The sequence below is a fragment of the Pigmentiphaga sp. H8 genome, assembly GCF_003854895.1.
In the GTDB taxonomy this organism is placed as follows: domain Bacteria; phylum Pseudomonadota; class Gammaproteobacteria; order Burkholderiales; family Burkholderiaceae_B; genus Pigmentiphaga.
The window spans coordinates 5,733,518-5,843,275 of record NZ_CP033966.1 but is presented as its reverse complement, the minus strand read 5'-3'; the positions used below and the strand labels follow the sequence as shown (position 1 = coordinate 5,843,275).

110 protein-coding genes, 1 tRNA gene, 1 pseudogene and 1 riboswitch (2 of these 113 only partly in view) are annotated in these 109,758 nt (G+C 68.1%); of the genes and pseudogenes, 69 read left to right on the top strand and 43 right to left on the bottom strand.

Annotated elements, in window-relative coordinates; all coding sequences use genetic code 11:
* The 13 genes from EGT29_RS27660 to EGT29_RS27600 form a co-directional block, all read left to right on the top strand.
* A protein-coding gene (locus EGT29_RS27660) for a LysR family transcriptional regulator (protein ID WP_161568009.1) crosses the window boundary here: on the top strand, positions 1–46 show its end. It extends 902 nt beyond the left edge of the window; 46 of the gene's 948 nt are visible here — the last part of the coding sequence; its start codon lies beyond the left edge, outside the window; its stop codon occupies positions 44–46.
* Positions 47–168: 122 nt separating this feature from the next.
* Complete coding sequence (locus tag EGT29_RS27655) at positions 169–732, top strand: cupin domain-containing protein (protein ID WP_124692014.1); 564 nt, start codon at positions 169–171, stop codon at positions 730–732.
* Positions 733–776: 44 nt separating this feature from the next.
* The gene (locus tag EGT29_RS27650; protein ID WP_124692013.1) at positions 777–1,751 is read left to right on the top strand and encodes a tripartite tricarboxylate transporter substrate binding protein; all 975 of its coding nucleotides are present in this window, start codon (positions 777–779) and stop codon (positions 1,749–1,751) included.
* 52 nt (positions 1,752–1,803) lie between these two features.
* Complete coding sequence (locus tag EGT29_RS27645; protein WP_124692012.1) at positions 1,804–2,565, top strand: class II aldolase/adducin family protein; 762 nt, start codon at positions 1,804–1,806, stop codon at positions 2,563–2,565.
* Between the two features lie 105 nt (positions 2,566–2,670).
* A complete protein-coding gene (locus EGT29_RS27640; protein WP_124692011.1) occupies positions 2,671–3,270 on the top strand; it encodes an ATP synthase subunit I in 600 nt (199 codons plus the stop codon).
* 78 nt (positions 3,271–3,348) lie between these two features.
* Complete coding sequence (gene atpB, locus EGT29_RS27635; RefSeq protein WP_124692010.1) at positions 3,349–4,215, top strand: F0F1 ATP synthase subunit A; 867 nt, start codon at positions 3,349–3,351, stop codon at positions 4,213–4,215.
* A 125-nt stretch (positions 4,216–4,340) separates the two neighbouring features.
* A complete protein-coding gene (atpE, locus tag EGT29_RS27630; RefSeq protein WP_124692009.1) occupies positions 4,341–4,583 on the top strand; it encodes a F0F1 ATP synthase subunit C in 243 nt (80 codons plus the stop codon).
* Between the two features lie 80 nt (positions 4,584–4,663).
* Positions 4,664–5,134: a F0F1 ATP synthase subunit B gene (locus tag EGT29_RS27625; RefSeq protein ID WP_124692008.1), complete on the top strand. Its 471-nt coding sequence runs from the start codon at positions 4,664–4,666 to the stop codon at positions 5,132–5,134.
* Positions 5,135–5,223: 89 nt separating this feature from the next.
* Positions 5,224–5,763, top strand: a complete 540-nt coding sequence (locus EGT29_RS27620) for a F0F1 ATP synthase subunit delta (protein WP_124692007.1) — start codon at positions 5,224–5,226, stop codon at positions 5,761–5,763.
* Between the two features lie 53 nt (positions 5,764–5,816).
* Positions 5,817–7,358, top strand: a complete 1,542-nt coding sequence (gene atpA / locus EGT29_RS27615; protein WP_124692006.1) for a F0F1 ATP synthase subunit alpha — start codon at positions 5,817–5,819, stop codon at positions 7,356–7,358.
* A gap of 59 nt (positions 7,359–7,417) precedes the next feature.
* Positions 7,418–8,296: a F0F1 ATP synthase subunit gamma gene (atpG, locus tag EGT29_RS27610; RefSeq protein ID WP_124692005.1), complete on the top strand. Its 879-nt coding sequence runs from the start codon at positions 7,418–7,420 to the stop codon at positions 8,294–8,296.
* A gap of 42 nt (positions 8,297–8,338) precedes the next feature.
* Positions 8,339–9,757 (top strand): F0F1 ATP synthase subunit beta, encoded by a 1,419-nt coding sequence (gene atpD / locus EGT29_RS27605; RefSeq protein ID WP_124692004.1) that lies wholly within the window; start codon positions 8,339–8,341, stop codon positions 9,755–9,757.
* 142 nt (positions 9,758–9,899) lie between these two features.
* Entirely contained in the window at positions 9,900–10,322 is a 423-nt protein-coding gene (locus EGT29_RS27600) for a F0F1 ATP synthase subunit epsilon (RefSeq protein ID WP_087840362.1), read from the top strand.
* Between the two features lie 107 nt (positions 10,323–10,429).
* Here the strand turns inward: EGT29_RS27600 and EGT29_RS27595 are convergent, their stop codons facing one another.
* Positions 10,430–11,368 (bottom strand): LysR family transcriptional regulator, encoded by a 939-nt coding sequence (locus EGT29_RS27595; RefSeq protein WP_124692003.1) that lies wholly within the window; start codon positions 11,366–11,368, stop codon positions 10,430–10,432.
* A gap of 133 nt (positions 11,369–11,501) precedes the next feature.
* On the opposite strand from EGT29_RS27595, the gene EGT29_RS27590 reads away from it, so the two are divergent.
* Both EGT29_RS27590 and EGT29_RS27585 read left to right on the top strand, forming a co-directional pair.
* Positions 11,502–12,476 (top strand): tripartite tricarboxylate transporter substrate binding protein, encoded by a 975-nt coding sequence (locus EGT29_RS27590; protein ID WP_161568008.1) that lies wholly within the window; start codon positions 11,502–11,504, stop codon positions 12,474–12,476.
* A 2-nt stretch (positions 12,477–12,478) separates the two neighbouring features.
* On the top strand, positions 12,479–13,945 hold the full coding sequence (locus EGT29_RS27585; protein WP_124692001.1) for an amidase family protein: 1,467 nt from the start codon (positions 12,479–12,481) through the stop codon (positions 13,943–13,945).
* Positions 13,946–13,980: 35 nt separating this feature from the next.
* Here EGT29_RS27585 and EGT29_RS27580 read toward each other — a convergent pair whose 3' ends face one another.
* Together EGT29_RS27580 and EGT29_RS27575 are read right to left on the bottom strand one after the other, a co-directional pair.
* Positions 13,981–14,763, bottom strand: a complete 783-nt coding sequence (locus EGT29_RS27580) for an alpha/beta fold hydrolase (RefSeq protein WP_124692000.1) — start codon at positions 14,761–14,763, stop codon at positions 13,981–13,983.
* A 24-nt stretch (positions 14,764–14,787) separates the two neighbouring features.
* Complete coding sequence (locus tag EGT29_RS27575; protein ID WP_161568007.1) at positions 14,788–15,864, bottom strand: tripartite tricarboxylate transporter substrate binding protein; 1,077 nt, start codon at positions 15,862–15,864, stop codon at positions 14,788–14,790.
* Between EGT29_RS27575 and EGT29_RS27570 the strand changes: the two genes are divergently transcribed.
* From EGT29_RS27570 to EGT29_RS27555, 4 genes are all read left to right on the top strand, one after another.
* Positions 15,863–16,621: an IclR family transcriptional regulator gene (locus EGT29_RS27570; RefSeq protein ID WP_124691998.1), complete on the top strand. Its 759-nt coding sequence runs from the start codon at positions 15,863–15,865 to the stop codon at positions 16,619–16,621. The genes EGT29_RS27575 and EGT29_RS27570 overlap by 2 nt on opposite strands.
* A 247-nt stretch (positions 16,622–16,868) precedes the next feature.
* Positions 16,869–18,203: a Rieske 2Fe-2S domain-containing protein gene (locus tag EGT29_RS27565; protein WP_238160234.1), complete on the top strand. Its 1,335-nt coding sequence runs from the start codon at positions 16,869–16,871 to the stop codon at positions 18,201–18,203.
* Positions 18,203–18,736, top strand: coding sequence for a 3-phenylpropionate/cinnamic acid dioxygenase subunit beta (locus EGT29_RS27560; protein WP_238160507.1), 534 nt, complete (start codon positions 18,203–18,205; stop codon positions 18,734–18,736). The genes EGT29_RS27565 and EGT29_RS27560 overlap by 1 nt, the downstream gene beginning before the upstream one ends.
* Positions 18,737–18,793: 57 nt before the next feature.
* Complete coding sequence (locus EGT29_RS27555; protein WP_124691995.1) at positions 18,794–19,717, top strand: 2-hydroxyacid dehydrogenase; 924 nt, start codon at positions 18,794–18,796, stop codon at positions 19,715–19,717.
* Between the two features lie 7 nt (positions 19,718–19,724).
* On the opposite strand, the gene EGT29_RS27550 is transcribed toward EGT29_RS27555, so the two are convergent.
* Positions 19,725–20,312, bottom strand: coding sequence for a TetR/AcrR family transcriptional regulator (locus EGT29_RS27550; protein WP_124691994.1), 588 nt, complete (start codon positions 20,310–20,312; stop codon positions 19,725–19,727).
* 85 nt (positions 20,313–20,397) lie between these two features.
* Here EGT29_RS27550 and EGT29_RS27545 point away from each other — a divergent pair, with 85 nt between their 5' ends.
* Positions 20,398–21,660: an MFS transporter gene (locus EGT29_RS27545; RefSeq protein ID WP_124691993.1), complete on the top strand. Its 1,263-nt coding sequence runs from the start codon at positions 20,398–20,400 to the stop codon at positions 21,658–21,660.
* A gap of 13 nt (positions 21,661–21,673) precedes the next feature.
* Here EGT29_RS27545 and EGT29_RS27540 read toward each other — a convergent pair whose 3' ends face one another.
* A complete protein-coding gene (locus tag EGT29_RS27540) occupies positions 21,674–22,660 on the bottom strand; it encodes a tripartite tricarboxylate transporter substrate binding protein (RefSeq protein WP_124691992.1) in 987 nt (328 codons plus the stop codon).
* Positions 22,661–22,689: 29 nt separating this feature from the next.
* Positions 22,690–23,754: an extradiol ring-cleavage dioxygenase gene (locus EGT29_RS27535; protein WP_124691991.1), complete on the bottom strand. Its 1,065-nt coding sequence runs from the start codon at positions 23,752–23,754 to the stop codon at positions 22,690–22,692.
* 100 nt (positions 23,755–23,854) lie between these two features.
* Here EGT29_RS27535 and EGT29_RS27530 point away from each other — a divergent pair, with 100 nt between their 5' ends.
* Together EGT29_RS27530 and EGT29_RS27525 are read left to right on the top strand one after the other, a co-directional pair.
* On the top strand, positions 23,855–24,790 hold the full coding sequence (locus tag EGT29_RS27530; RefSeq protein WP_124691990.1) for a LysR family transcriptional regulator: 936 nt from the start codon (positions 23,855–23,857) through the stop codon (positions 24,788–24,790).
* Positions 24,791–24,846: 56 nt separating this feature from the next.
* The gene (locus EGT29_RS27525) at positions 24,847–25,947 is read left to right on the top strand and encodes a mechanosensitive ion channel family protein (RefSeq protein WP_124691989.1); all 1,101 of its coding nucleotides are present in this window, start codon (positions 24,847–24,849) and stop codon (positions 25,945–25,947) included.
* 18 nt (positions 25,948–25,965) lie between these two features.
* On the opposite strand, the gene EGT29_RS27520 is transcribed toward EGT29_RS27525, so the two are convergent.
* A complete protein-coding gene (locus tag EGT29_RS27520; protein WP_124691988.1) occupies positions 25,966–26,748 on the bottom strand; it encodes an IclR family transcriptional regulator in 783 nt (260 codons plus the stop codon).
* Between the two features lie 127 nt (positions 26,749–26,875).
* Between EGT29_RS27520 and EGT29_RS27515 the strand changes: the two genes are divergently transcribed.
* The 3 genes from EGT29_RS27515 to EGT29_RS27505 all read left to right on the top strand — a co-directional run bounded on the left by EGT29_RS27515 (position 26,876) and on the right by EGT29_RS27505 (position 30,193).
* On the top strand, positions 26,876–27,829 hold the full coding sequence (locus EGT29_RS27515) for a tripartite tricarboxylate transporter substrate binding protein (RefSeq protein ID WP_124691987.1): 954 nt from the start codon (positions 26,876–26,878) through the stop codon (positions 27,827–27,829).
* A gap of 17 nt (positions 27,830–27,846) precedes the next feature.
* Complete coding sequence (gene hmgA / locus EGT29_RS27510) at positions 27,847–29,151, top strand: homogentisate 1,2-dioxygenase (protein WP_124691986.1); 1,305 nt, start codon at positions 27,847–27,849, stop codon at positions 29,149–29,151.
* Positions 29,152–29,212: 61 nt separating this feature from the next.
* On the top strand, positions 29,213–30,193 hold the full coding sequence (locus EGT29_RS27505; protein ID WP_124691985.1) for a fumarylacetoacetate hydrolase family protein: 981 nt from the start codon (positions 29,213–29,215) through the stop codon (positions 30,191–30,193).
* Positions 30,194–30,209: 16 nt separating this feature from the next.
* On the opposite strand, the gene EGT29_RS27500 is transcribed toward EGT29_RS27505, so the two are convergent.
* The 4 genes from EGT29_RS27500 to EGT29_RS27485 all read right to left on the bottom strand — a co-directional run bounded on the left by EGT29_RS27500 (position 30,210) and on the right by EGT29_RS27485 (position 34,742).
* Positions 30,210–30,530 carry a hypothetical protein gene (locus tag EGT29_RS27500; RefSeq protein ID WP_124691984.1) on the bottom strand — a complete coding sequence of 107 codons (321 nt, stop codon included), beginning with the start codon at positions 30,528–30,530 and terminating at the stop codon, positions 30,210–30,212.
* A gap of 136 nt (positions 30,531–30,666) precedes the next feature.
* Complete coding sequence (locus tag EGT29_RS27495) at positions 30,667–31,647, bottom strand: tripartite tricarboxylate transporter substrate binding protein BugD (protein WP_370282676.1); 981 nt, start codon at positions 31,645–31,647, stop codon at positions 30,667–30,669.
* Between the two features lie 86 nt (positions 31,648–31,733).
* Positions 31,734–33,605, bottom strand: coding sequence for a hypothetical protein (locus EGT29_RS27490; RefSeq protein WP_124691983.1), 1,872 nt, complete (start codon positions 33,603–33,605; stop codon positions 31,734–31,736).
* A gap of 135 nt (positions 33,606–33,740) precedes the next feature.
* Entirely contained in the window at positions 33,741–34,742 is a 1,002-nt protein-coding gene (locus tag EGT29_RS27485; protein ID WP_124691982.1) for a tripartite tricarboxylate transporter substrate binding protein, read from the bottom strand.
* A gap of 35 nt (positions 34,743–34,777) precedes the next feature.
* On the opposite strand from EGT29_RS27485, the gene EGT29_RS27480 reads away from it, so the two are divergent.
* Complete coding sequence (locus EGT29_RS27480; RefSeq protein WP_161568006.1) at positions 34,778–35,764, top strand: LysR family transcriptional regulator; 987 nt, start codon at positions 34,778–34,780, stop codon at positions 35,762–35,764.
* On the opposite strand, the gene EGT29_RS27475 is transcribed toward EGT29_RS27480, so the two are convergent.
* Positions 35,759–36,793: an AraC family transcriptional regulator gene (locus EGT29_RS27475; RefSeq protein WP_124691980.1), complete on the bottom strand. Its 1,035-nt coding sequence runs from the start codon at positions 36,791–36,793 to the stop codon at positions 35,759–35,761. The two genes, EGT29_RS27480 and EGT29_RS27475, sit on opposite strands and share 6 nt — an antisense overlap.
* 56 nt (positions 36,794–36,849) lie before the next feature.
* Between EGT29_RS27475 and EGT29_RS27470 the strand changes: the two genes are divergently transcribed.
* From EGT29_RS27470 to EGT29_RS27455, 4 genes are all read left to right on the top strand, one after another.
* Positions 36,850–37,839 (top strand): tripartite tricarboxylate transporter substrate binding protein, encoded by a 990-nt coding sequence (locus tag EGT29_RS27470; RefSeq protein WP_161568005.1) that lies wholly within the window; start codon positions 36,850–36,852, stop codon positions 37,837–37,839.
* A gap of 30 nt (positions 37,840–37,869) precedes the next feature.
* A complete protein-coding gene (locus tag EGT29_RS27465) occupies positions 37,870–38,250 on the top strand; it encodes a RidA family protein (protein ID WP_124691978.1) in 381 nt (126 codons plus the stop codon).
* On the top strand, positions 38,247–40,520 hold the full coding sequence (locus tag EGT29_RS27460) for a penicillin acylase family protein (RefSeq protein WP_124691977.1): 2,274 nt from the start codon (positions 38,247–38,249) through the stop codon (positions 40,518–40,520). The genes EGT29_RS27465 and EGT29_RS27460 overlap by 4 nt, the downstream gene beginning before the upstream one ends.
* A 127-nt stretch (positions 40,521–40,647) precedes the next feature.
* Entirely contained in the window at positions 40,648–41,400 is a 753-nt protein-coding gene (locus EGT29_RS27455) for a hypothetical protein (RefSeq protein ID WP_124691976.1), read from the top strand.
* Positions 41,401–41,416: 16 nt separating this feature from the next.
* Here EGT29_RS27455 and EGT29_RS27450 read toward each other — a convergent pair whose 3' ends face one another.
* Positions 41,417–42,316, bottom strand: a complete 900-nt coding sequence (locus EGT29_RS27450; RefSeq protein ID WP_124691975.1) for a LysR family transcriptional regulator — start codon at positions 42,314–42,316, stop codon at positions 41,417–41,419.
* Between the two features lie 375 nt (positions 42,317–42,691).
* Between EGT29_RS27450 and EGT29_RS28560 the strand changes: the two genes are divergently transcribed.
* The 13 genes from EGT29_RS28560 to EGT29_RS27390 all read left to right on the top strand — a co-directional run bounded on the left by EGT29_RS28560 (position 42,692) and on the right by EGT29_RS27390 (position 58,132).
* Positions 42,692–42,847, top strand: a complete 156-nt coding sequence (locus EGT29_RS28560) for a hypothetical protein (RefSeq protein ID WP_161568004.1) — start codon at positions 42,692–42,694, stop codon at positions 42,845–42,847.
* A gap of 38 nt (positions 42,848–42,885) precedes the next feature.
* Positions 42,886–43,251: an SMR family transporter gene (locus EGT29_RS27445; protein WP_124691974.1), complete on the top strand. Its 366-nt coding sequence runs from the start codon at positions 42,886–42,888 to the stop codon at positions 43,249–43,251.
* A 9-nt stretch (positions 43,252–43,260) separates the two neighbouring features.
* The gene (gene mdtI, locus EGT29_RS27440; protein WP_124691973.1) at positions 43,261–43,593 is read left to right on the top strand and encodes a multidrug/spermidine efflux SMR transporter subunit MdtI; all 333 of its coding nucleotides are present in this window, start codon (positions 43,261–43,263) and stop codon (positions 43,591–43,593) included.
* A 46-nt stretch (positions 43,594–43,639) separates the two neighbouring features.
* On the top strand, positions 43,640–44,713 hold the full coding sequence (gene hemE, locus EGT29_RS27435) for a uroporphyrinogen decarboxylase (RefSeq protein ID WP_124691972.1): 1,074 nt from the start codon (positions 43,640–43,642) through the stop codon (positions 44,711–44,713).
* Positions 44,714–45,114: 401 nt separating this feature from the next.
* Complete coding sequence (locus EGT29_RS27430; RefSeq protein ID WP_370283078.1) at positions 45,115–47,322, top strand: primosomal protein N'; 2,208 nt, start codon at positions 45,115–45,117, stop codon at positions 47,320–47,322.
* A gap of 200 nt (positions 47,323–47,522) precedes the next feature.
* Positions 47,523–49,547, top strand: coding sequence for a UvrD-helicase domain-containing protein (locus EGT29_RS27425; protein WP_124692542.1), 2,025 nt, complete (start codon positions 47,523–47,525; stop codon positions 49,545–49,547).
* 189 nt (positions 49,548–49,736) lie between these two features.
* A complete protein-coding gene (locus tag EGT29_RS27420; protein WP_124691971.1) occupies positions 49,737–51,830 on the top strand; it encodes a hydantoinase/oxoprolinase family protein in 2,094 nt (697 codons plus the stop codon).
* 16 nt (positions 51,831–51,846) lie between these two features.
* On the top strand, positions 51,847–54,033 hold the full coding sequence (locus EGT29_RS27415) for a hydantoinase B/oxoprolinase family protein (RefSeq protein WP_124691970.1): 2,187 nt from the start codon (positions 51,847–51,849) through the stop codon (positions 54,031–54,033).
* An 11-nt stretch (positions 54,034–54,044) separates the two neighbouring features.
* Positions 54,045–54,803 (top strand): dienelactone hydrolase family protein, encoded by a 759-nt coding sequence (locus tag EGT29_RS27410; RefSeq protein WP_124691969.1) that lies wholly within the window; start codon positions 54,045–54,047, stop codon positions 54,801–54,803.
* A gap of 2 nt (positions 54,804–54,805) precedes the next feature.
* On the top strand, positions 54,806–55,945 hold the full coding sequence (locus EGT29_RS27405; protein ID WP_124691968.1) for an extradiol dioxygenase: 1,140 nt from the start codon (positions 54,806–54,808) through the stop codon (positions 55,943–55,945).
* Positions 55,946–55,999: 54 nt separating this feature from the next.
* A complete protein-coding gene (locus tag EGT29_RS27400) occupies positions 56,000–56,863 on the top strand; it encodes an alpha/beta fold hydrolase (protein WP_124691967.1) in 864 nt (287 codons plus the stop codon).
* The gene (locus EGT29_RS27395; protein ID WP_124691966.1) at positions 56,856–57,251 is read left to right on the top strand and encodes a RidA family protein; all 396 of its coding nucleotides are present in this window, start codon (positions 56,856–56,858) and stop codon (positions 57,249–57,251) included. The genes EGT29_RS27400 and EGT29_RS27395 overlap by 8 nt, the downstream gene beginning before the upstream one ends.
* A gap of 98 nt (positions 57,252–57,349) precedes the next feature.
* Positions 57,350–58,132 carry a GntR family transcriptional regulator gene (locus EGT29_RS27390; RefSeq protein ID WP_161568003.1) on the top strand — a complete coding sequence of 261 codons (783 nt, stop codon included), beginning with the start codon at positions 57,350–57,352 and terminating at the stop codon, positions 58,130–58,132.
* 7 nt (positions 58,133–58,139) lie between these two features.
* Here the strand turns inward: EGT29_RS27390 and EGT29_RS27385 are convergent, their stop codons facing one another.
* Positions 58,140–58,607 (bottom strand): YbaK/EbsC family protein, encoded by a 468-nt coding sequence (locus EGT29_RS27385; protein WP_124691964.1) that lies wholly within the window; start codon positions 58,605–58,607, stop codon positions 58,140–58,142.
* A gap of 114 nt (positions 58,608–58,721) precedes the next feature.
* On the opposite strand from EGT29_RS27385, the gene EGT29_RS27380 reads away from it, so the two are divergent.
* Positions 58,722–59,495, top strand: coding sequence for a GntR family transcriptional regulator (locus tag EGT29_RS27380; protein ID WP_124691963.1), 774 nt, complete (start codon positions 58,722–58,724; stop codon positions 59,493–59,495).
* Between the two features lie 35 nt (positions 59,496–59,530).
* Here EGT29_RS27380 and EGT29_RS27375 read toward each other — a convergent pair whose 3' ends face one another.
* Together EGT29_RS27375 and EGT29_RS27370 are read right to left on the bottom strand one after the other, a co-directional pair.
* Positions 59,531–60,508: a tripartite tricarboxylate transporter substrate binding protein gene (locus tag EGT29_RS27375; RefSeq protein WP_124691962.1), complete on the bottom strand. Its 978-nt coding sequence runs from the start codon at positions 60,506–60,508 to the stop codon at positions 59,531–59,533.
* A 152-nt stretch (positions 60,509–60,660) separates the two neighbouring features.
* Entirely contained in the window at positions 60,661–61,638 is a 978-nt protein-coding gene (locus EGT29_RS27370; protein ID WP_124691961.1) for a tripartite tricarboxylate transporter substrate binding protein, read from the bottom strand.
* Positions 61,639–61,842: 204 nt separating this feature from the next.
* On the opposite strand from EGT29_RS27370, the gene EGT29_RS27365 reads away from it, so the two are divergent.
* Positions 61,843–63,072, top strand: a complete 1,230-nt coding sequence (locus tag EGT29_RS27365) for a CaiB/BaiF CoA-transferase family protein (protein ID WP_124691960.1) — start codon at positions 61,843–61,845, stop codon at positions 63,070–63,072.
* 74 nt (positions 63,073–63,146) lie between these two features.
* On the opposite strand, the pseudogene EGT29_RS27360 reads toward EGT29_RS27365, so the two are convergent.
* Positions 63,147–64,045 (bottom strand): annotated as a pseudogene (locus EGT29_RS27360) (cytochrome c5 family protein).
* A gap of 254 nt (positions 64,046–64,299) precedes the next feature.
* Between EGT29_RS27360 and EGT29_RS27355 the strand changes: the two are divergent.
* Positions 64,300–64,375 (top strand) — tRNA-Arg (locus EGT29_RS27355).
* Positions 64,376–64,450: 75 nt separating this feature from the next.
* On the opposite strand, the gene EGT29_RS27350 is transcribed toward EGT29_RS27355, so the two are convergent.
* The 4 genes from EGT29_RS27350 to EGT29_RS27335 all read right to left on the bottom strand — a co-directional run bounded on the left by EGT29_RS27350 (position 64,451) and on the right by EGT29_RS27335 (position 69,116).
* On the bottom strand, positions 64,451–65,344 hold the full coding sequence (locus EGT29_RS27350; protein WP_238160233.1) for a cobalamin-binding protein: 894 nt from the start codon (positions 65,342–65,344) through the stop codon (positions 64,451–64,453).
* Between the two features lie 19 nt (positions 65,345–65,363).
* Positions 65,364–67,211, bottom strand: coding sequence for a TonB-dependent siderophore receptor (locus EGT29_RS27345; RefSeq protein WP_124691958.1), 1,848 nt, complete (start codon positions 67,209–67,211; stop codon positions 65,364–65,366).
* 79 nt (positions 67,212–67,290) lie between these two features.
* A riboswitch (cobalamin riboswitch) is annotated at positions 67,291–67,532 on the bottom strand.
* 70 nt (positions 67,533–67,602) lie between these two features.
* Positions 67,603–68,016, bottom strand: a complete 414-nt coding sequence (gene rnk / locus EGT29_RS27340) for a nucleoside diphosphate kinase regulator (protein ID WP_124691957.1) — start codon at positions 68,014–68,016, stop codon at positions 67,603–67,605.
* 272 nt (positions 68,017–68,288) lie between these two features.
* Positions 68,289–69,116 carry an alpha/beta hydrolase gene (locus EGT29_RS27335; RefSeq protein ID WP_124691956.1) on the bottom strand — a complete coding sequence of 276 codons (828 nt, stop codon included), beginning with the start codon at positions 69,114–69,116 and terminating at the stop codon, positions 68,289–68,291.
* A 162-nt stretch (positions 69,117–69,278) separates the two neighbouring features.
* Here EGT29_RS27335 and EGT29_RS27330 point away from each other — a divergent pair, with 162 nt between their 5' ends.
* The 14 genes from EGT29_RS27330 to EGT29_RS27265 all read left to right on the top strand — a co-directional run bounded on the left by EGT29_RS27330 (position 69,279) and on the right by EGT29_RS27265 (position 79,603).
* The gene (locus tag EGT29_RS27330; RefSeq protein WP_124691955.1) at positions 69,279–69,830 is read left to right on the top strand and encodes a hypothetical protein; all 552 of its coding nucleotides are present in this window, start codon (positions 69,279–69,281) and stop codon (positions 69,828–69,830) included.
* A 4-nt stretch (positions 69,831–69,834) separates the two neighbouring features.
* Positions 69,835–70,092, top strand: coding sequence for a YkgJ family cysteine cluster protein (locus EGT29_RS27325; protein WP_124691954.1), 258 nt, complete (start codon positions 69,835–69,837; stop codon positions 70,090–70,092).
* A gap of 50 nt (positions 70,093–70,142) precedes the next feature.
* The gene (locus EGT29_RS27320) at positions 70,143–72,641 is read left to right on the top strand and encodes a heavy metal translocating P-type ATPase (protein WP_124691953.1); all 2,499 of its coding nucleotides are present in this window, start codon (positions 70,143–70,145) and stop codon (positions 72,639–72,641) included.
* Positions 72,641–72,835: a cbb3-type cytochrome oxidase assembly protein CcoS gene (gene ccoS / locus EGT29_RS27315; RefSeq protein ID WP_124691952.1), complete on the top strand. Its 195-nt coding sequence runs from the start codon at positions 72,641–72,643 to the stop codon at positions 72,833–72,835. The genes EGT29_RS27320 and ccoS overlap by 1 nt, the downstream gene beginning before the upstream one ends.
* A gap of 71 nt (positions 72,836–72,906) precedes the next feature.
* Positions 72,907–74,376 carry a cytochrome-c oxidase, cbb3-type subunit I gene (ccoN, locus tag EGT29_RS27310; protein WP_124691951.1) on the top strand — a complete coding sequence of 490 codons (1,470 nt, stop codon included), beginning with the start codon at positions 72,907–72,909 and terminating at the stop codon, positions 74,374–74,376.
* A gap of 13 nt (positions 74,377–74,389) precedes the next feature.
* A complete protein-coding gene (ccoO, locus tag EGT29_RS27305; RefSeq protein ID WP_124691950.1) occupies positions 74,390–75,025 on the top strand; it encodes a cytochrome-c oxidase, cbb3-type subunit II in 636 nt (211 codons plus the stop codon).
* Positions 75,026–75,030: 5 nt separating this feature from the next.
* Positions 75,031–75,207, top strand: coding sequence for a CcoQ/FixQ family Cbb3-type cytochrome c oxidase assembly chaperone (locus EGT29_RS27300; protein ID WP_124692541.1), 177 nt, complete (start codon positions 75,031–75,033; stop codon positions 75,205–75,207).
* Complete coding sequence (gene ccoP / locus EGT29_RS27295) at positions 75,204–76,133, top strand: cytochrome-c oxidase, cbb3-type subunit III (RefSeq protein WP_124691949.1); 930 nt, start codon at positions 75,204–75,206, stop codon at positions 76,131–76,133. Before EGT29_RS27300 ends, ccoP begins: the two co-directional genes overlap by 4 nt.
* The gene (gene ccoG / locus EGT29_RS27290; protein WP_124691948.1) at positions 76,130–77,563 is read left to right on the top strand and encodes a cytochrome c oxidase accessory protein CcoG; all 1,434 of its coding nucleotides are present in this window, start codon (positions 76,130–76,132) and stop codon (positions 77,561–77,563) included. Before ccoP ends, ccoG begins: the two co-directional genes overlap by 4 nt.
* A 21-nt stretch (positions 77,564–77,584) precedes the next feature.
* A complete protein-coding gene (locus tag EGT29_RS27285) occupies positions 77,585–77,767 on the top strand; it encodes a FixH family protein (protein WP_124692540.1) in 183 nt (60 codons plus the stop codon).
* Positions 77,764–78,024, top strand: a complete 261-nt coding sequence (locus tag EGT29_RS27280) for a hypothetical protein (RefSeq protein ID WP_124691946.1) — start codon at positions 77,764–77,766, stop codon at positions 78,022–78,024. The genes EGT29_RS27285 and EGT29_RS27280 overlap by 4 nt, the downstream gene beginning before the upstream one ends.
* Before the next feature lie 25 nt (positions 78,025–78,049).
* Positions 78,050–78,520 carry a sulfite exporter TauE/SafE family protein gene (locus tag EGT29_RS27275; RefSeq protein ID WP_124691947.1) on the top strand — a complete coding sequence of 157 codons (471 nt, stop codon included), beginning with the start codon at positions 78,050–78,052 and terminating at the stop codon, positions 78,518–78,520.
* Entirely contained in the window at positions 78,517–78,777 is a 261-nt protein-coding gene (locus EGT29_RS27270; RefSeq protein ID WP_124691946.1) for a hypothetical protein, read from the top strand. Before EGT29_RS27275 ends, EGT29_RS27270 begins: the two co-directional genes overlap by 4 nt.
* A gap of 25 nt (positions 78,778–78,802) precedes the next feature.
* Positions 78,803–79,603 (top strand): sulfite exporter TauE/SafE family protein, encoded by an 801-nt coding sequence (locus tag EGT29_RS27265; RefSeq protein WP_238160230.1) that lies wholly within the window; start codon positions 78,803–78,805, stop codon positions 79,601–79,603.
* Positions 79,604–79,623: 20 nt separating this feature from the next.
* On the opposite strand, the gene EGT29_RS27260 is transcribed toward EGT29_RS27265, so the two are convergent.
* The 9 genes from EGT29_RS27260 to EGT29_RS27220 form a co-directional block, all read right to left on the bottom strand.
* Entirely contained in the window at positions 79,624–80,259 is a 636-nt protein-coding gene (locus EGT29_RS27260) for a flavin reductase family protein (RefSeq protein WP_124691945.1), read from the bottom strand.
* Positions 80,260–80,429: 170 nt separating this feature from the next.
* The gene (locus EGT29_RS27255; protein ID WP_124691944.1) at positions 80,430–81,080 is read right to left on the bottom strand and encodes a flavin reductase family protein; all 651 of its coding nucleotides are present in this window, start codon (positions 81,078–81,080) and stop codon (positions 80,430–80,432) included.
* A gap of 35 nt (positions 81,081–81,115) precedes the next feature.
* Complete coding sequence (locus tag EGT29_RS27250) at positions 81,116–81,826, bottom strand: ABC transporter ATP-binding protein (RefSeq protein ID WP_124691943.1); 711 nt, start codon at positions 81,824–81,826, stop codon at positions 81,116–81,118.
* A gap of 16 nt (positions 81,827–81,842) precedes the next feature.
* The gene (locus EGT29_RS27245; protein WP_124691942.1) at positions 81,843–82,610 is read right to left on the bottom strand and encodes an ABC transporter ATP-binding protein; all 768 of its coding nucleotides are present in this window, start codon (positions 82,608–82,610) and stop codon (positions 81,843–81,845) included.
* Positions 82,603–83,553, bottom strand: coding sequence for a branched-chain amino acid ABC transporter permease (locus EGT29_RS27240; RefSeq protein ID WP_124691941.1), 951 nt, complete (start codon positions 83,551–83,553; stop codon positions 82,603–82,605). The genes EGT29_RS27245 and EGT29_RS27240 overlap by 8 nt, the downstream gene beginning before the upstream one ends.
* Positions 83,554–83,555: 2 nt before the next feature.
* Entirely contained in the window at positions 83,556–84,467 is a 912-nt protein-coding gene (locus EGT29_RS27235; protein ID WP_124691940.1) for a branched-chain amino acid ABC transporter permease, read from the bottom strand.
* Positions 84,464–85,042: an NADPH-dependent FMN reductase gene (locus EGT29_RS27230; RefSeq protein ID WP_124691939.1), complete on the bottom strand. Its 579-nt coding sequence runs from the start codon at positions 85,040–85,042 to the stop codon at positions 84,464–84,466. Before EGT29_RS27230 ends, EGT29_RS27235 begins: the two co-directional genes overlap by 4 nt.
* Before the next feature lie 21 nt (positions 85,043–85,063).
* A complete protein-coding gene (locus EGT29_RS27225; protein ID WP_238160228.1) occupies positions 85,064–86,191 on the bottom strand; it encodes an ABC transporter substrate-binding protein in 1,128 nt (375 codons plus the stop codon).
* A 108-nt stretch (positions 86,192–86,299) separates the two neighbouring features.
* Complete coding sequence (locus EGT29_RS27220) at positions 86,300–86,815, bottom strand: DUF4863 family protein (RefSeq protein WP_238160227.1); 516 nt, start codon at positions 86,813–86,815, stop codon at positions 86,300–86,302.
* 149 nt (positions 86,816–86,964) lie between these two features.
* On the opposite strand from EGT29_RS27220, the gene EGT29_RS27215 reads away from it, so the two are divergent.
* On the top strand, positions 86,965–87,978 hold the full coding sequence (locus EGT29_RS27215; protein WP_124691936.1) for a LysR family transcriptional regulator: 1,014 nt from the start codon (positions 86,965–86,967) through the stop codon (positions 87,976–87,978).
* Positions 87,979–88,062: 84 nt separating this feature from the next.
* On the opposite strand, the gene EGT29_RS27210 is transcribed toward EGT29_RS27215, so the two are convergent.
* Genes EGT29_RS27210 through EGT29_RS27195 form a run of 4 tightly spaced genes read right to left on the bottom strand, consistent with a single transcriptional unit; the run spans position 88,063 to position 91,677 of the window.
* On the bottom strand, positions 88,063–88,824 hold the full coding sequence (locus EGT29_RS27210; protein WP_124691935.1) for an SDR family NAD(P)-dependent oxidoreductase: 762 nt from the start codon (positions 88,822–88,824) through the stop codon (positions 88,063–88,065).
* Between the two features lie 34 nt (positions 88,825–88,858).
* Entirely contained in the window at positions 88,859–89,869 is a 1,011-nt protein-coding gene (locus EGT29_RS27205; protein WP_161568002.1) for an acetamidase/formamidase family protein, read from the bottom strand.
* A gap of 11 nt (positions 89,870–89,880) precedes the next feature.
* On the bottom strand, positions 89,881–91,092 hold the full coding sequence (locus EGT29_RS27200) for an amino acid ABC transporter substrate-binding protein (RefSeq protein ID WP_124691933.1): 1,212 nt from the start codon (positions 91,090–91,092) through the stop codon (positions 89,881–89,883).
* Between the two features lie 51 nt (positions 91,093–91,143).
* Positions 91,144–91,677, bottom strand: a complete 534-nt coding sequence (locus EGT29_RS27195) for a 2,4'-dihydroxyacetophenone dioxygenase family protein (protein WP_124691932.1) — start codon at positions 91,675–91,677, stop codon at positions 91,144–91,146.
* Between the two features lie 246 nt (positions 91,678–91,923).
* On the opposite strand from EGT29_RS27195, the gene EGT29_RS27190 reads away from it, so the two are divergent.
* A complete protein-coding gene (locus tag EGT29_RS27190) occupies positions 91,924–92,889 on the top strand; it encodes a helix-turn-helix domain-containing protein (RefSeq protein WP_124691931.1) in 966 nt (321 codons plus the stop codon).
* 9 nt (positions 92,890–92,898) lie between these two features.
* Here the strand turns inward: EGT29_RS27190 and EGT29_RS27185 are convergent, their stop codons facing one another.
* On the bottom strand, positions 92,899–93,807 hold the full coding sequence (locus EGT29_RS27185; protein WP_370283076.1) for an AEC family transporter: 909 nt from the start codon (positions 93,805–93,807) through the stop codon (positions 92,899–92,901).
* 233 nt (positions 93,808–94,040) lie between these two features.
* Here EGT29_RS27185 and EGT29_RS27180 point away from each other — a divergent pair, with 233 nt between their 5' ends.
* On the top strand, positions 94,041–95,429 hold the full coding sequence (locus EGT29_RS27180; protein ID WP_124691929.1) for an APC family permease: 1,389 nt from the start codon (positions 94,041–94,043) through the stop codon (positions 95,427–95,429).
* A gap of 4 nt (positions 95,430–95,433) precedes the next feature.
* Here EGT29_RS27180 and kdgD read toward each other — a convergent pair whose 3' ends face one another.
* From kdgD to EGT29_RS27165, 3 genes are all read right to left on the bottom strand, one after another.
* Positions 95,434–96,345: a 5-dehydro-4-deoxyglucarate dehydratase gene (gene kdgD / locus EGT29_RS27175; RefSeq protein ID WP_124691928.1), complete on the bottom strand. Its 912-nt coding sequence runs from the start codon at positions 96,343–96,345 to the stop codon at positions 95,434–95,436.
* 109 nt (positions 96,346–96,454) lie between these two features.
* Positions 96,455–97,192: a FadR/GntR family transcriptional regulator gene (locus EGT29_RS27170; protein ID WP_124691927.1), complete on the bottom strand. Its 738-nt coding sequence runs from the start codon at positions 97,190–97,192 to the stop codon at positions 96,455–96,457.
* An 81-nt stretch (positions 97,193–97,273) separates the two neighbouring features.
* Positions 97,274–97,771 (bottom strand): DinB family protein, encoded by a 498-nt coding sequence (locus tag EGT29_RS27165; protein ID WP_124691926.1) that lies wholly within the window; start codon positions 97,769–97,771, stop codon positions 97,274–97,276.
* A 186-nt stretch (positions 97,772–97,957) separates the two neighbouring features.
* Between EGT29_RS27165 and EGT29_RS27160 the strand changes: the two genes are divergently transcribed.
* A complete protein-coding gene (locus EGT29_RS27160) occupies positions 97,958–99,682 on the top strand; it encodes a diguanylate cyclase (RefSeq protein WP_124691925.1) in 1,725 nt (574 codons plus the stop codon).
* A gap of 36 nt (positions 99,683–99,718) precedes the next feature.
* Here EGT29_RS27160 and EGT29_RS27155 read toward each other — a convergent pair whose 3' ends face one another.
* The 4 genes from EGT29_RS27155 to EGT29_RS27140 form a co-directional block, all read right to left on the bottom strand.
* The gene (locus tag EGT29_RS27155) at positions 99,719–101,254 is read right to left on the bottom strand and encodes a YifB family Mg chelatase-like AAA ATPase (RefSeq protein WP_124691924.1); all 1,536 of its coding nucleotides are present in this window, start codon (positions 101,252–101,254) and stop codon (positions 99,719–99,721) included.
* A 108-nt stretch (positions 101,255–101,362) separates the two neighbouring features.
* Positions 101,363–102,562, bottom strand: coding sequence for a formaldehyde dehydrogenase, glutathione-independent (gene fdhA, locus EGT29_RS27150; protein WP_124691923.1), 1,200 nt, complete (start codon positions 102,560–102,562; stop codon positions 101,363–101,365).
* A 28-nt stretch (positions 102,563–102,590) separates the two neighbouring features.
* On the bottom strand, positions 102,591–103,640 hold the full coding sequence (locus EGT29_RS27145; RefSeq protein WP_124691922.1) for an aromatic ring-hydroxylating dioxygenase subunit alpha: 1,050 nt from the start codon (positions 103,638–103,640) through the stop codon (positions 102,591–102,593).
* Between the two features lie 10 nt (positions 103,641–103,650).
* A complete protein-coding gene (locus EGT29_RS27140) occupies positions 103,651–104,724 on the bottom strand; it encodes an aromatic ring-hydroxylating dioxygenase subunit alpha (RefSeq protein WP_124691921.1) in 1,074 nt (357 codons plus the stop codon).
* Between the two features lie 201 nt (positions 104,725–104,925).
* Here EGT29_RS27140 and EGT29_RS27135 point away from each other — a divergent pair, with 201 nt between their 5' ends.
* Genes EGT29_RS27135 through EGT29_RS27125 form a run of 3 tightly spaced genes read left to right on the top strand, consistent with a single transcriptional unit; the run spans position 104,926 to position 107,693 of the window.
* Complete coding sequence (locus EGT29_RS27135) at positions 104,926–105,738, top strand: class II aldolase/adducin family protein (protein WP_341432091.1); 813 nt, start codon at positions 104,926–104,928, stop codon at positions 105,736–105,738.
* 13 nt (positions 105,739–105,751) lie between these two features.
* Positions 105,752–106,675: a ketopantoate reductase family protein gene (locus EGT29_RS27130; RefSeq protein ID WP_161568001.1), complete on the top strand. Its 924-nt coding sequence runs from the start codon at positions 105,752–105,754 to the stop codon at positions 106,673–106,675.
* Positions 106,676–106,700: 25 nt separating this feature from the next.
* Positions 106,701–107,693, top strand: a complete 993-nt coding sequence (locus tag EGT29_RS27125) for a tripartite tricarboxylate transporter substrate binding protein (protein WP_161568000.1) — start codon at positions 106,701–106,703, stop codon at positions 107,691–107,693.
* 12 nt (positions 107,694–107,705) lie between these two features.
* Here EGT29_RS27125 and EGT29_RS27120 read toward each other — a convergent pair whose 3' ends face one another.
* The gene (locus EGT29_RS27120) at positions 107,706–108,266 is read right to left on the bottom strand and encodes a MarR family winged helix-turn-helix transcriptional regulator (protein WP_124691918.1); all 561 of its coding nucleotides are present in this window, start codon (positions 108,264–108,266) and stop codon (positions 107,706–107,708) included.
* A 115-nt stretch (positions 108,267–108,381) separates the two neighbouring features.
* Between EGT29_RS27120 and EGT29_RS27115 the strand changes: the two genes are divergently transcribed.
* Together EGT29_RS27115 and EGT29_RS27110 are read left to right on the top strand one after the other, a co-directional pair.
* Entirely contained in the window at positions 108,382–109,320 is a 939-nt protein-coding gene (locus tag EGT29_RS27115; RefSeq protein ID WP_124691917.1) for a dioxygenase, read from the top strand.
* Between the two features lie 46 nt (positions 109,321–109,366).
* Positions 109,367–109,758: the 5' portion of an alpha/beta hydrolase gene (locus EGT29_RS27110; protein WP_124691916.1), read on the top strand. Its footprint extends 262 nt past the window's final position; only the first 392 of its 654 coding nucleotides appear in the window; its start codon is at positions 109,367–109,369; its stop codon lies beyond the right edge, outside the window.

The following is a 109,758-nucleotide window of genomic DNA, read 5'->3' as shown; positions in this document are numbered from 1 at the left end:
GTGGCAGGGTGCCCGGGCCATGGGCCGCAGGCGGCCGCGCGGCTGAGCCGGATCCGCCATGCCGAGCCGGCATGGCGGGCATAGCAAATCGATAATTTATCGCCGCCGCGCACGCGGCCATGATGTGGACATCGCGGCCTTCCCGGCCCCGACCGTGAAGGAGCATCCATGGCCAGTCCATTGCTAGAAACCATCGCCCGCACGCGGGTCGCGCGCTTCTCGGAACTCAAGCCGTTCAGCCTGGCGTTCGTCGATTCGCTGCTGCCCGAGGGGCGCAAGAAAAACCTCAAGGTGATCGGCCGCGGCGTGGTCGAGAATGCCGACATGCAGCCGCCCATCACCGAGGACCACGGCTTCACCATTTCCTATATCGTCGTGCCGCCCGGCGGCGGCGCCGGCCTGCATGCGCACAAGACCGCCGAGGTGTTCATACCCATCTCCGGCCCCGTGCACGTGCTGATCGGCGACGACAAGGAAGAACTGGTGCTGCAGCCGCTGGACGTGATCTCGGTGCCGACCGGCGTGATGCGCGGCTTTCGCAACTACGGCGAGCGCGAGCTGACCATGCTGGCGCTGGTGGGCGGGCACACCGGCGGCGGGGCGGTTACCTGGCACGACGAGGTGCTGAGCCGGGCCGCGAGCGAGTCGGGCCTGGCGGTGGACGAGAAAGGCAACCTGAAGCGGCTGTCCAATTTCAAGATGCCCGAGGACGTGGAAGGATCCGTCCTCTGACATCGCCGCCATGTCCGCCGCAGGGCGGGAGAGGGGAGACGATCATGAACAAGACCTCGCTGTTCGTTGCGGCCGCGGCGTGGCCGGCCGCCATCTTGCTGGCCTGTGCCGCGTCGGCGGCCGGCGCGGCGCAGAGCTATCCGTCCAAGCCGGTGCGCATCATCGTGCCGTTCCCGGCCGGCAGTTCGCCCGACATCGTGGCGCGCTACCTGTCGGGCAAGCTGGCCGAGCGCATGGGCCAGCCTTTCGTGGTGGACAACCGCGCGGGCGCGGGCGGCATGCTGGGCGCCGAGGCCGCGGCCAAGGCCGCGCCCGACGGCCACACCATTTTCTTCATGGTCAATTCCATCGTGACCATGAACCAGTTCGTCTACAAGAAGCTGCCCTACGATCCGGTCAAGGACTTCGCGCCGGTCAGCATCGTCGCGGCCGTGCCCTACGTGCTCATCGCCAACAAGGACTTCCCGCAGCGCACGCTGGCCGACCTGATCACGACGGCGCGCGCCAGGCCCGCCTCCATCAACTACGCCTCCATGGGCGTGGGCGGCGCCGGCCACGTCATCATGGAACTGATGACGTCGCTGGCGGGCGTGCGGCTGACGCACGTGCCCTACAAGAGCGGCGCGCTGGTCGACGTGATCGGCGGGCAGGTGCCGCTGATCTTCCAGCCCACCACCACCGCGATCGAGCAGGTCAAGGCCGGAACCGTGATTCCGCTGGGCACCACCGGCAAGAAGCGCCTGCCCGCGCTGCCCGACACGCCGGCCATCGCCGAAGTGGTGCCCGGCTTCGAGGCCGACGGCTGGCAGGGCGTGGAGGCGCCGGCGGGTACGCCACCCGACGTGATCGAGCGGCTGAACAAGGAGATCGCGGCGGTGCTGGCGCTGCCCGAGACCGCGGGCCGGTTCGACGCGCTGGGCATCCAGGCCTGGCCCACGTCACCGGCGGAGATGACGCGGATCATCGCCGCCGATATCGACAAATGGGGTGGCGTCATCCGCCGCGCGGGCATCGATTGACCCATAGATCCGCCTGCGCGCGCAGGCGGTTTTTCACGAGGATGGAGCGGATATGGCGAAGGCGGCGCGACGTGCCGGCACGGGCGAGGCGGAATGGGCGGCGCGGGTGGACCTGGCGGCGTGCTACCGGTTGGTGGCGCACTTCAGGATGGACGACCTGATCTACAACCACATCTCGGCCCGCGTGCCGGGCGCGCACGGGCATTTCCTGATCAACCCCTACGGCATGGCCTACGAGGAGATCACGGCATCCAGCCTGATCAAGATCGACCTGGACGGCAACGTCGTGGACGACGGCGGCCAGGACTACGGCGTGAACCACGCCGGCTTCGTGATCCATTCGGCCGTGCACCGCGCGCGGCCGGAGGTCGATTGCGTGATCCACACCCACACGCCCGCCGGCATGGCCATCTCGGCGCTGGAATGCGGCCTCTTGCCGCTGTCCCAGACCGCGATGTTCTTCGGCCAGGTCGCCATGCACGAGTACGAGGGCGTGGTGGTGGACCTGGGCGAACAGCAGCGCCTGGTCGCCGACCTGGGCGACAGCCAGGCGATGATCCTGCGCAACCACGGCCTCCTGACGGTCGGGCCGTCCATCGCCGAGGCCTTCACCGCCATGTACTGGCTCGAGCGCGCCTGCCAGGCCCAGGCGATGGCCATGGCCTGCAACACCCCCCTGCATCTGCCCACCCCGGCCGTGGTCGAGCTGACCAACCACCTCTACAAACCCACCACCCGCCGTCCCTTCGGCCTGCTCGAGTGGCCGGCCCTGCTACGCCTGTTGGACCGCCGCGACAATTCCTATAGGTCATGAGGCCACGACCCCCTACGCGCGTAGGGGGTTTGAACCTTTCGGGTAAACCCGCTATACTCGTATGGTTTGTCGGAAAGCAGGTCTTGAAAAGGTGCAAGTCGTCCGATGAAGACGATCGAAGACGATCCGCGCCCTTCAGATGCATACGGAAAAGCGGCCAGTGGCAACGGAGCCGTGGGGACTGCGCAGCAGGGGACATCCAGTGCGCGCGACCACAGGGAAGCCGGCGAACCTGATCCATGGGGTTGGGAGGCCCGCGACGCCGAGCGTCTGCGTTCCAATGAACAGGTAGAACCGCTTCGGCTTACCGAAGCAGAAAGGACAGTGTTGCGTCGGCAGGCCGTGCGGGACTTGCTGCGTGCGATAATTGTTCAGATTGTTGTCAGCATCGTGGTTGCCGTGCTGGCCTACGCGGTGTCCGGGAGCGCTGCAGGGCTTTCGGCGCTGGCCGGTGCCGCGGCATACGTCATTCCCAACGCCTTGTTCGCATTCAGGCTGATTCTGAGTGTGCAGAAGCCGGGGGGAGCAAACCCCGCAACGTTTTTCTTCGGCGAGTTCTTCAAGATCGGCGTCGCTGTCGTGCTTATCGTCGCAGCGGCGAAGTTCGGTCATGAATGGCTCGTGTGGCCCGCCTTTCTGGCGGGCTTGGTGTGTGCGCTCAAAAGCCAGTGGCTGGTACTGGCTTTCGGCAAGAAAATGGATTGAAGATGGCGGCGCGTGCGGGAAACCCCGGCCGACATCGCGAGAATTTCAAAATCAGGTCGTAGGATAGAAACCCCCGATATGGCTTCCACCACAGCGCCGACCGCGTCCGAGTACATCGTCCACCACCTGGGACACCTGAACAACACCGGACACAAGCAGTCTCTTATCGCCGACTTCTCGGTCGTCAACTACGACACGCTTTTCTGGTCCATCTCCATGGGCCTCCTGGTCGTGTTCCTGATGTGGCTGGGCGCGCGCCGCGCCACCGCCGGCGTTCCCGGCAAGATGCAGGCCTTCGTCGAGATCCTGGTCGAGTGGGTGGACGAGGAAGCCAAGGGCATCGTCCACAACGCCAAGTCCCGCCTGTTCGTCGCGCCGCTGGCGCTGACCGTGTTCATGTGGATCGTCTTCATGAACGCGCTCGACCTGCTGCCGGTCGACCTGCCCCACTACCTGTTCAGCCTGGTCGGGCTGGACGACGTCATCCACTACCACCGCATCGTGCCCACGGCCGACCTGAACGCGCCTATCGGCATGTCCATGGGCGTGCTGCTGCTGATGTTCTACTACGGCATCAAGATCAAGTCGCCCGGCGGCTTCGTCAAGGAATTGTTCACCGCGCCCTTCCATGCCCATGGCATCGGCGCCGTCGTCCTGGCACCCTTCAACTTCCTGCTGAACATCATCGAATACGCGGCCAAGATGGTTTCGCTGGGCATGCGGTTGTTCGGCAACATGTTCGCCGGCGAACTGATCTTCATGCTGATCGCCATGCTGGGCGGCGCGTGGGCCGGCCTGAACGCCACCAGCGTGGCCCTGGGCATCGGCCACATCCTCGCCGGATCGGTCTGGGCCATCTTCCACATCCTGATCGTCGTGCTCCAGGCCTTCATCTTCATGATGCTGACCCTGGTGTACATCGGCCAGGCTCACGAAGGCCACTGATCTCGAGGGTCTTGGGAATATCGGGCGCGGTCGGTACTGCCGCGATCCGTAGCAGGTTTGCAGTATCCGTGGTTTCAATCTTTCAACATAACTAGTCGTTTTACGATTCATATCAAGGAGTTGTCATGACCAACGTCGCTTTCGTCGCTCTCGCTTGCGGTCTGATCATCGGTCTGGGCGCCATCGGCGCTTGCCTCGGAATCGCGATCGTGGGTGGCAAGTACATCGAAGCTTCGGCCCGTCAGCCCGAGCTGATGAACCCCCTGCAAACCAAGCTGTTCCTGCTGGCCGGCCTGATCGACGCCGCGTTCCTGATCGGCGTGGGTATCGCCATGCTGTTCGCCTTCGCGAACCCGTTCGTCGGCTAAGACCTATTCGACATGACCGCTCCGTGACGCGGCTGTTGATCCCGTCACGGATGATGTTCTTTTCCGAATAAGGAAACACCGTGAATCTGAACGCGACACTCGTCTTCCAGATGCTCGTGTTCTTCATTCTGGCGTGGTTCACGATGAAGTTCGTGTGGCCGCCTCTGATGAAGTCCATCGAAGAGCGCCGTCTGAAGATTGCCGAAGGCCTCGCCTCGGCCGAGAAAGGCAAGGCCGAACTCGTGCAGGCCGAGGCCCGCATCGGTCAGATCGAAGCCGCCGCCAAGTCTGACAACCAGGCTCGCCTGGCGCAGGCCGAAAAGCAGGCCGCCACGTTGATCGAGCAGGCCCGCAAGGACGCCGAGGCCGAACGCGCCCGCATTCTCGAGCAAGCCCGCCAGGAAGCGCAGCAGGAAGCCCAGCGCGCCCGTGAAGGCTTGCGCGACGCCGTGGCGCAACTGGCCGTGAAAGGCGCCGAGGAAATCCTCAAGCGCGAAGTCAACGCCCAGGTGCATGCCGAACTGCTCGGCCAGCTGAAGGCGCAGTTGTAATGAGAACCCGCGGGGGTGGCACGAACAACGCGTGCTGCCCACGCGTTTGCGAATCACCTCGCTAACCGTATCAGGCATCGAGAGCCACCATGGCTGAACTGTCCACCATCGCCCGGCCATACGCTGAAGCGCTGTTCGGCGTCGCCCGTGCAGATAGCGCAGGCCTTGCCGCCTGGGCCGAGCTTGTCGCCGAAATGGCGCAGGCCGCCGCGCACCCCGAGGTGCGCAGCGCCATCGCCGATCCCAAGCTCGACAACGCACAGCGAGTCGAATTGTTCACGGCCACGCTGAAGACGCAGCTTTCGCCCGCCGCGCGCAATTTCGTGACGCTGCTGGTCGAAAACGGCCGTCTGCTGCTGCTGCCCGAGATCGCATCGCAATTCCTGTGGCTCAAGAACCGCCACGAAGGTAGCGCCGATGCCGATATCGCCAGCGCCTTCGCGTTGAACGATGCCCAGGTTGCCGACCTGGTCGCCGGGCTGGAAAAGAAATTCGGCGTGAAGATCAAGCCCACCGTCCGGGTCGACGCGTCGCTGATTGGCGGCGTGCGAGTGGCCGTCGGGGATCAGGTGCTCGATACCTCCGTGCGTGCGCAGCTTGATCGCATGCGCGACGCGCTCGTCGCATAGTTCGGTCGCTGCGCACACATCGGCACCGAGAGAAAGGATTCCAGGAGTCAACCATGCAACTCAATCCGTCTGAGATCAGCGAATTGCTCAAGAGCCGCATCGAAGGCCTGAGCAACTCTGCTGACATCCGTACCCAAGGCACGGTCGTGTCCGTGACCGACGGTATCACCCGCATCCACGGCCTGTCGGACGTGATGCAGGGCGAAATGCTCGAGTTCCCCAACAACACCTTCGGCATGGCGCTCAACCTCGAGCGCGACTCCGTCGGCGCCGTGATTCTCGGCGACTACACCCACATCTCGGAAGGCGACACGGTCAAGTCGACCGGCCGCATCCTGGAAGTGCCGGTCGGTCCGGAACTGAAGGGCCGCGTGGTCGACGCGCTGGGCCAGCCCATCGACGGCAAGGGCCCGATCAACGCCAAGGCCACCGACGTGATCGAGAAGGTCGCCCCGGGCGTGATCGCGCGCAAGTCGGTGTCGCAGCCGGTGCAGACCGGCCTGAAGGCCATCGACGCCATGGTGCCCATCGGCCGCGGCCAGCGCGAGCTGATCATCGGCGACCGCCAGACCGGCAAGACCGCCGTGGCCGTCGACACCATCATCAGCCAGAAGGGCAAGGGCCTGACCTGCGTGTACGTGGCGATCGGCCAGAAGGCCTCGACCATAAACAACGTGGTCCGCAAGCTCGAAGAGCACGGCGCGATGGAATACACCATCGTCGTGGCCGCCTCGGCCTCGGAATCGGCCGCGATGCAGTACATCGCCGCCTACTCCGGCTGCACGATGGGCGAATACTTCCGTGATCGCGGCGAAGACGCCCTGATCATCTATGACGACCTGACCAAGCAAGCCTGGGCCTACCGCCAGGTTTCGCTGCTGCTGCGCCGCCCGCCCGGCCGCGAAGCCTACCCCGGCGACGTGTTCTACCTGCACTCGCGCCTGCTCGAGCGTGCCGCGCGCGTCAACGAAGAGTACGTCGAGAAGTTCACCAACGGCGCCGTGAAGGGCAAGACCGGTTCGCTGACCGCGCTGCCTATCATCGAAACGCAGGCCGGCGACGTGTCCGCCTTCGTTCCGACCAACGTGATCTCGATCACCGACGGCCAGATCTTCCTGGAATCGGACCTGTTCAACGCCGGTATCCGCCCCGCCATCAACGCCGGTATCTCGGTGTCGCGCGTGGGTGGCGCCGCCCAGACCAAGGTCATCAAGAAGCTGTCCGGCGGTATCCGTACCGACCTGGCCCAGTACCGTGAGCTGGCCGCCTTCGCGCAGTTCGCGTCCGACCTGGACGAGTCGACCCGTCGCCAGCTCGAGCGCGGCCGCCGCGTGGTGGAACTGCTCAAGCAGCCCCAGTACCAGCCGCTGCAGGTCTGGGAACTGGCCGTCTCGCTGTTCGCCGCCAACAACGGCTACATCGACGACGTCGAGGTCAAGGACGTCCTGGCGTTCGAAAAAGCGCTGAAGGAATACCTGAAGTCCAAGTACGACGCGCTGGTCAGCCGTATCGAGGACACCAAGGAACTGTCCAAGGACGACGAAGCCGCGCTGCACGAGGCAGTGAAGGATTTCAAGAAAAACGGAGCCTTCTGAAGCAGGGTACACGGGGCGCCGCTCGGCGCCTCTCTGTGAACACTGACAGGGGAAGATAGATGCCCGGAATCAAGGAAATCCGAACCAAGATCAAGAGCGTGCAAAACACGCGCAAGATCACCAAGGCGATGGAAATGGTCGCCGCGTCCAAGATGCGCAAGGCGCAGGACCGGATGCGCACGGCCCGCCCGTATGCCGACAAGGTGCGCAACATTGCCGCGCACATGGCGCAAGCCAATCCCGACTACGAACACGCCTACCTGGCCAAGCGCGACGACATCAAGGCCGCCGGCCTGATCGTGGTCACGACCGACAAGGGCCTGTGCGGCGCGCTGAACACCAACGTCCTGCGCGCGGTGCTCAATCGCCTGAAGGACTCGGAGGCGAAGGGCATCAAGGTCCAGACCACGGCCATTGGCAACAAGGGCCTGGGCTTCCTGACCCGCCTCGACGCGAACGTCGTGTCCCAGGCGGTGCAGCTGGGCGACGCGCCCAACCTGGAACGCCTGATCGGCGCGATCAAGGTGCAGTTGGACGCGTATGCCGAAGGCAAGGTCGACGTGGTGTACGTCGCGTACAACCGCTTCATCAACACGATGAAGCAGGAGCCCGTGATCGAGCAGCTGCTGCCGCTGTCGGCCGAGCGTTTCGCGCAGACCGAGGAAGAGAAGAAAGCCTACTCGTGGGACTACATCTACGAACCCGATGCCAAGTCGGTTGTCGATGAACTCCTGCTGCGCTACGTCGAAGCGCTGGTGTACCAAGCCGTTGCCGAAAACATGGCGTCCGAGCAGTCCGCCCGGATGGTGGCCATGAAGGCTGCATCGGACAACGCCAAGAAGGTGATCGGCGATCTGCAGCTGGTCTACAACAAGACCCGCCAGGCAGCCATCACCAAGGAAATTTCGGAAATCGTGGGCGGTGCGGCGGCTGTATAAGCCGGCGCGACGCCTTAAAGAATCAGGAATCGAGGAATCGATATGAGCAACGGAACCATCGTTCAGTGCATCGGTGCCGTGGTGGACATCCAGTTCCCCCGCGACAGCATGCCCAAGATCTACGAGGCCCTTACGCTGGCCGACGAGAGCTCGGCTTTTGCCGAGAAGGGCCTGACGTTCGAAGTGCAGCAGCAGCTCGGTGACGGCGTCGTCCGTACCATCGCCATGGGCTCGTCCGACGGCCTGCGCCGCGGCATGGCCGTGGCCGCCAGCGGCGCGCCCATCTCGGTGCCCGTCGGCACTGGCACGCTGGGCCGCATCATGGACGTGCTGGGTCGTCCCATCGACGAAGCCGGCCCCATCGCCTCGGAAGAGCGCCGCGCCATCCACCAGGACGCGCCCAAGTTCGACGAGCTGTCGCCCTCCGTGGAACTGCTCGAAACCGGCATCAAGGTTATCGACCTGGTCTGCCCGTTCGCCAAGGGCGGCAAGGTTGGCCTGTTCGGCGGCGCCGGCGTGGGCAAGACCGTGAACATGCTCGAGCTCATCAACAACATCGCCAAGCAGCACAGCGGCCTGTCGGTGTTCGCGGGTGTGGGCGAGCGGACTCGTGAAGGCAACGACTTCTACCATGAAATGGCGGAAGCGGGTGTCATCAACCTGGACAAGATCGAAGAGTCCAAGGTGGCGATGGTGTTCGGCCAGATGAACGAGCCCCCGGGCAACCGTCTGCGCGTGGCGCTGTCGGGCCTGACGATGGCCGAGAAGTTCCGCGACGAAGGCCGCGACATCCTGTTCTTCGTCGACAACATCTACCGCTACACGCTGGCCGGTACCGAAGTGTCCGCGCTGCTGGGCCGCATGCCCTCCGCCGTGGGCTACCAGCCGACGCTGGCCGAGGAAATGGGCAAGCTGCAAGAGCGCATCACCTCGACCAAGACCGGCTCGATCACGTCGATCCAGGCCGTGTACGTGCCCGCGGATGACTTGACCGACCCGTCGCCCGCCACGACCTTCCTGCACCTGGACTCGACCGTCGTGCTGTCGCGTGACATCGCCGCGCTGGGTATCTACCCCGCCGTCGACCCGCTCGACTCCACCAGCCGCCAGCTCGACCCGCAGGTCGTGGGCGAAGAGCACTACGCCGTGGCCCGTGGCGTGCAGCAGACGCTGCAGCGCTACAAGGAACTGCGCGACATCATCGCGATCCTGGGCATGGACGAACTGTCGCCGGAAGACAAGCAGGCCGTGGGCCGCGCCCGCAAGATCCAGCGCTTCCTGTCGCAGCCCTTCCACGTGGCCGAAGTGTTCACGGGTTCGCCCGGCAAGTACGTGCCGCTGAAGGAAACCATCCGTGGCTTCAAGATGATCGTCGAAGGCGAGTGCGATGCGCTGCCCGAGCAGGCCTTCTACATGGTCGGCACGATCGACGAAGCGTTCGAGAAAGCAAAAAAGTTGTGACCCCCCCTACGCCCTGACGGGCGCCCCCCAGGGGGCGATGCGGGTGGACCGGCGGAGCCGGATCCACCGCATCCTGGGTCTGGTCGGGGTGTCTGGGGAGGGGCGCTGGGGCTGCGCGAAGCGCAGTCCAGGAGAATTGAGTATGGCAACTATTCATGTGGATGTCGTCAGTGCCGAGGCGTCGATCTTTGCCGGTGAGGCGAAGTTCGTTGCGTTGCCTGGCGAGTCGGGCGAGCTGGGCATACTGCCTGGCCATACGCCGCTGATCTCGCGTATCCGTCCGGGTACGGTGAAGATCTCGCGCGCGGACAACGGCGAGGAAGAGCACATCTTCGTGGCCGGCGGTCTGCTCGAGATCCAGCCGGGTACCGTGACGGTGCTGGCCGATACGGCCATCCGCAGCCACGACCTGGACGAGGCCAAGGCCGAGCAGGCGCGCAAGGCGGCGGAAGAAGCGCTGCGCAATGCCAAGGACAAGGCCGAAGTGGCCGTGGTCGAGGCCGAGCTGGCGATGCTGGCGGCGCAGTTGGCCGCCATCCGCAAGCTGCGGGGTGGCCGCAGCTAGCGCGGCATGCGCATGCCCCGCCACGCGGGAGCAAGCAGAACCGGGGCAAGCGCGAGCTTTGCCCCGTTTTTTCTTGAAGCCTCCATGGCCGGATGATCGGCCATGGCTCATGGAGCGGCAAGCCCGCCCACGTTGGCCGAGATGGTCTCCAGGAACGCCTGCCGGAGCAATCGCAGCGCCCGGTGGTTTTCGTCCGTGTGTCTCGTGACCAGCCCGACCGGCGGCAGCTTCCACGGCGGCCGGTTGCCGAGGACGACCAGGCCCTGCCGCGCCTGTACCTCGTGGGCGACCGAGGTCGGCAGGGGCACGAGCACCTGCTTGCGCTGCGCCATGAGGACGAGGATGTTGACGGACAGCGTCTCGAGAATCGATTGCGGCGGCTGCAGGCCGTGCTCCACGAAGTAGGCATCGATGACGGTTCTTAGCGGTGCCTCCACGGGCGGAAGAATCCAGTCGGCGCGCGCCAATGCCGCCGCGCTTATCCTGCGCGCCCCGGCCAGGGGATGGTCCGCGCGGCAGACGACGCTGATGGTTTCCTCGTAAAGGACGTCCCAGGCATATTTCCCCTGGACCGCCTCGCCGGCAAGGCGGGTGATGACGCAGTCGACCTTTCCCTGTTCCAGCGCGGTCAGCAGCATGTCGTGGCTGCCGGTCTGCATCGATATCTTCAGCCTGGGGTGGCGTTCGGTGATTTCGGTGATGGCCTCGATCAGCAGCAATTGCTGCGAAAACGTGGTCAAGCCCAACCGTACCCGGCCCATCGCGCCCTGGCCGATGGCACCGATCTCGGTCTCGATGGCGTTGAGCTGGGCCAGTAGCGCATGAGCCCGCGCCGCGACCGCGTCTCCCGCTTCGGTGGGCCGAAGGCCCTGGCTGCTGCGCAGGAACAGCGGGCTGCCGATAAGTTCTTCCACTTCGCGCAGCAGCTTGCTGACCGCCGACTGAGTCAGGAACAACTGCTCGGCCGCCCGATGGACATTGCGGGTTTCATGCAGTCTGGCGACTGCCTGCAAATGGCGGAATCGCAGGTGGACCAGGGTTTTCATGGCGGGGACTCGACGCGGGCAATGGTCGCATCGTAATTCCAGAACCGACTCACGCAGCGATATATTTTCATTATTCGGTGATCGCCGAGTTCTCTACCATGACCCTACGTTCTCCTTCAGATGGAACATGGCCATGAGATTTCGACGACAGCTTGTCGCGTTGTGGATGTCGCTCCTGCCTTTGCTCGCCGCGGCGGCCACTCCTTACCCGACAAGACAGATCCAGATCGTGACGTCCAGCGCGCCGGGGGGCTCCATGGACGTCCTCATGCGCCTGCTGGCCAAGCGCATGACCGAGGAAATGGGCCAGCCGGTCGTCGTGCTGAACAAGCCGGGAGGCGGCGGGCTGGTCGCGGTGAACCATGTGGCCTCGATGGCCCCGGATGGCTACACGTTCCTGTTCACCCAGATGGGTGCCCTGGCGATCAGTCCGGCCATCAACGGCCAGGATCTTTCATTGCTGGATCGCTTCGAGCCCGTTACCCAGATCAGCACCCTGGCGATATCGCTGGCCGTCAACGCATCGCTGCCGATCCACAATCTTGCCGAACTGGTCGAATTCGCGAAGACGCGCGGCCGGCCGCTGCACTACGCGACGGCCGGCAATCAGTTCAGCCTGACCTATCTCTACTCGGTACTGTTCGCGCAGCAGGCCGGCATTGCGCCCGGCTTCGTTCCCTACAAGCTGTCCACGCAGGCGCTGACGGACCTGGTGTCGGGCCAGATCGACATGATGTTCGATGCCGTGATCCCGCAGTATCCCGAGATCCAGGCGGGCCGCATCCGGTCCATTGCGTTGTTCGGCAAGACCCGTTCGGCGCTGCTTCCGGACGTGCCGACCGCGGTCGAGCAGGGCTATGGGCAAGTCGTCCAGGGCGAGGGCTGGTATGGCCTGCTGGCGCCCGCGGGGACTTCCGGAGCGATCGTGGACGCCGTCCATCGCACGTTGGCCGGGATCCTGCAGGAGCCGGAAGTACGCGCCCGCATCGGCCAGTTCGACATGACGGTTTCCGGCATGCCGCCCGCCGAGTTCAAGGCCGTGCTGCATGCGGATGCGCGGCGCTGGGCCAAGCTGATCCGGGACAATCACATCGCCAAGGGAGAGTAGGCATGCGGCCTTCCCCATCGACCGACGTTCCGTTGCATGCGCTCGCGGCGGCCGAACTGGCGGCGCTGATACGTGCGCGGCGGCTTTCCGCCGAAGAGGCGACGCGATATTTCATCGACCGGATCGAGCGCCACGATGGGCCCGTCAATGCGGTGCCCGTGCGCGATTTCGAACGTGCGCTGGCCTGCGCGAGGCAGGCCGACGTCGACCTGGCGCGCGGGGACGCCGGCGGTCCGCTGCACGGCGTACCGATGACCGTGAAAGAGTCGTTCTTCGTGCAAGGGCTGCCTACCTGCATGGGCGAGGCCAGCCGCGCGGGCATCCCGGCCGTCGAGGATTCCGTGACGATCCGCAACCTGAAGCGGGCCGGCGCGATCATCCTGGGCAAGAGCAACGTGCCGCTGATGTGCGGCGACTGGCAATCGAGCAACGACGTGTATGGCGAGACCCACAATCCGTGGCGGCACGGCCATTCGCCGGGGGGCTCGTCCGGAGGGTCGGCGGCTGCCCTGGCCGCGGGCCTGACCCCGCTCGAACTCGGCAACGATCGCGCGGGATCGATCCGCGTCCCGGCGTCGTTCTGCGGCGTCTACGGCCACAAGCCGACCTGGGGTGCGATATCGGGACTGGGGGATGCGTTCAATGGCCAGGTGTCCCCGTCGGATATCGGAACGGCGGGCCCGATGGCGACGAACACCGGCGACCTCGAGGTGCTGCTGCGAGCGCTGGCCGTCCCCCAGGCCGGGCCGCGCCGCTTCGTCCTGGAAGCGCCGCGCGCCGCCAGCCTGAAAGGCTACCGCGTGGCCGTATGGTGCGGCGATCCGGCCGTCAGGACGAGCGAAGAGATTACGAGCCAGCTTGCGGCGCTGGCCGATGACCTGGCCCCGGCCTGCAAGTCGGTGACGCTATTCCAGCCCTTCTTCGATACGGCCAAGGCGCGCGAGGTCTACGGCGCCTTGCGCGTCGCCGCGGTGGCGACCGGCAAGTCCGCCGACAAGTGGTCCGAGCATGTCCGAGCCGTGGAAGCGGGGCCGGGCGGCCATCCGGTGGCCTACCGGCACGCGAAGGCCGCGCTGATGACGCATCGCGAATGGTCCCTGCACGACGAATGGCGCAATCGGCTGCGGGCGGCATGGTCCCGGTTCTTCGAGGAATGGGACATCCTCATCTGTCCGGCCACGCTGCGCGATCCTTTTCCCATCTACCGGAGCGGTACGCCGGAAACCCGGCAACTCGAGGTGGACGGACGGCTCGTCGACTACTACGACCAGGAGTTCTGGCCGGGATTGATCGGCATGTGCTACCTGCCGGCCACGGCCGCGCCATTGGGACTGTCGCGCCAAGGCCTGCCCCTGGGCATGCAGGTCGTCGCGGCGGAAGGGGCGGACTACGATGCCATCCGGGTTGCCGGGCTGCTGGCGGATCTCAGGCCGGCCCCGGCATTGCCCGGGCGCGGGGCAGGTGGCTGATTCGCCGCGCGAGCACGGCTGGCGGCGCGGCAGCGCTATGCCAGCAAGTGCCTGGCTCGAAGGAAGGCAACAACGATCTCGTCGAACCCCGCCGGGTCCTCGATGCAGCATGCGTGTCCCGTTCCGGGCAGGATGCGGTGGACGGCATTGGGTATGAGGCCGGCGGTTCTGCGCCCGTCTTCGAGCGAGATGTCGAATTCGCCATTGACCACCAGGGTGGGGACGGCCAGCGATGGCAGGCGGGCGCTCATGTCCAATGCCGCCCGCGCCCGGAAGATCTGCGCGATGGCCGCCCCGGACAGGGACGGGCCCACTTCGGCAAACCTGTCCAGCAGATAGGCGCCGAGCCTGGAGCTGGCGAACTGCGGAGCGACCAGGTCGTGCAGGTGCTCGCGATGGTAGCGGGCCACGCCCAGGTCGCCGTAGCCGTGGATACGGCGATCGAAGTTCATGCCGCCGCTGCCGCCGCCGACCAGCACCATGGCCCGGAACAACTCGGGCCGCTCGAGGCCGAGCATCAGCGCGATGCCCGATCCCACGCTGGCACCCATCAGCACGGCCTGATCGATCTCCAGGTCCTGGCACACGCCCAGCACGTCTTCGGCCATGTCGAGGATGGAGAATTCGCCCGCCGGCTTGTCCGACCGCCCATAGCCCCGGATGTCGATCGAGACGACCTTGAACCAGGTGGAGAAGTGCGCCACCTGGTAGAGCCAGAACCGGCGGTCGAAAGGGTTGGCGTGGATGAGGACCATGGGCGGGCCCTCGCCGGAGACTTCGTAGTGGATGCTGACGCCGTTGCGGATGCTGTATGGCATGCGGGGCCTGCGCGTGGACGGGGTTCAGTCGAGCTTGGTGCCGGTATTCCGGATGACGGTGCTCCAGCGCTCGCGCTCCTGCTTGATGAACTTCGCCATGTCGGCCGGCGTTCCGCCGATCGGGTCCGCATTCATCTGCGACAGCCGCGTCATCGTGTCGGGTTCCTTCAGAATCTCGTTGACCACCGCGGACAGCTTGTTGACGATGTGTTCGGGCGTCTTGGGCGGAGCCGCCATGCCGAACCAGGTCATCGACACGAATCCCGGAATGACTTCGCCGATCGCGGGCACGTCCGGCAGCCCGGCTTTACGCGACTCGCTGCCAACGCCGAGCGCGATCAGCTGGCCCTTGCGTACAAAGGGCAGCACCGAGCCGAGATCCACGAAGGCAATGTCGGTTTCGCCCGAGACCACCGCCGCGAGTGCCGGACCGCTGCCGGAATAGGGAATCTGGAAGATCTTGACCTTGGCCAGCTGCTTGAACATTTCCGCGGCCAGGTGCGGGGTGGAGCCGGTGCCGCCTGACGAATAGTTGAGCTTGTCCGGCCTTGCTCGGGCGGCCGTCAGCAAGTCCTGCAGGTTCTTGAGCCCGGATTTGGGATTGGCCACCAGCGTGCTCGGACTCGTGGCGATGACCGATATCGGAACGAATTCGTCCGGCACGAACGTGAGCTTCGAATACAGGGCCTGGCTGGTCACCAGCGGTCCGGGCGCGGTGAAGAGCAGCGTATAGCCATCGGGAGCCGCGCGAAAGACGGCATCGGCCCCGATGTTGCCCGAACTGCCGGGGCGGTTGTCGACGAAGACGGTCTGGCCCAGGCGCTTGCCCAGTTTGTCGGCGATCAATCTGGCGAAGGTGTCGGAACCGGCGCCGGGCGCATAGGGCACGATGAAGCGGATCGGATGGTTCGGATAAGCTTCGCCCTGCGCATGCGCGCCCGTACAGAAGAGGAAGGCAGACAGGGCATGGGCAGAGATTTTCAGGATTTTCATCGCGGCCTCTGGATGGCGTGGTGAAACGATGATGAATTCGCGCAATAGGCGTGTCAACAAAAAATAGAAGTTGATTCTGTGTAGCAGAATCCTTACCATTTCCTCCATGAACAATGAAATCGTTGCTTCCGTCGACCGCGCCATCCGCATACTGAATGCCTTTGCGGACGACGGTTCGCCCATGACGCTGCACGACCTGTCCTTGCGGACCGGCTTCTACAAGAGCACCATCCTGCGTCTGCTCTCGACGCTGATCGAGCACGGCTGCGTCCTTCGCCTCGACAACGGGACGTACCAGCCCGGACCGACGCTCGCGCGCTGGGGCCGGCTGTACCTCGGGTCGGTCAAGAGCGAAACCCATATCACTCCCTTGCTCGAGAAACTCGCCGCGGATACCGGGGAAAGCGCCACCTTCTACGTCAGGCAATCGGACGAAACACGCATTTGCGTGGCGCGGGTGGACAGCAACCGATCCATCAGGGACCACGTGCGCGTGGGCGACATCGCGCCGCTGGGAACGGGCGCCGGGGGCAAGGCCCTGCTCAGGTTCGACCCGGTGATCCGGAAGGCCCGGCCGCCGGAGGCGATGGTGCTCGTCAGCATCGGTGGCCGCGATTCGGAAATCGCCGGACTTGGAACACCTGTTTTCGGCGCGGGCGGATCCCTGCGCGGCGCCATGACTGTTTCCGGGACCGTGACCCGGTTCACCGAAGCGGCGATCGCCAAGTACGCGAGATCCCTCCTGGCCAGCGCCATGGAACTGACGGTGTTGTTCGGTGGAGACCCGCAGGCGCATCAAGCGGCTCTCGCTTCAAACCCCATCCGCCTTGAGTTCAGTCCCAAGGGCAAGCCCTGCGCTTCCTAGCGGTGCCCGACCGGCGCACGCGCGCCGATCCTCGCTTCCCGTCTCTTCCCGTTGTCTCGAGAACCTCCTCGCCGGCATGCGCGCGCCCGGTTGACAGGCGAAGCCGCCGGCCGCAGAATTGATTCTGATAGACGGTACTTAATTCTGTCTAGCAGAATTCAAATAAGCGTGGGGTCTTTCTCGAGGAGGTGCCGTGATGGCCGATGTTCGGTGTGTAGACGTTGCCGCAGGAACGGCGGACCGCCGCATGTTCGTGGACGATGATCTGTTCGCCCAGGAAGTGCGGCAGATCTTCGGCCGCGCCTGGCTGCTGGTGGGCCACGAGAGCCAGATCCCGAATCCGGAAGACTTCATCCAGTCGAAGATGGGGACCGACTCCGTCATCGTCACGCGGACCCGGCAGGACAAGGTCGTCGTCCTGCTCAACAGCTGCCGGCACCGGGGGATGAAGGTATGCCGGGTGGATGAAGGCAAGGCCCGCGCCTTCACCTGTCCCTACCACGGCTGGACCTACTCGACCGACGAAGAGCGGGTCTCGCGGCCCGGCGAGCTGGCGGGCGTGCCGGGCTTCGATGTCCACTACGAGGGCCGCCTCGACAAGGCGGAATGGGGTCTCAAGTCGGCGCGCGTGCGCGCCTACAAGGGAACGATCTGGGCGACGTGGGACGAGCAGGCCCCCACCCTCGAGGCCTATCTGGGGGGCATGCTGAAGTGGCTCGATTCCGCGCTGGATCATCGCAACGGCGATAGCGGTGGCAGCACGCTGCTGGTCGGGGTGCAGAAATTCCGGGTGCGATGCAACTGGAAGTTCCCCGCGACCAACTTCGTGGGCGATGCGTCCCATGCGGTAACGCACAACTCGGCAAACATGATCAAGCTCAATCCGAGCGGCAAGGATGGCCGCAGGGATGAACGCCCCTCCGGTCACGCGGCCTTCGGATGGCCCGATCTGGGCCACGGGGGACTGGGGTTTCTGCCGCGTCCCGAAGAGGAATTCCCCCGCCCGGACACCTTCCAGCAGTTCCCGGCCGCCAGCAACTATCTGCGGGCAATGGCGCGGGAACACCTGCGCAAGCGAGCGGGCGGCATCCACTACCAGGGCAAGGGAACCATCTTCCCGAACATGTCGTTCCACGAGGACCAGCCCCGTACGCTGGTGGTGCACCACCCGGTCAGCGCCACCGAGACCGAGATGTGGCGCTACTACCTGATCGACGCCGACGCGCCTGACGAGATCAAGGACATCTTCCGGCATTACTACATGACCTATTCCGGTCCGGGCGGCATGACCGAGCAGGACGACATCGAGAACTGGGAATCAGCCACCCGGCAGAGCCTGGGCGGCATGGGCCAAGGCCTCCCGTTCAACTACGCCCAGGGCCTGGGGGAATCCGAACCCTGCGACCTCATGCCGGGGGCGGTCTGGTGCGGGCGCACCATCACCGAGCAGAACCAGCTCATCTGGCTCAAGCGCTGGCAGGAGTTCATGGAGGGCCGATCCTGGGACCAGCTCATGCATCGTGTCGAGGTCGAGCATGATGCCGTCTTTCCTCTCAAGCGGTCCACCGCAGGAGCGAAGTGATGCAAGACGCCATGAAGGCCATGCTCCAACTGCACGAGGTGTCGGAGTTTCTGTACAAGGAGGCCGAGCTCCTGTCCGACAGGAAGTACGAGGAGTGGCTCGACACCCTGGCGGAGGACATCACCTACCGCATGTTCGTCCTGCGCAACCTGTCGGGGAAAGCGCAGCCATCCGAATACCTCGAGGGCCCGCTGGACATCAGCTGGTTCGATGAAGGAAAGGAGACGATAACCAAGCGTGTCCAGCAGATACGCACGCATCAGCACTGGGCGGAAGAGCCGCCTTCGCGAACGACGCGCTATCTCACCAACCTGCGCATACTCGAGACCGATTCCGGGGCCGAACCCGCGCTGGTCCGGACGCGGTGCAATTTCATGGTGAACCGGAACCGCAACGAGGCCGACGACCATTGCCTGTACGGGCATCGCATCGACCTGCTGGCCCGGCACCAGGGCACATGGCGGATCAGGGAGCGAAAGATCTACATCAACCAATCGACGATCCTGATGGGGAACCTCAGCTTCATCGTGTAGCGGCCATCGCCGCGCCCGATCCTCGAAGCACCCCCGTCCACACAACGAAGGCCATCCATGAGCAAGCCCGTCATTCTGAACATCGCGAAGATACCGGCGGTTCTCCAGCAGTCGCTCGAGCGCGAGTTCGACCTGAGGACCTTGAACGCGCCCGGCGATGCCTCGGAGATTTCCGGATTGGTCTCGTCGGCGATACGCGGAGTGGATCTCGCCATGCTCGATCGATTGCCCGGCCTGAAGGTCATGTCGATTTTTGGCGTGGGGATGGACAAGGTCGATCTGGCCGCCGCGCGCCGCAGGGGAATACGCGTGGGCTATACGCCCGACGTCCTGAACGACTGTGTCGCCGACCTGGCCATCGGACTGATGATCGCGGCCAGCCGCAAGATTCCGCAGGGGGATGACTACGTGAGATCGGGCCTGTGGGCGCAAACGGGCAAGGTATTCGATTTGGGCGACAGGGTAAGCGGCAAGCGCATGGGTATTGTCGGCATGGGAAGGATAGGCAGGATCATCGCGAAAAGGCTTGCCGGCTTCGATGCGGAGATTCGATATTTCTCACGTTCCGAAGTCCCGGGTTGTCCCCATGAACGCGTTGCCAGCCTGCGGGAGCTTGCCGCGTGGTGCGACTATCTCTTCCTTGCCGTTGCGGGCAGCGCGCAAACCCGGCACATGGTCGACGTCGGCGTGCTGGAAGCGCTCGGACCCCAAGGCTATCTGATCAACGTCGCACGGGGCAGCGTGGTCGACGAGCAGGCGCTGATCGCCGCGCTGGAGAACGAAGCCATCCGGGGCGCGGCGCTCGACGTGTATGAAGTCGAGCCGCTGGCGTCGTCCCGGCTCACGGGACTGCGCAACACGGTTCTGCTGCCTCACGTCTCCAGCGGGACCAACGAGACCCGGACGGCCATGTCGAACATGGTGGTCGAGAATTTGAAGCGCTTCTATGCCGGGGAACCGATGCTGGCGGAACCGGCGTAGGGGCGGTTCAGCGCGCAGCGAAGGCCTGCTCGACCAGCTGCTCGGCCGTGGCGCGCGCGGCCGCGGCCGCGCTGGCGTTGTCGTCCACGTGCGCCGACACCGACGCGCCGTCGTAGAGCAGCATCAACTGACAGGCCAGGGCCTCGGGGGCGGCCGCGCCGGCCTCGCGGGCCAGGCTGGTGAACAGGTCGCGCAGCCAGCTCCGGGCGGTATCGCAGGCTTCCCGGATGCCGGCGCTGGGCGCCGCCTCGGCGGCCGCGCGGCTGAACGGACAGCCCCGGAAGCGGGGCGACGACGCGGTTTCCCGCATGATGTCGAAGACGCCCAGCAGGCGCTCGCGCGGGCCGGGGTAGTCGGCCAGGCGGTCGGCGATGCGCAGCTTGCGTGCCTCGTGGCGGGCCAGCAAGTAGGCCTGGATCAGGGCTTCCTTGCTGCCGAAGGTGTCGTACAGCGAGGCCTTGGCCACGCCGGCGCGCTCGATGACCCGGTCGATGCCGACCGTATGGATGCTCCCTTCGTAGAACAGCTCGTCCGCGGCGTCGAGCAGGCGTTGGCGCGCGGAACGGCGCGCTTCGGGGCTTTTTGTCGTATTCATGGTCATGCCTTGACATTACCAGACAGGTCTGTACACTTCAAGCAAATCAGACAGACCTGTCTGTTTAATGTTCCCGGATCCCGCCATGACCAGCGCTTGCCCCAAGGCCGCCCCTGCTTCCGTTTCCGCCTGCCCCCCGGCGGCCGGGCGCCTGTCGCCGCGCTTCAGTTTCCATCTGCTGGCATCGATCACACTGGCGTTCCTGGCGGGGTCGGCGGCGCCGACCCCGCTATACGCGATCTACCAGCAGCAATGGGGCTTCTCGACCACCATGCTGACGGTGGTGTTCGGCAGCTATGCCCTGGCCGTGCTGGTGGCGCTGCTGGTGGCGGGCCGCCTGTCGGACCATATCGGCCGGCGGCCGGTGCTCATGGCCGCGGCGCTCGCGCAGGCCGCGGCCATGGTGGTCTTCGCCACCGCCGGCGGGCTGTCCGACCTGCTGGCGGGCCGCATCATCCAGGGGCTGTCGGCCGGGGCCGCCATCGCGGCCGTGGGGGCCGGCATGCTGGACATCGACAAGACGCGCGGCGCGCTGGCCAATGCGCTGGCACCCATGCTGGGCACGGGTACGGGCGGCATCGTGGCTGGACTGATGGTGCAGTACCTGCCCGCGCCCACGCACCTGATCTACGTGATCCTGGGCGTGATCTTCATCGCGCAGGGGGTGGGCGTTTTCTTCATCGCCGAGACCGCGCGGCGCCGGCCGGGGGCCTGGGCATCGCTCAAGCCCAGCTTCGCGCTGCCGCCGGAAGTCCGGATGCCGCTGCTGCTGGCGGCGCCCGCCGTGGTGGCCGTATGGGGCCTGGGCGGTTTCTATGCGTCGCTCGGCCCCACGCTGCTGCGCAGCCTGGTGGGGTCGGGGTCCAGCCTGCTGGGCGGACTGGCCCTGTTCATCATGGCCGGCGGCGGCGTCGTCGCGGTGGTCTTGCTGCGCGATCGTTCCGCGCGGTTCCTGTCGCGCCTGGGCGCGCTGGCCCTGATGCTGGGCATGGTCCTCGTGCTGGTCTCGCTGTCGCAGCATTCGGTGGCGCTGTTCATGGTGGGCACCGCGATCGCCGGCATGGGCTTCGGCACGGGTTTCCAGGGCGCGCTGCGCAACGTGATCGCGCCGTTGCCGCCCACCGGCCGCGCGGGCGTGCTGTCGGTGCTGTTCGTGGTGTCGTACCTGGCCATGGGCGTGCCCGCCATCCTGGCCGGTTACGACGTGGCCCTGCGCGGCGACATCGTCTCCACCTCGCGCGAGTTCGGCGCGGGCGTGCTGCTGCTGGCGGCGCTGGCCTGGCTGGGCACGGGGAGGACGGTGCCGCAAGCGCGGGCGCAGGCGGCGTCCCCGCGCGCCGAGCCCTAGCCTTCGGCGTTTCCTAGCGGTTCGAGGCGCCAGTCACGCGGATCACGTCGCTCCACAGGCGGGCGTCCCGTTCTATGGTCCGGCGCATGTCGTCCGGGCCGCTGGCCAGCGGTTCCACACCCTGGTCCTCGAAGCGCTTGCGCAGCTCGGGCATGCGCATGATCCTGCCCAGGACGTCCAGCCAGGCCTGGACGACGGCATCGGGCGTGCCCGCCGGCGCCGCCAGGCCCATCCATACCGTCGTGACCATGTCGGGGAAGCCGGCCTCGCGCAGGGTCGGCACGTCGGGCAGCGCCGCGCTGCGCTGTTCGCTGGTAACCGCCAGCGCCCGCAGCGGCGCGTTCTGCCCCAACTGGGGCAGGGCATTGGCCGAATCGAAGAACACCAGGTCCACGCGGCCCGCGCGCAGGTCCGCCAGAATGGGTGGCGCTCCCTTGTAGGGCACGTGCACGAGTTCGAGCCCGGCCTTGATCGCGAACAGTCCGCCCAGCAGTTGCGTCGTCGTGCCGTAGCCTTGCGAGGCATACGTCATCTTGCCGGGATGGGCCCTGGCATGGCTGATCAGGTCCGGCAGGTCGCGGGCCTCGACCCGGGGCCCCGCCACCAGCACGCTGGGCATGGTGCCCACGATGCTGATGGGCCTGAACGCCGTGCGCGCATCGTAGGGCATGTTGGGGAAGACGTAGGGGTTGATGGCCAGCGGACCCGGCGGCGTGAACAGCAGCGTGTAGCCGTCGGCCGCCGCGCGCGCGACTTCGTCGGCGCCGATGTTGCCGCCCGCACCCGCGCGGTTCTCGACCACGACTTGCTGCCCCAGCATGGGCGAGGCCTTGGCGGCGATCAGGCGCATCAGCGTGTCGGCCGTGCCGCCGGGCAGGAAGGGCACGACGACCTTGATCGGCTTGGCGGGATAGGCGGGCGGCTGCGCGTGGGCGGCCGGCGCCGCCAGGAGCAGGGACAGCGTCGCGAGACGCAGCAGGTGATGGGGGGGCAGGCGCATGGCGGGTCTCCTGGTGTTTTTATCCGGTGCTACGCCGGGTCGAATACTGCGAAGCAACGGTTGGCGTTGAAGACGTAGGTTTCGATGTAGTCGATGATGCGGGGGCGATGGCCCAGTTCGGTCATGGCGCCGGCCAGCACGATCCAGTTCAGCAGTTCATGCTGGCCGGCGGCTTCCAGGCTGGCGGTGGTCAGCGTGTCCCATTGGCGAAAGCCGCCGCGGGTGAGTTCGTCCAGGCGCGCCCGGTCGCTCTCGTGGTCGGGATACAGCCAGCCATGGCGCGGCGTCAGGAACGCGTGCGACCAGCTGGACGAGGCGACGATGGCCACGCGCCAGGGTGAGGCGGCCAGGGCACGCGCGATGGCGCGGCCCAGTTCGAAGCTCTGGCGGGGGGAAGGCGAGGCGGGATCCGGTTCGGCGCCCGCCTCGCTGGGCGGGGCCAGCCCTCCGTGCATGCGGATCAGGTCGCCGCCATAGCAGTTGACGTGGAAGGGCACGACCGGATGGGGGAAGCCGCGGCGGCCCGCGTCCAGGTAGAGCAGGGTGTTGATGAAGGCGTGGGGCAGCCCCCGGTCGTAGCGGAGCCGGTAGGCGTAGGGCAGCGCCAGGCCGGCCTCGTTCAGCCGGTTCAGCAGGTAGCGTCCGCCCTCGGGATGTCCGGTGTGCCGGAAGGTGGCGGTCTTCGGCTCGTTCCATTGGTTGCGCCCGGGAAAGGGAGAGGATTCCGGCACGTCATAGGGCCGCGACGCCATGGTGTCCGCCAGGTACACGCAGAACGGCGGCACGACGTCCTCGGTGAAGTTCTCGTACTGGTCGTCGCCGAACATCAGGATGAAGTCGGGCTGGAACGCGTCCAGCAAGCGGCGCTGTTCGTCGAAGGCGCGAAAGCAGCGCGCGCGATGCCGGCCCGCAGCGGCGGCGCCCTCGTCGTCGCCCCACTCTTCCCGCATGGCCTCGGGCCAGTTGCGCGTGTCCTTCAAGGCGGGATCGAGGCGCTTGCCGTTCAGCGTCCGCTTCAGGATGACCGACATATCGTCGTCGTGCATCCAGAAACCGGGGTAGTGGGTGGCGCCCAGGCCTAGGATTTCCGCCATGGCGTGTCCTCATGCAAAGAGTCTGTCGATGCGCCAAGCTTAGGATTGACGTCCTGTGGCAACCAGTGAAAAATCAGGCTCGATTCATGCAAAAAAATATATGAATAAGGAAGCATCGGTTCAATGGATCCGGCGGCTGAAATTCCGCCATCTCGAAATGCTGGTCATGCTGGGCCGCACCGGCAGTTTCGGCCGCGCGGCGGATCTGTGCGGCCTGTCTCAGCCGGCGCTGTCGAAGTGGGTGAAGGACCTGGAGGCGACGCTGGGCGTCACGTTGTTCGAACGTTCCACGCGCAGGATGGCGTTGACGGACAGCGGCCGGCTGGTCATGCACCACGCGGAACGCGTGCTGACCGACATGGCGCGGCTGCACGGCCAGCTCGAGGCCCAGCGCAGCGGCGGGGCGGGGCGCCTGCACATAGGCGTGCTGGCGGCGCTCGGCCCGGTGCTGCTGCCGGGCACGCTCGCGCGGGTGCAGCAGGCCGGTCTGGACCTGGAGGTGCAAAGCCTGGAAGGCACCATGGACCATCTGCTGCCGCTGCTGGGGGAACGCAAGCTCGATCTCGTCATCGGCCGCCTGGGAACGACCGGCTATGCCGGCTCCCTGAATCGGAGGCTGCTGTACGAGGACACCCTGTGCGTGGCCACGCCTTCGTCGCATCCGCTGGCGCGGCGGCGCAGGCCGGTCAGCTGGCGCGACGCCTGCGCCTATCCCTGGATCATTCCGCCGGCTGAATCGCCCATACGCGGCATGCTGGAAAACATGCTGGCGCAGGAACATCTTCCGCTGCCGCGCGTCGTGCTCGAATCGGCCTCGGTGCTGACCAATTACCATGTCGCGCGGCGCCTGGACTGCCTGTTCGCGACATCCGAGAAGGTCATCGCGCTGTTCGCGGGACAGGGATTGCTGCGACGGGTGCCGCTGTCGTTCGCGGGAGTTCCCACGACCATAGGCATGCTGTGGTCGGAGACCGCCTCGCCGCTGCTCGAACGCTTCATGAACCTGCTCGAACAGGAAGCGAAGGCAAGCCTGTAACACGTAGGCACACTACTTGCTGGCATGGCGCCCGATTCGACCGAGACGAGGCATCCATGCTGGCATTCCTACCCCTGGATTTCCTGCCCGAAGCGCTGCGCCCCTGGTTCGTACTGGCGGTCGCGATGGTCCTGGCCATCGTCGTCGCGCTGGTCATCCACCGGATAGGCTTCCTGATCCTGCGGCGCATCACGGCGCCACGTCCCTATCTCCATGCCGTGGTGGTGGGCGCGTGCACCGCGAGCCAGTTCGTGGTGGCGCTGCTGGCGCTGCGCGTGGTGCTGACCGGCACCCCGGAGGACATGCCCTATACCCGGGGCATGTCCTACTTCGTCACCGTCCTGCTGATCCTGTGCGTGACCTGGCTGGCCAACAGCAGCATCAAGTCGCTGAGCGACGCGGCCATCCGCCTCAATCCCTACGACGTGGCCGACAACCTGCTCGCGCGCCGCAAGCTGACGCAGACCCGCGTGCTGGCTCGCAGCGCCCATGCCATCGTGCTGTTGCTGGGGCTTTCGTTCGTGCTGCTGACGCTGCCGGGCGCGCGTCAGCTGGGGGCCAGCCTGCTGGCCTCGGCCGGGGTGGCGGGCCTGGTCGCCGGTATCGCGGCGCGGCCGGTGCTGGGGAATTTCATTGCCGGGTTGCAGATCGCCTTCAGCCAGCCGATACGCATCGACGACGTGCTCATCGTCAACGGCGAATGGGGCCGGGTCGAGGAAATCACCGGCACCTTCGTCGTGGTGCGCATCTGGGACGAACGGCGCATGATCGTGCCCCTGCAGTGGTTCATCGAGAATCCCTTCGAGAACTGGACGCACCGCACCGCGTCGCTGCTGGGCACGGTGTTCCTGTGGCTGGATTTCTCGGTGCCGCTGGAGCCCGTGCGCAAGGAGTTCGAACGGCTGTGCAAGGCTTCGCCGCTGTGGGATACGCGGGTGGCGGCGGTGCAGGTTACCGATACCAGCGATCGCGCCATGCAGGTCCGCTTCCTGATCAGCGCCGCCAACTCGGGCAACGCGTTCGAGCTGCGCTGCCTGGTGCGCGAAGGCCTGATCGCCTTCATCGCCGCGCATCATGCGGAGGGTTTGCCGCGCATACGCGCGAACGTCGAGGGCGAATCCACGAACCCTCCGCCCCCTCGCGTGGTGCCGGTCTGACGTCCGGCTCGCCCGGTTTCAGGCCGGCCGGCCCCGCAGCGAGCCTTCGATCTCTCTGGCGTGCTCGTGCAGGCTGCGGGCCAGCGAGGCCACGCGTTCCTCCCGCATGCGATCGTCGATGGCGGCCACGCTGATGGCGGCGATGGGCTGGCCCAGCGTGTCGCGTATGGGCACGCCGGCCGCGGTGACGCCCAGGGTGACGCGGTTGCGGATCAGCGAGTGGCCCTGGCGCCGGCAGGCCTCGATGGCGGCGCGCAGGTCGGCCTCGGTCAGGCGGCCTTCCTCGCAGATGCGCCGGCCGTCGGCCGCGATGATGTCCTCGCGTTCGGCGTCGGGCAGGAAGGCCAGGATGGCCAGCCCGCCCGCGCCCAGCCCCAGCGGGCGGCGGCTGCCTATGGACAGCGTGTTGACCCGGATCGGCGACGGCCCTTCATGCCGCGCCTCGCATACCGATTCGCTGCCGCTGCGCACCGACAGATAGACCGTATCCCCGACCTCCTCGGCCAGCCGGTCCAGGCTGGCGCGGCAATGTTCGCGCAGGTCGTAGGCGGCCATGGCCGCGAGTCCCAGCTCGAAGGCCAGCGGCCCCAGCGCGTACCACTTGTCCGACTCCTTCTGGATGACCAGGTGTTCGTGCATGAGGCGGCGCAGCAGCCGGTGCACCGTGGAATGGGGCAGCGCCGTGGCCTCGGCCAGCTGCGTGAGGGCCCGCCCCCGCTTGCCGGCCGTGGCCAGCAGCTTCAACAACTGCACTGCGCGTTCGATGCTGCCCGGCTCCGCCGTGGTGCTGCCGCTTGCCATAAGTCGTGTCCATTCAGTGGAAATGCGGATGTCTACCCCTGCGGCCAATCATATATTGCCCTTCACGGTGCGACCGGGAATTTCCGGCCAATGGAAAGCACCGCAAGAACAAGGAGGAGACCCCATCATGTACGAACGGATCATCGGCGCGGTTTTCGCGACCGCACTGGCCGGCGCGGCGGGCGCGGCCTACCCCGAGCGGCCCATACAGCTCATCCACGGCTTCGGCGCCGGCGGCAATGCCGACACCGTGTCGCGGCTGGTCGCCCGCCACCTGCAGGCGGCGCTGGGCCAGCCGGTGGTGGTGGAAATCAAGAGCGGCGCCGGCGGCGTGGTCGCGTCCAGCTACGTGGCCAAGGCCGAGCCCGATGGCTACACGCTGGTGATGCTGACCGGCGGCCATACCGTCTCGGCCGCGGTGAACAAGTCGCTGCCCTACGATCCGGTCGCGGATTTCCAGCCGATTTCCACGGTGACCGCATTTCCGTTCGTGGTCAGCGTCAAGGCCGACAACCCGGCGCGCACGCTGGCCGACCTGCTGGCGACGGCGCGCGCCAAACCGGGCACGGTGTCCTTTTCCTCGGTGGGCGTGGGCTCGACCCAGCACCTGACCGGCGAACTGCTGGCCGCCACGGCCGGCGTGCAGATGCTGCATGTGCCGTATCGCGGCGGCGCGGCGCCCGTGCAGGCCGTGCTGGCCGGCGACGTGAACGTGCTGGTGGATACCGCCACGGTGGCCGCGCCGCAGATCAAGGCGGGCACGATGCGCGCGCTGGCCGTCACCAGCGCCAAGCCGTGGCCGCTGCTGCCCGGCGCTCCCGTGGCGGCCGATACCGTTCCCGGGTTCCAGGTGTATTCGTGGCTGGGCATCGCGGCGCCGGCGAAGACGCCCGGCCCCATCGTCGACCGGCTGCACGCCGCGCTGGCCGCCATGCTCCAGGACCCGGCGTTCCGCAAGGCCGTCAACGACATCGGCAGCGAACCCAGCGGCAGCAGCCCGGCGCAGATGCGCACCATGATCGAGTCGGAAATCACGCGCTGGAAGAAGGTCGTCCAGCAGGCGAACATCGTCGCGAACTGAACAGGGAGCAGGCAAGGATGGACAGGGCAGCCGCGGCGGAGCCGCAGTACCAGAGCGGATTCGGCAATGAGTTCGCGACCGAGGCCAGCCCGGGCGTGCTGCCCGTGGGCCGCAATTCGCCCCAGCGGGTGGCGCAGGGCCTGTACGCGGAACTGATCTCGGGCACGGCCTTCACGGCGCCTCGTGCCGTGAACCTGCGCACCTGGACCTATCGGCTGCGGCCCTCCGCCGCGCATGGCAAGGCCCATGCGGTCGCGCATCCGGGCTGGCTGACCGCCCCGTTCACCGACGTGGCCGCGCCGGCCAACCGGCTGCGGTGGAATGCGTGGCCGGAGCCGGCCCGGGGCACGGACTTCGTCGACGGCATCGTGACCGTGGCGGGCAACGGCGGCGCCGATGCCCAGAGCGGTTCCGCCGTCCACGTCTATCGCGCCAATGCGTCCATGCGCGACCGCTACCTGATGAACGCCGATGGCGAAATGCTGGTGGTGCCGCAGTCGGGCGTGCTCGACGTCCATACCGAGATGGGCCGCCTGCGGGTCGCGCCTGGGGAGATCCTGCTGCTGCCGCGCGGCGTGCATTGCCGTGTCGACCTGCCCGACGGCGCGGCGCGGGGCTACCTGTGCGAAAACTACGGCGCGCCCTTCAGGCTGCCGGAACTGGGGCCGCTGGGTTCCAACGGCCTGGCCAATCCGCGCGACTTCCTGGCGCCGGTCGCCGCCTGCGAACCCGCGACCGGACCCGTGCGCATCCTGCGCAAGTTCCTGGGCGGCTTCTGGGAACTGGAGCGTTCGTCGTCGCCGCTGGACGTGGTGGCCTGGCACGGCAACCTGACGCCGTGCAAGTACGACCTGGCGCATTTCATGGCCGTGGGCAGCATCACCTTCGACCACCCCGATCCGTCCATCAACACCGTGCTGACCTCGCCGTCGGAAATCGGCGGCACCGCCAATTGCGACTTCGTGATCTTCCCGCCGCGCTGGCTGGTCATGGAGGACACCTTTCGGCCGCCCTGGTTCCACCGCAACGTGATGAGCGAGCTGATGGGACTGGTGCGCGGCGTCTACGACGCCAAGGCCGAGGGCTTCGTGCCGGGCGGGATCAGCCTGCACAACTGCATGCTGCCGCACGGCCCCGATGCCGCCACCTTCGATCGGGCCAGCACCGAGGCGCTGGCGCCGCGCCGCCTGGAAGACACCATGGCTTTCATGTTCGAGAGCCGCCACGTATACCGCCCGACGGCGCAGGCGCTGGCCGCGCCCAACCTGCAACCGGACTACGACGAGGTCTGGGACGGATTCCGATCCGGCAATCCCGCCTAGGCCCTGGACATCATCGTGGCGCGGGCAAGGGGCCGCGCGCCGCACTCTTGGAGAAGCTGGAATGAAATTGGCATCGCAACGCGCGGGGCGCGACGGCGCATTGCTCGTGGTCAGCCGCGACCTCGCCACGGCGGTGAGCGCGACCGACATCGCACCCACGCTGCAATCGGCGCTGGACGACTGGGAGCGCGCCAGCCCCCGCCTGCAGGCGCTGTACGACGACCTGAACGCCGGCCGGGCCGCCAACGCCTTCGCGCTGGACCTGGACACGCTGGCCGCGCCGCTGCCGCGCGCCTACCAGTACCTGGACGGGGCGGCGTATCCCAGCCACATCCAGCGCAACCGCCAGGCGCGCGGCGAATCGGTGCCCGACGACTTCTTCCAGAAACCGCTGATGTACCAGGGCATCTCGCACGGCTTCATGGGCTGGAACGACGACGTGCGCCTGCCCTCGGAAGACGACGGCATCGACTTCGAGGCCGAGATCGCCGCGATCACCGGCGACGTGCCGCTGGGCGTGGACGCCAGGCGCGCGTGCGAGCACATCCGCCTGTTCGTGCTGCTCAACGACGTGTCGCTGCGCGCCATCATCCCGGGCGAACTCAAGCGCACCTTCGGCTTCCTGGTCGGCAAGCCGGCGTCCAGCCTGGGCCCCATCGCGGTGACCCCGGACGAACTGGGCGAGCTATGGCAGGGCGGGCTGGTGTCGGGCACCATGAAATGCTGGGTGCGCGGCGAGGAACTGGGCAGCATCGAGACCGGTATCGACGTCGCCTTCCACTATGGGGACCTGATCGCCCACGTCGCGCAGACGCGCGCCTTCGAGGCGGGAACGCTGGTGGGCCTGGGTACGGTGTCGAACGAGGACGAATCCGTGGGCGTGGGCTGCCTGGGTGAACGCCGGGCCCTGGAGACCATCCGGCAGGGCGCGGCCCGGACCCCGTTCCTGAAATTCGGCGATACGGTGCGTATCGAACACTTCGACCGCGCGGGCAACAGCGTCTTCGGGGCGATCGAACAGCGCGTCGCGCCGCTGGCCTAGCGCGGGCAGGCGCCGGTCAGCGCCCGTCTTTCTTCGTCGTGCGGGTACCCAGGGCCGGCCGCGGCGTGACGGCCTTGCCGGCGCCGGCCTGCGGGCCGCTCGTGGCCGCGGTGTCCAGCGAGGCATGCAGGCCGCTGCCCCCCAGGCCCGAGGACGACGGCGTCCGCGCGCCCAGGCGCAAGCCGTTGCCGCCATAGGAGCGGGATGAGGTATCGACGGAACTCTCGCGCCCGCTCGTGGACTCGCGCAAATCATCGGCGCGGACCGGCAGGCCCCACGACAGGGCGGTGGTGACGAGGATCAGCGATGCGGTGGAACGTAGGCTTGGCTTGGTCATGCTGGACTCCAACTCCAGACTGCTAGCCGTGCAGTTTGCCGCAGAATCGGGGCCATGGCGGGCCAAGTAACAACCAATTTGTAGCAGGATATGAGCCGGCGGCGGGGTTGGGCAAGCCGCCCAACCCCGCTGCGCGTCAATCCGCATAGATGCCGGCCTTCCTGATCAGGGGCCCCCATTTCTGGATTTCGTCCTTGACGTGCGCATCCAGCGCCTGGGGCGTGGCCCGTTCGGCGGGTTCGACCTGGGCTCCCAGGTCGGTCATGCGCTGCTTGAACGCTGGATCGCTCAGCGCAGCCTGCATTGCATTCACGAGTTTGTCGATGATTGGCTTGGGCGTGCTCCTGGGGGCCCACAGGCCGTGCCAGATGCCGACCTCGAAGCCCTTGAGGCCGGCCTCGTCCATCGTCGGCAGCTTGGGCAGCGATGCGACGCGCGTCATGGCCGTCACGGCATAGGCCTTGACCTTGTCGGCCTTGATCTGGCCCGACGTGTTGGTCGTCTGGTCGCACATGAAGTCGACCTGCTTGCCGAGCATGTCGTTCATGGCCGGAGCGGTTCCCTTGTACGGGATGGTCTGCACGTCGGCGTCGATGGCGCTCAGGAACAGCAGGCCGCACAGGTGCGACGCGGAGCCGATGCCCGCGTTGGCCATCGACAAGGTTTTCTTGTGGGCCTTCACGTACGAAAGGAATTCGCCGAAGTTGGAGGCCGGAAAGTCATGCCGGGCGATCATCGTCATCGGCACGTCGACCGCCAGGCCGATCGGCTCGAAGTCCTTGATGGGATCGTATTGCAGCTTGCGGTACAGCGCGGGAGCGGTGGAGAAACCGATGTGCATGAGCAGCAGGGTGTAGCCGTCGCCCGCGGCTCGTGCGACACGGCCCGTGCCCAGCGTGCCGCCGGCACCGCCAAGGTTTTCCACGACCACCGTTTGCCCCAGGGGCTTGCGCATGGCTTCGGCCAGCGATCTCGCCACGACATCCGTCGGTCCGCCAGCAGCGAAGGGCACGACCATCGTGACCGGCCGGCTGGGAAAGTCCTGAGCCGCCCGAGCGATCTGCGGACCGGCGAATGCGGCCGCCAGGGCCGCGAGGAGAACCGCTTGTTTGGACACTCTGATACTCCTGGTTGGTATTCGAGGCTGAACGGAACAGGCGGCCGGCGCATGTCGCGCCCGGCCGCCGCGCGAGGGCCTGCCGACTAGGTGGCCGGCACGCGAGACTTCGCGCTGGAGATGAGTTCGTCGACGGATTTGGCGCTGGCATCGACCAGCTGCGCCGTTACGGCAGCGGACAATGCATCCAGCAACGCCGGAACCTTCTCGTAGGTGCCCGCTCGCACCAGATCGAAGATTTCCTTGTGCTTGCCTTGCAGTGCCTGGTGCTGCGCGGTTGCCGAGCCGGGATTCTTGAAGTCGTCGTCCTCGAGATTGATCAAGGCGCTGCCGAGCTTGCCCCAGTCGGGATTCAGCGCCACCAGATCGCTCGTCATCACCGTTCCCACGAGCTGGATGGCTGTTTCCACTTGCGCGATGAAGACGTCCGACCGGAAGCGGTTGATCCCGGGGTAGAAGGCCTGATAGCCGGAGCTGGGCCAATCACCCGTTACGTGCCAGACGGGGCGTCCGCCGAACTCGTCGAGGTAGGTCGCGAAGTTGCGGCCCAGCCACGAGTTCTGCGGCTGGCCATGCACGCCGGGCCGGTCATTCACGTTGACCTGGGCCCGTGGAAGGTTCGCGCCCTTGACCGCCTCGATGGCCTTCTCGACCAACAGGTCGTTGCCGTAGGTGTTGATGTACGTGGTCATCGCGCGGCCAGTCGGCTCGTAGCGGTCGCCCACATCGTGCATCTGCGCCCCGCCGCTATGCTCCATGGCGACGCCGCCAACGATGTACTTGGACAGCGTTTCCAGGTTGTCGTGGATGTAGTCGTAGGGCACGCCCCGTTCGGCGCCGGCCACGAAGTGGCGGCAATCGAGATAGACGTAGATGCTCATCGGCCGCTGGGACTGCGGGATCTGCGAGAAATACTTGATCACGCCCAGGATGCCCAGCCCACCGGAGTCCTGGATGAGGCCGGGGCCATCGGTGTGCGTGGCCATGAAGACGGCCTTGTCCTTGGCGGTCCCGTAGTCGCGGCCGGGCAGCGTCGCGATCAGCTGGAAGGCCGTCGCATCGGTCTCGACCTTGGCATCGAGCTTGAGCGTTGCGGTCTTGCCGGCGCGCGCGTCCTCGATCACCTTGGCGCCGTTCTTCTTGTCGAGCAAGAGGCCCGGCACCTCGTAGCGCGACGGCGTGCCGTGCTGGCGGCCGCCCTGCGCCGCACCGGGAGGCATGTCGAGCACCGCGATGTGACCTACCGCTCCGGAGGGCTTGAGCACGCCCGTAATCACGCTGCCCATCGCGCCGAACTGGTTGCGGTTGCGATAGCCGCCTTCATAGGTCGGATCGACGAAGACTCCGGGCTCCAGGAAGGTGTCCGGATCGGTACGGAACTCGTAGTCCGTGTATCCACCCGTGGTGCCGCTACCGGTGAACGGCGCCTGCTTGACGACGACGATCTTGCCGGCCAGCGCGCTCAGGGGCGGCCGCTGTGCGGCGGGCAGCGTCATGTCATAAAGCACCATGGGGGCGGTCACGCCCATCGGCCCCGTGGATCCGGATTGCGTGGCATAGGACGCGACCTCGACCGGCGTGCCGTCCGAGACCAGCGACCATCCCGACTTGTCCGGATACTCGGAGGTGTACCAGCGCTCGTAGGGGAACTTGTGCTTGTGCAGACCCTGCGCGCCGTACTCCACCAGGCGTTCCTCGAGGAACGCCATGAATGATTTCCAGGCGGGCGAGCCCGTGTAGGTCGGTCCCCAGCCGTTCTTCTTCTCGAACCAGCCCTGCGCTTCGGTAGGAGTGATGACCAGCGAAGGATCGATCTTCGTGAGCCGTGGGTCGAACGCCGCCGTGGGCGGGTCTCCCGGATTGGTCGGCGTATTGTCCGAGCTTCCACCGTCTCCACCGCCGCATGCGACGAGGGACAAGCTCAAGAGCGCCGCGAGCGACAAACGCTTCGCTTTCATTGAGTGCCTCCACCTTGGTTTTGATTGGTCACGCATCCTCGACGGGATGCGGCGCCATTCTTAGGGAGGGGCACGCGCAGGTCTAATGCAAAATTCCGCCAGTCCATTCAAGATTTGAATGGCTTGCAGTGGAACCTAGTGCTTCACCATCGCCGCGAAGCGCCGAGCTTCCGCGGCGACCAAGGCATCGAAACCATCGATGCTCTCGGGATCGGCCGACACCACGCCCAGTGCGGCCTGTACGCGCGAGAGCTCGGGCGACGTCAACACCCGCGCCATGGCACGCTTGATGTGCGCGATCTCCCGAGGCGGCGTGCCACGCTGGGCGAATATGCCGGTCCAGGGGTCGACGACCCAGAAGCGCAGCGAGGCGTTCTCGTTCACGGTGGGGATGCCTGGAAACAACGGAGAGCGCTTGGCACTGAACAGTCCCAGTATCCTGCCGCGCGCGGCGTCGACGCCGGTTGCCGCGGGCAGCGCGAGTATCGCCAGATCGAGGCGGCCGCCGCCCAGGTCTTGCAGCAAGGTCGACGTCTTGACGTAGGGGACGGCCTGGAGATTGCCCCCCAGCCGCGCGGACATGGAAAGCGCCAGCAAATGATGCAGCGTGCTTGCGCCCGGCGTGCCTATCATCAGGGGGCGTTTCTCCTGGCGAGCGAGTTCGATGAGTTCGTCCATCGTTTGCGCCGGGAGGTCCGCACGGGCGAGCAAGGTCAGGTGCGAACTGCTGACCGGGGCGACGGGTACCAGGTCGTGGCTCGTGAACCCGGCACCGGGAATCTGCAAGGGCGACAGCAGTACGGCATTGCCCGACCCATAGAGGTATGTGTTGCCATCGGGTTTGGCGTGCAGCACCTTTTGCACGGCCAATATGCCGCCCGCGCCGCCTATGAATTCGAGGACCACCTGCCGCCGCAGGGCGTCGGACAACTGCCTGGCCAGTTCCCGCGCCGACAAGTCCATCGATCCGCCGGCCGCGTAGGGCACAATCAGGGTGACGGGGGCGGCGGCCCGGCTTTGCTGCCGGTGGTGGTAGGCGGCCGCGCCCGCGAACGATGCCAGAGCCAGCAGGCCGCCCGCTATCATCCACGTGCCGGTGCGGCCGACGCGCCGTATGTCCCCGAGGCGCATGGGCATGGCCTTCTCCCTCCTGTTCTTGTCAAGCTTCTGAAATGATATCCGCGAACCTGATGTTCAATCGCCTGATGGGCAAGGCTAGGCTGCGGCAGTTGCAGATCATTACATCGGTGGCCGAATTGGGCAGCCTGCAGAAGGCGGCCGATGCGGTGGGGCTGAGCCAACCCGCGACGACGCACGCGTTGGCGGAGATCGAGGAATTGCTGGGGGTACGGCTCTTCTTCCGCCAGACCCGGGGCATGGCGCCCACCGACGAGGGCCGTGCGCTCATACCGCTCGTGCGTTCCGCGCTCGATGCCATCAAGGTCGGCACCGCCACCGTCGCTTCGACCATCAACAGCCGTGGAGGGGTCGTACGTATCGGTTCGATTTCCGCGGGCGTGTCCGCCATCGTCGTCGATACTTTGCCGCGCTTTGTCGATGCCAATCCCGACATCGTGACGCGTGTCCAGGAGGCCGAAGCGCTGCGGCTTCCCGCGCTGCTGTCGGAGGGCCGGGTCGACCTGGCCATCTGCCGCGAACCGGCCAATCTGCCCTTGAACGCCCGCTTCCAACCCTTGCTGCCGGACAGGCTGATCGTCGTGGCGGGCCCGGGCCATCCCTTGGCCAATAAGGGGCAGGTCAGCATCGAGGCATTGGTGGATCAGACGTGGGCCCAGCCCCCGTCCGACGTACAGACCGTCCAGATATTCAGCGAGATATGGGAGGCAACGGGTGACCGGCCACGGCTCTATCCGATCGACACCCGCTCCATCGTGCTGTCGTTTGCGCTCATAGAGCGGCACGGTCTGCTCGACTTCATGCCACGCAGCGTGGCGCATCAGATGCAGCGCGCGGGCCGGGTGGTCGAGATAGACGTGGCGTGGCCCGACCCTTCGCTATTGGCGCTGCCTCCCCTGGGAATGCTGCAACTCGGGAATGGCCGCAGTCCGGCCGTGGAAAAGCTGACGGACTTCCTGGTGCGGCAATGGCCGGCCGACGAGCTTCCGCGCCAGGCGCGAAAGGACACGCCCGATTCATAGCCGCAGCCGGTACGCACGAGGCGTCATGCCGTAGTGTGCCCTGAACACGGCGGTGAAGCGCGAGTGGCATTGCCAGCCGGCTTCGGCCGCGACCGCCTGGACGCCCAGCCGGGTCTCGCGCAGCAGCGTGGCGGCAAGTTCCAGCCGCTGGGCCACCAGCAGGTTGTAGACCGACAGGCCGGTGGTATCGCGCACGTGCTGCTGGAGCCGCGCGCTCGTGCAGCCGACGCGGCGCGCGAGTTCGGTGATGGTCCACGGATACGCGGGGGCCTCGGCGATGGCTTCGCGCAACCTTGCCAGCACCGAGGCGGCATCGGCCGAGGGCGAGCGGGCGGGGCGCAGCAGATCGTCGAACCCCTGTAGCGCGCATAGCAGCAGTTCGGTGGCGCGCGCGTGGAAGAGCGGCACGAAGGCGGGCTGGTCGCTGCGTTCGCCGCGTATGCGTTCCAGGCAGCCCTGCAATGGCGGGGTGACGGCGGCGTTGCACAGGATGCGGCCGTCGTCGCGGTCCACCATCTCGTCGAGCTGGGTGGCCGGCAACCGCACGCCCAGGGCCTTGAGCCAGCGCGGCAAGAGGTCGCGCCGCAGCCGGAACTGCACGAAGCGATGGGTGCTGGCGCCCGGGATGTCGATCAGGTAGCCGCCATTGCGGTTGGGCGTGCGCAGCAGCATCCGGTTCAGGCGGAAGTCGAGTTCGGGACCGTGTTCATCGCCGACGTGTCCGCTGACGTGTCCTTCCAGGAAGAAGGTCAGCAGCAGTTCCCGGTCGGGGTCCAGCCGTACCCGCAGCCGGTCGTCCAGGCTGAAATCGAAGTACCGCGCGCTGGCGCCTTCCCACGGCAGCGTATGCAGCCGCGTGACGTGCCCGCCGCTGGGCCAGGGGACGTTGCGGCGCGATTCGCTCAGGATGTCGGACAGGGTCAGGCCGGCGGGCTCCGGCGCCGAGGGAGCCAGGATGGCGTTGAGGTCGTCTTCCCGCATCACCGGGCCCGCGATGGGGATCGGCACAGTTTGCGTTTCGATCTGCATACATGGCCTCGGGCCGGAACGTTAGCATCACTGCAACTTTTCGACGGAGTGTAATGATGAACGTCCGGCATGTCAGCCGCCTGCTGCGGGCCTGCTTCGCGCTGGGGTGCGCATTGGCGGCATCGGCCGCCGCCGCGGCGGCGCCGGATTGGCCGGTCCGGCCGGTGCGGCTGGTGGTGCCCTTCGTGGCGGGCGGGGGCGCTGATGTCGCGGCCCGCCTGATCGCGCTCAAGGTGCAGGAGCGGCTGGGACAGCCCATCATCATCGAGAACAAGGCCGGCGGCAATACGCTGATCGGCGTGCAGGAAGTGTTGCGCGCGCCGCCCGACGGCTACACGCTGCTGTGGTCCATCGACCAGACCTTCGTGCTCAATCCGGCGCTGTACGAGAAGCTTCCCTACGATCCCAAGAAGGATTTCACGCCGATCTCGCTGGCCGTGGTCGGCCCCAACGCCGTGGTGGCGCGCAGCCAGCCCAAGGATCCGGCCAGCGTGGCCGACCTGGTCGAACGGGGCAAGTCCGGCGGCGCCGACCTGAATATCGGCGCCGCGGCCATCGTCTCGCAGATCCTGGTGGACACGTTCAACGACGCGGCCGGCACGCAGGCCAGGCGCGTGCCGTTCAAGGGCAGCGCGGAAGTGGCGCAGGCGCTGATGGCGGGCACCGTCGATGCGGCCTTCGACGGGATCGCGCCCTATGCGCAGTTCGTGAAGTCCGGGCGCGCGCGTTTTCTGGCGGTGAGTTCGGCGCGGCGCTTCTCGGGCCTGCCCGCTGTGCCCACGCTGGACGAACTGGGGTTCAAGGGCATCGATATGTCGGTCTGGTTCGCCATCGTCGGGCCCTCCGGCCTGCCCGCCGGCATCGCGCAGCGCGTGGCCGGGGCGGTGGAGTGGGCGGTCAGGCAGCCCGACGTGGTCGACAAGCTGCTGGCGTTCGGCTTCGAGCCGGCGCCGCGCAACGATCCCGAGACCCTGCGGCGGCAGATCGCGGTCGACCTGGACCGCTACGGTCCCATCATTCACAAGCTGGGTTTCAAGCTCGACTGAGCAATCCCGGCATCCACGGAGCAAACCATCATGCAGATCGCGGACTTTCCCCTGCCTTTTCCGCGCGCGCCCTATAGCCGCGCCATGTTCGACGACGACTGGGTCTTCGTGTCGGGCACCATAGGCATGGACTACACCGCGCAGAAGCTGGCGCCGACGGTCGAGACGCAGACTCGCCTCATGCTGCGCAACATCGCTTCCTACCTGGAGGCGGCGGACGCGCGCCTCGAGGACATCGTCAACTACACGCTGATCATCGATGACATGGCCCACGTCCAGCCGGTCATCGGCGTGCTGGCCGACGACCTGCCCTGCAAGCCCACGGGCACGGCCATGATCGCGGGCATCGCCTATCCCGGCGCGCATGTCGAGATGCAGGTCATCGCCCGCAAGCAGGGCAGGGCGTCATGACGCCGGCTCGGTGGGTGCGGGCGGGCGTGGCGGCATGCCTGGTCGCCGGATGCGGGGGTGGCGACGATTCGCCGCCCGCCCCGCCCGCGGCGCGTTTCGATGCGCAGGTGCGCTGGACGACGTACGGCGTGCCGCACGTCAAGGCGAACGACCATGGCGGCCTGGGGTACGGCTACGGCTATGCCGTGGCGCGCGACCAGCTGTGCGCGCTGTCCGATCGCGTCATCACCTTGCGCGGCGAGCGGTCGGCCCGCTTCGGCGCGGATGGCAAGGCGCTGGTGGGCTTCCTGCCGCTGCCCAACCTGGACAGCGATCTCTTCTACCGCATGCAGTTGTCGGCGGACGACGTGGACACGGCCTGGAAGGCGCTGTCGCCGCAGGCCCGCGCGCTGGCCGAGGGCTACGCCGCGGGTTTCAACCGCTACGTCCGCGACCATGCGGAGCCCGCCGCGTGCGGCGGACTGTACCCGCCGACGATGGTCGCCACCGACGTGCTGCGCGCCGTCATGCAGATCGGCACCTTGAACCGGAGCTTCCTGGCGGCGCCTTTCGCGTCGGCCTCGCTGTGGGACGACCTGGACCAGCCGGCGCGGGCCGCCGCCGCGCCCGCGCCGCCCCGCCTGGGCATGGCCAGCAACACCTGGGTCTATGGCGCCGAGGCCACCGGCACGGGCGCCGCCATCGTGGTGGCCAATCCGCATACGTACTGGCAGGACCACTGGCTGCTGATGCACCAGATGCACCTGACCATTCCCGGTGAACTCGACGTCATGGGCGCGGACTTCCTGGGGGTGCCGCTGCCCCTGTCGGGCTTCAACGACGCGGTCGCCTGGAGCATCGAGGCGCCTTCCACGGTGACCTACGGGCTGCCGCTGCGGCTCGACCTGCGGCCCGGCGCGAGCCCCGCCTATGTGGTCGACGGCGTGTCCCGCGCCATCGAGCGGCGCGTGGTCGAGATCGGCGTGCGGCAGGCCGATGGGTCCACGCGGACCCAGGCCTATGCGGTGCCGTACACCGCGCTGGGTCCGCTGTACCGGCTGCCCGCCGCGCCGGGCCGGCCCGCCGGATGGTATGCCATCACCGATGCCGCTGCGGGCGACGCGCGTGGTCTGGACCAGATGCTGCTCGTCGCGAAGGCCCGCAGCACCGCCGATTTCCAGCGCGCCGTGAGCGGGCATCGCGGCATTGCCGCCCACCTCGTGGCGGGCGACAGCGCGGGCAACGCCTTGTTCATCGAATCGGGGCCCATCCTGGACATCGATGACGCCGGCCTGGCCGCCTGCGCGGTCGAAGCCACGCCATCGGGCCGCGTGCCCGCCGCGCTGGACGGTTCGCGCGGCGCATGCCTGCTGCGCGACGAGCACGGCCGCCCCCGGCTGGCGCCGGCGGACCGGATTCCCGCGCTGGCCACGCGGGGCGTGGCCTACAACGCCAACGACAGCTACAGCCTGTCCATCCACGGCGAGCGGCACGACCGCTACTCGGTCCTGTTCGGCCGGCCCGATGCCGAGCCCAATGGCCGCACCCGGATGTCTTACCGCCTGGTGGCCGAGATGCTGGCCGCGGGCAAGGTAACGATGGAGCAAGCTGTGGACGTGGTCTTCGGCAACCGCAACTACGCGGCCGAAACCTTGATGGACGGCATCGCCGATGCATGCGCCACCGCCACGGGCGACGCCGCAACGGCCTGCGGCGTGCTGTCGCGCTGGGACCGGCGCAACAACGCCGACAGCCGCGGCGCCCTGCTGTTCGGCGAACTGTGGCCCAGGCTGGGTGCCATCGAGAACCTGTACGCCCAGCCGTACGACGCGGCCGATCCGCTGCGCGTGCGTACCCTGTCCGGCAGCGCCCCGGTCCAGGCCGCCGTGCTCGCGGCGCTGGCCGACACCGTTGCCGACCTGGGCACCCATGGCCTGAAGGGCGACGAGACATGGGGGCGCATGCTGGCGCGGCCCACCGCCGCGGGCCGCGTTCCGCTGCACGGCGGATCGGGAGACCAGGGGATACTCAATGCGCTGGAGGGGGCGCCGCTCGGCCCCGAGGGCTACGGCGACATCGTCGCGGGAACGGCCTACATGCACGCGGTGACCTGGACCGGCGGCAAGCTCGTGGCCAAGGTGATGGCGGCCAACGGCCAGTCCCCCGATGCCGCCTCGCCCCATCATGACGACCAGGTCGGGCTGCTGTCGCGCAAGCAACTGGTCGATGCGCCCTTCACCGACGCGCAGATCGCGGCTTCGGCGGTCGAGAGCCTGCACCTGGCGGAGTAGTCCGGAGATCATTAACGACCCGGCTCGCGGCAACTGGATACGCAGAATCGCGCTTGTTGGTTTCTCTGATTGAGGCCTTCGTCACGGGCTCCTAGTCTGGCGGCTCGGACAATCTGGGGGCAGCGACATGAGGGGAATGATCGATTGCGGCGTATTGATGGTGCCCGAGCATGCGGGCTGGATGCGCGAGCTGATGGAAGACTGGAAGGATGCGCGCGAGCGCATTGCATTGCATGGCGTGCAGCTGGACGCGCCATCGGTGGGCGCGTCAGCATCCGCCGATGCGCTGCGGCGCCAGGCGCTGGCGCTCAAGCGCTACGACGTCTGTCTGCTGCCGGTCACCCTGTCCACCCTGGGATGGACACGCACCGCGATGGCCGTGGCCGGCGACACGTTGCAGACCCCCGTCCTGGCGCTCGCGCGCGAAATGAGCGCCGCCGGGCTGCAGGACTTGCTGTCGCTTGGGCTGGACGATTTCATGCGCTATCCGATGTGCGGGGAAGAATTCAAGACACGCCTGGTGTTGCTTGCGGGGCCGGGCAAGCCGCCGGAGGCCTGCCCGGCCGCCGATGCGCCGCCGGACGAGGCCGAGGCGCAAGACGACCACGAAGCCGAATCCACAGGTCGAGACGAAAATGCCAATTTCGTCTCGCGCGAACCGTTCCAGTCGGCCAAGGCCAGGATCGTGACCGAGTTCGAGCGCCACTACATTTCCGACATGCTGCTGCGCTACCAGGGCAACATCTCGCAGGCGGCCCGCGCGGCGCACAAGAACCGGAGGGCGTTCTGGCAACTGATGCGCAAGCACGAGATCGTGGCGGATCCCTACCGGCGCCGGCCCCGTGCTGCCGCCATGGGCCGGCCGCCGGCGGCGGCGTGACGAGCGTGGGCGCGCCTTAGCCGCGCCCCGACCCGAACACCGACACCAGGAAATCCACGAAGGCCTTGATGTGGGGGGGCACCGGGCGGCGCGCGGTGTACAGCACCGCGATGGGCGGGCCCGGGCGCTTCCAGTCGGGCAGTACCTGCACCAGGCGCTTTTCCGCCAGCGACTGCGCCAGCAGGAAGTCCAGGTCTTCGTAGATGCCCAGCCCCGCCAGCGCGCAGGTCAGGCCCGCGCGGGTGTTGTCCACGATCAGGCGGCCCTCGGCGGCCATGCTTACCGTCTGCTTGCCCTTGACCAGTTGCCAGTCGTAGGGACGGCCGGTGTCCGGATCCCAGAACTCGATCAGCCGGTGCCGGCGCAGCTCGTCCGGGTGGCGCGGCGCGTGGTACAGCTTCAGGTAGGCGGGGCTGGCCGCCATGATGTAGTTGCCCCGGCCCAGCAGCTTGAAGCGCAGGGGCGAGTCGCGCAGCGGACCCACGCGCAGGCCGATGTCGGCGCCCGAGACGGTGGGATCGACCACGCCTTCGTTCAGCGAGATGCGCAGCGAGATGTCGGGATACGCCTGGACGAATTCCGGCAGCCGCGGGATGACGCGCGCGTTGGCGACCGATTCGGCCATTTCCACGTGCAGGTGGCCTTCGGCGCGGCCGCTGCGCGTCTGGATCTCCGCGTCCAGCTCGGCCAGCCCTTCGAGCAGCATGCCGGCGCGCTCGGCGTAGCGGCGGCCTTCGCGCGTGAGCCAGACGCGCCGGGTGGTGCGATTGAGCAGCTGGGTGCCCAGGTGCCGTTCCAGTTCCTGGATGTGGCCGGTGATGGCCGAGCGGGAAACGCCGAGCTTGCGGGCGGCGCCGGTGAAGCTGCCGGTATCGGCCACAGCCAGGAAGGCGCGTATGGGAGTCAGGCGGTCCATTGTTCAAGTATAGATAACAATGTAGTCAAGGCATCGAAGCAATGACACCCTATACTGGAATACGCAATCAGTATCCTTTTTCATAGGGAGCGACCCCATGTTCTGCCCGCTGTTCCGCGGACCGATCGCAAGGCGCCCTGCCACGTTCGCCGCAGGATATGCCCGAATCGCCGTCCATGCCCCGCATGGTGCCCGGCCGGTTCTCCGCAGCCATCCTGCCCGTGTCTTCCGCGCTTCCTCGATCCTGCCCGCACCGGGTCGTTAGCGTCGTCCGGACGCCCGTGCCGCCGTGCACGCAACCAGACCTCGCCATCACGCACGACCGCCGCGCCAGCCGCATGGCTGCTCGCGCTCGTCAACTCAAGGAAGCGCATCATGAATACGCCCATTACCCATCGATTCACCCCCGCCGCCCCGCCGGCGATGCCGAACCCCGCGTTCGCGTTCCGCCCGGCCGAGGTTCTCGTGGCCGCCGCCAAGGTGCTGCTGCCCTTCGTCATCATGGCCGGAATATTGTTGCTCGCAAGGTAACAATTCCGCAATACAGCCATGAGAACGAGGAGCGCATCATGCGACATTGGTTTTTTCTTGCCATCGCCATCGTTGCCGAGGTGGCCGGCACCAGCTTCATGAAATGGAGCAGTATCCACGGACACCTGGGCGGCCTGGCCGCGATGTTCGTCCTGCTGGGCGCGTCGTACTACGCGCTGTCGCTGGCCGTGACCCGCGTGCCGGTGGGCCTGGCCTACGCCGTCTGGGAAGGCGTGGGGCTGGTGGCGATCACGCTGGTCAGCCTGGCCTGGTTCGGTGAAAGCATCGGCCCCGCCAAGGCGGCCGGCATCGCCGCCGTGCTGGGCGGCATCCTGCTGATCAAGCGCGGCATGACACCCGCCGCGGACGAGGACACCGTTGCCGCGCTTGCCGCCCCGCGGTAAGGGGTCGCCATGCTGGATTCCTTCACCTGGTTCCATGGGGTCATGCTGCTGGTCGCGGCGGGCCTGGAAGTGGCGGCCAACATTTTCCTGAAACTGTCGCGGGGCTTCACCCGCAAGTTGTACGGGGCGCTGTCGATCGCCCTGGTGTTCGGCGCCTTCGCCTGCCTGTACGTGGCGGTGCAGGGCATCGAGCTGTCGGTGGCCTACGCCGCCTGGGGCGCGCTGGGCATCCTGGCCACGGCGCTGGCCGGCCGGGCCCTGTTCGGCCAGCGGATCCGGCCCGCCGGCTGGGCTGGCATGGGGCTGCTGGTGATCGGGCTGCTGCTGATGAAGTTCGCTTGAGCGCCACCCAGGTAAAATCCCAGGCTTCTCTTTGCCGAGGTCCGCCGTGTCCGAGCCCAAACTCCAGAATGACGTCTTTTTGCGGGCTCTCGCACGCCAGGAAACCGAATACACCCCGGTCTGGCTGATGCGGCAGGCCGGCCGCTATCTGCCCGAGTACAACGCCACCCGCGCGCGCGCCGGCTCCTTCCTGGGCCTGGCCAAGAATCCCGATTACGCGACCGAGGTCACGCTGCAGCCGCTGGCGCGCTTTCCGCTGGACGCCGCCATCCTGTTTTCCGACATCCTGACCGTGCCCGACGCCATGGGCCTGGGCCTGGACTTCGCCGCGGGCGAGGGGCCGCGCTTCGCGCGCCCGCTGCGCACCGAGGCCGACGTGGCCAACCTGGCCGTGCCCGACATGGCCGAGCTGGACTACGTGTTCGCCGCCGTCAAGCAGATCCGGCGCGACCTGCACGGCCGCGTGCCGCTGATCGGTTTTTCCGGCAGTCCGTGGACGCTGGCCTGTTACATGGTGGAAGGCGCCGGGTCCAGCGACTACCGCACGGTCAAGACCATGATGTACAGCCGGCCCGATCTCATGCACCGGATCCTGAGCGTGAACGCCCAGGCGGTCGCCGTCTACCTGAATGCCCAGATCGAGGCGGGTGCCCAGGCGGTCATGATCTTCGACAGCTGGGGGGGCGTGCTGGCCGACGGGCTGTTCCAGGAGTTCTCGCTGGCCTATACCCGGCAGGTCCTGGCCGGGCTGGTGCGGCAGCATGAAGGCCGGCAGGTGCCGGCCATCGTGTTCACCAAGGGCGGCGGGCTGTGGCTGGAAGAGATCGCCGCGTCCGGCTGCGATGCCGTCGGCCTGGACTGGACGGTCAACCTGGGCAAGGCGCGGGCCGCCGTGGGGGACCGCGTCGCCTTGCAGGGCAACCTGGATCCGATGACCTTGTTCGGCGGCGCCGACCGCATCCGGGCCGAAGTGGCGCGCACGCTGGACAGCTACGGTACGGGGCCGGGCCACGTCTTCAACCTGGGCCACGGCATCTCGCAGTTCACGCCGCCCGAGGCGGTCGAGGTACTGGTCGAGGCCGTCCACCAGCACAGCCGCGGGCAGCGCGCCGGCGCCTAGGGGCTGTGTGGACAAGCCCCCGCTACGCGGGGCGGGCATACCAGTGCTTACCCGTATTGTCTGGCATGCGGATTCAACTTATGCACATTCGGGCATGGGCCGGGAACATATCTTGCAAACTCGATGGGACTACGGCTGTAGGCTTTAAGTAGTTGATTTTTCTAGGTTTTAGTGAATCTGTATCATTAGATCCCAAAGCAAGCACTTTTCGTCTACGTCCTATTACCTTATTTGTGCGCCGGTTGTCCCCAAAGTTATCCACAGGTTTCGGCACGAAAAAAAATCCCCTGTCGAATAGTGGGGTTAGCAAAGTTTCAGAGGTTTTACTTTAAGTTCCCGCGACGGTGACGCCGTGGTCTTTCGCCGGAGTTCGACAGTTGTCCACATCCCCGTCCGTCCCTCTGTCCCTCGTCCCGCCGCCAGGCAGGGAGGAAGGGACGACCTGGGTGCGCGTGGCGCTGGACGTGCCGCTGGCGGGACTGTTCGACTACCGCGCCCCCGCCGGTGCGCGGGTGGGACAGCGCTTGCTCGTTTCCTTCGGCCGGCGGGAGATGGTGGGCATCGTCATCGAGACCCCGGCAACGCCGGCGGTGGCGGTCGAGCAGGTCAAGGACGTGGTGCAGATGCTGGACGATCTGCCTCCATTTCCCGATGATTGGCTGAAGTTGGCGGCTTTTGCGGCCGATTACTATCAACATCCGCTGGGCGAGGTCATGTTGCCCGCGCTGCCCGGGCCCCTGCGCAAGCCCGCGGCCTACCAGGGCTTGCGCGCGGCGGGCGGACCGGTGGCCCGGCTGGATGCGAAAGCTGCGCGCGCGGCCAAGCCCAAGCGGACACGGCGCAAGAAGAGCCCCGCGGAAAGTGAAGAGCAGGCACTTACTTCTGAAGAAAGCGGCTCTGTACCTGAAAATCCAGAGTCGGCGCCCCCGGCGTCGCCGATTTCCCTGCCCACCCTGAACGCGTCCCAGCAGGAGGCGGTGGACGCGTTGTCGGGCCTGTCGGGCTTCAAGCCTGTCCTGCTGCATGGCGTGACCGGCAGCGGCAAGACCGAGGTCTACCTGCGCGTGGCCGAGCGTGTCCTGCGCGAGGGCCGGCAGGTGATGCTGCTGGTGCCCGAGATCAACCTGACGCCGCAATTGGAGCAGGTGTTCCGCCGGCGGCTGGAGGCCATCGCGGGACCGGGCGGGGTGGCCGTGCTGCACAGCGGACTGGCCGACGGCGAGCGGCTGGAGGCCTGGCTGCGGGCGGTGCGTGGGCAGGCCCGGGTGCTGCTGGGGACGCGGCTGTCGCTGTTCACGCCGCTGCCCGATCTGGGCCTGATCGTGGTGGACGAAGAGCACGACCCTTCCTACAAGCAGCAGGAAGGACTGCGCTATTCCGCCCGCGACCTGGCGATCTGGCGCGCCCGCGACCGCGGCGTGCCGGTGATCCTGGGCTCGGCCACGCCGTCGCTGGAGACCTGGCACCATGCCCAGTCCGGCCGCTACCTGCTGCTGTCCCTGCCGCAGCGAGCCCTGGCCGCCGAACCGCCGCGCATCCGGCTGCTCGACACCCGCAACGTGAAGCTCCAGCAGGGCCTGGCGCCCCCGCTGCTGCAAGCCGTGGCGCAGCGGCTGGAAAAGGGCGAGCAATCGCTGATCTTCCTGAACCGGCGCGGCTACGCGCCCGTGTTGCATTGCGATGCCTGCGGCTGGGTCAGCGGCTGCCCGCGCTGCTCGGCCTACATGGTGCTGCACCGCCAGCCGCCGCGCATGTCGGGCGGCCCCGGGCGCCACGAGCTGCGCTGCCATCATTGCGGCTGGCAGCAGCGGGTGCCGATGGCCTGCCCGGACTGCGGCAACCAGGACCTGCAGCCCATGGGCCGCGGCACGCAGCGGCTGGAGGAACACCTGGGCGAGCTTTTCCCCGGCGCGCGCATCGCGCGCATCGATGCCGACAGCACTCGCCGCAAGGGCAGCGCCCAGGAACTGTTCGCCCGCATGCACGCGGGCGACATCGACATCCTGGTCGGCACGCAGATGGTGGCCAAGGGGCACGACTTTCAGAATCTGGGCTTCGTCGGCGTGCTCAATGCCGACGCCATGCTGTTCTCGCACGACTTTCGCGCGCCCGAGCGCCTGTTCGCGCAATTGATGCAGGTGGCGGGCCGCGCCGGACGCGCGGGCACGCCCGCCGAGGTCTACATCCAGACCGGCTATCCCGAGCAGCCGCTGTACCAGGCGCTGGTGCGCCACGACTACGCGGGCTTCGCGCGCTATGCGCTGCGCGAACGCGAATCGGCGGGCCTGCCGCCGTTCGCCTACCAGGCCCTGCTGACCGCCGAGGCGCGCGAACTGGCCCAGGCGCAGGCCTTCCTGGCGCAGGCCCGCGCCTGGACCGATGGGACCGATTCGTCCCAGGCCGCGGATATGTCGCGCATTACGCTCTATGATCCTGTACCGCTGCGCGTGGTTCGCGTGGCCAATGTCGAACGCGCCCAGTTGCTGGTGGAAAGCGACAGCCGTCCCGCGCTGCAGGGTTTCCTGCGGGCCTGGGGCGGCGTGCTGCCCGGCCTGGCGGCGACCGCCCGGGTGCGCTGGCACCTCGAGGTCGATCCGCTGGAGATCTGATGCGCGATCGCCGGCCGCCGTCCACGCCCGCCTCCCGATTACCGTCCGCGCGGCCGCCCGCCGCGCGCCATCGATAGCCAAGCTTCCGTATGACTGCCTCTTCCCCCTCCGCCGCGACCCGTGCCATGGACCGCGCCGACTCGCGGCTGAACAAGCCCGACGGGCGCGCATCGCACGCGCTGCCGCCGCTCGACGCCGGCATGAACCCGGCGCAGCGCGAGGCCGTGCGCTATCTGGACGGCCCGTGCCTGGTGCTGGCCGGGGCGGGCAGCGGCAAGACCCGCGTCATCACGCAGAAGATCGCCTATCTGCTGCGCGACTGCGGCTATTCGGCGCGCAACGTGGCGGCGCTTACCTTCACCAACAAGGCCGCGCGCGAGATGGCCGAGCGGGTCGGGTCCGTCGCCCCGCCGAATGCCATCAAGGGCCTGACCATCAGCACCTTCCACTCGCTGGGCGTGAAGATGCTGCGCGAGGAAGCCAAGCAGGTCGGACTCAAGCCGCAGTTCTCCATCCTGGCGGCGGATGACGCCATGGGCATCGTGCAGGAGCTGGTCGCCACGACCGACAAGGGCCTGATCCGCGCCGTGCAGAACGCCATCTCGCTGTGGAAGAACGCGCTGGTCGAGCCGGACCAGGCCGAGCGCCTGGCCACCACCGACAGCGAGCGCGACGCCGCGCGCGTGTACCGCAGCTACAACGCCACCCTGCGTTCCTACCAGTCCGTCGATTTCGACGACCTGATCCGCCTGCCGGCCCGGCTGCTGGAGTCCGACCACGAGGCGCGCGAGCGCTGGCAGTCGCGCATCCGCTACCTGCTGGTGGACGAGTACCAGGACACCAACGCCTGCCAGTACCGGCTGGTGCAGTTGCTGACCGGACCGCGCGCGATGCTGACCGCGGTGGGCGACGACGACCAGGCCATCTACGCCTGGCGCGGCGCGACCATCGAGAACCTGGCCAAGCTCACCACCGACTATCCCAACCTGCGCGTCATCAAGCTCGAACAGAACTACCGTTCCATGCAGCGCATCCTGGCGGCGGCCAACAGCGTCATCGGCCACAACCCCAAGCTGTTCGACAAGAAGCTGTGGTCCGACCTGGGCGTGGGCGATCCGATCGGCGTCATCCCCATGGACGACGAAGAGTCCGAGGCCGAATCCGTGGCCATGCGCATCTCCGCCGCGCGCTTCGAGCTGAAGGCCGACTGGCGCGACTTCGCCATCCTCTACCGCAGCAACCACCAGGCCCGCATACTCGAACAGGCGCTGCGCAACCTGAAGATCCCGTACATGGTGTCGGGCGGGCAGAGTTTCTTCGACAAGGCCGAAGTGCGGGACATCATGGCCTACCTGCGCCTGATCGCCAACGACGAGGACGATCCGGCCTTCATCCGCGCCATCACCACGCCCAAGCGCGGCGTGGGGCAGTCGACTCTGGAAGTGCTGGGCACCTACGCGGGCGAGCGCGAGATCCCGCTGTTCACCGCAGTATTCGAGACCGGCCTGGAGCAGCGCCTGCAACCGCGCCAGCTCGGGCCGCTGCGCGAGTTCTGCGAGTTCATCAACCGCATGCAGTGGCGCGCCGGCGCGGCCAAGGGCGACGCCGCTCCGTCGGGCGAGAGCGCCTCCGAGATCCTGGACGACCTGGTGCGCGCCATCCAGTACGAGCGCTACCTGTACGACCACTTCGACGAACGTGGCGCGCAGAACCGCTGGCAGACGGTGCTGGACCTCCTGGGCTGGCTCAAGCGCAAGGCCGAGGAAGACAAGATGAGCCTGATGGACCTGGTCCAGCACATCGCGCTCATCACCATGCTCGAGAAAAGCGACGACGAGGATCCCGACCTGGTGCGCATGTCCACGCTGCACGCCTCCAAGGGCCTGGAGTATCCGCACGTGTTCCTGATCGGCACCGAGGAAGGGCTGCTGCCCCACCTGGGCAAGGACGACGAGGAAGGCGACCCCGCCAAGGCGGCCGAATCGCTGGAAGCCCGTGTGCAGGAAGAACGCCGCCTGATGTATGTCGGCATCACGCGCGCGCGGCGCACGCTGAACGTCACCTGGTGCAAGAAGCGCAAGCGCGGCCGCGAGGACATCGCGCGCGAACCTTCGCGCTTCATCAAGGAAATGGGGCTGGAGACCGACGAGGTGGCCGACGCCACGCCGGGGCTCAGCGCCAAGGAAAGGCTGGACCGGCTGAAGTCCCTGCTGAAGAAGGAGTGAGCCGGCGCGGGCGTCGACAGGCGCCCGCGTGCGGCTATAAAAGGGTAATTACCTAGTCTTTTAACATTCTATAGTTCTATACATAGAATGTTTTTCGGGTTCTAATAGCGCCAGATTCGGACGCGGCCGCGTGGCTGCCGTGTGCCGGGGAACGATCGCCCGCTGGGGCGGCATCTGGAGGAAAGACTCGTGTCTTACATAGGTACGGATATCGGAGGGACGTTCACCGACCTCGTTCTTCTGTCCGACGACGGCGACGTGCGCATCTTCAAGGCACTGACCACGCCCGACGACCGCACGCGCGGCGTGCTGGACGCCATGAAACTGGCGGCCGAGGAACTGGGCATTCCGGCCGACCGGCTGGTGGCCGAACTGAAATACTTCTCGCACGGCACCACCGCCGCGACCAATGCGTTCATCGAGCGCAAGGGCGCGAAGACGGGGCTGCTGACCACGCGCGGTTTCGAGGACACGCTGCGCATCCAGCGCGCCATGGGCGGCTGGATCGGCATGCCCACGCACGAGATCTCGCACTTCTCGAAGCGCCGCGTGCCCGAGCCCATCGTGCCGCCGGACCTGATCAAGGGCGTGGCCGAGCGCGTGGACTACAAGGGCGAAGTCATCGTGCCGCTGGACGAGGCGGCGGCGCGGCAGGCCATACGCGAGCTGCGCGAGGCGGGCGTCGAGGCCATCGCCATCAGCCTGCTGTGGTCCTTCCGCAATCCGGCGCACGAGCAGCGCCTGGCCGAACTGGTGGAGGAAGAAGCGCCGGGGCTGTTCGTGACGACGTCCTCGCTGCTGGTGCCCATCATCGGCGAATACGAGCGCACCTCGACCACGTCGATCAACGCCTATCTGGGCCCGGTCATCCATCGCTACATCAACGGGCTGGAAGGGGCGATCCGGCGCTTCGGCTTCAAGGGGCCGATCTCCATCATGGAATCGGGCGGAGGCGTGCTGCCGGCGGCCGAGGCCGCGTTCCAGGCCGCCAACCTGCTGACCTCGGGTCCGGCCGGCGGCGTGCTGGCCTCGCAGAAGCTGGGCGACCTGCTGGGCTACCGCAACGTGCTGACGGCCGACATGGGCGGCACCAGCTTCGACGTGGGCCTGATCGTGGACGGCCAGCCGCTGCTGGAAACCGTGCGCGAAGTCGGCCGCTTCCACGTGGCGCTGCCGTCGATCAAGGTCACGGCCATCGGCGCGGGCGGGGGCTCCATCGCCCGCGTGCGCGATGGCCACCTGACCGTGGGCCCGGAAAGCGCGGGCTCCACGCCCGGGCCGGCGTGCTACGGCCGCGGCGGCGTCGAGCCGACCATCACCGACGCCGACGTGGTGCTGGGCATCATCGATCCGCGCTACTTCCTGGGCGGGCGCATGGGGCTGGACGTCGAGGCCGCGCGCGAAGCCGTGCGCAAGCACGTGGCCGAGCCGCTGGGCATGAGCGTGGAAGAGGCGGCCGCGGGCATCCGCGAGGTCGCCAACAACCAGATGGCGGACCTGCTGCGCCGGGTCACGCTGCGCGCCGGCTACGATCCGCGCGACTTCGTGCTGATGGCCTACGGCGGAGCGGGCGCCACGCACGCGCACCAGTATGCCGAGGTGGCCGGCATCGGCAAGGTGGTCGTGCCCAACACCGGGCCAGCGCATTCGGCCTACGGCACGGTCACGGGCGACCGCCACCGTTCGTTCTCGCTGGCGGTGGGCCAGCACGCGCCGGCGCGCTTCAAGCGGGCGTCCGAGCACATCGACATCGCGGCTCTGAACGAGGGTTTCGGCCAGATCGAGGCCCGCGCGCGCGAAGCGCTGGGCGACGACGTCACCATCCACCGCTACATCGGCATGCGTTTCCGCCAGCAGGTGCACGAGATCGGCGTCGAGGTGCCGGCCGGGCAGCTCCAGGCCGCCGACGTCGATGCGCTGGTGGATGCCTTCGAGGCGCAGTACGAGCGCATCTACGGCAAGAACACCGCGCTGCGCAGCTCGGGCGTGGAGTTCACCGTGGTGCGGGTCGAGGGCACGTCCCCGGTCATCAAGCCGGCGGCGCGCCAGGTCGAGGGCGCCGGCCGCTCGAACCGGCCGGTATCCGACCGCCAGGTCTATTTCTACGGCCACGGCTTCATCCGCGCCGACATCTACCGCAGCGAGGACGTGGGCCCCGGCCATGCCATCGCGGGCCCCTGCATCATCGAGCGGCCCGACACCACCATCGTCGTCGGCCCGGACCAGTCGGTCGAAATGGAGCCCTACGGCAACTTCGTGATTTCCATCGCGCGCAACCAATAACGCTATCGAGACGAGCATGCATCAGGTCTACGAATACACGGCCAAGGAGGCCGACCCGATCACCTTCGAGGTGATCCGCCACCGGCTGCTGTCGATCACCGACGAACAGGCGGCCACGCTGGCCTCGGTGTCGGGGTCGGCGCTGGTGAACGAAGCGACCGACTTCAACACCGGCCTTTACCGCGCCTTCGGCGAAGTGGTCACCATGGGCAAGACGGTGACCTTCCACGCGGCCTCGCTGTCGCTGATGGTCAAACACGTGATCGAGGACTGCGAGGACTCGGTCGGCATCAATCCGGGCGACATGTTCATCGTCAACCACCCGCACAAGGGCGCGCTGCACTGCCCGGACGTGGGCGTGTTGGCCCCCATCTTCGTCGATGGCAAGCGCATCGGCTGGACCGGCGCCTGCGCCCACCAGCTGGACGTGGGCGGCATGGTGCCGGGCAGCTTCGCCTCCATGGCCAAGGACATCCGCCAGGAAGGCATGCTGATCCCGCCGGTCAAGATCATCGACCGCGGCGAGCTGCGCAGCGACGTGCTGAATTTCATCACCGGCATGTCGCGCCTGCCCACCAACATCAGCCTGGATCTGAAGGGGTTGATGGCGGCCAACAACATCGGCGTGAAGAGCCTGCTGGACACCATCGCCAAGTACGGCGTGGATACGGTGCTGACGGTGATGGACGGCATGATGGGCCTGTCCGAGACCAAGATGCGCAAGCGCCTGAAGGAACTGCCCGACGGCGTGTTCCGCGCCCAGGCCTTCCTGGACCACGACGGCTTCGACAACAAGATCTACAAGATCCACGTCGAGCTGCGCAAGCAGGGCGACCACATCGTGTTCGATTACACCGGGTCCGACCCGCAGGCGCCGGGCTTCGTCAACGCGACGCGCACGGGCCTGCTGGCCGGGGTCTACGCCGGCATCCTGCCGGTCATCGCCTATGACCTGCCGTGGAACGAGGGCCTGCTGAGGCCGCTGGAAGTGCTGTCCACCGAAGGCTCGATCGTTTCGTGCAAGTTCCCCGCGCCGTGCAGCCAGGGGCCGCTGGGCGCGATGTGGCTGGTCGAGGTCACCACCACCGAGGTCATCTCCAAGCTGATGGCCACGCATCCGGACTACCTGGCCGAGGCGCAGTCGTCGCCGGCCAGCGGACCGGACCTGTTCCACATCCACGGCCGCAACCAGTACGGCGAACCGGCCACCGCGCCCATCCTGGAAGTGATGCTGTCGGGCGGCGGCGCCTATGCGCACCGCGACGGCGTGAGCGTTTCGGGCCAGCGCAACATCACCGCCGGCCGCGCGCCCAACGTCGAGACCACCGAGCTGAAGCTGCCGGTGCTGTACATGTACCGCCGCATCATCACCGACAGCTCGGGCGCCGGCCGCAACGTCGGCGGCCAGGCCGCGGGCGCGGCCTTCGTGCTGCACGGCGTGGACGAGGTCGAGTCGCTGGTCGCCTGCCACGGCTACCAGTCGCCCACCTCGCGCGGCCTGTTCGGCGGCTATCCCAGCGGCTGCAACCATCGCCGCTTCCTGCGCCATAGCAACATCCGCCAACTGCTGGCCGACGGCGTGTTTCCCGACCGCATGGACGGGCTGGAAGGCGAGGAAGTGGAGTTCAACGCCAAGCCGCCGGAGTTCGAGTTCGGCAAGGACGACGTCTACGAATGCAATCCCACGGCCGGCGGCGGCTGGGGCGATCCGCTGGGCCGGCCGGCCGACAGCGTGGCCGCCGATGTCGCGGCCGGAGCCTTCTCGGCCCAGGTGGCCGAACACATCTTCGGCGTCGTGACCAAGGGCGGTGTGCTGGACGAGGCCGCCACCGGCGCCGCGCGCGCCGCGATCCGCCAGCGCCGGCTGGCATGGCCCGCCGGCAAGACGCTGGCCGCGCTTCCGAAAACCGGACAGGCCGAACCCGTGGCCATCGTCGGCGACGTGGCGCGCATCGTGCGCGCCTCCGGCACGCCTTACCTGGTCTGCAACAGCTGCGACACGGCCATCGCGCCGGCGGCGGAGAACTGGAAGGACTACGCGCGCCACCACCTGGCCACCCCCGAGGACCTGGGCCCGCGCGTGCGCATCCACCACGACCTCGAGGTCGTCCAGCACGCCTGCCCGCATTGCGCCACGCTGCTCGACGTCGAGGTGCGCCGCAAGGGCGAGGCATCCCTGTTCGACATCCAGGTCGCGGCCTGAAGGAGGCATCCATGAACAAGCGAACCAGCCATGGCCGCTGGGTGACCTTTCCCAGCGGCGCCGACCAGGTGCGGGGCTACCTGGCCGAGCCCGACGGCGACGACGTGCTGGGCGCGGTGGTCTGCGCGCCCGAGAACCTGGGGGTGACCGAGCATCGCCAGGAGGAAACGCGGCGGCTCGCGGCCGAGGGTTTCATCGTCCTGACCGTGGACCCGTACAGCCGCATCGGCGGCCGGCCGCCGCAGGACTACACCACCGCCGAGGAACGGCGCAGCAAGGCCTTCATCGCCGCGCGCGACGAGGTCGTGGTGCCCGATTGCCAGGCGGCGCTGGCCTGGCTGCGCACGCAGCCCCGGGTGGGCCGCGTCGGCGCGCTGGGCTATTGCCTGGGCGGCGGCACGGTGCTGGCCTGGGCCGCCGACACGCAAGACCTGGCCTGCTCGGTGGTGCTGTACGCGCTGCCGGTGGTGCCCGCCGCCTATGCGCCCGACGGCCGCGACCGCTCGCGCATCGCGCTGGCGCCGCGCATCCAGGCGCCCATGCAGCTGCACTTCGGCGACGCCGACGAAGCCATTCCCATGGACCAGACCCTGGCGCTGAAGGAAGCGCTGGAAGCGCGGGCGCCCGCGCCCATTTCCTTCCACGTCTACCCCGGCGCGCGCCATGCCTACATGGACAGCACGCTGGAGCGTTATTCGCCCGAGGCCGCGGCACTGACCTACGAGCGCTTCGTGGACTTCCTGCATCGCCATCTGGACGCGGGAGGCTGACCATGAGCGAAATCGTCTGGGCCGCGGCCACGGCCCATACGGGCGCCATGATGCGCGCGCCCAAGGGCGACCCGGACGACCTGGCGCGCGCCGACCGGGTGTTCCAGGCCTTCTCGGCCCTGTCCGCCTCGCTGCGGGCCGCGCGCCCCGACGTGCTCGTGGTCGTCGCCACCGACCATTTCCTGACCTTCGACCAGGCCGCGCTGCCGGTGTTCGCCATCGGCACCGGCGCGGCGTTCCCGGGGCACGGGGAATTCGGCGTGCCCAAGCGGGACTACACCGGCGTGCCCGGCCTGGGCGAGTCGGTGCACGCGGGCATGGTGGCGGCCGGCTTCGACGCGGCCGGCGCGCGCGGCCTGCCGCTGGACCACAGCTTCTCGTGCCCGCTGCAATTGCTGCTGGCCGGCTGGGACGCACCGGTGCTGCCGGTGTACGTGAACTGCACCATCGAACCGCTGCCGCGCCTGGACCGCTGCCTGGCTTTCGGCCGGGCGCTGGGCGACGTGCTGCGCGCGCAGGAACGGGCGCCGCGCGTGGCCGTGCTCGGCACCGGCGGCCTGAGCCACTGGGTCGGCATGCCCGAGACCGGGCACATCAACCGCGATTTCGACCGCCGCTTCCTGGAAGGCTTCGCCGCCGGCCGCTTCGACGAGATCGCCGGCTGGAACGCGGCCGAGGTGGTGCGCAGCGCGGGCAACGGCGCTGCCGAGATCCGCAACTGGCTGCTGGCCGCGGGCGCGGCCCGGGCCACGGGCGCGCGGGTGGCGGCCTACGAGCCGGTGCAGGCCTGGGTGACCGGAATAGGCGTGACCGAACTGCTGTTGCCCGAGACGGACACACGTGAGGTCTTGCCCGCGCGGGCGGGCGGGGCGGACCGCGACCGCCATGCGCTGGAGCGCTACCTGTTCCGTTTCGACAAGGAGCCGGCGTTGCAGGCGGCGCTGCGAGCCGATGCCGGCGACGCGTTCGACGGCTACGGGCTGGACGACGAGGAACGGCGCGTTCTGCGCGAGCGCGACCTGGCCACCTTGTACGAGTGGGGCGTGCATCCGCTCCTGATCCGCAACTTCGCCGGAACCCTGGAACTGCGCTACGTGCAGGCTTACCGCGACCGTGGCCTGCTGCCGCGGCACGGCAACTGAGCAAGCGGGCCCCGCGATGGGCGGGGTCCATCTCTTCGACTGGAGACATCGACCATGAATGACACGGCAATTCGTTCGCGCTGGGTACTGGCCAACGGCGTGCGTACGCACTACGCGGAAGCGGGCGACCAGGGCCGCACGCTGGTGGCGCTGCATGGCGGCGGCGCGGGCTCGTCCGGCGCCTCGGGCATGGGTCCCGTGCTGCCGCTGCTGGGCAAGGACTTCCGGGTGGTCGCGCCCGATTCCATCGGCGGCTTCGGGCTGACGGACACCCAGGCGCCCACGCCCTACGGGTTGATCAGCCGCGCGGCGCACACCGCGGATTTCGTCGATGCGCTGTGCCTGGACAAGTTCTCGGTGCTGGGCAATTCGCAGGGCGCGTGGTCGGGCGCGTACTACGCCATGCTGCATCCGGACCGCGTCGAGAAGCTGGTCATCGTGTCCTCGCTCACCATCGCCGGCTCGCTGGGCCTGAAACAGGCGCCGAACGAGGCCATGCACGCGCTGATGGGCTATGACGGCTCGCGCGCCGGCATGAAGCGCCTGCTGGAAGCGCTGATCATCGACAAGTCGCGCATCACCGACGCGCTGATCGACGAACGCCAGCGCGCCGCCACGCGGCCCGGCGCGTACGAGGCCTTCCAGCGCATGGCGCAGGGTATCGACTTCGTGCGCAACGACCCGGTGCTCAAGCTCCAGACCCAATGGCAGGAAGCGCTGCCCGCGCTGACGCGCCGCATCCCCACCCTGATCCTGTGGGGCGAGGAAGATACCTTCGCCGTGCCCGCCACCGGCCGTGCGCTGGCCGAGATGCTGCCCGACGCGCGTATCGAATGGGTGCCCGGAGCCGGCCACCAGGTGCAGACCGACGCGCCGGACCGCGCCGCCGCCATCATCCGGGAGTTCCTGAATGGATAGGCAGAGCATGCCGCAGTCGCCGGACGCGCCCGACCGCATGGCCGGCATGGTGCCTGGCGTGCGGGCCGGAGGCTTCCTGTTCCTGTCGGCCATACGCGGCCGCGACCCGGCCACCAACCGCATGCCCGACGACCCCTACGAACAGGCCTGCCAGGCGCTGCGCAACGTCCAGGCGGTGCTGGCCGCGTCCGGGGCGACGCTCCAGCACGTGGTGAAGGTCACGCTTTATCTGCATGACCTGGACCAGCGCAAGGGCTTCCATCAGGCGTGGATGGAGTTCTTTCCGCAGGATCCACCCGCCCGCATCGCGGTGGGGGTCGCGGATGCCAACGGCGCGCCCGGCGGCAACGCCCACTATGCGCTGGACGTGATCGCGCTGGCGCCGTGACGGGAGCGGCTCGATTGCCAGCGCCCGCCGCGCCCCGGCACAATATGCGTTTGCGCCCCGGGCGCGAGACTGGCCATCCGCCGCAGGTGATTCGCTCCATGGCATCCGCACGACCCACTACCGACGCTTCCGATACTTCCGATACCTCCGCGCGCGCCGCCAACACCGGCCCGCGCGGCGGGCTGCCGATGTACGCGCAGCTCTTCGCGCTGTTCCGCCAGCGCATCGAGAACGGCGTCTGGCCGCTGAACGAATGCATTCCGTCACTGGACGAACTGATGGAAGAGTTCGACGTGGGCCGGGTCACGGTGCGGCACGCGCTGGGCATGCTCGAGGCCGAGGGGCTGGTGGGCCGCTTCCGCGGCCGTGGCACCTTCGTGCTGGCGCGCCCCCAGTCCAACATCTGGTATCGCATCCCGATGAACTGGGACGAACTGACGGGGCCGCAACCCGACATCGAAGTCGAATGGCTGGAGAGCCACGAGTGCACGCATCCGCCCGCCTCGGTGCACACCGGGGCCGCGCTGGGCGAGTCCTACCAGGCGCTCAAGCGGCGCCTGCTGCGCCACCACATTCCCTACGGCATCGGCCATACCTACATCGAAAAGAACGTCTATGCCGCCTTCGGCGCCGACGTGCTGGCCAAGCCCATCCCGCTGAAGATCCTGGACGCCCGCCTGCCGGGCGGCGTCGGCCATGCCGAGCAGACGGTGCGCGCAAGCGTGGCCGACCTCGACACCGCCCGACTGCTCGACCTGACCTCGGGCGCCCCGGTCATCCAGGTGACGCGCTCGGTGCTGGATCACCAGGGCATGCTGGTCTATGAATCGCTGGGCGTCTTCCGCGGCGATTTCGTGGAAATCCACACCGACCTGAAGTAGGCGCGCCTCAGGCCGCTTCCTGGCTGACGTCCACCCATTGCGCGCCGACCAGTTCGGCCAGGCGCTGCGGCGCGATGCGCACCGCGCTGTGGGTGGACCCGGCCGCCGGCAGCACTTCGTCGTAGGCCCGCAGCGAGACGTCGCAATACACCGGCAGCGGCGTGGCCAGGCCGAACGGGCAGACGCCGCCCACCGGATGCCCCGTCACGGCCACCACTTCGTCGGCCGGCAGCATCTTCACGCGTCCGCCGAACACGGCCTTGGCCTTCTTGTTGTCCAGCCTGGCGTCGCCGCGCGTCACGACCAGCACTTCGCGGTCGCCCGCCCGCAGCGACAGCGTCTTGGCGATCTGGCCGGGCGCGACGCCGTGGTGCTGCGCGGCCAGTTCGACGGTGGCGGTGCTGTGTTCGAGTTCGATGATGGCGATGTCGGGTGCGTGGGCGGCCAGGAAATGGCGGACGGATTCGAGACTCATGCGGGAACGATGCGTGTTGCCGGAAGAGCACCGACTATAGCCCACCGCGCGCGCCGCCTGCCGGGACAGGCCGCTGATAGAATGCAAGGCTAGTCAACCAGCACATTTCGCCTCATGACTTTGCCTCCGCCCCGCGCCACCCGCACGACGCCGTCGACCGCCATCGCGAACCTGGCGCAAGTGGGGACGCCCATCTACGTGAAGCTGGTGATGTCCTTCAGGAAGCGCATCGAGACGGGCGAGTGGGCGGTGGACCAGCAGATCCCGTCGCTGGACGAACTGGCCCGCGACGAAGGCGTGGCGCGCGCCACCATCCGCCATGCCATCGGCTTCCTGGAATCCGAGGGGCTGATCGGCCGCTATCGCGGCCGCGGCACCTTCGTCCTGCGCCGCCCGCAAAGCGGCGTCTTCTACGACATCCCGACCAGCTGGGACACGCTGGTCAACCACGTGCCCGACATCCAGATCGAATGGCTGGAAAGCAGCACCGTCATGCGGCCGCAGTCGATCAACCACCACGGCGGCGCGCTGTCGCCCGACGGCTACCAGCACTTGCGCCGGCTGCAGAAGCACAACCAGATTCCGTATTTCGTGGGCGACTCGTACGTGGAGCGCACGATCTTCCGCGCCATCGGCAAGAAGGCGTTCAACTCGCCCGTACCCATGCAGCTGATACAGAACCACGCGGGCGAGCGTATCGGCCGTGCCGAGCAGACCATCCAGGCCAGCAACGCCGACTTCGAGGTGGCGCAGTTGCTGGATGTGCCGGTGAACACCGCCATCATGGTGGTCACCCGCTCGGTGTTCGACCGGGACGAGGTCCTGGTGTATGAATCCCAGGGCCTTTTCCGCAGCGACTTCGTGCGGGTGCACATGCGGCTGAAGTAGCGGCGGCGCCTGGCGCGCCGGCCGCCCGCGGCGGGCTACTCGATGCTGATGCCCAGCCGCTTGATGCGCGTTTCCACCTCGGCCAGTTCATCGCGCACGCGCGCGGACAACTCGGCCGGCGTGCTGCTCTGCGGCTCGATGCCCAGCGCCGCGAACTTCTCGACCAGTTCCGGATCCTTCAGTACCTGCGCGATGCCGGCGTTGAGCTTCTGCACCACGGCCGGGGGCGTGCCGGCCGGCGCCACCAGGCCCACCCAGGTCTCGATGGCCAGGTCCGGGCCACCGGATTCCTTCACGGTGGGTACCTGCGGGTAGTCGGCCAGGCGCTGCGGCGACGCGGTGGCCAGCATCTTCAGCTTGCCGGCCTTGACCAGCGGCAGGCCCGAGCCGATGGTGGCCACGCTGAAGCTGATGTCGCCGTTGGCGACCGCCGTGTAGATCTGCGCGCCTTCCTTGTAGTGGACCGGCATCATCTCGGTACGCGTGGCCTGGGCCAGGATGGCGCCGCCGAAGTGGGCCGGGCTGCCGACGTAGGGCGTACCGTAGGTGATTTTCTTCGGGTCCTTGCGGGCCGCCTCGACCAGGTCGCGCATCGAGGCATAGGGCGCCGCGGCGGATGTGTAGAACAGGAAGGGGGCGCGGAAGAACAGCGAGACCGGCGTGAAATCCTTCTGCGGGTCGTAGGGGACCGAGGACAGCAGCTTGGGATTGGTCGTCATGTGCGCGTCGCCCACGACCAGCAGGGTGTAGCCGTCGGGCGCGGCCTGCTTGGCGGCGCCCAGCGCCAGGAAGCCGTTGGCGCCGGGCTTGGCTTCGATGACGATGGGCTTGCCCCACAGCTTGCCCAGCTTCTCGGCCATGATGCGCGTGGCGACATCCGGTGTCAGGCCGGCCGGGTAGGGGGTAACCAGGCGGATGGGGCGGGTGGGAAAGTCGTCGGCATGGGCGGCCTGGATGCCGGCGGCAAGCGCCAGGCTCGCCGCGACCAGGCCACACGATAGACTGGGTTTCAAGCTTGTCTCCTCGATGCGTCGCTCGACGCGCGGGCGCCGGGTACCTGCCCGGTCGCTCGGTTTAATGTGATAGTAAACTATACTACTAGCTATTATGAGCCGAGCGCGGACCGAGGGCAAGTGCGGGATGTCGAGAAGAAAGGAGACGAAGACTACTGCGCGGTGATGCGGCGCTCCTTGATGATCGCGCCCCAGGTGGCCGATTCGCTGGCGATGAACCTGGCGAGTTCCTCGCGGCTCATCGGATCCGGCGTCAGTCCGTGCTTGATCAATTGTGCCGATACGTCAGGATCCTTCAGCACTTTCACGATTTCCTCGTTCCAGCGGTCCAGGATCCCGGCGGGCGTCTTGCCCGGCGCGACGAACGCGTACCAGTTGGTGGCATTGAAGCCCGGAATACCGGACTCCGCGATGGTCGGCACGTCGGGCATGAAGGCCGGGCGCTTCAGGCCGGTCGTGGCGATGGCCACCACCTTGCCGGTCTCGATGTGGGGTTGGGCCGACGAGGGCGTGGAGTAATACGAGGCGACCCGTCCCGACAGCAGGTCCACCATGGCAGGCGCGCCGCCCTTGTAGGGGACGTGGACGATGTTCACGCCGGCGCGCTGGTTGAGCAGCTCGCCCGCCAGGTGCGAGGCCGAGCCGGCGCCCGTCGAGGCGTAGCTCATCTTCTCGGGATGCTTCCTGGCCATCTCGATGTAGTCGTTCAGCGTCTTGACGCCCAGGCCGGCATAGGCCACCAGCACATTGGGGAAGTTGACGCCCATGGTAATGGGCGCCAGGTCCCTGGCCGGATCGTAGGGCAGCTTCATCAGGTGGGGCGCGATGGCCAGCGGGCCGATCGAACCGAGCAGGATGGTGGCGCCGTCGGGCTCGGCACGCGCGACCAGGTCGTGGGCGATGTTGCCGCCGGCACCGGCCTTGTTCTCGACCACCACCGGCCGGCCAAGGTTTTCCGACAGCTTCCGGGCGATCAGGCGGGCCGCGGTGTCGGCGCCGCCGCCGGGCGCGAAGCCGACGACCATGGTGATCGATTTGCGTGGAATATCCTGGGCCGTGGCCAGCGGGGGCAGGACACAGGCGAGCGCGGCCGCGATCCACGCGGCCGGCATGAGCGGGTGGTGATGCATGGCTCCTCCGTTCTGGTTGGCCGGGAGACCGGGCGGCCCCTGGCGTCGGGCCAGCATACGAGGACCCTTCCGGCGGCGTAATCACCTGGCATGAATGGGGGCATCACGGCTTGTGACGGGGCGGCCCTGCGGTAAGCTTACGGATTGCCCGGCATTCGCCGGCCCTGCGGTCTTGTTCTTCCTTCACGCGAATTCGAGCAAAGCATGACAGCACGCACTTCTCCCCTGGCCGGCATCCGTGTCCTGGACCTGACTCGCGTCCTGGCCGGACCCTGGTGCACCCAGAACCTGGCCGACCTGGGCGCCGAGGTGATCAAGATCGAGCGGCCGGGAGCGGGCGACGACACGCGCAGCTGGGGGCCGCCGTTCCTGAAGGACGGCCAGGGCCAGGACACGGCCGAGGCCGCCTACTACCTCAGCGTCAACCGCAACAAGCGTTCGGTCGCGCTGGACATCGCCACGCCCGAGGGCGCGCGGCTGGTGCGCGAGCTGGCCGCGCAAAGCGACATCCTGATCGAGAACTTCAAGGTCGGCGGGCTGGCGAAGTACGGCCTGGACTACGCCTCGATGAAGGAAGTGAATCCGCGCCTGATCTATTGCTCGGTCACCGGGTTCGGCCAGACCGGCCCCTACGCCACCCGGCCCGGCTACGACTTCATGATCCAGGGGCTGGGCGGCTTCATGAGCATTACCGGCGAGCGCGACGGCCTGCCGGGCGCCGGTCCGCAGAAGGCCGGCGTGGCCGTGGCCGACATCCTGACCGGCATGTACGCGACCGTGGGCATCCTGGCCGCGCTGCAGGAACGCCAGCGCAGCGGCCAGGGCCAGCACCTGGACATCGCGCTGCTGGACACCGTGGTGGCCATGCTGGGCAACCAGGCGCTGAACTACCTGACCTCGGGCGTCGCGCCCCAGCGGGCCGGCAACGCCCACCAGAACATCGTGCCCTACCAGGTGTTCGCGGCGTCCGACGGCCACCTGATCGTCGCCGTGGGTAACGACGGCCAGTTCCGCGCCTATTGCGGCGTGCTGGAAGCGCCGCACCTGGCCGACCATCCCGATTACAGCGTCAACAGCAACCGCGTCATCAACCGCGACCGGCTCGTTCCCATCCTCGCCGGAATCATGGAAAAGAAGCCGCGCGACTACTGGCTGGAGCGGCTCGAAGCCGTGGGCGTGCCCTGCGGTCCCATCAACACCATCGACCAGGCCTTCGACGATCCCCAGGTCCGGGCCCGCGGCCTGCGCCTGGACCTGCCGCATCCGCTGGCCGGCACGGCGCCTTCCGTCGCCAGCCCGCTGCGCCTGTCCGACACGCCGGTGCAATACCGCCACGCGCCGCCGCTGCTGGGACAGGACACCGAAGCCGTGCTGCGCGACTACCTGGGCCTGAGCGACGAAGCCATCCAGCGCCTCGTGCCGCCCGCCGCGTAGCGGCCGGGCCCGAATAAAAAACCCGGCCCCCTTTCGGTGGGCCGGGTTTTTTGTCTCGAAGCGGGCGAGGTGGCTTACTTGGCCGCGTCGACCATGTACTGCACCGCCGCGCGGATGTCGGCCTCAGTTGCGTTCGCGGCGCCGCCCTTCGGAGGCATCGCGCCCTTGCCCTGCATGGCGACCGACACCATGGCGTCCATGCCGGTGGCGACGTACTTCGCCCAGGCGGCCTTGTCGCCGAACTTGGGCGCGCCGGCGATGCCGGCGCCGTGGCAGGCGAAACAGGTGGAGTCGTACAGTTTCTTGCCGTCGGCGGTGGAGGCGGCGGCGGGTGTCGCGGCTTGCGGAGCCGGCGCGGCGGCCTGGGGAGCGGGGGCGGCCGCCGCGGCAGCGGCGGGGCAGCAGGCGCGGCGGGTGCGGCAGCCGGGGCTTCCGCGGTGGCGGCCGGGGCGGCGGGCGCGGGTTCGGCCGGTTCCTTGAAGCTGGCGCCGCTGTTGTTGGCCATGTAGACCACCGCGCGCGCGACTTCGAAGTCGTCCAGGTCGGGGTTGCCGCCCTTGGCCGGCATGGCGCCCTTGCCGTGCAGGGCGACCTGCAGCATGGCGTCGAAGCCGGTGGAGACGTACTTGGCCCACGAACCGCTGTCGCCGAACTTGGGCGCGCCGGCCACGCCGGCGGCGTGACAGGTGGCGCAGACGGCCTTGTAGACCGCTTCGCCGGTCTGGAAGACGCGCGGGGCGTTGGCGTCGCGCAGTTCGAAGCCGGCCACCGGCTTGATGCGGGCCTCGATGGCCTCGGGCGTTTGCGCGTCGGAACCCGCGTTGGACTTGTTGCCGCTGGCGACGAAGTTCACGAGCAGCAGGATGGTGATGATGGGGACGAGGAAAGCCAGTATGACCACCGTGATCAGCTGACGGGGCGTCCTGATCGGCGATTCATGTTCTTCTTCGTGGTTATGCTGCGCGTTGCTCATTGCCAAGTCCTGCAAGTCTATGGGCCGGGCACGCCCGACACGTGACGGTTTATGGGATGTTGCTGACTGCTTGCTTTGATACTTGTATTGCGCCGGATGGGCCGCCGCCTTTCTCCTCCCGGTCGGCTGCTTTCCCGCACATAAACGACTGATTATAACGGCAGGGCCGCCGCTCGGCTCAATCGGTGTTTTTGGGGCCCGGTCGCGCGGGGCAAAAGACGAAATTTTCCAGGCAGGGTACAATTAGCGGCTACGCGCCCGTAGCTCAATGGATAGAGTACTGCTCTCCGAAGGCAGGGGTTGCTGGTTCGATCCCAGCCGGGCGCGCCATTTCCCGCTTTTTCCCCTCGTGCAGCCGCCCGCCGCTGCCACGTCCCGCCTTCCCTCCATCGCTTTTCGCCCCGTTCACCGTCCGGCCGCCCGCCGCCGCGTGGCATCGACCCTCTCGCACAGGCGCTCCGTGGCTTCGATCATGCGCGGCCCCGGGCGGTGCATGGCGTCGGGGTCGACGGCCCACAGGTTGTCCGGCACCGCGGCCAGCGCCGGTCCGAGGTCCTTCCACGCCGCCAGCGCCGCATCGGCGCCGGGGCCGGCCTGGCCCACGATGATGGCCTGCGGATTCTCCCGCAGCACGCTTTCCGCGCCCACCATGGGCGCGGCGGCGGACAGGCCGCCGAACACGTTGACGGCGCCGCAGGTCCGCAGGGCATCGCCGATGATGCCGCGATCGTTCACGGTGTACATGGGCTGCGAACCCACCTGATAGAACACGCGCACGGGGCGCTGGCCCGCGTAGCGCGTGGCCAGCGCGGCCAGGCGCCGCCGCAGGTTCGCCGCGTGGGCCCCGGCCGCCGCGCGGGTGCCGGTCAGTTCGCCCAAGCGCTCGATGGCGTCGGGAATGTCGGCCAGCTTGCGGGGGTTGCTGTAGTACAGCCGGATGCCCAGCCGCTCCAGCAGGGAATCGGGTAGCCCCGCGTGCGCCAGCCCGTCGCCGTACGCCCACAGCACGACCAGGTCGGGCGCCAGCGCCACGATGCGTTCGGCGTTCGGCTGCAGTCCGTTGCCCACGCGAGGCAGTTTCAATGCCTCGGACGGGTAATTGCTGTCGCGGTCCACGCCCACGATGGCCCTTCCCGCACCGGCGGCATACAGCAGCTCGGTGGCATGGGGCGCCAGCGACACCACCCGCCGCGCCGGCGCGGGCAGGGTGATGTCGCGGCCGGCGTCGTCGCGCGTGTGGATGGCCTGGGCGCGCGCGGCCGCGGGGCCCAGCGCCAGTGCCAACGCCAGTGCGAGCACCGCCCGCGGGTGGTGCCGCTCAGGGGCGGTAGCTGAGGTTGACGAAGACCGTCGAGCCCGGGGTCGCATAGCCGCCCGCCACTTCATAGTGCTTGTTGAACGCATTGTTCCAGCGCACCTGCACCTGCGTGTTGCGATTGATGTCGTAGGACGCCATCAGGTTCATCAGGCTGTAGCCGCCCAGGCGTCCCACCGCGCCAGCGTAGTCCACGCGCGGCGTGGTCGCCAGCCATTCGGCGCCCAGCAGCCAGGGGCCCAGGCGGTGGTCGGCCGCCAGTTTCAGGCTGCCGCGGGCGCGCCGGGCCAATTGTTCGCCGGTGCGGGCGTCGCGCGGGTCCTGCCAGTCGGCGCTGGCGCGCAGTGTGGTCGCGCCCAGCTGCTGGGCGACGCTGACGTTCACGCCCTTCAGGATGGCCTTGTCGACGTTGGCGTTGCTGCCCGTCCAGTTGCCGGTGCCGTCGTCCACCCAGACGATCAGGTTCGAGACGCGGTTGCGGAAGGCCGTGATCGAGGCCGTGGTGCCGCCCTGGCGATAACGCAGGCCCGCTTCGACGTTGCGCGACTTCTCGGCCTTCAGGTCGGGGTTGCCGCCGAAGCCGTACAGGTCGCTGTAGGTGGGGGCGCGAAAGCCGGTGCCGGCGGCGGCCGTGGCCTGCCATCCGGGCGCGAAGTCATAGGCGTAGGACACCGCGCCCGAGGTGTTGCCGCCGTACTGGGAATTGTTGTCGTGGCGCAGGTTCAGCTGGACGTGGTGCCGATCGAAGTCGCCGCGGTAGATCGCGGCCACCGAATTGGTGCGGCGCCGGGTCGGGAAGTTGCCGGTCAGCGAGGTGCTCAGCACGTCTTCGCGCAGGTGTTCGGCGATCAGCGACAGGCTTTGTCCGGCGGCCAGCGCGAGATCGTTCTGCCAGGTGAACAGGTCCTGGCGCGTGCGCGCCTGCGCGCGCGGGGCCGTGGCGCTGGCGTAGTCGCGGTAGTCGTCCACGGTGCGACCGAAGCGCAGCGTGCTGGTCCAGGAATCGGTGATGCGGTCCACGCTGGACAGGGAATAGGACTGCACGCGGGTGACGGCGCGCGAATCGTAGGCGATGCCGTTGTTGTCGTACTGGCCGTTGATGCGGGAGTTGTAGACGCTGGCCTCGATGCGGTGGCCGGTCGCCCAGGCCAGGCCCAGGCGGGCGGCGGCGTTTTCCTGTTCGTAGCCGTCGCGGTCGCCGTAGTAGGCGAAGCTGCCCGGCAGGGTGGCGTTGAAGCCGCGGCTTTTGGATTTGCCGTACTGCAGGCCGTAGCTCCACATGCCCTGCGCGCCGTCCAGGTTGACCTGGGCCTTGTAGGTGTCGTGGCTGCCCGCGCCCACCGATCCGCTGATGGCCAGCGGACGGTCCGCCTGGCGCCTGGTGATGATGTTGATGACGCCGCCGATGGCGTCCGCGCCATAGATGCTGCTGGCCGCGCCGCGCAGGATCTCGATGCGTTCGACGCTGGCGGGATCTATGCCGTTCAGGCTCATGGTGCCCGACGTGGCCGAGCCCACGCGCAGGCCGTCGATCAGCACCAGGGTGTGGCGGCTGTTGGCGCCGCGGATGAAGACGCTGGTGGTGGTTTGCGGGCCGCCGTTGGTGCCGATGTCGATGGCGTGTTCACGCTGCAGCAGTTCGGCCAGGCTGCTTTGCCCGGCGCGCTGAATGGTCTCGGCGTCGATGACGGTGACGTCGCCCAGGGCGCGCGACAGGGGCTGCTCGATGCGCGAGGCCGTGACGGTGACCGGGTCGAGGGTGGTGGCGGGAGCCTGGGCCTGTACGTTGGCGGCGCAAAGCAGCGCGCCGGTGGCGCCGGCCAGGCGCCAGGAGGTGGAACTGGATGACATGGATACCTGCGGTTTCGGTGACGTGCATCCCCGCACGTCGGCTAGCGAATCGGGAAGCGTTGCGCTTCCCCCTTTCGGTCCGGGGGACCGTCGAGCCGGCCGGTATCCGGGCTGGCATTCGCGGCCGCATCCCCTTCCCATGCGCGTCGGCGCCGGAGGATGCGGCGGGACGGGGCACAGTGGGTTCGATGCGGCGTGTCGCGCGCGGCGTGGCCACGCGGGACGGAATGCTTACCGTTGCGGGGGCAGCACAGGTTAGGTCCCGAAGGGGCCCTCCTGTTTCCCGTTTAACTGTGAAGCACCGACTCGGCGGCTACTCTAGCACGGCCAGGGGACGGAAGGCGGGAAACGCGGGCGGGGATGTTGTCCGGCCGCCGCGTGGCAGGAGGGATCAGGCGGTGTAGTCGCCGTTGGCTTCGGGCTGGTAGTCGATGCGCACGACGCGCGCCTGGCGCGGTTCGCCATCGGGCGGGGTCCAGCCTATCGTGCCGGGAACCTGGGTGCCCAGCAGGGCGGCGCCCATGGGCGAGAGCACCGACACCATGCCCTGGGCGGCATCGGCTTCCTTCGGATAGCACAGCGTGATCAGCCGCGCGCCGCCTTCGTCCTCGACTTCCACGCGGGTGTGCATGGTGACGATGTCGGCGGGGATTTCGCGCGGCTCGGCCTGGTCGGCCTGGTCCAGGGCCTCGGCCAGGACGGCCTGCGCCGTGCCCGCGGCGGGTTCGCGGTCGCCGAGAAGGTTGGTAAGGCGAACGTAGTCGAGTTCGCTGACGGTGATGTACTGAGGGCTGCCGGTTTGCATGCCTGTCTCCTGAAAAACGGTGCCGGAAAAACGGCGTTCAAGACGTTTGTTCGGGAAGCCCGGCGATCGATTGCGAGAAAGCAGTAGAGGGGAGGGGGATCGCCGGGCTCAGGAGTGGAAGGCCGGGATGAGCGGAAACAGGATGGACGGGCGCGACGAGGCGCGACGCGCGCAGATGCGCGTCGACCGGGATCGAAGCGAGGAGGCGGGTGCCGGCACGGCACGCCGTATGGGTTCCATGAGGCTAGGATAGCCCATTCTGGCCGACCGGTTCAAACCGGGGCGGTCAGCGTGGCCAGCCAGGTCTCCATGTCGGCATAGACCGGGGCGGCCAGCGCCGGGGACTCGTTCAGCACCTCGTGGTAGGCCTGGTGGTACCAGCGCAGCGCCAGCTTGCCGGGCGCGCCCGCGTCGGCGAAGCGCCGGCTGCCCGACGGCGAGACGATGGCATCGTCCCCCGCCACCATCAGCAGCGTGCGCGGTTTCAGGCCGGAGGCCTCGGCGATCGATTGCGCCCCGGCATCGGCGATGAAGCGCATCAGCCGCGCGCTGATCCGGTCGTGCACCAGAGGATCCTGGGCATAGGCATCGATCACGGCCTGCTCGTGCGACAGCCGGGAGATCTTCAGGCCGCTGCCCACGCGCAGGTCGGGGGCAATGCCGCCCAGCATGTCCAGCATCCAGCGCTGGCGGGCGGACAGTTCCACGCTGAAGGCGGGCGAGGACAGCACCAGGCCCGCCAGCGGCACGTTGCCGCGCAGCGCCACGCGCGCGGCCACCAGGCCGCCCAGGCTGTGCCCGATCAGCAGCGGCGGCGCGCCCGTTTCGCGCACGTATTCGGCCAGCCGGTGTTCGGCATCCACCACCAGATCGTCGCTGGCGCGCAGCGCGCCCCGCTTGCCGCTGGAACGGCCGTGGCCCCGATGGTCGTGCGCCGCCAGCGACCAGCCGCGGGCCGCGAACCAGCGCACCAGCCCTTCGTAGCGTCCGGCGTGCTCACCCAGGCCGTGCAGCAGGTACGCGGGCCGGTAGCCTTCCGGGCGGGGCGGCACGTCCCAGCGGTACGCCGCGAGCTGCGTGCCGTCTGGAGCGGTCGTCATGGAAATCAGCGACAATTCGTTGTCCCGTATCGATCGTGTATGGATTCAAAGGCGGATTGTCGCTCAGCCACTTCCAGCGGGCCGGCTGGCTCGTGTAACAGCTTGTACCGTTTTGTCGCGGGCGGGCGGGCGACGCCGCCGCACACTGCCGCTGGAATGCCCATGTCTTCACCTATCCGCGCCTGTCTCGTCCTGCTCCTGGCCATGCTGGCCGCCTGCTCGCCCAAGTACAACTGGCGCGAGATGCCGGCGGCCGACGGGGCGATCCGCGTCACCTTCCCCGCCCGACCCAAGCCCGACCAGCGCGACGTCGACATCGCCGGCCACACGCTGCCGCTGGCCTTCGACATCGCGCCGGTGGACACCTCCATCTTCGCCGTTGGCCGGGTGACGCTGCCGGAGGCCATCCTGGCCGATCCGGCCGAACTGGCCAAGGTCGCGGACGCCTTCGAGCAGGTGTTGCTGGCCAACCTGCGCGGCACGCTTACCTACCGCAAGGAAATCACGCTGCGCCAGGCGCCCGCCGACACACGCAAGCTCGGCCGGGCGGTGGAGCTGGAGGTGCATGGCGTCGTGGCGAACACGCCGTCCTGGCTGCTGGGCCGGGTCTACCTGCTGGGGAACCAGTTGATCGAAGTCGTGGCCCTGGGCCGGGAAGACGAGCTGGACCGCGACTCGGCCCGGACCTTCGTGCAGTCGGTACGGGCGGATTGAACGCATGGAATGCCGCCCCGGCTGCGGCGCCTGTTGCACGGCGCCGTCCATCACCACGCCGATACCGGGCATGCCCGAAGGCAAGCCGGCCGGCATGCGCTGCATCCAGCTGGACGAAGACGAGCGCTGCAAGCTGTTCGGCCGGCCCGAGCGGCCCGCCGTCTGCGCCTCGCTGATGCCCGCCTCCGACATGTGCGGGGACAGCCGCGAGCACGCCATGCGCTGGCTGGGCCGCCTGGAAGACCTGACCCGGCCCGCCTGAACCCTCCCGCTTGACCTGGATCAACGCGCGCGGCCGGGCTTGCGGCCAGAATGCGCAGCGTGAACATGACTTCGCTGCCTTCCGCCTCCCTGGCCGCGCCGGCCCCCGGTGCCTTGGCCGTGGACTGCTATCACTGCGGCCAGCCCGCGGGCGGCGGCTTGCGCGCGTCGGTCGCGGGGGGCCAGCACTGGTTCTGCTGCGCCGGCTGCCTGGCGGTCGCCCAGACCATCCATGGCGCGGGCCTGGAGAGTTTCTACCGTTTCCGCAGCGGCCTGGGCCGGCCGCTGGACGATGCCGACGGGCAGGCGGATCTGCGCGCGGCGTTCGGGCAGTCCGACATCGAATCGCTATACGTGCGCGCCGTGGACGCCGGCACGGCCGAGGCCTGGCTGACGATAGGCGACTTGCGCTGCGCCGCCTGTGTCTGGCTGTGCGAGCAGCACCTGGAGCGCCAGCCCGGGGTGGTGGCGGCGCACGTCAACCATGCCACCGGCCGGGCGCGGGTGCGCTGGAAGACGGCGCAGACCGGCCTGGGCCGTGTCCTGGACGCGTTCGCCGCCATCGGCTATCGAGCCGTGCCCTTCCAGCCCGGGACCGCGAACGACGGCCTGCGCCGCGAGAAGCGCGGCCTGCTGCTGCGCATGGCGGTGGCGCTGCTGTGCATGATGCAGGTCATGATGTATGCGTGGCCGCTCTACCGCCACGAAGCCTCGATCGCGCCCGACCAGTGGCAGCTGCTGCGCTGGGCCAGCCTGGCGCTGACCCTGCCGGTGGTGATGTACAGCGCGTGGCCGCTGATGCGGGGCGCCTGGCGGGGGCTGCGCCATGGCCGGCCGGGCATGGACCTGCCGGTGGTGATCGGCATCCTGGCCGCCTTCGGCGCCAGCGTGGCCGCCACGGTGGCCAACCGGGGCGAGGTCTATTTCGATTCGGTCACCATGTTCGTGGCCCTGCTGCTGGCGGCGCGCTATCTCGAACTGGTGGTGCGCCACGAGGCGCAGGACGGCGGCCGCGCGCTGGCCGCGCAACTGCCCGCCACCTGCGCGCGGCTGCGGGACTATCCGGCCAGCCGCGAGACCGACATCATCGCCCTGCAGCAGGTGCGTCCGGGCGACGTGCTGCGCATCGGCCCGGGCGAGGCCGTGCCGGCCGACGGCCGGGTGCTGGAAGGCGCCACGCAGGTCGACGAGGCCATGCTGACCGGGGAAAGCCGGCCCATCGCCAAGGCGGTGGGCGATGGCCTGGCCGCCGGCAGCCATAACAACGGCAGCCCGGTATGGATGCGGGTCGAGCAGGTCGGCGGCGAAACCCGGCTGGCGCGGATCATCCAGGCCCTGGATCGGGCGCTGGAGGAAAAGCCGCGCATCGCGGTGCTGGCCGACCGCATCGCGGTGGTGTTCGTGCTGGCGCTGATCGCGCTGGCGCTGGCCACCGGCGCGGTGTGGTGGTGGCTCGATCCGTCGCGCGCGCTGCCGGTCATGATCGCGGTGCTGGTGGTCAGCTGTCCGTGCGCGCTGTCGCTGGCGACGCCGGCCGCGCTGGCGGCCGCCACGGCGGCCCTGGCCCGCAAGGGCATATTGGTGGTGAAGGGGCATGCGCTGGAAACGCTGGCGCAGGTCACCGACGTGGTGCTGGACAAGACCGGGACGCTGACGCAGGGCCGGTTCTCGGTGGCGAGCGTGGAGATATTCGGCGCGCTGGGCACGGGGCAGTGCCTGGCCCTGGCTGCGGCCATGGAGGAAGGCAGCACGCACCCGACGGGCCTGGCGCTGATCGCGGCGGCGCGCGAGGCGGGCCTGCCAGTGCCGGACGTCCAGGACGCCCGCCACCTGCCGGGGCAGGGCGTGCAAGCCTGCTTCGCCGGGACCACGATGCGCCTGGGCAGCCCACGTTTCGCGGCGGGGTCGCGCGACCCGGCGCAACTGCCGTCGCTGGCCGATGGCCGGGACGGGGCGGCAGGCGCCGTCGCCACGCAGGTCTGGCTGGCCGGCGATGCCGGTCCGCTCGCGCGCTTCGTGCTGCGGGATGCGCCGCGCGAGGACAGCCACGAGACGGTGCGGGCGCTGCAGGCGATGGGCAAGCGTGTGCACCTGGTGTCGGGTGACGATGCGCGCACGGTCGAAGCCTGGGCCACCGAGTTCGGCATCAGCAGCCATGCGGGCGGCGTCAGCCCCGAGGGCAAGAAGGACTACGTCGCGTCCCTGCAGGCTGGCGGCGCGGTGGTGCTGGCGGTGGGCGACGGCATCAACGATGCCCCGCAGCTCGGTCTGGCCCAGGTGTCCATGGCCGTCGCGGCCGGCACGCCGCTGGCCCGCGCCAGCGCCGACGTCATCCTGAACGGCCACGGCATCCTGGGTGTGGCGCACGCGTTGCGAACCGCGCGCCGCGCGCGCCACGTGATGCGCCAGAACCTGGGCTGGGCCCTGGCCTACAACCTGTCCTTCATTCCGCTGGCCGCCTCGGGCTGGATCATCGCCTGGATGGCGGCGCTGGGCATGTCGCTGTCCTCGCTGCTGGTGGTGGGCAACGCATGGAGGCTGCGCCGCTGATGGAAACGCTCTACCTGCTGGTCCCGCTCAGCCTGATGCTGGTGCTGGCCGTCGTCGTGGTGCTGTGGTGGGCGGTGCAGGACGGCCAGTTCGAGGACATGGACGGCGCCGACTACGCCATCCTGATGGACGACGACACACCTGCCGGTGTGGACGAAACGCCGCGCTCCGAGCGCTCTTCCCGCGAAGCTTGATCTGCGTCAAGGCGCGATCCCCGGCGCCTGCGCATGATAGGAGCGGGAATTCAGAATCAGGGGAAACTGCCATGGGCGACAGCGCAAGCGGCGCGCTTTCCGGCGAAACATTCAACTACAAGATCGTCCGCCAATTCGCCGTCATGACGGTCGTGTGGGGGATCGTGGGCATGGCGGTGGGCGTGCTGCTCGCCGCGCAATTGATCTGGCCGGCGCTGAACTTCGACGTGCCATGGCTAACCTACGGGCGGCTGCGGCCGCTGCACACCAACGCGGTCATCTTCGCGTTCGGCGGCAGCGCGCTGTTCGCCACCTCTTACTACGTGGTGCAGCGTACCTGTCAGGCGCGCCTGTTCTCGGCGCCGCTGGCGGCCTTCACCTTCTGGGGCTGGCAGGCCGTCATCGTCGCGGCGGCGATCACGCTGCCGATGGGCTACACCAGCAGCAAGGAATACGCCGAACTCGAATGGCCCATCGACATCCTCATCACGCTGGTGTGGGTGGCGTACGCCGTGGTGTTCTTCGGCACCATCGTCCAACGCAGGACCCGCCACATCTACGTGGCGAACTGGTTCTTCGGCGCCTACATCCTGACGATCGCGCTGCTGCACATCGTCAACAACCTGGAATGGCCGGCCACGATGTGGAAGTCGTACTCGGCCTACGCCGGCGTGCAGGACGCGATGGTGCAGTGGTGGTACGGCCACAATGCCGTGGGCTTCTTCCTGACCACCAGCTTCCTGGGCATGATGTACTACTTCGTGCCCAAGCAGGCCGAGCGCCCCATCTATTCGTACCGGCTGTCCATCGTCCACTTCTGGGCGCTGAGCTTCACCTACATGTGGGCCGGCCCGCACCACCTGCAATACACGGCGCTGCCGGACTGGGCGCAGTCGCTGGGCATGGTGTTCTCGCTGATCCTGCTGGCGCCGTCGTGGGGCGGCATGCTGAACGGCATCATGACCCTGTCGGGCGCCTGGCACAAATTGCGCACCGATCCCATTCTGAAGTTCCTCGTGGTGGCGCTGTCCTTCTACGGCATGTCCACGTTCGAGGGCTCGATGATGTCCATCAAGACCGTCAACTCGCTGTCGCACTACACGGACTGGACCATCGGCCACGTGCATTCCGGCGCGCTGGGCTGGGTCGCGATGATCACGATCGGCTCGCTTTATTACCTGTTCCCGCGTCTGTTCGGGCAGAAGCAGATGTACAGCACCAAGATGATAGAACTCCATTTCTGGATCGCCACGCTGGGCGTGGTGCTCTATATCGCCGCGATGTGGATCGCCGGCGTCATGCAGGGCCTGATGTGGCGCGCCGTGGAACCCGACGGCACCCTGACCTACACCTTCGTCGAATCGGTCAAGGCCACGTATCCGTTCTACGTCGTGCGCCTGCTGGGCGGGGTGTGCTTCCTGGGCGGCATGCTGCTGATGGCGTGGAACTTCGTCATGACGGCGCGCGGGCGGCAGCCGTTCGACGCGCCGGTGCCGGCGCCGGTTCCGGTATCCGTGGCGGCCCGGCCGCAGCTGGCCTGAGGAGCGCACCGCCATGAAATCGAAGCGCGCTTCCTTCTTCAGCCACGAGACGCTGGAAAAGAACGTGGGCTGGCTGATCCTGGCCACCATCGCGGTGGTCAGCATCGCGGGGCTGGTGCAGATCGTGCCCCTGTTCTTCCAGCACTCCACCACGACTCCCGTCCAGGGCGTGGAGCCCTATACCGCCCTGCGCCTGGCCGGGCGGGACGTCTACATCCGCGAAGGCTGCGTGGGCTGCCATTCGCAGCAGGTGCGCACGCTGGCGGCCGAGGTGCAGCGCTACGGCCGTTACTCCGAGGCCGGCGAAGGCGTGTACGACCGGCCCTTCCTGTGGGGGTCCAAGCGCACCGGGCCCGACCTGGCGCGCGTGGGCGGCCGCTACAGCGACGACTGGCATCGCGTCCACCTGAACAATCCGCGCGACGTCGTGCCCGAGTCCAACATGCCGGCCTATCCGTGGCTGAGCCAGACGCCGGTCGCGAGCGATCAGGTCGAGGCGGGCATGCGCGCGCTGCGCACGCTGGGCGTGCCCTATACCGATGAGCAGATCGCGGGCGCGGCCGCCGAACTGGCTGGCAAGACCGAGGAGGACGCCCTGGTGGCCTACCTCCAGGGTTTGGGCCTGGCGATGAAGAAGCAGGGGCGGTGATGGACATGATCGCTTGGGTGACATCGATCGCGACGGCGCTGGCGCTGTCGACCTTCCTGGCCATCGTGGCGTGGGCGTGGTCGCGCGCCCGGGTCGAGGCCAACCGCGAGTCGGCCATGCTGCCGTTCGCGCTCCCCGATGAAAGCGCCGTCGCGGCGCAAGGCAAGGATGCCGGGCAATGAGCGATTTCACTACCGATTTCTGGGGCTATTACATCGGCGCGATCGCGCTGGCGGGCATCGTCTGGTGCGTCTGGCTGCTGTTCTCGCAGCGGGCCTTTCTGAAATCCTCCAAGGCCGCCACAGGCGGCCAGGTCGACGACACCGGCCACGTCTGGGACGGCGACCTGCGCGAGCTGAACAATCCGCTGCCGCGCTGGTGGATGTGGATGTACCTGCTGTCCTGTGTCTTCGCGCTGGGCTACCTGGTCCTGTATCCCGGGCTGGGCAAGGTCCAGGGCTGGCTGGGCTGGTCCAGCACCGGCGCGCTGGCCGCGCAGCAGGACCGGCTGCGCGAACAGGTCCAGCCGCTGTACGCGCGCTTCGAGGCCATGGAGATTCCGGCCATCGCCGACGACGCGCAGGGTCGGGAGATCGGCCAGCGGCTGTTCCTGAATAACTGCGCCCAGTGCCATGGGTCGGATGCGCGCGGCAGCAAGGGCTTTCCCAACCTGGCCGACGGCGACTGGCTGTACGGTTCTTCGCCCGACATCATCCGCGCTTCGATCGAAAAGGGGCGGCACGGCATCATGCCCCCGTTCGGCGAACAGCTGGACTCGCGCGCGGTGGGCGACGTGACCCAGTACGTGCGCTCGTTGTCGGGCCTGGCCGCCGATCCCATCAAGGCCGCCCGCGGCCGGACCGATTTCCGCGCGAACTGCGCGGCCTGCCACGGCGTCGAGGGCAAGGGCAATCCGCTGCTGGGCGCGCCCAACCTGACCGACAAGGTCTGGCTGTACGGCAGTTCGGCCGCCGTCATCGCCGAGACCATCACCAGGGGCCGCAACAACCAGATGCCGGCGCACGAGGACGTGTTCACGCCGCAGCAGATCCGCTTGCTGGCCGCCTACGTCTGGGGCCTGACACGGCCCGCCGAAGAGGCGAAATGAGCTCCCCGAGCGAGCGCGCCTGCGCGGCCGCCGGCGGCGACGAGGACGGCTCGGAACAGGCACTGTACGAGGTTCGGCGCAAGATCTACCCGCGCTCGGTCAGCGGCATTTTCGCGCGCTGGCGCGTGGCGCTGGTGTTCCTGACGCAGGCCGTGTTCTACGGCCTGCCGTGGCTGACCTGGAACGGCAGGCAGGCCGTGCTGTTCGACCTGGGCGCGCGCAAGTTCTACCTGTTCGGAATGGTGCTGTGGCCGCAGGACATCATCTACCTGACGCTGCTGCTGATCCTGAGCGCGCTGGCGCTGTTCCTGTTCACCGCGGTGGCGGGCCGGCTGTTCTGCGGCTACGCATGTCCGCAGACGGTCTACACCGAGATCTTCATGTGGATCGAGCGCCTGACCGAGGGCGACCGGTTCGCGCGCATCCGGCTCGACGCCGCGCCCTGGTCCTGGCGCAAGCTCGGGCGCAAGGGCGCCAAGCACGCGATGTGGCTGGTGGTGGCGACCTGGACCGGGTTCACCTTCATCGGCTATTTCAGCCCCATCCGCGAACTGGCGGGCCAGGCGTGGCAGGGCGCGCTGGGGCCGTGGCAATGGTTCTGGCTGGTCTTCTACAGCTTCGCCACCTGGGGCAACGCCGGCTTCATGCGCGAGCAGGTCTGCAAATACATGTGCCCCTACGCGCGGTTCCAGAGCGTGATGGTGGACCCCGACACTTACGTCGTCACCTACGACTCGGTGCGGGGCGACCCCCGGGGCAGCCGGTCGCGCAGGATAGCCCCGCGCGAGGCGGGCCTGGGCGATTGCGTGAACTGCAGCATCTGCGTGCAGGTGTGTCCCACCGGCATCGACATCCGCGACGGCCTGCAATACGAGTGCATAGGCTGCGGCGCGTGCATCGACGCCTGCGACCAGGTCATGGACAAGATGCAGTATCCGCGCGGCCTGATCCGCTACGCGTCCGAACGCGCCATCGAGCTGCGGCTGGATGCCAAACAGGCGCGGCGCCGCCTGCTGCGCCCGCGCGTGCTGGTGTACGGCGCGATCTGGCTGGCGCTGGCGGCGGTGTTCGTCGGCCTGCTGGCGGCAAGGCAGCCGCTGCGCGTGGACGTGATACGCGATCGCTCGGTGCTGGCGCGCGAGGTCGAGGGCGGCATGATCGAGAACGTCTACCAGTTGCAGCTCATGAACGCGACCGAGCGCGCCATGCGCGTGCGGCTGGACGTGCAGGGCCTGCCGCAACTGCGCGTGCAGGGGGCCGACGGCGGCACGGACATCGAACTGGCGCCTGCCTCGAACCGCCTGTGGCCGGTGCGGGTGTCGCTGCCCGTGGACGAGGCGCGATCGGGCACGCACCGGATCGAGTTCATCGTGCGCGACGACCGCGACGCGGGCGGGCTGCGCGAGACGTCGAGTTTCATCGTTCCTTGAATGGACAAAGCGAGGTGCGGGATGCAGGAACAGAACGATGCCGGACCCTGGTGGAAGGAACCCTGGCCCTGGCTGTTGATGGCGGGGCCGGCCCTGGCGATGCTGGGCTGCATCGTGACCATCGTGCTGGCGGTCACGCATGACGATCCTCCGGTCGCCGACCCGGTGGTCAAGCGCGGGCTGGTGGTGGAGCGTGCGCCATGAAATGGCGGCGCGTCAGCATGTGGGTGCTGTGGCCGGCCTTCCTGGCCAGCGCCTGCGCCGCGCTGGTCGTCTTCACCCTGCTCGATCCGCGCGGCCTGACCATCGTCGGGCGCCCGGTCGAGATGTCGCGCCAGGCGTTCTATACCGTGGCCTTTTTCCTCTTGTGGGCGATTGCCGGGGTCTCCAGCGCCATCACGCTGTACCTGGCGGGCGGCGGCGCGGGGCCGGACGGCAACGACGCGGACGACCTGCCATGACGCGGGTCGGCCGTGGGGGCGTGGCGTGAGCGGATGGGCCGCCGGCTGGCCGGCGCTGGCCAGCGTGTTCCTGCTCGGCCTGCTGGGCGGGGTGCACTGCGCCGCCATGTGCGGCGGACTGGTGATGGCGGTCGAGCACCGGCATGGCGAACGCCTGGCGGTGCTGCGGCGCGCGGCGCCGTGGCGGCTGGGGTGGGAGGCCCTGGTCATGCATGCCGGACGCATCGCCTCGTATGCGCTGCTGGGCGCGGTGGCGGGCGGACTGGGAGGCAACATCTGGAGCCGGGACTGGCTGCCGCTCCAGCGCGGGGCGCTGGCCTTCGGGGCGGCGCTGCTGTGTGTCCACGGCCTGGCATTGGTGGCGCGCGCGGCCTGGCCCCGAGCGGTGGCGGGCGGCCCGGCGGCCGGCGCCTGGCGGGTCGCCCTGGTGCGCGGCTGGACCGGCACGGCGGCGGCCATCGTCAAGCGCGGGCTGGTGGTGGAGCGTGCGCCATGAAATGGCGGCGCGTCAGCATGTGGGTGCTGTGGCCGGCCTTCCTGGCCAGCGCCTGCGCCGCGCTGGTCGTCTTCACCCTGCTCGATCCGCGCGGCCTGACCATCGTCGGGCGCCCGGTCGAGATGTCGCGCCAGGCGTTCTATACCGTGGCCTTTTTCCTCTTGTGGGCGATTGCCGGGGTCTCCAGCGCCATCACGCTGTACCTGGCGGGCGGCGGCGCGGGGCCGGACGGCAACGACGCGGACGACCTGCCATGACGCGGGTCGGCCGTGGGGGCGTGGCGTGAGCGGATGGGCCGCCGGCTGGCCGGCGCTGGCCAGCGTGTTCCTGCTCGGCCTGCTGGGCGGGGTGCACTGCGCCGCCATGTGCGGCGGACTGGTGATGGCGGTCGAGCACCGGCATGGCGAACGCCTGGCGGTGCTGCGGCGCGCGGCGCCGTGGCGGCTGGGGTGGGAGGCCCTGGTCATGCATGCCGGACGCATCGCCTCGTATGCGCTGCTGGGCGCGGTGGCGGGCGGACTGGGAGGCAACATCTGGAGCCGGGACTGGCTGCCGCTCCAGCGCGGGGCGCTGGCCTTCGGGGCGGCGCTGCTGTGTGTCCACGGCCTGGCATTGGTGGCGCGCGCGGCCTGGCCCCGAGCGGTGGCGGGCGGCCCGGCGGCCGGCGCCTGGCGGGTCGCCCTGGTGCGCGGCTGGACCGGCACGGCGGCGGCCATCGCCCGCTCGCCCGCCGGCCGCTACGTGCGTGCGGGCATCGCCGGCCGGCCGCTGCTGGAACGTTTCCTGACCGGGCTTGCCTGGGGCTGGATGCCCTGCGGCATGTCGCTGGGCGTGCTGGCGGTGGCGCTGGTGGCGGGCAGCGCCGCGGCCGGCGCCCTGACGATGGCGGCCTTCGGCCTGGGCACGCTGCCCAACCTGGTCGCGCTGTCCGGCGCCGCCGGCTGGCTGCGCCGCCGCGCGCGGCGGCCGGCCTGGCGCATCGCCGGCGGCGCGGTGGTCGCCGCGTTCGGCGCGGTGGGGCTGGTACGCGCGGCCACGCTGCCGTCGGCGCTGCTGGAACAGGGGTTCTGCATCGTCTGGTAGCGCGGGGGGGCGCGCCGCCGTCATTCCCGCGGCTGCCCCGTGGCCGGCATGTAGGTCGGCACCGGTATGCGGCGCCGCTCGCCCGTCAGGCAGTAGTTCGGCCCGCCCAGCCGGCCCACCGGGGCGAAGCGCCCGACGTCGACGCGCAGCGCCTGTTCGTCCAGCAGGTCGTCGCGGAAGTTCATCGCCAGGATCTCGCCGAAGACGATGGCCCGCTGCGTCGAGATGTCCAGGATACGGAACAGCCGGCATTCCCACGAGATCGGCGCTTCGACGATGCGCGGCACCCGCACGGTGGCGCAGGGCGCCAGCGAGAAGCCCACCGCCTCGGCCTCCGAGACGTGCGCGGGAAAATCGCTGCCGCACTGCACCGCCTGGTCGACGATGGCCTCGTCCACCATGTTCACCACGAACTCCTCGTGCTCGCGGATGTTGCGCAGCGTGTCCTTGGCCTCGCCCGGCCGGTGGCTTTCCTGTCCGTAGGCGACCACGGCGATGGCGAACAGCGGCGGATCCTCGCCCATGTAGTTGAACGCGCTGAACGGCGCGGCATTGCACAGGCCGTCCGCATCCAGGCTGGTGACGAGTGCGATGGGCCGGGGCCCGACGCTGCCGGTGATCAGCCAGTAGCGCTGCATCTCGCTCAGCCCGGCCATAGATACGGCTGGCTGCGCCGCCGCGCGCGGCGGCCGGCCTGGCGCATCGCCGGCGGCGCGGTGGTCGCCGCGTTCGGCGCGGTGGGGCTGGTACGCGCGGCCACGCTGCCGTCGGCGCTGCTGGAACAGGGGTTCTGCATCGTCTGGTAGCGCGGGGGGGCGCGCCGCCGTCATTCCCGCGGCTGCCCCGTGGCCGGCATGTAGGTCGGCACCGGTATGCGGCGCCGCTCGCCCGTCAGGCAGTAGTTCGGCCCGCCCAGCCGGCCCACCGGGGCGAAGCGCCCGACGTCGACGCGCAGCGCCTGTTCGTCCAGCAGGTCGTCGCGGAAGTTCATCGCCAGGATCTCGCCGAAGACGATGGCCCGCTGCGTCGAGATGTCCAGGATACGGAACAGCCGGCATTCCCACGAGATCGGCGCTTCGACGATGCGCGGCACCCGCACGGTGGCGCAGGGCGCCAGCGAGAAGCCCACCGCCTCGGCCTCCGAGACGTGCGCGGGAAAATCGCTGCCGCACTGCACCGCCTGGTCGACGATGGCCTCGTCCACCATGTTCACCACGAACTCCTCGTGCTCGCGGATGTTGCGCAGCGTGTCCTTGGCCTCGCCCGGCCGGTGGCTTTCCTGTCCGTAGGCGACCACGGCGATGGCGAACAGCGGCGGATCCTCGCCCATGTAGTTGAACGCGCTGAACGGCGCGGCATTGCACAGGCCGTCCGCATCCAGGCTGGTGACGAGTGCGATGGGCCGGGGCCCGACGCTGCCGGTGATCAGCCAGTAGCGCTGCATCTCGCTCAGCCCGGCCATAGATACGTGTTTCATGCGATTGCTCCAGATGCCATGCGCGAAGCGCGGGGTCAGAGACCCACGTAGCGTTGCCAGATGGCCGGGTCGGCGCCGAGCTCTCCCGAACTGCCCTCCCACGCCACGCGTCCGCGTTCGATGATAGTGTGCCGGTCGGCGATGCCGATCAGGCGCTCGACGTATTTGTCGATCACCAGCAGCGTCTGCCCTGCGCGCCGCAGCGCGGCCAGGCAGTCCCAGATCTCCTGCCGGATCAGCGGCGCCAGGCCCTCGGTGGCCTCGTCCAGGATCAGCAGGTGCGGGTTGGTCATCAAGGCGCGGCCGATGGCCAGCATCTGCTGCTCGCCGCCCGACAACTGGTTGCCCATGTTCCGCTCGCGCTCGCGCAGGCGCGGGAACAGGGCGTAGATCCGGTCCAGCGTCCAGGGCTCGGCCTGGCGGCTGCGGTTGGCGGCGAAGGCCGTCAGGTTCTCGCGTACGCTCAGGTTGGGGAATATCTGCCGGCCCTCCGGGACGACCGCGATGCCCAGGCGGCCGATGCGGTGCGGCGACAGGCGGTCGATGCGCTGGCCGAGAAAGCGCACCTCGCCGCCGCGCGATGGCGTCAGGCCCAGCAGCGTCCGTACCGTGGTGGTCTTGCCCATGCCGTTGCGGCCCAGCAGGGTGCGCATCGCGCCCACGCCGATGTCCAGCGACACGTCGAACAGGACCTGGCTGCTGCCATAGGCGGCCTGCAGTCCTTTCACTTCCAATACCGGTTCCATGGGGCGTCTCCTCTTTTCATGCCGCTCGTACGGTGGCCTCGTCGCCCAGGTAGGCCCGGCACACGTCGGCGTTGCCGCGGATCGCTTCCGGCGAGCCGGTGGCGATCACCCGTCCATAGACCAGGACAGAAAGGCGATCGGCCAGGCGGAACACGGCATGCATGTCGTGCTCGACCAGCAGCATGGTGACCTCGCCGCGCAGGCCCAGCAGCAGTTCCACCATCGCCTCGGATTCCTCGGGTCCCATCCCGGCCATGGGCTCGTCCAGCAGCAGCAGGCTGGGGGACGTGGCCAGCGCCAGGGCTACCTCCAGCTTGCGCTGCTCGCCGTGGGACAGGCTGTGGGTCAATGCGTCCGCGCGGGCGGCCAGGCCGACCCGCTCGAGCGCGTGCCGGGCCTGCGCATACACGTCGGCCTCGCGCCGCACCGGCCGCCAGCAGCCGGCGGCGCCGCCGGTGCGCGCCTGCACCGCCATCGCCACGTTGTCCAGGACACTGAATGCCTTGAACACGCTGGTGATCTGGTACGAGCGCGCCAGCCCCAGGCGCACGCGCCGGTGCATGGGGAGCCGGGTGATGTCGGCGCCATCCATCGAGATCCGGCCCCCGTCCGGCCGCAGCGCGCCCGATATCTGGTGGATCAGCGTGGTCTTGCCCGCGCCGTTGGGACCGATCAGGGCATGCATTTCGCCGGTCCTGACCTCGAAGCTGGCCTGGTCGGTGGCGGTCAGTCCTCCGAACCGCTTGACCAGTCCCGCCACGCGCAGCTTGTAGGAATCAGCCATGGCGCCACCTCGCGGGCAGGCTGAGCGCGCCGTTGCGGGCGTACAGCACCGCGGCCAGCAGCAGGATGCCCAGCGGCAGCTGCCAGTACAGCGTCAGCCCCGACAGGTATTCCTCGGCCACCAGCAGCAGCGCGGCGCCCACGACGCCGCCGTACAAGTAGCCCACCCCGCCCAGGATGACCATGATCATCAGCGAGCCCGACTGGGTCCAGTACATCAGGCCGGGGCTGACCATCCCGGCCTGGTTCGCGACCAGCGCGCCCGCCAGCCCGGCCGCGCCGCCGGCGATGACGAAGGCCGCGAGCTTGATGCGGAACACCGGATAGCCGATGGCCTCCATGCGCGTCTCGTTCTCGCGGATGGCCTGCAAGGCGCGGCCGAAGCGGGCGTTGACCAGGCGCTGCATCAGCCACATGGCCCCGGCCAGGATGGCCAGCACGACGTAGTAGAAGGTCAGGTCGGACGAGGCGTCCAGGCCGAAGGGCAGGGCCGAACGCGCCGCCAGCGGCATGCCGTCGTCGCCGCCGTAGGCGTTCAGCGAAACGAACACGTAATACAGCATCTGCGCGAAGGCCAGGGTGATCATGATGAAGTACACCCCGCGCGTGCGCAGGCTGACCACGCCGATCAGCCAGGCCGCCAGCGCGGCCACCGCCGTTGCCGCGGGCCAGGCGATCCAGGCCGCGTCCACCCCGGCATCCATCAGGATGGCCACCGTGTAGGCGCCTATGCCCAGGAAAGCCGCGTGGCCGAAACAGACCATGCCGCCGAAGCCCATGACGAGGTTCAGGCTGGACGCCGCCAGCGCGAAGATCATGATGCGCGCGGCCAGGTCGACGTAGAAGCCCTGGCCCAGCCAGTCGGCGCCCAGCGGAAAGGCCAAGGCCAGCGCCAGCAGGACGGCGCCGGTCCGGCGGCCCAGGATTTGGTCCAGTGGTGCCATGGTTACCCCCGTGCAGGAAACAGGCCCTGCGGCTTCCAGAACAGCACGGCCGCCATCAGGACATAGATCAGGATCGAGGCCAGCGTCGGCCCCAGGTTCGAGGCGACCGAGGGCGAGAACACCGTGCCCAGCGCGCCGGGCACCAGCGTGCGGCCGACGGTATCGACCATGCCCACCATGAGCGAGCCGGCCAGCGCGCCGCGGATCGAGCCGATGCCGCCGATCACGACCACCACGAAGGCCAGGATCAGGATGCTCTCGCCCATGCCTACCTGGACCGACAGCAGCGGCCCCAGCAATGCGCCGGCCACGGCGCACAGCAGCGCGCCCAGGCCGAACACCAGCGTGAACAGGCGCTTGATGTCCACGCCCATGACCGTCGCCATCTCGCGGTTGGACGCGCCCGCCCGCACCCACATGCCGACGCGCGTGCGCGCCACCACCAGGTACAGCAGCAGGGCCACCGCCAGGCCCACGCCTATCACCAGCAGGCGATAGGACGGGTACTGGATGCCGGCCAGGTCGACCGGGCCCGAGAACAGTTCGGGCAGCGCCAGCCGGCGCGGCTGCGGGCCCCAGATCATGCGCACCACCTCGTTGCCGATCAGGATCAGCGCGAACGTCGCCAGCACCTGGGACAAGTGGTCGCGCTGGTACAGCGTGCGCAGCACGGTCGTCTCCAGCAGCATGCCGAGGGCCGCCGTGGCCAGCAGCGCCACCAGCATCGCCAGCAGGAACGATCCAGTGGGTTCCACCAGCGCGGCGGTCAGGTAGGCGCCGAACATGTACAGCGAACCATGGGCCAGGTTGATCATGTCCATGATGCCGAACACCAGCGTCAGGCCGGCGGCCAGCAGGGACAGCATCAGGCCGAACTGGACGCCGTTCAGCGCGGACTCGATGACCGTGCTCATGAGACGCCTCGTCCCGCCTTCGCGGCCAGCGCCGCCCCCAGTTGCCGGGCGAGCTGGCGCGAGGTTTCGTTCAGCAGGTTGCCGCCGGCGTCGAAGGCATGCTGGGCCTGCGGCAGCAGCACTTCGTCGGGCAGGACGATCGCGCCCATCTTGTTGAAGATGGCGCGCGCGTGGGTCACGGCGCGGATGCCGCCGAAGGGGCTCATCGAGGCCGCCAGCAGCGCGACCATCTTGCCCCGGTAGGGCAGCAGCCCGTCCTCGCCGTTGATCGGGCGCGAACACCAGTCCAGCGCGTTCTTGAGCAGGGCGGTAATCGATCCGTTGTACTCGGGCGTGGCGACCAGCAGGGCGTCGTGCTCGGCGATCAGGCCGCGCAAGGCCATCGCGTTGTCGGGCACGCCCGACTGCATTTCGTCGTCGCCGTCGTAGATCGGCATGGGATAGTCGCGCAGGTCGACCTGCGTGACCTCGGCGCCGGCCGCGCGGGCGCCGTCGGCGGCCACCGCCAGCAGCAGCTTGTTCAGCGACGCGCCGCGCGAGCTGCCGGCGAAGGCGAGTATCTTGGGAGTTGCCATGGTGGAATCCTCGTGATCCGGTCAGGGGTTCTTCATCTTGCAGGCGCCGGCATAGCTGTCGGTGTGCGCCGTCATGATCTTGCCGACCGTCTTGTTGGTGACGCGGCCCGACTCGTTTTTCTGCACCTCGCGCAGATAGAAGTCGTTGATCGGGAACTGGTTGGTGTTGAACTTGAAGGCGCCCCGCACGGACTCGAAGCGGGCCGCGGCGATGGCGTCATGCAGCGCGCGCTTGTCCTCGATCTTCCCCTTCACGTCGGCCACCGCGCGGTCCAGCAGCCGCACCACGTCGTAGCCCTGGAACGCGTACATCGACGGCAGCCGGCCGTAGCGCTGCTGGAAGCGCGCGACGAAGTTGCGGTTGGCGGCATTGTCCAGGTCCCATGCCCAGTGCGACGAGTTCTGCAGGCCGACCATCGCCTCGCCCAGCGCCTGGATGGTGTCCTCGTCGGCGGAATAGCCCGGCACGAAGTACGGCACTTCGCTCGCCAGTCCCGCTGCGCGGAACTGCTTGATGAAGTTGATGCCCATGCCGCCGGGCAGGAAGAAGAACAGCGCGTCGGGCTTCTGGGCGCGGATCCTGGCGATCTCGGACGCGAAGTCCAGTTCGCCCAGCTTGACGTAGATCTCGTCGGCCACGCTGCCCTTGAAGGTGCGCTTGAAGCCTTCCAGGTTCTCCTTGCCGCCCGTGTAGTTGGGCGCCATGATGACGACGCGCTTGTAGCCCTTGTCGCTCATGTGGCGGCCCATGGCCTCGCTCTGGCCATCGTTCTGCCAGGCCAGCCCGAAGAAGTACGGGTTGCACTGCGCGCCGGCCAGCGAGGCGGGGCCCGCCGCGGCGCTGATGTAGAACGTCCTGGCCGCGAAGGTGGGCGCGCCCACCGCCATCATCACGTTCGAATACACCACGCCGGTCATGAAGTCGACCTTGTCGCGCTTGATGAACTTGTCGGCCAGCTGCTTGCCGATGCCGGGGTTGGCCTGGTCGTCGCCTTCCACCACCTCGACGGGCAGGCCGCCCATCCGGTTGCCGGTTTCATCCAGGCCGAGCCGGAACCCGTCCCGGATTTCCGTCCCCAGCGCCGCCAGCGGTCCCGACAGCGTGCTGATGAAACCTATCTTCACCTTGTCCGCGGCGTTGGCGGACATTCCCAATAGCATTGCGAGCGGCAATGCGAGCCATTTGACGTGCATGATGGATACCCCTGGATGTGGAACGTTGAGATGGGAACCGGGGTGCTGCAAGCAAGGCGCCGTTCAGGGCGCCGAAGGCGGGTTCCTGTATTCGATCTGGCCGTCGGGCAGGAAGAACAGCATGGTGACCATGCCGCCCGTCACGGTCGGGAAGTGCGAGCTGTCGGGGGGAAATACCTTCCAGCCCGCGCCGGCGCCGCAGAAGCGGCCGGTTTCGTCCACGGGGCCGATCATGTTGATCTCGCCCAGCGGGTGCCGGTGGTAGTGGCCCGGCACGTCGCGCAGGCAGCCGCTTTCCACCGTGAATCCATCCGTGTCGGGCGAGGCATGCGCGATCCGGCCCCGCCGGTAGTCCGGGCCGTCTATCTCCGCATAGCAGGACCAGCCCTCGTCCATGCCGCGGCGCAGCAACGCCAGCAGGCGGGCATAGCCTTCGGTGTGCGCGCCGTAGCGCTCGTTCAATGCGGCTTCCAGTTCGGGGCCGAGGGGACGGCCGCCGATGAAGTCCAGCAGTTCCCTGACCGCCTGCATCATCTCGGCCTTGCTGGGGCCGGTGGGCAATTCCGATTGCGTGTTCATCGCTGCTACCTGTACGTGTGAGTCCACCTGCATGTCGAGCGAATGCTAGGCACTATCGTCCCCTGGCACTAGGAGCGCCGGCCGTATAATCGTTCGTAGAAAAAGTATGGAAGCGCGGCCCGCCGCCGGCGTATCCTGGGAAGCTCGCCATGGATCTGATTTCCTCGCTCCTCGCTTTCCTGCGTGTCGCGGAAACCGGCTCGTTCTCGGTGGTCGCCAACGAACGCGGCGTCACCCAGCCCGCCGTTTCCCGGCAGGTGCGCGCGCTGGAGGAACACGTCGGCATGCGGCTGGTCCAGCGCAGCACGACCGGCGTGGCCCTGACCGAGGAAGGCCGCAACCTGCTGCCCGCGGCCCGCAGCCTGGTCGAGGCCGCCGAAAGCCTGAGCGTCTCCGCCAGCCCGGACCAGGCCCGGCCCACCGGCAAGGTCCGGCTCAGCCTGCCGGCACCGCTGGCCCTGCACATCTGCAATCACGCGCGCGGCCTGCTCGACAGCCATCCCGGCCTGAGCCTGGACATGGTGGTGCGCGACAGCACCAGCAACCTGATCGAGGACGGCCTGGACCTGGAAGTGCGCCTGGGGCCCATCGACGACAGTTCGCTGATCTCGCGCCGGGTGGGCATGACCTCGGCCTTCCTGGTGGCCGCGCCGTCCTACCTGGCCGGCCGGCCCGCGCCCCGGTCTCCGCAGGACTTGCGCCACCACGAGTGCGTGGTCTACAGCCGCTGGGGCAAGGACGACACCTGGTGGTTCGAGGCAGCCGAGGGGCAGTTTTCGGTGAACGTGCCGTGCCGGCTGCGGGCCAACAATGCGTCGGCCGTGCACCAGGCCGTGCTGGGCGGCAACGGCATCGCCATCCTGTCGCACCTGATGGTGGCGGACGACCTGCACGCGGGGCGGCTGGTCTCGCTGCTGCCTGACTTCCCGCCGGCGCGCCTGCCGCTCTACATCGTCTATCCGTCGCGCCGCAACCTGCCGCTGCGCACGCGCGTCGTCATCGAGTTCATCGCCGATCTGCTCAAGGCCGATCCGGCCATGCGCGACAGGACGCCATGGCCGGGCCCGTCCGGCGGCCTGTCGCCAACGGGGAACGGGCAGGGCGCCGTGGGCGCGGCCCTGGCATCGGTGGATGCGGCCGGCCAGGGCGCCGACCGCCGTTAGGGCCTGTGCGAGCCTCCTTTTAGCGGGAGCAGACCCCCAGGCTTCAGGCCCGCGTATCCACCAGCGAGCCGGCCAGGCTGTTGATCAGACGTGCATGCCGCCGTCGGCCATGAAGACGCTGCCGGTGGAAAAGCTGCCCTGCGACGAAGCCAGGAATAGCACCGTCTGCGCGATTTCCTCGACGCGTGCGTGGCGGCCCAGCGGAATGGCTTCGTCCAGCATCCGGGTGGCGTCCCGTCCTAGTACCTCGCCCAGCCGACGCTCGATGTCCGCCTGGAAGTCGTTGGCGATAGGGCCGGGAGCGACGACGTTGACGCGTATGCCGCGGCCGGCGGCTTCCTTGGCGGCCACCCGCATCAGGCCGATCAGCGCGTGCTTGGAGGTGGCGTAGGCGCACACGCCGGGATCGGCCGTCACGCCCATGACGCTGGAAACGATGACGATGCTGCCGCCGTCGGCCATGCGGGGCAGGGCATGCTTGCAGGCCAGGAAGGTACCCTTGACGTTGACCGCCATGACGGCGTCGAACACGTCGTCGGGATAGTCGGCGATGGGCTGGATGGCGCCGTTGATGCCGGCATTGCAGACCAGCACGTCCAGCCGCTCCCAGCGCCGCAGCGCGTCGTCGACGTAGGCGCGGGCCTGTCCGGGATCGGTGACGTCGGCGGCGAAGGTCGCCACCCGGTCGCCGTGGCTGGCCGCGCGGGCGCGGGCGGCGTCCAGCGCGTCGGCATGCCGGTCCACCAGCAGGACGCGCGCGCCCTGTTCCAGCATGGCGAGCGCGCTGTGCAGCCCGAGGCTGCCCGCACCGCCGGTGACGATGCAGACCTGATCTTTCATGTTCATGAGTCGTGTCCTGGAAAGAGTGGGAAAGCCCCGTTCAGGGCGGCGGGCCCCACCGGCGGTCCGCCGCGCGTGGGCAGGCGGCCAGCAGCCGCTTGGGAATGCGGCCGTGGACGCCCTTGACGCCGTCGACCAGCTGGGTGATCTCGAAATCCACGGCCAGGCTGGCCAGCGCGTAGGCGTCGGCCTCGGACAAATCGCCGAAGTGCCGCAACACGGCCACCGCCTGCGAGACGGCCAGCTCGGCGGCGGCATCCAGGTCTTCGTCCAGGCCCATGGCGATGTAGTGCTCGTCGGTCTCGGCCATGGGCCAGCGCAGGCTGCGGGCCTTGTGCAGCGTGAAGCGGAATACGCCGGTCATCGAGGTCTCGAGTCCGGTCAGGTTCACCTCGCCGTGGCCCTGCGCCGCGTGCCCGTCGCCGACGAAGAAGTCCGCGCCCGCCACCTGCACCGGCAGGTACAGCACCGCTCCCGGCCGCAGGTCCTTCAGGTCCAGATTGCCGCCGAAGGGGCCGGGCGGGATCGAGGACACCTTGCGGGTGGGCGCCACGCCCATGGTGCCCATGAACGGCGCCAGCGGGATGGCGATGCGTTCGTCGAAGCGGGCCACGCCGCCCGCCAGGTCATGGCGCATCAGCTTGAGCCGCGGTTCCTTCAGCAATCCCGGCAGCGCGCCCGCGCCGGGGCGGGCGAAGTTGACGCCGTATGCCGGCTCGCGCGGCGCCACCGCCAGGATCTCCACCGCCAGCACGTCGCCCGGCTCGGCGCCTTCCACGCTGACCGGGCCGGTCAGGATGTGCGGGCCGATGTCCTTGGGCACGGTGCGCATGATCTCCAGCATTTCGGTCACCGGTCCTTCCAGGGGCAGGCCGTGATGCCCGAAGAAGGCCAGCGCCTCGTCGGGTGGCAGCGGCACGCCCACGGCGTTCACCGTGTCGATGCGTACCGTATCGCCCGGACGTATGCGCAGCGCGGGCGGCACGTCCGGCCCCAGGAAACCCCACACCACCGTGCCGGGGCCGCAGCGCAGGACGTGGTCCGCCCTCATGTCCCCTGCCGTCATTTCCATTCGGGCTTGGGGAAGACCGCGGGCTTGACGCCGATGGCGCTCTTGGGTGAGATGGGCTGGAACACGCCCCCCTGCCACTGCCCCACGCTGGAGGCCTCGGCCCACAGGCGGTTGGTCAGCTTGACGGGGCCCAGCACGGTCTCGAAGCTGCCGGTGCGGATCTGCTCGGACACGGCCTTGCGGTCGATGGAGCCCGCGCGCGTGATGGCCTGCTGCAGGATCTGCAGGGTGGCGTAGGTGACGGCGCTGCCGTTGTAGTCCGCCTCCTGCTTGAACATGGCGAGGTGCCGCTGGCGGTAGTCGCGCGTGGCGGGTAGTTCAGCGCTGACGCCGCCCAGGCCCATGACGCCGTCGGCATTGGCGCCGAAGCGGCTCTTGAACATGGGGAACACCGTGCCGATCGCGGTGTAGAACACCTTGGGGTTGAAACCCACGACCTTGGCCTGGTCGTTCAGCGACATGGTGTCGGGCGGATAGCTGAAGGCCAGGAAGGCCTCGGGTTCGCGCCGGCGCACCTCGTTCAGGATGGTCTGCAATTCCTGCGAGCCCAGCGGATAGCTCTGGTCGTAGACGATGTCGAACTTCGCTTTCTTCAGGCCCTCGCGCGCGGCCTTGGACAGCTCCAGTCCGAACTGGTCGGCCACGTTGACGATGGCGACCTTGCCCTTGATCTTGCCTTCCTCGCGCAGCCGCGTCAGTACGTCCACCACGCCGTTGGCGTAGTCGGTGGAGGTCAGCGTGAAGAAGAAGAGGTTGGACCAGCGTTCGCGCAGCTGCGGAATGCGGTCCGAGATCATCGTGGTGGCGAGGTGGGGATAGTCGTGCTTGTGCAGGATGGGCGCCACCGCCAGGTTCATGGCCGTGCCCCAGGGCGGCAGGATGAAGTCCACCTTGTCCTGGTTGATGAGCCGTTCCACCGCGCGCACGGCCTCTTCCGAGTTGCTGCGGTCGTCGTATTCGAAGAATTTCACCGGCACGCGCTTGCCGCCGATCTCGATGCCGCCGGCCTTCTGCACGTCGGCCGCCCACATCTGGTAGTTGGGCAGCACCGTGGTGCTGGCTCCGCCGGCGTAGGCGCCGGTCTTGGAAATGGCGTAGCCGATGCGGATCTCGGCCGGGGCCCTGGACTGGGCCAGCGCCGGCGCAGCCAGCGCGGTGGCTGCGGCCGCCGCGAGCAAGGTCGCGAATTGCCTGCGTTGCATGATGTCGTCTCCTCTGTTTTCGTTATGTCGCATCGGCCACGGGGGCCTGGTTCAGCGGAACAGTGTGTCCACGTAGGCAGCGCCCATGCCGATCTTCTCGTAGTGCGCGCGGCACATCGCGATGTAGTCGTGCACGTCGAAGTGGCCGGTGGACTGACCCTTCTCGTCCAGCCAGATCAGCGGTCCCTTCACGATGAAGAAGACCTTCATCGGCTGCTCGTGCTCGAAGGCCACCAGCGTATGGCCTTCGCCCGGGGTCTCGTAGACGAAGTCGCCGGCGGTGGCGATCCAGTCGTGCTCCAGGTAGCCCCACTTGCCCGAGATCGTGTAGGCGAACACCTCGTGCGGATGGTAGTGGCGGTTGACCAGCCCGGCGGCATCGGCGCGCAGGATGTCGCACCAGCGGTTCTCGGAAGGCGAGATCCACAGCGGCCGCGAGGCTACCGTGTCGGTGAAGGGGACATACCACTTCCTGTCGTCGGTGGGCGCGTTGCCGATGTGCACCTCGGGTCTGGCATCGGGCTTGAACACGTCGGCGATGGGAGCGATGTCGCGCCAGAATTCGTTGCCGGCGGTCTTGAGCATGGGGGCCTCCTGATCATTCATGGATCGTGTCAATGTAGCCAGCGCGCCGTCCGGCCGCTTGTCCCGGCGGGACGAGGAATTTGACTGTGCGCGACATGGCCGCCAGCGGGCGCGGGGGATCCCCTAGGGTCAACCCGGGCCGGGGCCCCGGGGTGGGCCGTGCTAGCATCGGCTTAAGTCGCGGCGCCGCCGCCATGTTGGACGCCATCCGCCCCGCCGCCGGGCGGCTCTCCCACGGGCACGACCATGAGCACGACCTTGTCCCCTCGCGCGCAGGCTTCCACCGACCAGGTTCCGTCGTCCCAGCGGCTGGCATTCTGGGAGTCGTACAACGCCTCGCAGCTGATCGGCCTGACCTGTTCGACCTACGACCCGCACGGGCTGCGCGCCCAGGGCCGCGTGTTCGACGCGGACGACGTCGCCTTCACCGAAATCCGCGGCAACCAGCACGTCATCGAGCGGACGCGCTCGCTGCTCAAGACCCATCCCAAGGATTCCGTCTTCGCCTGCATCCTGCTCGAAGGCGACGCTTTCCTGTTCCAGTCGGGCCAGTGCTACACCGTGCGAGCGGGCGACGTCATCGTCTATTCCAACGCGATCCCCTACCTGTACGGCTTCACCGGCGACATGCGCCAGATCATCGTCGAGGTCGAGGCCGACCGGCTGTTCCGGGGGCGGCGCGAGATGCGGCCCGAAGCGCCCATCCAGGTGGACAACCGGCTGCGCACGGGCCGGCTGCTGGCCAATACGCTGCGCACCATGGCGGTGGATTTCGTCGAGCGGCCGCGTGCCGACGCCGTGGCCGGCGTGGCCGAGCAGGCCCGGCACCTGCTGCGCGCGGCGGTGGATCCCGGCGCGGCGCGCGAACTGAACGACATGGCCGCATGGCGGCTGCTGCGCGCCGAGGCCTTCATTGCCGAACACCTGAACGATCCCGCGCTGGATGCCGAGAAAGTGGCGCGCGCCCTGGGGCTGTCCGTGCGGCAGCTGCACCGCCTGTTCGCCCACCGGGACCGCAGCGTCAGCCAATGGATATGGGACAGGCGGCTCGAGCGCGCCCACCAGGAACTCGCGGGCGAGCGCACCCGCAAGCTGTCCATCGGCGACATCGCCTACCGCTGGGGCTTCGCCAGCCAGGCGCATTTTTCGCGCGCCTTCCGCGGCCGCTACGGCATGACCCCCATGCAGCACCGGCGCGCCGGGCAGGCCTGAACGCCGGGCCTAGCCCGCCACCGGCGAGCCCAGCAGCCACAGCAGGAACGGCGCCAGCACCAGGAACACCACGGTCGAGATCAGCACCGCGCCCGCCGCCGTATCGCCCATGTCGGTATAGCGGCGCGCATACATGTAGCTGACCACCGCGCACGGCATGCCCATTTGCAGGGCCACGTTGCCGATCATGTCGGCCGGCAGCCCCACCAGCCAAGCCGCCGCGGCGCCCGTGGCCAGGCCCGCCACGAGCCGGATGGCGCCGACGATGCCGCCCAGCCTCAGGCCGGCCGCGGGAATCAGCGCCAGCGCATGGCCCAGCCCCAGCAGCATCAGCGGCACCGTCATGCTGCCCAGCAACTGGGCCGACTCCATGATCCACTGCGGCGGCGTGTAGCTGAAGAGCCGGCAGGCCACGGCCAGCACGGAAGCGATCAGGATGGGGCTCTTCCACGCCGCCGGCATGCCGTCCGCGCTGGGCAGCGTGCGCACGCCCACGGTGTGCTGGATGAACGAACAGACGGCGAAGAACGCGATCGAGGTCGACAGGCCGGCGTCGCCGAAGGCCAGGTGCGTGATGGGCAGCCCCAGGTTGCCCGCGTTCGGGAAGGTCGTGGTCTGGAGCAGCTTGCGCACCGGCAGCTTGCACAGCTTGAGCGCCAGCGCCGAGATGCCCATGCACAAGGCCAGTGCCAGCACCGTGGCGCCGGCCACCGTGGCCATGATCTCGTTGCTGAGCTGGGTCGTGACCAGGGTGTTGAACACCAGCGCCGGGGTGGTGACGGTGGTGGCCAGCACCGTGACGAACTGCGCGGGGAATGCGTGCCCCAGCTTGCCCCAGGTGGTGCCGACGCCGATGACCACCAGGAGCGGAGCCAGCAGGCTGAGGATGGAGAAGTAGATATGGAAGACGCCCATCAGGCGGCTCCTGGCGGGAGCGGGACGGGCGGGAATGACAGAGGGAATCGGGGCATTGCGGCGCGTGGGGGAACGGGGCGGCGGGCAAGGGTGTAACAGGACGGCGGCCGGGGCCGGCCGCGGATCCCCGCAAGGATAGCGCGAAACGGGAGACATTCGGTTGCATGCGCAACGCGCGCGGACCGGGGCGTGCCCACTAGAATCGATCCATCGGCATACCCGCGAAGAGGCTCACGATGACCGAAACGCACGAGGGCGGTACTCCCCTGAAACGCGTGATGGGGCCCAAGCTGCTATTGCTGTTCATCGTGGGCGACATCCTGGGCACCGGCGTCTATGCGCTGACCGGCCAGGTGGCCGGCGAAGTCGGCGGGGCGGCCTGGGCGCCTTTCCTGGCCGCCTTCCTGATCGCGCTGCTCACGGCTTTCTCCTACCTCGAGCTCGTCACGAAGTATCCGCGCGCGGCGGGCGCCGCGCTGTACGTGCACAAGGCCTTCGGGCTGCACTTCCTGACCTTCATCATCTGCTTCACCGTGATGTGCTCGGGGCTGACCTCGGCCTCGACCGCGTCGCAGGCCTTCGCCGCCAACCTGCTCGTGTCCCTGGGCGTCGACGCCAGTCCCGCGCTGATTACATTGGGCGCCGTGGGCTTCATGCTGCTGGTCATGCTGGTCAACCTGCGCGGCGTGTCCGAAAGCGTCAAGACCAACGTGGTGCTGACCCTGGTCGAGCTGAGCGGCCTGCTGCTGGTGATAGTGCTGGGCTTCTATGCGATCGCGGGCGGCCAGGCCGACTTCTCGCGCGTGGTGGCCTTCGACACGCCCGAGGACAAGAGCGTCTTCCTGGCCATCACCTCAGCCACCGCACTGGCCTTCTACGCCATGGTGGGCTTCGAGGACTCGGTCAACATGGCCGAGGAAACCCACGACCCCAACCGCATCTTTCCCAAGGTGCTGCTGACCGGGCTGGGGCTGACGGCCACCATCTACGTGCTGGTGTCGATCTGCGCCGTGGCGCTGATACCCGTGGGCGAGCTGGCTTCCAGCTCCACGCCGCTGGTGCTGGTGGTCAAGCGCGCCGCGCCCGGCCTGCCCATGGAGGTGATCATGCCCGTCATCTCCATGTTCGCGGTCGCCAACTCGGCGCTGATCAACATGATGATGGCCAGCCGCCTCTTGTACGGCATGTCGCGCCAGGGCGTGCTGCCGTCCTTTCTTTCGCAGGTGCATGCGCGCACGCAGACGCCGTGGTCCGCCATCCTGTTCACCACCGTGCTGGCAGTGGGCCTGATCGTGCTGGTGTCCGCGGCCAGCGACTCCGAGGCCATCCGCGCGCTGGGCGGCACCACGGCCTTGCTGCTGCTGGGCGTGTTCGCGTTCGTCAACGTCGCGGTGCTGCTGCTGCGCGCCGACCGCGTCGGGCATTCGCATTTCCGCACCTGGACGCCGCTGGCCATGCTGGGGGCGGTGGTGTGCCTGTTCATGGTCACGCCGTTCACCGGCCGCGATCCCATCCAGTACGAGGTGGCGGGATGGCTGCTGGCGCTGGGAGTGGTGATGTGGGGCGTGACCTACCTGGCGCGGCGCCGGGAAGCGGCGCGCCTGGATCCGGAAAGCCTGGGCTGACCGCCTACTGTCCGCCGACCTTCTCGATCAGCGCCGCCAGGCGCTGCATCTCGTCCTGGTCCAGATCCGTCAGCGGCGCGCGCACCGGGCCCGCGTCGTGGCCGACCAGGCGGGCGCCGGCCTTGACGATGCTGACCGCGTAGCCGGCGCGGCGGTTGCGGATCTCCAGATAGGGCAGGAAGAAATCATCCAGCAACCGGCCGATGGTCTGCGCGTCGTCCTGCGCCACGGCGTGGTAGAACGCCATCGCGGTCTTGGGAATGAAGTTGAAGACGGCCGACGAATACACGGGCACGCCCAGCGCCTTGTAGGCCGCCGCGTAGACTTCCGCGGTCGGCAGTCCGCCCAGGTAGGCGAAGCGGTCGCCCAGGCCGCGGCGCACGCGCACCATGGCCTCGATGTCGCCCATGCCGTCCTTGAAGCCGATCAGGTTGGGGCAGCGGTCCGCCAGGCGCGACAGCGCCGCCGGCCCGAGCCGCGAGTTGGCGCGGTTGTAGAAGATCACGCCTATGTCCAGCGACTTGCAGACCTGCTCCACGTGAGCCTCGATGCCGGCTTCGCTGGCCTCGGTCAGGTAGTGGGGCATCAGGAGGACGCCCTTGGCGCCCAGGCGCTGCGCTTCTTGCGCATAGGCGATGGCCGTGCGCGTGGGGCCGCCGGCGCCCGCCAGAATGGGAACGCGCTTCTCGCACACCTCCACCGCCGTCTTCACCGCGGCCGAATAATCGGCCGGCGTCAGTGAAAAGAACTCGCCCGTGCCGCCCGCCGCGAACAGCGCGCTCGCCCCGTAGGGAGCCAGCCATTCCAGCCGGGCGGCATAGCCCTTGGGCGCGAAATCGCCGTTCTGGTCGAAATCGGTAACGGGAAACGAGAGCAATCCCTGGGAAATCGTGGCCTTCAACTCTTGAGGGGTCATGGCGGTATCCGGTGATGGAAGGATCGGCAAGTGATATGTCGTCAGTCATCGTACAACTTAAAGTGAGAGAAGGCAACAGGGGCGACGCCGTTGTCGGCCGTGCGGAATGCTAGGCGATAGCCGCGGCCTCGTCACCCTGGCCGGCGGCATAGGCCTGCCGCACTTTTTCCCGGCTCCGGGCCAGGTGGGCGCGCATCGCGGCATGCGCGGCGTCCCCGTCCTGGCGGGCGATGGCTTCGTAGATGGCCTGGTGCTCGCGATGCACGCGCGCCAGGTAGGCCCGCCGGTCGTCGCGCGCCAGCTCGGCGGTATCGACCCGTGTCCGGGGAATGATGGTGGTGCCCATCTGCGCCAGGATCTCGTGGAAATAGCGGTTGCCGGTGGCGATGGCCACCTGCTGGTGGAAGGCCAGGTCCGCCGTGACGGTGTCGCCGCCCGGCTCGATCTGCGCCTCGAACGCCGCCAGCGTGCGCCGCAGCTCGGCCAGGTCCTGTTCGGTGCGCCGCTGCGCGGCCAGGCGGGCGGCCTCGGTTTCGACCGTGATGCGCAGTTCCAGTACCGCCATCACGTCCAGCATCGTGACCGCGTCCTTGGTGTCGAGCCGCAGCGGCGCCACCGGCGGCTCCAGCAGGAAGGTGCCGATGCCGTGCCGGGTCTCGACCATGCGCGCCGCCTGCAGGCGCGAGATGGCCTCGCGCACCACCGTGCGGCTGACGCCGTACTCCTGCATGATCTCGGCTTCCGTCGGCAGCTTGTCGCCGGGCTTCCACACCTTGCCGTGGATTTTCTCGGACATGAGCTGCACGAGTTCTTCGGACAGACTTCGTGTGCGGCCTATGGAGCGCATGCGCTGTGGATCTTCCCTTGCACGGATTGAGGGCCGGACGCGGCGGGCGGCCGGCAAGCGTGCATGGTACTACCGGTTTGCTCAGCCCTCGGTCAGATACACCGACAGATCGGTTTCAGGCGGATTGACGCCGGCATCGAAGAACATCTCACAGACCCAGCCGCGGTGGTACGTCTTGTGGTTGACGATGTGCAGGAACATTCCGCCCCGGGTCATCTCGGCCGCCTGCCCCGATACGAAATTGAACTTCAACCGCTCGCCCAAGCTGTCCGGGGTCTGGCTGGCGGCCCAGTCGATGTACCACTGGTTGACCTTCAACTGCTCCACCACGAGGGTGTCCAGGTCGGGATGCAGCAGGTCGCGCCGGGTCGAGAAGCCGTGCTTTTCCCCCAGCAGGTGGGCGCGCCAGATCAGGTCCACCTGGTAGTTGTGGTTCAGCGTGCCGATCATCGATCCGAACAGCGTCTGGCGGCGCTGCGTGACCGCTCCTTCGGGCAGCACCCGCATCGCCTTGAAAAGCACCTGGTCCGCCCAATTGCCGTAGTTCGCCAGCATGGTGGCCGTTTCTGTCGTGAGCATGTCGCGAGTTCCTTGACGTTCCTGACTGACGGCAGGATATCAAGGGGAAACCGCGAACTAGCCTTATTTCCCCACGCGATTCGGACCTATTCGGGTCCGAGCCGTTTGCTAAACTGCCGCGTTTAGCAGCCCAGCGCTCCGCCGCCCTGCTTCCGGTCTATTGGGCGACTGCTCTGTCGAGACGTTATGGCGTGGGGTGGCTTTCGAAAGTATGTCCTGGCGGTATCGCTGTTCATGGCGATGCTGGCGCACCTTGGCGCCGGGCCGGCCAGCGCGGCTGATTTCGCCGACATCCGCGGCGCTTGCTGGGCATCCGGCGGATTGTCGGATGATATTGTCGCGATAGCCTGGTCGGACGAGCGATGGTCCTGTGCCGATCGAGAATTCTCCATCGATGCCGAGCGCGTGCTGCTTCGTTTCGATCTGCGCCCGGACGGCCCCCTTCCCCGGTACTTTCTGTCGAGGCGCAGCGCGCTCCAGGCCGTGCATCTGCTTGCGATCGACCAGGACGGCGCGGTCCGGCAAAGCACCATTCCCGCCGCCGCCTTGCCCAGCTCGATGGTCGGCGGGTACTTCAAGGCTTCCCTGCCCGAGGTGACGCGCGCGACCAGGCAGGTCGTCGTCGCCATCGACCTGCCCAGCCACCGGATGTCGCTGGAGAGGGCCCATCTGGTATCAGTGGATGCCGACGGCGACGGCACCGGTGCCTCGCGGCTCCTGGTCATCGTTTCCGCGCTCGCGGGCATGCTCGTCATGCCGCTGATCTTCAATGCGGCGTTCTATCAAGTCCTGCGTAAACCGTTCGTGCTCTGGCACTCGGCTCTCACGTTGTCGCTGCTGATGACCTTGCTGGTTTCGTCGAACATCTCGGTCGTGCTTTTCGACCCGCCCGCCATGACGTTGAGCTGGATGACGACGGTGATCTTCGGGGCGACCATCGCGTCCGGAACTATGTTCACCTACAGCTTCATCGAGCCTGGACTGATGCACCCCGTTCTCCGCCGCATGCTGCCGTATTGCGCGGTGTGGGCAATATTCCTGAGTGCATTTCACGCGGCGTTCCCGTTCGTGGCGCGGCCCGTGCAATCGAGCGCCTACACGGCGGCGTTCGCGCCCATCCTTATCGTTTTCATCCTGTCGATGGTCGACGCGCTGCGCCGCGGAAGCCGTGCCGCGAAGTTCCAGGCGATTGGATACACGCCCATGGTGCTGGTCGGACTGACCCGCCTGGTGACGGGGGTGACGCCCTGGTTCCACAGCGCCGATGCCATGCTCATGTTCTACGCGGGTTGCCTGTGTGAAGTCCTCTTCACGACGCTGGGCGTGGCGGACCGCTTCGTGACCATGAAGCGGGAGCGGGACCGCGCGCGTACCGAAGCCTATTTGCTTGAACGGCTTTCCGAAACCGACCCGTTGACGGGCCTGTTCAACCGGCGGGCGATCGAGAGGCAGTTCGCGCAGCGTCGAGCCGAAGGCTTCGACACGCTGGCCGTCATCGATCTCGATCATTTCAAGTCGATCAATGACTTGAACGGGCACGCGGTGGGAGACGCGGTGCTCAGGGCCGTGGCCAGCGCCATCCAGGCCGGCCCGGACGTTGCGGCATACCGCCTGGGCGGCGAAGAGTTCGTGCTTCTCCTGCGTGGCGGCGATGCCGGTATCGAGGCCGAACGGCGCCGACAGGCGATCCCTGCCCTCGTGGCCGATACCGTTCCGGGGCTCGGGCGACCTGTTACCGCCAGCATGGGCGTAGCGGCTGCCTTGGGCGACGAAGGTTTCGTGGCGCTTTACGAACGGGCCGACAAGCTGCTTTACGAAGCCAAGAGCGCGGGGCGGAATCGAACCCGGACCGCTGCCAGGCCGACGACAGAGCCTGGGATCTTGCCGAGCGAACGCGCGACGGCCGCATAGGTACCGCCAGTGGTCCAGCAGGCGGCGCGGCCCTGCCTATCGCTCCCGCAATGGCCGCCGGAACTGCACCGCCTCGGCCATGTGCGGGCTTCCGATCTCGGCCGCGCCCGCCAGGTCCGCCACGGTCCGCGCCACCTTCAAGACCCGGTGCGCCGTGCGCGCCGACCACGCGAATTGCTTCATGGCCTGTTTCCACAATGCGCGCGCGGCAGCATCGGGACGGCAATGGGTGTCGACCTGTCCGGGCTCGAGCGCCGCGTTGGCGCAGCCCTGGCGGCGATGCTGCAGGTCCAGGGCGGTCTCGACTCGTCGGCGTACGGCGGCGCTGGGTTCGCCGGGGGGCAGGTCGGCCCAGTCGTCGCCGGCGGCGGGGACTTCGACCTGGAGATCGATGCGATCGAGCAGTGGACCGGACAGGCGGGCGCGGTAGGCGGCCACCTGGTCGGGGGTGCAGGCGCAGGCCTTCACGTTGCTGCCGTGCCAACCGCATCGGCAGGGATTCATCGCGGCCACGAGCTGGAAGCGTGCCGGATACTCGGTACGGTGCTGGGTGCGCGCGATGGAGACGCGGCCGGTTTCCAGCGGTTCGCGCAGGGTGTCGAGCACGTGCCGGCCGAATTCGGGCAACTCGTCCAGGAACAGCACGCCCAGGTGGGCGTAGGTGATTTCTCCCGGCCGGGGGCGCGCGCCGCCGCCTACCAGCGCGGCGCCGGAAACGGAATGGTGCGGCGCGCGGAAGGGGCGCAGGCCGAAAGTTGGAGCAGGACCGGGGGCAAGGCTGGCGATGGCGGCGGCTTCCAGCGCATCGTCATGGCGCAGGAGTGGCAGCAGCCCGGGCAGGCGCTGCGCGAGCATGCTCTTGCCCGAGCCCGGCGGCCCCAGCATCAGCAGGTTGTGGCCGCCGGCCGCCGCGACTTCCAGCGCGCGCCGCGCGCCGTACTGGCCCTTGACGTCGGACAGGCAGGGCGGTGGGCCGGCCGTGGCATCGACGTGGCCCGCCGTGGCGGCCAGCACTTGTTTTTCTTCCAGGTGCGCCACGACGTCGCGCAGCGTGGCGGCGCCGTAGACCCGCAGCCCGGGCACCCGCGCCGCCTGCCTGGCGCTGCCGGCGGGCAGCAGCAGCTCGGCGCCCGGCTGGCGCCGCGACAACGACAGGGCAATGGCCAAGGCGCCCGCGATGGGTACCAGCGCGCCGGTCAGCGACAGTTCGCCGGCCAGCACCAGCCGGGCAAGCGGCGGAATCGCATCCTGCGCGCGGGCGCGCCCGGCCAGCGAGGGCATGGCGATTTGCCCGGATGCCAGCAGCACGCCCACCGCGATGGGCAGGTCGAAGCGCCCGGATTCCTTGGGCAGGTCGGCCGGCGCGAGGTTGACGGTCAGCCGCCCCGCGGGGAAGTCGAAGCCGGAGCTGAGCAGCGCGGCCCGCACGCGCTCGCGGCTTTCGCGCACTTCGGTATCGGCCAGGCCGACCATGGTGAAGGAAGGCAGGCCCGGCGCCAGGTGGACCTCGACGCGCACCGGCGGCGCATCGATGCCGGTCAGGGCGCAACTGGCAAGGACGGCGAGGGTCATGGCGGCTGGGGGAAAGGAAAGCCGCAGTATCCGTCCAAACGGGGCAGGCCCGGCGGCCGGGCGGGACAAAGGTGTCCCAGCGCCGGCCGCTCTTTCATGTCGCCTTGCTCAATGCCCCTTCGTCATGCCGTGGGGATCGATGACGAATTTCTTCGGCGCGCCCGCGTCGAATTCGGCGTAGCCCCCCGGCGCCTCGTCGAGCGAGATGACCTGTACGCCGACGATGTCCGCGATCTTGATGCGGTCCCACAGGATGGCCTGCATCAGCGCGCGGTTGTATTTCATGACGGGCGTCTGGCCGGTGAAGAAGCTGTGCGATTTCGCCCAGCCCAGTCCGAACCGGACGCTCAATGCGCCCTTGCGCGCCGCCGGGTCGGCCGAGCCCGGGTCGTCGGTCACGTACAGGCCGGGGATGCCTATCTTCCCGGCCGCGCGGGTGACCTCCATCAGCGAGTTCAGCACGGTGGCGGGCGCCTCGTGCCGCGCGCCCTCGTGGCCATGGCCCCGCGCCTCGAAGCCCACCGCGTCCACGGCGCTGTCGACTTCCGGTACGCCCAGTATCTGCGCGATCTGGTCGCCCAGCGAGGCGTCGCGCGACAGGTCGACGGTCTCGAACCCCACCTTGCGCGCATGGTCCAGGCGCGCGGGATTGACGTCGCCGACGATGACCACCGCGGCGCCCAGCAGGCGGGCCGAGGCGGCGGCCGCGAGCCCGACCGGTCCCGCGCCGGCCACGTAGACGGTGCTGCCCGGTCCGACCCCCGCGGTTGCCGCGCCGTGGTAGCCGGTGGGCAGGATGTCCGACAGGCAGGTCAGATCGCGGATCTTCTCCAGGGTGCGGTCGCGCCCGGGCAGCTTCAGCAGGTTGAAGTCGGCGTAGGGAATCATCACGTATTCCGCCTGGCCGCCTATCCAGCCGCCCATGTCGACGTAGCCGTAAGCCCCGCCGGCGCGCGCCGGGTTGACGGTCAGGCAGACGCCGGTCTGCTGTTCCTTGCAGGTCTGGCAGCGGCCGCAGGCGACGTTGAACGGCACCGAGACGATGTCGCCCTTGCGGAGGAACTCGACGTCCTGGCCGGCCTCGATGACCTCGCCCGTGATCTCGTGTCCGAGGATGAGCCCCGCCGGCGCCGTCGTCCGCCCCCGGACCATGTGCTGGTCCGAGCCGCAGATGTTCGTCGTCAGGACCTTGAGGATGACGCCGTGGCGGATCGCCCGGCCCTGTGGATTCTCGAGTTTGGGAAAGGGGATCGCCTGGACTTCGACGACGCCTTGCCCGACGTAGGCAACGCCACGGTTTCCTGTCATGTCTACCTCTCTTCGGTGTGGGAAAACGCTAGCCCGCCTGGTGGGCGGGCACGGGTTCGGGGGCGGGCGCCGATTGCTCCTGCTGGATCAATTCCTCCAGCAGGCGGCGACCGCGCAGGGGGCCGCTGTCCACGACGATGGCGAGGTTGACGGGATTCTCCCGTTGCGGCGCGGTCAGCGCGGCGTGCTGCAGCTCGACTACGACTTTGTCTTCGGTGTGCGTGGCATCGATGGCCTGCCGGATGTATTCGGTCAGCGCCGGTTCGTCCTGGCGGAACCGGCGGATGAAGGCCCAGAAGTAATGCGAGGTGCCCTCGGTTTCCGGCGTGATCAGGTGCATGACGACGCCTTCTATTCTGCCCAGCCCGTCGCCCGGCTGCATCGCCTCGCAGCCGACCTCGATGATGCAGGTGGAAGGCGCGTGGTAGTTCACGGTATGCCAGCGGTGGATGGGCTGCCGGAAGCCGCCCAGGTGCGCGTAGAAAGGCGGTGCGTGCGCGCCCACGACGTCGCGGTGGACGCTGACGACGTTGCCCTCCTGGCCGACCTTGATGGGCGATTGCGCGACGGCTGTGTTGCCGATGGTCCGCCCGTGCACGAAGGCGACGTGCGACAGGTCCAGCAGGTTGTCGTTGAGCAGGCGGTAGTCCGCTTCCAGCCGGCAATAGCCCGCGCTGGGCACCCAGTCCGGGTGCTTCATGCGGCCGACGTCCGGGGGCGAGGACTGTCCGGCCAGGGCCGGGTCGCCCAGCCAGATCCAGATCAGGTCATGCCGTTCCTGGATGGGAAAGGCGCGCACGCGCGCGGCCGGCGGTATGCGTTCCTGGCCCGGTATGGCGGTGCATTTCCCGTCGGCGCCGAAGGCCATGCCGTGGTAGCCGCAGACGAGCCGGTCGTTCTCGACATGGCCGAAGGAAAGCGGCAGGCGGCGATGCGCGCAACTGTCCTCCAGGGCCGCGACCTGGCCGTCGTCCCGGCGGTACAGGACGACACGGATTCCCAGGAAGGTACGCGCCAGCAGGTTCGCATGAACCTCTTTCGAAAAGGCCGCCACGTACCAGGCGTTCTTCATCCACATGAGTTGCTCCTTACCCTTGATGTGCGTTGACCGTTCCGGCGGCCGCCTCGGCTTGCAGCCGGCGCGCGCGATTGGGGCCGACGTCCACGCGGATGTCGACCGTCGGGGCGCCGGCGAACCGCCGCATGTTGCGGTGCTGGGCTTCGATGACGGCCTTGTCTTCGTTGAATGTCAGCTCGACCTGCTCGCGGATCGCATCCGTCATGTCCGGCATGCCGGGATGGGGATTGGTGGCGACCGTCCAGAAGTAGTGGCAGGTCGTTTCCGTTTCCGGCGTTACGCCATGGAACCCGCGGATATGCAGGCCGCCCCGGTCCGGGTCGTCCAGCGCGCCCGAACCGGCATCCATGGCGCCGGCCCATATCAGCAGGTGGCTGCCGTGGAACTCGATTTCCTGCCAGCGGTCCACCTTGCCCGCGAACGGCCAGGCCAGGCCGTAGGTGGGGGGCGGGTCGGAATCGGGCATCAGGCGGACGATCCGCAGGATGTCGCCGGACTGCTCGACCTTGATGGGCGCGTGCATGTGCAGGCCTGGATCGCCGCCTATGGTCTTGAGGTGCACGTAGGCGAGATGGCTGAGATCCAGCAGGTTGTCGTGCACCAGCTGGCTGGGGGCGTCGTAGTGGACGACGCCACCGCGGAATCGATAGCGGTCGTCGCCGTGCACGCCATAGGCCGGTGGCGGTCCGGGCGGCGTGGCGGCCTCGCCGTCGCCGAGCCAGATCCAGAGGATCTGGTCCTGTTCGCGCAGGGGATGGCTCCTGACCCTGGCGCGGGGCGGAACGGTGGCCTGCCCGGGGATTTCGATACAGGCGCCCCGCGCGTCGTAGAGCAGGCCGTGATAGCCGCAGCGCAGTCCACGGTCCTCGATCGTTCCCAACGAGAGCGGCAGGTGGCGGTGGCAGCATCGGTCCTCCAGCGCCGCGACCCCGTCCGCGGTCCTGAAGAGGACGACCGGATGCCCGAGCAGGATTCTCGCGACGGGCTGCCCCTGGAGTTCCCAGGAAAAGCCGGCGACATGCCAGCGGTTCTTCGGGAACGCGGGGGATGATGGTCGCGCGGTCGCTTCGCCGTCATGTTTCATTGCGGTCTCCCTTCGCATTTTCCATATTGCAATTCAGTACACTGAATCAGTTTATGCAAAGCCATTTCGGAAAGCAAGATACGGCTGGAAAAGCCCGAAAAATAGGGGAAAACGTGAACGGAGAATTCTCTTGTTGCCGCTCCAGGCTGTCGCTATGCTAGCTCCAATTCAGTAAGCTGAATTGCTTTCGGAGAAGAAGACATGAATGACATGGATGAGACAGGAAACCGCCCGCGGCGAGGGAGCGGGCCACCGCCCGGCACGACGTCCGAGCGGCGGGCCCGCATCGATCTCGCGGCCTGCTATCGGCTGGTCGCGCACTTCGGCTGGACCGACCTGATCTATACGCACATTTCCATGCGGGTTCCGGATTCGCACGATCAGTTCCTGCTGAATCCGTTCGGCTTGGCGTTCGACGAGGTCACGGCTTCGAATCTCCTGAAGGTCGACCTGGAGGGAACGCTGGTCGAGCCGTCCGGGCACGAGGTCCACAAGGCCGGCTTCGTCATCCACAGTGCCATCCATGCCATGCGCGAGGATGCCAACTGCGTGCTGCACCTCCACACCCGTGCGGGCATGGCGGTGTCCGCGCTGGAGGAAGGGCTGTTGCCGCTGACGCAGCACGCCATGCTCTTCCACGGACGGATCGGCTATCACGAGTCCGAGGGGCTTGCCCTCAGCCTGGACGAGCGTGCCCGGCTGGCGCGCGACCTGGGCGACAACATCGTCCTGATGCTGCGCAACCATGGAACGCTGGTGGTCGGAAAGACCGTGGCCGAGGCTTTCAGCATCATGTGGCACCTGGAGAAGGCCTGCCAGGCGCAGCTCGACATCCTGGCCTGTGGCCGTCCGCCCCGGCTGCCGCCGGCCGGCATCGCGCGGGAGATCGCCAGGCTGGGATTCAGCGATGCCAGGCTGGACGAATACTCCACCGGCAAGAGCCCGCTCGGCCACAAGGAATGGCCGGCCATGCTCAGGCTGGCGGACAGGGTGGCGCCGGGCTTCAGGGATTGAACGGGGGCATGCGATGAAGATAGTGGTCTTTGGCGCGGGCGGGATAGGCGGGTACTTCGGGGCCATGATGGCCCGCGCTTCCCATGACGTGACCCTGGTCTGCCGGGGAGCGCACCTGGAGGCGATCAGGAAGCACGGATTGAGGATCCGCCATGGCGAGGAGGAGTTCACGGTATCGAACCTGCTGGCCACGGATGCGCCTGGCGCGGAACTGGCGGACGTCGTGATCTGCGGCGTCAAGCTCTACGACCTGCAGGATGCCGCCCAGGCCATCCGGCCCATGGTGGGGCCAGGGACGCTGGTCGTGACGACCCAGAACGGTATCGTGGCCCACCGGATCCTGGCCGATCACCTTGCGCGCGGCAGCGTCTGTCCGGGTACCGTGCTGCTGTCGTCCCACATCGTCGCGCCGGGCGTGATCGAGCGCAAGACGCCCACGGCCACGCTGACGCTGGGCGACCCGGACGGAAACGTGTCGCCCGCGATGCTGGCGTTCCAGCGGGCGGGCCGGGAGGCCGGTTTCTCCGTCGAGCTTTCGGCGGACATCGTATCGGAGCTCTGGCAGAAATTCATCATGCTGGCGGCCACCGCCGCGCTGTGCTGCCTATCGCGCCAGCCCGTCGGACCGATTACCGGCGACGCGCGGCTGCGGGAACAGCTCGAACGCGCCATGCGCGAAGCCGCGTCGGTGGCGCGCGTGTTGGCGATCCCTCTGCCGCCGGACCTGATCGAGAAGGCCATGCGTTTCACCGACCGGGCCAATCCCGATGCCAAGGTCTCCATGCTGGAAGACCTGGAGGCCGGCAGGCGGCTGGAAGTCGAATGGATCATCGGGGAACTGTGCAGCCAGGGGCGCCGGGCCGGCGTGCCCACGCCCATCGCCGACCTGGCGCTGGCCTGCCTGGGCCCCTACAGGAATGGAAACCGTCGTGGATAAACCGGACATTACCGGAGGAGACAACATGAAAAGCAGCAAGACCGCAGGACTGGGGTGGATGACGAAGGCCTCGATCGCACTGGGCTGTGTCCTGGCCCTGCCCGCCCACGCGCAGGCGCCGTTCCCGTCCAAGCCCATCACGTTGATCGTGTCGTATCCGACCGGCGGCGTGGCCGACCTGGCGGCCCGGACCGTGGCCCAGCAACTGACCACGGCGCTCGGCCAGACGGTGGTCGTCGAGAATCGCCCGGGGGGCAACCAGATCATCGCGACCAGCGCCGCGCTGCGCGCGCCGGCCGACGGGTACACCCTGCTGGTGGCCGACGACGGGATCGTGACGCTCAATCCCCATCTGTTCAAGAAGCTGCCCTATAAGGCCGCCGACCTGCGGCCGGTGGTGGACCTGGCCGAGTCCCGCATCGTTCTGTCCGCTTCAAAGGGGCTGCCGGCGGATACCTTGCGGGGCATGGTGGACTACGCCAGGGCCCATCCCGGAAAGCTGAACTACGGCACGCTGGGCATCGGCAACACGCACCACCTGCTGCTGGAGTCGATCAAGCAGCAGGCCCGGGTCGACATCGTGAACGTGCCCTATCAGGGCTATGCGGCCGCCATCAACGACCTGGTGGCCAATCAGGTCCAGCTCGTGTCCGGTGGTGTGGGGTCGCCGGCGCTCGGCCATATCAAGACCGGCGCGATCAAGGCCCTGGCCGTCACCGGCGCGACCCGCATCCCGCTGCTGCCGGACACGCCCACGTTCGCCGAGGCGGGATTCGCCGAGCTCCAGCCGCGGGTCAGCTTCATCGTGTTCGCGCCGTCGTCGGTGCCCGACTGGATCGTCGATACTTTGAACGAAGCCTTCGCCAAGGCGTTGGCCCATCCCCAGGCCGCGTCCGTTTTCACCCAGAACGGCCTGGATCCCCAGGGCAGGAAGGCGGACGCGGTGAAGGCCGACTTGTCGGCGACCTCGCGCAAGAACGAGGCCTTGGTGCGTACCGTGGGCCTGACCCTGGACTAACGCGGCATGGCGTCAGGCGGAGTTGCGCTTGCCCTTGGGGAGCCGGCTGACTTCCCCCAGCGGCGCCCGGCTGAACTCGTTGTTCACCTCGACGAACTTGCGCAGCAGGCGCATCAGGGTTTCCTGCTCCCAGGGGCTCAGCCTGGAAAGCAATTGCTTGCGCATGTCGGTCAGGCCCTGGGTCATGCCTTCCATGGTCCGGACCCCCTGGCCCGTCAGGTACAGCTTGCGCTGGCGGCGCAGGACGACTTCCAGGCGCCGCTCGACCAGGCCCTTTTCCTCCAGCCGGGTGGCGGTGGCCGCGGTGGTGGAGGTGTCCAGGCCGACCAGGCTGGCCAGTGTGACCTGGTCGACGCCGGGGTGGTGCTGGATGGCGTTCAGGAGGGCGAACTGTATGGGCGTGATGTGTTCCCCGAGATTCGCGTAGAAGACCGAGGTGGAGATCTGTTGCGCGCGGCGGAAGAGGTGGCCGGGATGCTCGTTCAGGTCGTCGATGAGGGAGGGCGAGTCATCGGCCGGTCGATCGGCGCCGGTTTTCTCGGCGGCGGGGCCGGATTTCGGGGTACGAGTCATCGTTCGCGAAGCGCTTTGAAAAAGCCATGGGGACGGCGGGCACGCATCGCGGCCCTTCGGCCTCGCATTGAAAAGCAATGTCCACCGGTAGTCAATGCAGCAGCAGGAGAAAGTGATGATCATAGGAAACCAGGCCGATGTGACGGCCGCCGTGCTCGAAGAGCTGGACCGGGCGCCCGATGCGCGCTTCAGGGAGATCATGGGCGCCGCGGTGCGCCATCTGCATGAATTCGCGCGCGAAGTGAGGCTGACCGAGGCCGAGTTCCAGCAGGCATGCGCGCTTATCGCGCAACTGGGGCAGCGCACCACGGCGTCCCACAACGAGGTGGTGCTGGCCGCGGGTTCGCTGGGGCTGTCCTCGCTGGTGTGCCTGCTGAACAATGGGCAGGGAGGCGAGACGACCGCCAACCTGCTCGGTCCGTTCTGGCGGGAAAACTCGCCGCCGATGGCCAACGGCGACAGCATCGTCCGCGACGAGACCAGCGGTGTGCCGCTGCTCGTCCGCGTGCGCGTCGTCGATCCCGCGGGACGTCCGGTGGCGGATGCCGAGGTCGATGTCTGGCACTGCTCGCCCGAAGGGTTTTACGAGAACCAGGATCCCGCGCAGGCGGAAATGAACCTGAGGGGGAAGTTCCACACGGACGCGGCCGGGATGGTGGAGTTCGTCTCGGTCAAGCCGGTGGGTTACCCGATTCCGGTGGATGGTCCGGTGGGCGCGCTGTTGCGCAAGCAGGGCCGGCACAACATGCGTCCCGCCCATATCCACTTCCTGGTCCACAAGCCGGGCTACAAGACGCAGTTCGCCCAGGTCTATTCGAACGACGACCCGAACCTGGACAGCGACGTGCAGTTCGGCGTGACGCGCGCGCTGGTGGGGAACTATGTGCGCCATGCCGGGCGCGATCCCCGCTTCGGCGCGAACGCGCACGTGGCCTGGTACAGCCTGGAGCATACGCTGGCCATCGAGCTGGGAGCGCCCCGGCTGCCGGTTCCGCCCATAAGGGAGAAGGCCACCGGCGGACGTCCCACGTTGACGGTGCTCGAACGATCCTGACGGTTTGGCGGGAAGGAGCCGCTGTCCAGGGCGTATGATTTCCGTCATGAAACCACTCGATCTGAACCAGAGCGGCGACGTGCTGCTGGACGGTCCGGCCGGAGACCTGGAGGTCGTGTTCGACCTGCCCGGCGGGCCCGTGGCCGGACTGGCGGTCGTCACGCATCCTCATCCGTTGCAGGGCGGCAGCGCGCGCCACAAGATTCCCCAGTTCCTGGCGCGGGCGCTGTGCGACGCGGGCTGGCTGGTGGCCCGGCCGAACTTTCGCGGCGTGGGGCGCAGCACCGGTCCGCATGGCGAAGGCGAGGGCGAGACCGACGACGTGCTCGCGCTGTGCCAGGTGCTGCGCGATGCCCATCCCGGCACGCGGCTGGCGCTGGTCGGCTTTTCCTTCGGCGCGTTCGTGCAGGCCAGGGTGGCGCGGACCTTGGCCGATCG

What these genes read in the sequence shown, in the direction of transcription:
- ccoG (WP_124691948.1), top strand. Translation starts at nt 76,130, where the DNA reads ATGAGCTCCCCGAGCGAGCGCGCCTGCGCGGCCGCCGGCGGCGACGAG.
- EGT29_RS27325 (WP_124691954.1), top strand. Translation starts at nt 69,835, where the DNA reads ATGGAATGCCGCCCCGGCTGCGGCGCCTGTTGCACGGCGCCGTCCATC.
- EGT29_RS27595 (WP_124692003.1), bottom strand. Translation starts at nt 11,368, where the DNA reads ATGAAAACCCTGGTCCACCTGCGATTCCGCCATTTGCAGGCAGTCGCC.
- EGT29_RS27215 (WP_124691936.1), top strand. Translation starts at nt 86,965, where the DNA reads ATGGATCTGATTTCCTCGCTCCTCGCTTTCCTGCGTGTCGCGGAAACC.
- EGT29_RS27650 (WP_124692013.1), top strand. Translation starts at nt 777, where the DNA reads ATGAACAAGACCTCGCTGTTCGTTGCGGCCGCGGCGTGGCCGGCCGCC.
- EGT29_RS27320 (WP_124691953.1), top strand. Translation starts at nt 70,143, where the DNA reads ATGCGCAGCGTGAACATGACTTCGCTGCCTTCCGCCTCCCTGGCCGCG.
- EGT29_RS27245 (WP_124691942.1), bottom strand. Translation starts at nt 82,610, where the DNA reads ATGGCTGATTCCTACAAGCTGCGCGTGGCGGGACTGGTCAAGCGGTTC.
- EGT29_RS27345 (WP_124691958.1), bottom strand. Translation starts at nt 67,211, where the DNA reads ATGTCATCCAGTTCCACCTCCTGGCGCCTGGCCGGCGCCACCGGCGCG.
- ccoN (WP_124691951.1), top strand. Translation starts at nt 72,907, where the DNA reads ATGGGCGACAGCGCAAGCGGCGCGCTTTCCGGCGAAACATTCAACTAC.
- EGT29_RS27400 (WP_124691967.1), top strand. Translation starts at nt 56,000, where the DNA reads ATGAATGACACGGCAATTCGTTCGCGCTGGGTACTGGCCAACGGCGTG.
- EGT29_RS27210 (WP_124691935.1), bottom strand. Translation starts at nt 88,824, where the DNA reads ATGAACATGAAAGATCAGGTCTGCATCGTCACCGGCGGTGCGGGCAGC.
- EGT29_RS27410 (WP_124691969.1), top strand. Translation starts at nt 54,045, where the DNA reads ATGAACAAGCGAACCAGCCATGGCCGCTGGGTGACCTTTCCCAGCGGC.
- EGT29_RS27115 (WP_124691917.1), top strand. Translation starts at nt 108,382, where the DNA reads ATGATCATAGGAAACCAGGCCGATGTGACGGCCGCCGTGCTCGAAGAG.
- EGT29_RS27645 (WP_124692012.1), top strand. Translation starts at nt 1,804, where the DNA reads ATGGCGAAGGCGGCGCGACGTGCCGGCACGGGCGAGGCGGAATGGGCG.
- EGT29_RS27445 (WP_124691974.1), top strand. Translation starts at nt 42,886, where the DNA reads ATGCGACATTGGTTTTTTCTTGCCATCGCCATCGTTGCCGAGGTGGCC.
- EGT29_RS27505 (WP_124691985.1), top strand. Translation starts at nt 29,213, where the DNA reads ATGAAATTGGCATCGCAACGCGCGGGGCGCGACGGCGCATTGCTCGTG.
- EGT29_RS27205 (WP_161568002.1), bottom strand. Translation starts at nt 89,869, where the DNA reads ATGAGGGCGGACCACGTCCTGCGCTGCGGCCCCGGCACGGTGGTGTGG.
- fdhA (WP_124691923.1), bottom strand. Translation starts at nt 102,562, where the DNA reads ATGACAGGAAACCGTGGCGTTGCCTACGTCGGGCAAGGCGTCGTCGAA.
- EGT29_RS27655 (WP_124692014.1), top strand. Translation starts at nt 169, where the DNA reads ATGGCCAGTCCATTGCTAGAAACCATCGCCCGCACGCGGGTCGCGCGC.
- EGT29_RS27575 (WP_161568007.1), bottom strand. Translation starts at nt 15,864, where the DNA reads ATGGAGGAAATGGTAAGGATTCTGCTACACAGAATCAACTTCTATTTT.
- kdgD (WP_124691928.1), bottom strand. Translation starts at nt 96,345, where the DNA reads ATGACCCCTCAAGAGTTGAAGGCCACGATTTCCCAGGGATTGCTCTCG.
- EGT29_RS27450 (WP_124691975.1), bottom strand. Translation starts at nt 42,316, where the DNA reads ATGGACCGCCTGACTCCCATACGCGCCTTCCTGGCTGTGGCCGATACC.
- rnk (WP_124691957.1), bottom strand. Translation starts at nt 68,016, where the DNA reads ATGCAAACCGGCAGCCCTCAGTACATCACCGTCAGCGAACTCGACTAC.
- EGT29_RS27365 (WP_124691960.1), top strand. Translation starts at nt 61,843, where the DNA reads ATGACAGCACGCACTTCTCCCCTGGCCGGCATCCGTGTCCTGGACCTG.
- EGT29_RS27545 (WP_124691993.1), top strand. Translation starts at nt 20,398, where the DNA reads ATGACCAGCGCTTGCCCCAAGGCCGCCCCTGCTTCCGTTTCCGCCTGC.
- EGT29_RS27145 (WP_124691922.1), bottom strand. Translation starts at nt 103,640, where the DNA reads ATGTGGATGAAGAACGCCTGGTACGTGGCGGCCTTTTCGAAAGAGGTT.
- EGT29_RS27250 (WP_124691943.1), bottom strand. Translation starts at nt 81,826, where the DNA reads ATGGAACCGGTATTGGAAGTGAAAGGACTGCAGGCCGCCTATGGCAGC.
- EGT29_RS27640 (WP_124692011.1), top strand. Translation starts at nt 2,671, where the DNA reads ATGAAGACGATCGAAGACGATCCGCGCCCTTCAGATGCATACGGAAAA.
- EGT29_RS27280 (WP_124691946.1), top strand. Translation starts at nt 77,764, where the DNA reads ATGAAATGGCGGCGCGTCAGCATGTGGGTGCTGTGGCCGGCCTTCCTG.
- EGT29_RS27415 (WP_124691970.1), top strand. Translation starts at nt 51,847, where the DNA reads ATGCATCAGGTCTACGAATACACGGCCAAGGAGGCCGACCCGATCACC.
- EGT29_RS27125 (WP_161568000.1), top strand. Translation starts at nt 106,701, where the DNA reads ATGAAAAGCAGCAAGACCGCAGGACTGGGGTGGATGACGAAGGCCTCG.
- EGT29_RS27405 (WP_124691968.1), top strand. Translation starts at nt 54,806, where the DNA reads ATGAGCGAAATCGTCTGGGCCGCGGCCACGGCCCATACGGGCGCCATG.
- EGT29_RS27480 (WP_161568006.1), top strand. Translation starts at nt 34,778, where the DNA reads ATGATATCCGCGAACCTGATGTTCAATCGCCTGATGGGCAAGGCTAGG.
- EGT29_RS27425 (WP_124692542.1), top strand. Translation starts at nt 47,523, where the DNA reads ATGAACCCGGCGCAGCGCGAGGCCGTGCGCTATCTGGACGGCCCGTGC.
- EGT29_RS27455 (WP_124691976.1), top strand. Translation starts at nt 40,648, where the DNA reads ATGAGGGGAATGATCGATTGCGGCGTATTGATGGTGCCCGAGCATGCG.
- EGT29_RS27555 (WP_124691995.1), top strand. Translation starts at nt 18,794, where the DNA reads ATGAGCAAGCCCGTCATTCTGAACATCGCGAAGATACCGGCGGTTCTC.
- EGT29_RS27300 (WP_124692541.1), top strand. Translation starts at nt 75,031, where the DNA reads ATGATCGCTTGGGTGACATCGATCGCGACGGCGCTGGCGCTGTCGACC.
- EGT29_RS27370 (WP_124691961.1), bottom strand. Translation starts at nt 61,638, where the DNA reads ATGCATCACCACCCGCTCATGCCGGCCGCGTGGATCGCGGCCGCGCTC.
- EGT29_RS27525 (WP_124691989.1), top strand. Translation starts at nt 24,847, where the DNA reads ATGCTGGCATTCCTACCCCTGGATTTCCTGCCCGAAGCGCTGCGCCCC.
- EGT29_RS27520 (WP_124691988.1), bottom strand. Translation starts at nt 26,748, where the DNA reads ATGGCAAGCGGCAGCACCACGGCGGAGCCGGGCAGCATCGAACGCGCA.
- EGT29_RS27570 (WP_124691998.1), top strand. Translation starts at nt 15,863, where the DNA reads ATGAACAATGAAATCGTTGCTTCCGTCGACCGCGCCATCCGCATACTG.
- EGT29_RS27470 (WP_161568005.1), top strand. Translation starts at nt 36,850, where the DNA reads ATGAACGTCCGGCATGTCAGCCGCCTGCTGCGGGCCTGCTTCGCGCTG.
- EGT29_RS27160 (WP_124691925.1), top strand. Translation starts at nt 97,958, where the DNA reads ATGGCGTGGGGTGGCTTTCGAAAGTATGTCCTGGCGGTATCGCTGTTC.
- EGT29_RS27165 (WP_124691926.1), bottom strand. Translation starts at nt 97,771, where the DNA reads ATGCTCACGACAGAAACGGCCACCATGCTGGCGAACTACGGCAATTGG.
- EGT29_RS27565 (WP_238160234.1), top strand. Translation starts at nt 16,869, where the DNA reads ATGTTCGTGGACGATGATCTGTTCGCCCAGGAAGTGCGGCAGATCTTC.
- EGT29_RS27485 (WP_124691982.1), bottom strand. Translation starts at nt 34,742, where the DNA reads ATGCCCATGCGCCTCGGGGACATACGGCGCGTCGGCCGCACCGGCACG.
- EGT29_RS27530 (WP_124691990.1), top strand. Translation starts at nt 23,855, where the DNA reads ATGAATAAGGAAGCATCGGTTCAATGGATCCGGCGGCTGAAATTCCGC.
- EGT29_RS27190 (WP_124691931.1), top strand. Translation starts at nt 91,924, where the DNA reads ATGAGCACGACCTTGTCCCCTCGCGCGCAGGCTTCCACCGACCAGGTT.
- EGT29_RS27135 (WP_341432091.1), top strand. Translation starts at nt 104,926, where the DNA reads ATGAATGACATGGATGAGACAGGAAACCGCCCGCGGCGAGGGAGCGGG.
- EGT29_RS27535 (WP_124691991.1), bottom strand. Translation starts at nt 23,754, where the DNA reads ATGGCGGAAATCCTAGGCCTGGGCGCCACCCACTACCCCGGTTTCTGG.
- EGT29_RS27270 (WP_124691946.1), top strand. Translation starts at nt 78,517, where the DNA reads ATGAAATGGCGGCGCGTCAGCATGTGGGTGCTGTGGCCGGCCTTCCTG.
- EGT29_RS27585 (WP_124692001.1), top strand. Translation starts at nt 12,479, where the DNA reads ATGCGGCCTTCCCCATCGACCGACGTTCCGTTGCATGCGCTCGCGGCG.
- EGT29_RS27195 (WP_124691932.1), bottom strand. Translation starts at nt 91,677, where the DNA reads ATGCTCAAGACCGCCGGCAACGAATTCTGGCGCGACATCGCTCCCATC.
- EGT29_RS27285 (WP_124692540.1), top strand. Translation starts at nt 77,585, where the DNA reads ATGCAGGAACAGAACGATGCCGGACCCTGGTGGAAGGAACCCTGGCCC.
- atpB (WP_124692010.1), top strand. Translation starts at nt 3,349, where the DNA reads ATGGCTTCCACCACAGCGCCGACCGCGTCCGAGTACATCGTCCACCAC.
- EGT29_RS27130 (WP_161568001.1), top strand. Translation starts at nt 105,752, where the DNA reads ATGAAGATAGTGGTCTTTGGCGCGGGCGGGATAGGCGGGTACTTCGGG.
- EGT29_RS27560 (WP_238160507.1), top strand. Translation starts at nt 18,203, where the DNA reads ATGCAAGACGCCATGAAGGCCATGCTCCAACTGCACGAGGTGTCGGAG.
- EGT29_RS27335 (WP_124691956.1), bottom strand. Translation starts at nt 69,116, where the DNA reads ATGACGACCGCTCCAGACGGCACGCAGCTCGCGGCGTACCGCTGGGAC.
- EGT29_RS27580 (WP_124692000.1), bottom strand. Translation starts at nt 14,763, where the DNA reads ATGCCATACAGCATCCGCAACGGCGTCAGCATCCACTACGAAGTCTCC.
- EGT29_RS27460 (WP_124691977.1), top strand. Translation starts at nt 38,247, where the DNA reads ATGACGCCGGCTCGGTGGGTGCGGGCGGGCGTGGCGGCATGCCTGGTC.
- atpE (WP_124692009.1), top strand. Translation starts at nt 4,341, where the DNA reads ATGACCAACGTCGCTTTCGTCGCTCTCGCTTGCGGTCTGATCATCGGT.
- ccoP (WP_124691949.1), top strand. Translation starts at nt 75,204, where the DNA reads ATGAGCGATTTCACTACCGATTTCTGGGGCTATTACATCGGCGCGATC.
- EGT29_RS27490 (WP_124691983.1), bottom strand. Translation starts at nt 33,605, where the DNA reads ATGAAAGCGAAGCGTTTGTCGCTCGCGGCGCTCTTGAGCTTGTCCCTC.
- EGT29_RS27540 (WP_124691992.1), bottom strand. Translation starts at nt 22,660, where the DNA reads ATGCGCCTGCCCCCCCATCACCTGCTGCGTCTCGCGACGCTGTCCCTG.
- EGT29_RS27260 (WP_124691945.1), bottom strand. Translation starts at nt 80,259, where the DNA reads ATGGCCGGGCTGAGCGAGATGCAGCGCTACTGGCTGATCACCGGCAGC.
- atpA (WP_124692006.1), top strand. Translation starts at nt 5,817, where the DNA reads ATGCAACTCAATCCGTCTGAGATCAGCGAATTGCTCAAGAGCCGCATC.
- ccoS (WP_124691952.1), top strand. Translation starts at nt 72,641, where the DNA reads ATGGAAACGCTCTACCTGCTGGTCCCGCTCAGCCTGATGCTGGTGCTG.
- EGT29_RS27500 (WP_124691984.1), bottom strand. Translation starts at nt 30,530, where the DNA reads ATGACCAAGCCAAGCCTACGTTCCACCGCATCGCTGATCCTCGTCACC.
- atpG (WP_124692005.1), top strand. Translation starts at nt 7,418, where the DNA reads ATGCCCGGAATCAAGGAAATCCGAACCAAGATCAAGAGCGTGCAAAAC.
- EGT29_RS27220 (WP_238160227.1), bottom strand. Translation starts at nt 86,815, where the DNA reads ATGAACACGCAATCGGAATTGCCCACCGGCCCCAGCAAGGCCGAGATG.
- EGT29_RS27590 (WP_161568008.1), top strand. Translation starts at nt 11,502, where the DNA reads ATGAGATTTCGACGACAGCTTGTCGCGTTGTGGATGTCGCTCCTGCCT.
- hmgA (WP_124691986.1), top strand. Translation starts at nt 27,847, where the DNA reads ATGGACAGGGCAGCCGCGGCGGAGCCGCAGTACCAGAGCGGATTCGGC.
- atpD (WP_124692004.1), top strand. Translation starts at nt 8,339, where the DNA reads ATGAGCAACGGAACCATCGTTCAGTGCATCGGTGCCGTGGTGGACATC.
- EGT29_RS27550 (WP_124691994.1), bottom strand. Translation starts at nt 20,312, where the DNA reads ATGAATACGACAAAAAGCCCCGAAGCGCGCCGTTCCGCGCGCCAACGC.
- EGT29_RS27235 (WP_124691940.1), bottom strand. Translation starts at nt 84,467, where the DNA reads ATGAGCACGGTCATCGAGTCCGCGCTGAACGGCGTCCAGTTCGGCCTG.
- EGT29_RS27255 (WP_124691944.1), bottom strand. Translation starts at nt 81,080, where the DNA reads ATGAAACACGTATCTATGGCCGGGCTGAGCGAGATGCAGCGCTACTGG.
- EGT29_RS27515 (WP_124691987.1), top strand. Translation starts at nt 26,876, where the DNA reads ATGTACGAACGGATCATCGGCGCGGTTTTCGCGACCGCACTGGCCGGC.
- EGT29_RS27620 (WP_124692007.1), top strand. Translation starts at nt 5,224, where the DNA reads ATGGCTGAACTGTCCACCATCGCCCGGCCATACGCTGAAGCGCTGTTC.
- mdtI (WP_124691973.1), top strand. Translation starts at nt 43,261, where the DNA reads ATGCTGGATTCCTTCACCTGGTTCCATGGGGTCATGCTGCTGGTCGCG.
- EGT29_RS27475 (WP_124691980.1), bottom strand. Translation starts at nt 36,793, where the DNA reads ATGCAGATCGAAACGCAAACTGTGCCGATCCCCATCGCGGGCCCGGTG.
- EGT29_RS27465 (WP_124691978.1), top strand. Translation starts at nt 37,870, where the DNA reads ATGCAGATCGCGGACTTTCCCCTGCCTTTTCCGCGCGCGCCCTATAGC.
- EGT29_RS27120 (WP_124691918.1), bottom strand. Translation starts at nt 108,266, where the DNA reads ATGACTCGTACCCCGAAATCCGGCCCCGCCGCCGAGAAAACCGGCGCC.
- EGT29_RS27390 (WP_161568003.1), top strand. Translation starts at nt 57,350, where the DNA reads ATGGCATCCGCACGACCCACTACCGACGCTTCCGATACTTCCGATACC.
- EGT29_RS27330 (WP_124691955.1), top strand. Translation starts at nt 69,279, where the DNA reads ATGTCTTCACCTATCCGCGCCTGTCTCGTCCTGCTCCTGGCCATGCTG.
- EGT29_RS28560 (WP_161568004.1), top strand. Translation starts at nt 42,692, where the DNA reads ATGAATACGCCCATTACCCATCGATTCACCCCCGCCGCCCCGCCGGCG.
- EGT29_RS27155 (WP_124691924.1), bottom strand. Translation starts at nt 101,254, where the DNA reads ATGACCCTCGCCGTCCTTGCCAGTTGCGCCCTGACCGGCATCGATGCG.
- EGT29_RS27140 (WP_124691921.1), bottom strand. Translation starts at nt 104,724, where the DNA reads ATGAAACATGACGGCGAAGCGACCGCGCGACCATCATCCCCCGCGTTC.
- EGT29_RS27225 (WP_238160228.1), bottom strand. Translation starts at nt 86,191, where the DNA reads ATGTCCGCCAACGCCGCGGACAAGGTGAAGATAGGTTTCATCAGCACG.
- EGT29_RS27200 (WP_124691933.1), bottom strand. Translation starts at nt 91,092, where the DNA reads ATGCAACGCAGGCAATTCGCGACCTTGCTCGCGGCGGCCGCAGCCACC.
- EGT29_RS27395 (WP_124691966.1), top strand. Translation starts at nt 56,856, where the DNA reads ATGGATAGGCAGAGCATGCCGCAGTCGCCGGACGCGCCCGACCGCATG.
- EGT29_RS27385 (WP_124691964.1), bottom strand. Translation starts at nt 58,607, where the DNA reads ATGAGTCTCGAATCCGTCCGCCATTTCCTGGCCGCCCACGCACCCGAC.
- ccoO (WP_124691950.1), top strand. Translation starts at nt 74,390, where the DNA reads ATGAAATCGAAGCGCGCTTCCTTCTTCAGCCACGAGACGCTGGAAAAG.
- EGT29_RS27230 (WP_124691939.1), bottom strand. Translation starts at nt 85,042, where the DNA reads ATGGCAACTCCCAAGATACTCGCCTTCGCCGGCAGCTCGCGCGGCGCG.
- EGT29_RS27170 (WP_124691927.1), bottom strand. Translation starts at nt 97,192, where the DNA reads ATGCGCTCCATAGGCCGCACACGAAGTCTGTCCGAAGAACTCGTGCAG.
- EGT29_RS27380 (WP_124691963.1), top strand. Translation starts at nt 58,722, where the DNA reads ATGACTTTGCCTCCGCCCCGCGCCACCCGCACGACGCCGTCGACCGCC.
- EGT29_RS27600 (WP_087840362.1), top strand. Translation starts at nt 9,900, where the DNA reads ATGGCAACTATTCATGTGGATGTCGTCAGTGCCGAGGCGTCGATCTTT.
- EGT29_RS27180 (WP_124691929.1), top strand. Translation starts at nt 94,041, where the DNA reads ATGACCGAAACGCACGAGGGCGGTACTCCCCTGAAACGCGTGATGGGG.
- EGT29_RS27240 (WP_124691941.1), bottom strand. Translation starts at nt 83,553, where the DNA reads ATGGCACCACTGGACCAAATCCTGGGCCGCCGGACCGGCGCCGTCCTG.